This is a genomic window from Nonomuraea purpurea, assembly GCF_042650645.1.
In the GTDB taxonomy this organism is placed as follows: Bacteria; Actinomycetota; Actinomycetes; order Streptosporangiales; family Streptosporangiaceae; genus Nonomuraea; species Nonomuraea purpurea.
This window is the reverse complement of sequence record NZ_JBHSBI010000023.1, coordinates 1-111,949: the sequence shown is the minus strand read 5'-3', so window position 1 is coordinate 111,949 and position 111,949 is coordinate 1. Positions and strand designations below refer to the sequence as shown.

Here is a 111,949-nt window from a genome sequence, read left to right as displayed (position 1 = left end):
GAGCAGCCGGGTCGCCGACACTCAACACCTCCATCGGATGGTCAAGCTTGACCATATCAGCGGGCCCATGCTCTGATACTCAAACTTGAATACTCAAACTGGAGGATCGGAATGTTGCTGCGGCGCAGGATGGACGCGCTGGTGAGCGCGTACCGAGAACTGGGGAGGTTCAGCGGCGCGGCGTTGGTCGCGCGCGGGGACCGGGTCCTGTTCAAGAAGGCGTACGGGTGCGCCAACTACGAGCACGACGTCCCCAACGGCCCGGCGACGGTGTTCAGGATCGGCTCGCAGACCAAGACGTTCACCGCGATCGCGATCCTGCGCCTCCAGGAGCGGGGGCTGCTCCACGTGAGTGACCCCGTCGGGCGTCACCTGCCCGGCTATCCTCGCGGTGCCGACATCACGCTGCATCACCTGCTCACGAACACCTCCGGCATCCCCGACTACGTCACCACGGACGGCTTCACCCGCATCATGGGCACGCCCCGCACGAGGGAGCGGCTCATCGCCGGCTTCAAGGACCGTCCGCTGCTGTTCGAGCCCGGCGCCCGCATGAGCTACAGCAACTCCGGCTGGGTCCTGCTCGGCGAGGTGATCGAGCGGCTGTCCGGCCTCGGCTACGCCCGGTACCTGCAGGAGAACGTGTTCGCCCCGCTCGGCATGGAACGCAGCGGCCTGGACGATGGCACCCGGCTCGTCGAAGGGCGCGCGGACGGCTACATGTCCGTGGACGGCACGGTCATCAGGACCCCGTACGTCGACAACTCCAACCAGGACGCCGCGGGAGCGCTGCACTCGACGGCCGAGGACCTGCACCGCTGGCAGCGCGGCCTGCCCCGCCTGCTGCGCGGGGACTCTCTCGCCGAACTGCTCGGGCCGCACGTGGACGGTCACGGCTACGGCTGCGCGATGGCCGACGGCCGCATCGAGAGCTCGGGCGGGACCATCGGGTACGTCAGCGTCTCGGCCTGGTACCCGCGCGACGGCCTCTTCGTCTGCGTGCTGTCGAACATCGAGAACGCCGCCTTCTCGGAGATCGAGCGGGCGCTGGCCGCGATCGCCCGCGGCGAGCCGTACGAGCGGCCGGAACGGCGGGTCTTCGTCACGGTCGACCCCGACGTCTTCGACCGGTTCGCCGGCCGCTACACCATGCGGTTCATGGGACGCGTCTCGACGATGGAGATCACGCGGGTGGGCGACCGGCTGATGGCTGAGGTCCACGGGCTCGCCAGAACCGAACTGCGGCCCATGTCAGAAACGCGCTACTTCGCCAGGATGAAGGGCGAGGTCGAACTGGACTTCCTGGCGAGCGGGCAGATCGCGCTCAACTGGGCGGGACGCGACGTCACCGCCGAGCGGGTCTCCGTCTGAAAGCGGATGCCCGGTCGGCCCGCAGGCGGACGACGTGCGCCGCCCCCGCCGCCTACCGTCGCCCGCATGTTGAACGACCAGGTGACTTTCCGACGCGTCGCGGCGGGTGTGCTGCTCATCGTGGCCCCGCTGCTTCAGGCCGTCGCCGTCGTCGTCGACCCGGGTACCTGGGGCGACGAGCGGGAGGCCGTCAGCTTCGGCGCGAACCCCGCGCTCGCCCAGCTCCAGTCCGTTCTCTACCACTGGAGCTGGATGCTCATGGCCGTGGCCGCGCTCGGCCTGATGCATCTGACCAGGCTCAGGGCCACGCGTCTTGGCCACGTCGCGGGGGCGATGAGCGTGCTCGGCTTCGTGCAACTGTCCGGGCTGCTGCTCATCGACCCCATCGAGTGGTGGCTGGGGCAGCACCATCCGCCGGAGGAGGCGCAGCGCGTCCTCGACGAGATGCTGAACCTGCCCGGCGTGGTGTTCGGGTTCCAGATGCCGTGGATGTTCCTGGGCATGGCCGGCATGCCGCTGCTGACGGCGGCCGTGTGGCGGGCAGGGTTCGTGGGGTGGTGGGTGCCGCTGCTCGTCACGGCCGGCTATCTCGGCTCGTTCGCGGTGCCGTACGGGCCCGCGACCGTGCCGTTGTGGGCCGCCCCCGCCGTCGCCCTGGGCTGGACCGGGGGAAAGGTCCTGCGCATGGGCGACGCGGCGTGGGCGGGCTACTACCGGGCCGTCAGCCCTGCGCCGGAATCCACCCCGCGGTGACCGCGAGGATGACGAACAGCCCGAGGACGATCCGGTAGATCACGAAGAGCGTGAAGCGGTGGGTGCTGATGTAGCGCAGGAACCAGGACACGGCCGCGTAGCCGACGATGAACGAGATGACCGTGGCCAGGATCGTGGGCCCCCACGCGGGGGCCGGCCCCTCGCCGATGTCCTTGAGCTCGTACAGGCCCGACGCCAGGACGGCCGGGATGGCCAGCAGGAACGAGTATTTGGCCGCGTCTTCCCTGCGGTAGTCGAGCAGCAGGCCGGCGGTGACCGTGCCGCCCGAGCGCGAGACGCCCGGGACCAGGGCGAGCGACTGGGCGAAGCCGTACACGATGGCGTGGGGGAAGCTCAGGTGCTTTTCAAGTGTGAGCTTGTTGCGGGCGGTGTGGTCGGCGAACCACAGGATGAGCGCGAACACGATCAACGTCGTGCCCACCAGGCGCAGGTCGCGGAAGGGACTCTCGATCAGGTCCTTCAGCGCCAGGCCGAGCACGGCGATGGGCAGCGTGCCGGCGATGACGTACCAGCCCATGCGGGCGGCCCAGTGGCCGCGCAGCTCCTTGTTGAACAGGGAGCGCGTCCAGGTGGAGATGATCTCCCAGATCTCCTGGCGGAAGTAGATCAGCACGGCCAGCTCCGTGCCGAGCTGGATCACGGCGGTGAACGCCGCCCCCGGGTCCTGCCAGCCGGCGAAAGCGGACACCACGCGGATGTGGGCACTGGAGGAGATCGGCAGGAACTCTGTTAGTCCCTGGACCAAGCCCAGAATCACCGCTTCAAACCAGCCGATCACGACTACACCTTCCGGGAAAACGCGGGAGTGACGAGGGTGAGGCTAGCGGAAACGGGGACCGAGCAGTTGCTCGCGTAGGGCGTTGAGCTGATGGGAGCTCTCGACGGAACGGGGTTCGTCGAGCGAGTCGAGCGCCAGCAGGAGAGCGTCGGCCACGATCAGGCCGGTCAGAGGCTCGGCCGTGATGCCCGTGGGCGTGTGGGGGGCGGCGAGGACCGCGTTCACGCGGTCGGAGAAGGATCCGACGAGTTCGTCGGAGATCAGCACGATGCCCGCCCCCACCGCGTGCGCCCGGTCGATCAGCACGGTGATCTCCTTGAGCCTGCGGGCCGGCTGGAAGATGACCAGCGCCTCGCCGTGCGACAACCACAGCAGGTCGTCGGCGAGCGCGAACCCGGTCGCGGAGACGGCGCGGGCCCGGTGGCCGCGCCGGTTGAGCTTGAGCGCCAGGTGGTGGGCGGCCGGCTCGGAGGCCCCCGCGCCGTAGACGAACACGCCAGGCGCGTTGACCAGCAGCTCGACGGCCGTCTTGAACGCCTCGGCGTCAAGCAGCCTGCTGCAGTGCTCGATCCGCTCGCGGGCCTCGTCGAAGACCCGCTCCCAGATGCCCGGCAGGTCCTGGCCGACGTGGCTGATGCGCTGCCGCAGGCGGACGTCGGGGGCCACGGCCGAGGTGAACTCGGCCGCCAGCGCCCGCTTCAACCCCGGCAGGCCGCCGAACCCGAGCCGCTGCATCGTGCGCACCACGGTCGCGTTGCTGGTGCCCGTGGCGCCGCCCAGCTCCTGCGCGCTGGCGAAGAGGATCTGTTCGGGCGAGGCGGAGACCAGGTATTGGCACACCGCCCGTTCGGCCGGCGACAGCTCGTCCCAGAGCGCTCTGATCTGCGCTCTGAGCCGCTCGATCGGGCTGTGTGAAATTTCCATTACGGCTCTTGACTCCCGTGTATCGATCATTACTCTTGCTTGGAAACGGACGCTACAGACTCGCCGCTTCATGAAACGAACATTACAGGCTGCACGGCCGGTCCAAGGAGCACCATTGAGCCTCACCTCCCTGCCTCTCGTCGAGATCTCCGGCGCTGCGCGCGAGCGCGGGCGGCAGTACGGCGAGCAGGCGCGCGAGCGCGTGCGGCGCGCGCTGGCCTACTACGCCGAGGCGTTCACCCACTCCAGCGGCCTGTCGTGGCCGCAGGTGGCCGAGCGCGCGGCGGGCTGGGTGGAGCCGAGCAGGGCGTTCGCCCCCGACCTGGTCGAGGAGATGGAGGGGCTGGCCGAGGGCGCGGGCGTCGACTTCCTCGACGTCCTCGCGCTCAACGCCCGCGGCGAGATCATCTACGACACGACGTTCAGCTCGATGGAGCCCGACGGGTGCACGTCGTTCGCGCTGATGAGCGAGGCGTCCGGCGACGGCCACGTCTACGCGGGCCAGAACTGGGACTGGCGCGCCGGTGTCGCCGACACGCTGATGGTGCTCAGGGTGGTCCAGCCGGGCAAACCCACCGTGATCATGCATGTGGAGGCGGGCCAGGTCGGGCGGCAGGGGGCCAACTCGGCGGGCATCGCCCTCAACGCCAACGGGCTCGGCGGGCGCTTCGACGACGCGGTCGGCGTCCCCCAGACGCTGATCAGGCGCAAGGTGCTCGACAGCGGCGACCTCGGCACCGCGCTGGAGGCCCTGACCAAGTCGAAGGCCCACATCGCCAGCAACGCGCTGGTCACCCACCGCGACGGGTTCGCGATCGACCTGGAGACCACGCCCGGCGCGATCGGGTGGATGTACCCGACCGACGGGCTGCTCGTCCACGGCAACCACTACCAGGCGTTCATGCCGCCCCAACTGGCCGACTCCTACCGGCCGACCTCGACCGACTCGCTGTTCCGGGTGCCCAGGGCCGAGGGCGGGCTGCGGGCCGTCAGCGCCGCCTCGGGCACCGCCGAGGCCCGCAAGCGCATCAAGCTCGCCATGTCCGACCACCTCGGCTACCCCGAGTCCCTCTGCACCCATCCCGACGAGACCCAGCCCCCCGTCAAACGGTGGGCGACCCTGCTGTCGAGCTGCGTCGACCTCACCACGGGCGACTACCTGATCACGGCCGGCACGCCATGCGACCACGAGTACGAGCGCGTGCCATGGAACCTGTACGACGGACCGCATGGAGACGTGACCCCGTGAAGAAGCCACTCGCCCTCGCCGGGCTGATCTGTCTCACCACAGCGTGCGGCGGGCCCGCGGCCACCACCAAAGCACCAGACCCCGCCAAGCTCACGCTGGTCGAACGCACGGCCAAGGCGACGGGTCCGCTCGAGCGCGCCGTCTGGCTGCTGGACGAGGAGCCCGGCACCCTCGACCTCGACGCCGACGGCGGCACCCCCAACCGCACGATCATGTCGAACGTCTGCGAGCGTCTCATGCAGACCCAGCCCGACATGACCGTCAAACCGTGGCTGGCCGAGAAGGCCGAGCAGCCCGACCCCAAGACCATGGTGCTCACCCTGCGCCAGGACGCCACCTTCCACGACGGCTCGCCGGTCACGGCCGACGACGTGGTCTGGAGCCTGGAGCGGCACGCGGGCAAGGGCATGGACGAGTCCGACGAGTTCGAGGACGTCGAATCCGTCCGCAAGAGCGGCGAGCACGAGGTCACGATCGCCTTCAAGCGGCCCAACGCGCTGTTCGAGCAGGCCATCGCCGGCGGCGCGGGCATCGTGCTCAACAGGAAGGTCGTCGAGAAGCTCGGCAAGGAGTACGGCACCCCGGGCCACGAGGATGCCTGCAGCGGGCCGTACCGGCTGAAGGAGTGGAAGTCCGGCAGCACGCTCACGATCGAGCGCTACGACCAATATTGGAACACGTCCGTCAAGCCGCTCACCAAGAGCATCACCTTCCAGTGGGCCGAAGAGACCGCGCTGGTCAACGGCCTGGTCACGGGGGCGGCGCAGGGCGCGTACCTGTCCGACACGGGGCCTGCGGTCGCGCTGCAGGCCAACCCGGCGGTCAGCGTCGCCTACGGGGCGACCACGCGCGTGTACGTGCTGCTGCCGACCTCGCGCGGCGTCATGAAGGACGCCAGGATCCGGCGGGCGCTGTCGCTGGCCGTCGACCGGGCGGGCATCGCCAAATCCGCCTTCTCGGGGCTGGCCAGGCCGTGGAAGATCCCGGTCGGCGCAGGGGCGTGGTCCTATGAGAAACAGGTGTTCCAGGCGGCCTACGACCAGCTCCAGGGCTCGCCGGAGTCGCCGGCGGTCGAGGAGGCCAAGAAGCTCGTCCAGGAGGCCGGCTCGCCCAAGGAAGCGATCGTCGTGGCGACCGACGGCTCGCAGGCGCGCACGGTCATCGCCAACGCCGTCGTCGACGCGGCCAAGAAGATCGGCCTGACGGCAGAGATCAAGACCGTCCCGTCGAGCGAGTTCGGCAGCTTCTACACCGACGAGTCGCTCAGGGCGCAGGTCGACCTCGTCCCCGACGACTGGTACATCACCAAGTCCGACCCCATCGGCTTCTACGACAACGGCCTGACCGGGTCGGCCAACAACTGGGTCGGCTTCAGCTCGCCCGGCTACGACAAGCTCGTGGCCGGCGCGCTGGAGAGCACCGACGCCGCCGCCCGCGCCAAGGACGTCATCGAGCTGCAGCGCCGCTTCACCGCCGACATGGTGTGGATCTCGCTGGTCGAGGTCCCCAACGCGCTCGTGCTCGGCGGCAAGGTGACCGGGCCGCCCGCCTCCCAGGTCCACATGGGCTACCCATGGGCGGCCGATCTCGGGGCCAAGGGCTGAGCCGTGGTCCGCAAGCTGGCAGGGCTGGTCGCCACGCTGCTCGCCACCTCGTTCGTGATCTTCGGGGCGTCCTACGCGGCGCCTGGCGATCCGGTGACGTTCCTGGCGGGCGGCAAGGAGAATCTGACGCCCGAATACCTGGCCGCCATCCGCGCCCAGTACCACCTCGACGACCCGTTCCTGGTGCAGTACCTCCGCTGGCTCGGCGACGCGGTGACCGGCGACCTCGGGCGGTCGCTGCAGTACAACGACCAGGTCGGCGACCTGCTGCTGGCCCGGCTGCCGAGCACGCTCGGCCTGGTGGCCTACGCGTCGGTGCTGTTCGTGGTGTTCGGGATCGCGCTGGGGGTACTGGCGGCCGTGCGCGGCGGCCGTACGGACTCGGCGGTGGTGGCGGGCACGACGTTCGCCACCTCGGTGCCGTCGTTCGTGATCGCCACGGCGCTGATCTCGCTGTTCGGCGTGCAGCTCGGCTGGTTTCCCGTCATGGGCGGCGGGTCGTTGTGGCACCTGACGCTGCCCGCCGTGACGCTGGCGCTCGGCGCGCTGGCCATCATCAGCCGGGTCACCCGGCAGTCCATGGTCGAGCAGCGCGAACTCGACCACGTGACCGTGGCCCGCGCCTCCGGGCTGAGCGAGCGGCTCATCGTCGCCCGCCACGTCTTCCGCGGCGCGCTCGGGCCGATCGTGACCATGTGCGGGCTGGTCACGGCCGGCATGCTCGCCGGCACGGTCACCATCGAGACCGCGTTCGGCCTCAGCGGCGTGGGCTCGCTGCTCGTCCAGGCGATCAACACCCACGACTTCCCCGTGACGCAGGCGGTGCTGCTGCTCATGGTCACCGCCTACATCGCCGTGACCACGCTCGTCGACCTGCTGCAGCCGCTGATCGACCCCAGAGTGAGGAGGCGGGCATGACCGAGCTTGTCGAGGTCATCAGTGAGCAGGGAAACACGGGCCCGACGAAGGAGGGTTCGTGACCGAGCTTGTCGAGGTCATCAGTGAGCAGGGAAACACGGGCCCGACGAAGGAGGGTTCGTGACTGCGGTCGCGACCCTGCCGCCGCGGGCGGCGAGTCCGCTCGGCTACCGGCTGGCCATGGTCTTCCTCGGGCTGGTCGTGGCGGCGGCCGTGCTCGCGCCGCTCGTGGCCCCGTACCCGCCCGACGCGGTCGACTTCGCCGCCACGCTGGCCCCGATGTCGCCCGAGCACCCGCTCGGCGCCGACCAGTCCGGACGTGACCTGCTCTCCAGGGTCCTGTACGGCGCCCGCACGTCCCTGATCGGCCCCCTGGTGCTGCTGGCCATCGCCTCGCTCCTCGGCGTCGCCCTCGGCACGCTGGCCGCCTGGCACGGCGGCTGGATCGACGCCGTCGTCTCCAGGGTGACCGACGTCATGTACGCCTTTCCCGGGCTGCTGTTCGTGGTGCTGATCGTGGCCGTGTTCGGCAACGGGATGACCACGGCGGTCGTCGCGCTCGCCCTGGCCTACACGCCGACGATCGCCAAGTACACCCGCAGCGTCGCGCTCGCCGAATGCGGCAAACCGTACATCGATGCCTATCGCGTGCAGGGCATGGGCGGCCTGACGATCTGCGTGCGGCACCTGGTGCCCAACATGGCGCGCTCGATCGTCGGCTACCTGGTCGTGCTGTTCGGCGAGGGGCTGATGAGCCTGGCCACACTGAGCTTCCTCGGGTTCGGGGCGCAGCCGCCGTCCTCCGACTGGGGGCTCATGGTCAAGGAGGGGCAGCCGGCGATCGTGCAGGGGGCGTTCCTGCCGGTGCTGGTGCCGGGCGCGGCCATCGCGCTCGTGGTCGTGTCGTTCAACGTGATCGGCGTACGCCTGGCCGACCGCATGGGCGTGAGGGGGTCGTGATGCTGCTCACGGTCGAAGGGCTGACGATCGAGGCGGGCGGCCGGCGGCCGATCCTGCGCGAGGTGTCGCTCACCGTCGGCAAGGGCGAGATCGTGGGCCTGGTCGGCGAGTCCGGCTCGGGCAAGTCCACGATCGCCAGGTCGGTGCTGCGCCTGCTGCCCGAGGGCGCGCGGGTGTCGGGCCGGGTGGCGGTCTCCGGCCACGACGTGCTCACGATGAGCCCCGCCTCGCTGCGAGACCTGCGCGCCGCACAGGTGTCGATGATCTACCAGGACCCGCGCTCGTCGCTCAACCCGGTCCGCAGGATCGGCGACTTCCTGACCGAGCGCATGGTGCACACGCTGGGCCGGCCCAAGGCCGAGGCCCGCGCGCGGGCGCTGGAGCTCCTGGCCGCCGTCGGCATCGACGACCCCGAACTGCGCCTGCGGCAGTACCCGCACGAGCTGTCGGGCGGCATGCTGCAGCGCGTGGTCATCGCCGCCGCGCTGGCCGCCGACCCCGCGCTCCTGCTGGCCGATGAGGCGACGAGCGCGCTCGACGTCACCACCCAGGCCGAGACACTGGCCCTGCTGCGGCGGGTGCAGGCCGAGCGGGAGCTGGGCATGCTGTTCATCACCCACGACCTGCAGCTCGCTGCGGCCTTCTGCGACCGGGTGCACGTGCTGTACGCGGGGACCGTGGTGGAGTCGCGGCCGGCCAAGGAACTGTTCGACGATCCGCGCCATCCGTACACCGCGGGCCTGCTGGCCTGCACGCCCGAGCTGGGCGATCCCCGCCCGATCCAGCCCATTCCCGGACGGCCGCCGTCGCTCGACGACACCTTCGCCGGGTGCCCGTTCGCGCCCCGCTGCCCGGCCGCCGACGAAGCCTGCGACACCTGGCAGCCGTCGCCCATGACCGTGCCGGGCGGGTCGGCCGCCTGCCGTCTGGTGGAGGTCTGATGCTCGCCGTACACGACCTGTGCAAGTCCTTCCACGGCGCCGTGGCCGCCGACCGGGTCTCCTTCGAACTGCCCGAGGGCGGCTCGCTCGGCCTGGTCGGAGAGTCGGGGTCGGGCAAGACCACGATCGCCCGCATGCTCGTCGGCCTCGTCACCCCCGACTCCGGCACGATCACCGTGGACGGGCGGGAACGCGTTCGCGCGCGCGGGCGGGCCGCCCGGCTGGGCAGGGCCCGCGAGATCCAGATGGTCTTCCAGGACCCGTACCTCTCGCTCGACCCCCGGCTCACCGCGGCCGAGTGCCTGCACACGGCGCTGAAGCTGCACGACAAGGACCCGGCGCTCGCCTCCGGCCTGCTCGACCAGGTCGGGCTCGGCACACGCGAGGCCGGCGCCCGCCCCCACCAGCTCAGCGGCGGCCAGCGCCAGCGGCTGGCCATCGCCCGAGCGCTGGCCGTGGAGCCGTCCGTGCTCGTGCTGGACGAGGCGGTGGCCGCCCTCGACGTCTCGATCCAGGCCCAGATCCTCGAACTGCTCGCCCGGGTGCGCCGTGAGTCGGGGGTGGCGCTGCTGTTCGTCAGCCACGACCTGGCCGTCGTGCGGCACCTGTGCGAACAGACGCTGGTGCTGCACCGGGGGGTGGTGGTGGAGCGGGGCGCGGTCGAGCGGGTGCTCGCGGAGCCGGAACACCCTTACACGCGGCTGCTGCTCGACTCGGTGCCACGGCCGGGCTGGGACCCGGCCAAGGCCGTCCGGGCTTCCTAGCCCGCACTCGGCGCGGGCCCGTTCGGTTTTCCCAGCCCGTACCTGGCGCGGGCCTGTTCGGGTTTCCTCGCCCCCCGCACCCGCGCGGGCCCGTTCGGGCTTCCCGTCCGCTTTCTAGTCCCACACCTGGGCGTTGGCTTGGGCGAAGGCGGTGAAGTCTCTGGCGGGGCGGCCCAGCGCCTGCCGTACGCCGTCGGCCACCTGGGCGTTGCGGCCGTCGAGGATGTCGGTGAACAGCCTGGCCAGGCCCTCGGCCGCCTCTTGGGGCACGCCGTGGGCGACGGCCCCCGCCACGTACGCCTCGGACGTGACGCGGACGAATGCGATCTCCCGCCCGGTCGCCTTCGACAACTCCGCGGCCACCTCCGCGAAGGTCAGCAGACGGGGCCCGGTCAGCTCGTACAGCGTGTCCCCGTGACCCTCCTGACTGAGCGCGGCGGCGGCCACGTCGGCGATGTCGTCCACGTCCACGAACGGCTCGGGCACGTCGGCCGCCGGCAGGGCGATGACGCCCTCGCGTACCTGCTCGAACAGGAAGTCCTCGCTGAAGTTCTGCATGAACCAGCTACAGCGCACGATCGTCCACAGCGCACCCGACTCTTGGACGATACGCTCGCTCGCCTGCGCCTCCGGCTCGCCCCGGCCCGACAGCAGCACCAGCCGCCGCACGCCGTTCCTGACGGCCAGGTCCGTGAACGCCTTGATGTTCTCGCCCGCGCCGGGGAAGGCCAGGTCGGGGTAGTAGGAAAGGTAGGCGGCGGTGACGCCGTCGAGGGCGGGCTCCCAGGTGGCGCGGTCGTACCAGTCGAAGGCCGGTACGGCCGAGCGGGAGCCGATCCGTACGGGCAGGTTGAGCGCGGTGAGCCGGTCAGCCACGCGACGGCCGGTCTTGCCCGTGCCGCCCAGCACCAAAATCGTCATATCTCTAGTAAGGCGCTATACCCATAAGACTCTCCATGGTTGAGAAGCGCAATCCCATATGCGATCGTCTAGCCATGGACCAGCTAGCGGCGCTTCTGGACGGCCCGCGAGCCCGTGGCGCCTTCCTGCTCCGCTCGATCCTCGATCCGCCCTGGTCGCTGCGTATCCAGGATGAGGCCCCGCTGTCGGTGATCGCGCAGGTGGCGGGGGAGTCGTGGATCGTGCTCGACGGGGACCGTGACCCCGTACGCCTTTCGCCCGGCCAGGTGGCCATCAGCCGGGGGCCGCAGCCGTACACGGTGGCCGACGACCCCGCCACCACGCCGCAGATCGTCATCCACCCCGGCCAGCGCTGCGTCACGATCGACGGCGAGTCCCTCTACGAGACCATGGACCTGGGCATACGGACCTGGGGCAACAGCCTCGGCGGCGGGACCGTGCTGCTCACCGGCACGTACAACCTGGAGGGCGAGGTCAGCAGGCGGCTGCTGGAAGCGCTGCCCCCACTGATCGTGCAGCCGGGCGGGCCGCTCATCGAACTGCTGAGCGCCGAGATCGTCAAGGACGAGCCGGGGCAGGAGGCCGTCCTCGACCGGCTGCTCGACCTGCTGCTCATCGCCGTGCTGCGCTCGCACTTCGCCACATACGAGGCGCCCGCCTGGTATCGCGCCATGGGCGACCCGGTGGTCGGCAAAGCCATGCGGATGCTGCACAACAACCCCGCCCATCCGTGGACCGTCGCCTCGCTCGCCGCCCAGGTCGGGGTCTCGCGCGCGTCGCTGGCCAGGCGGTTCACCGAACTGGTCGGGGAGCCGCCGATGGCGTTCCTCACCGACTGGCGCCTGGCCCTCGCCGCCGACCTGCTGCGCGAGCCCGACGCCACGATCGGGTCGGTGGCGGCCAAGGTCGGGTACGGCAGCCCGTTCGCGCTCAGCGCGGCCTTCAAGCGGGTACGGGGGGTCAGCCCGCAGGCGTACCGGGCCGGAGTGAGCGAGTGAAACCCCTGCTGCTGCTCGACGTGGACGGTGTGCTCAACCCCATGGGACGCCCCACGCCGGGCTTCCGGCGCTACAACTGCACGATCGGCGCCGTCGTCTACACCGTCCACCTCAACCCCCGGCACGGCCGCCGACTGCTCGACCTCGCCATTTCGACCGGTTCCGAGCTGGTATGGGCGACCACCTGGGAACACCACGCCAACGAATGGATCGCTCCCAGAATCGGCCTCCCGCCGCTGCCCGTCATCCCGCTGAGCCCGGACCCGCCGAGCGAGTTCGGCGAAATGTTCAAAACCCCGCACGTGGCGGCCTTCGCGGGACGACGGCCGTTCGTCTGGTTCGACGACCAGGTGTGGGCCGAGGACGAGGAATACCTCAGGGTCCATCAGGGTCTGACCGACTTCCTGCTCATCCACGTCGACCCCGCACGGGGACTGACCAGCCGACATCTGGGCATGGCCCATGAGTGGCTGACCCTTACAGGGTTTTCTCAGGGTCCCTGACGGGAGTCCTGCGGCCTGACCATTCGTTTCACAGGAGGTCGTCACAGACGGAGGAGATCATGTACCGCTCACGAGAGCACAGAATTCTGGCCGGGGTCTGCGGCGGGCTGGCCGACAAGATGGGCCTGCCCCCCACCCTCGTCCGGATTCTCTGGCTGCTGCTGTCGCTCATCCCCGGACCGCTGTGGGTCGTCTACGTCGCCATGTGGATCCTCATCCCGGAGCAGCCCAAGGGCTACCACGCCTGACCGGCGGCCCCTCGGGATCACCCTCCCGTTGCCGGGTGGGCCGCTGACGCCCGCCCCGGCACAAAGGTCTTCACAGGGGGCGCTGCGCGCCACGGAGCTCAGGCAGCTCTGCTTCAGGTGCCTTCAGCGCACCCCCCGCGCCTTACGGCGCCCGTGGTGGCCCACCCGTTGCCTGGTTACCGGGTGGGCCGCCGACACCCACCCGACTGGTTGAGACGAGGTCTTTCAATCCCGCTTGGGTAATCCTCCTGGATGTCCCCGCAGGAGAAGGAAATACTGAGGTCATGGACGTCTGGCAGGGTGTCTTTGCCGCCCGGCCCTGGCCTTGAATTCGGGTTTTGGATCTTTGACGATGAGAGCAGCGTGGGGCGGTCTCCCTGTGTCCCGCCGAATGCGCCCCACAATGGCTGCGAGCGAGTTGGGGGTCAGCCGAAGAGTTCCTCGGCAGTGGTGACCTTCAGGGATCGGAGGAGCCATTGGTCAAGGAGGGCGGGGTCCGTGCAGTTCTGGATCCGCTCTCGCACTGACTCCGAGACAGGAACGCCCCGTTCCTCAAGGATCTTCAGCACGGACCTCGCCTCGCCGAGAGCCTTGCCGAGGGCCTTGCCGCGCGCCTCACCGAGGGCCTCGCCGAGAGCCTTACCGAGAGCCTTGCCGCGCGCCTCACCGAGGGCCTCACCGAGGGCCTTGCCGCGGGCCTCGCCAATGGCCTCACCTTCGGCTCGGAGGATTTCCGCGAACTCGGACTTGTATCGATAGTTCTGCATGGTCATCAGGCCCCTCCAGATCTGTCGGGCTTTGGTGTCTCCGAGACCTATTTCCACTTGTTCGGCCATGTACCTCGCGCTGTTGGTGTCGACCGTGGTCAGCGCGACATCCAGGGCTTCCAGTATCGCAGCGACCTCACTGGATCGCGCATGCGTGAGCGCCGAGAACATGGTGAGCACCACGTCCGTGGACGCCTCCGCCAGGTCGGTGATCTTGGGTACGTTGTCGGGGCCGAGCACGATGGGGTGCACGGTCAGGGAGGGATGGCCGGGCAGGCCGATCGCTTTCGGTCGGCGGGCCCACTTGGCTGTGGACTCTTTCTGAGAGATCACCAGAAGCGTCGCCGGACAGTCGAACTTGATGCGCGCATAACTGATGTAGTACGCCCACGAAGCAGGTTTGTCGTTGTCCGGTTCGGATTGCGATTCACTGATGATTACGTGCTTGGCGCCCCCTCGGGACGTGAACATCATCACCGTGTCGGCGCGACGCTCAATCGGCACTATTTCCGTCATGTCGGTATCGATGACGGCGACCTCGCGCGCGGCCGGGAACTCGATGTTGAGCATCTTGAAAGCGCGAGAGTACAGCTCCGGATTGTCGCGGAAAATGCGATGGAGCGCCTCGTGCTGGGAGGTGACCATGCACAGAAGGTTACCATGCTATGACTCTGTGTATGCGTACTCTTGGTCGAATTCCCCGACAGGATGGCGATGAGGAGGCCGAGCCGCGCCGGCCAGTAGGCCCCTCGTTCGGTCAGGGGCTTGTTGTAGGGGCGGGAACGACGGTCAAGGGTGAAGAGCAGTTCCAGCGGGAACCGTCTTTGTCGACGCGCACCGTCCGGCCTATGAAATGCTCGGAAAGCTTGAAGACCGGCCCCCGCCGCAGTGATCGGCGGGGGCGGTCCCTTATTGCGCGGCTACAGTTCGCCGCGCCGCCACAGCTCGATCTCTTCTTGGAGCTGGACTTCATCCAGCGGTGGCACCAACACGCTGGTCGCCCATTCCACGAGCAACTGCACGAACTCCGTGGCCCCGTCGCCGGCTTGGCCGTTGACCTGGAACCACGTGATCAGGGCCGCTGCGTGCGAGGCGTGCGCGTCGCACGTTTCCGGCTCACAGCGAGATCGATTCCGGTCCGAGCAGCGCCTTGATATCGGCGGCGAAGCTCGGCGCGGCGTTGACCGGCCACTCCGGCAGCGCCATCACCATGGTCTTGCCTGCCCGCCTCATCACGTTGACGTGCAGCGGCACCTGCCCCTGGTGTGTCTTCAGGACCTGCCGCAGCTCTTCCAGCAGGTCCGGGGTGATGCGGTCCTCCCGCAGGAGCAGGGTGATCGGGGCGCCGGATTCGCTGTTCACGCCGGAGACGTCGATGAGGGCCATCTCCTGGGCGAAGACCGAGATGGCGCCGTCTCGGTTGTTGATCTGGCCCGCGACCGACACCACGATGTCCGGCCGCAGTTCCGGCCCGTACAGCTCGTAGTTGCGGGGGAAGAACAGACATTCGACGGCCGCGTCCATGTCCTCGACCGTGAGGATGGCCCACGTGTTGCCCGCCTTGTTCACCCGCCGGTCCACCTTGGTGACCAGGCCGGACACCCGCACGTCGCCGCGGTCGTCACGGCCGCTGTCCAGCAGGTCGGCGATCGTGGTGTCCCGGTTCCTGGCCAGCAGCCGCTCGGTGCCGGCCAGCGGGTGGTCCGACACGTACAGGCCGAGCATCTCCCGCTCGAAGTCGAGCTTGGTCTTCTTGTCCCATTCCCCGTCGGGGATGGCGATCGTGAACGCGGCGCCGTCGTCGCCGTCGTCGGCGAGGCCGCCGAACAGGGAGTCCTGGCCGTGCGCCTCGTTCTTCTTGATGTCGATGACGGACTCGACGGCCTGCTCGTGGATCATGAGCAGGCCCTTGCGGGGATGTTCGAGGGAGTCGAACGCGCCCGCCTTGATCAACGACTCGATGACCCGCTTGTTGCAGGCGGTCAAGGGCACCTTGCCGAGGAAGTCGTTGAAGTCGTTGAAGCGATCCTTCTCGGCGCGGGCCTTCACGATGCCGTCGACGACGTTCTCGCCGACGTTGCGGACCGCGCCCATGCCGAACCGTACCTGGGTGTCTCCGACGGCGACGAAGTCGAGCTGGGAGTCGTTGACGTCGGGCGGAAGGACCTGGATGCCCATCTTGCGGCATTCGGCGAGGTAGACGGCTGCCTTGTCCTTGTCGTCGCCCACGGAGGTGAGCAGGGCGGCCATGTACTCGGCGGGGTAGTTGGCCTTCAGGTATGCGGTCCAGTAGGCGACGAGTCCGTATCCGGCGGTGTGGGACTTGTTGAACGCGTACCCGGAGAAGGGCAGCATGACGTCCCACAGCGCCTTGATCGACTCGTCGCTGTAGCCGTTGCCGCGCATGCCGGCCTGGAAGTTGGCGAACTCCGCGTCCAGGATCTCCTTCTTCTTCTTGCCCATCGCGCGGCGCAGCAGGTCGGCGCCGCCGAGGGTGTAGCCGGCCAGCTCACGGGCGACGGCCATGATCTGCTCTTGGTAGACGAGCAGGTGGAAGGTCGGGCCGAGAATCGGTTCGAGCGCTTCCTTGAGCTCCGGGTGAATGGGCTCGATGTCCTGGCGGGCGTTCTTACGGTGGGCGTAGTTGGTGTGGGCGTTGGCCGCCATCGGGCCCGGCCGGTACAGGGCGAGCACGGCGGCGATGTCCTCGAACCGGGTCGGCTCCATCAGCTTCAGCAGCGATCGCATGGGGCCGCCGTCGAGCTGGAAGACGCCGAGCGTGTCGCCGCGGGCCAGAAGCTGGTAGGTCTTGGTGTCGTCGAGCGGCATCGTCAGGGTGTCGAGTTCGATGCCCCGGTTCTGCTTGATGATCTTGATGGCGTGGTCGATGATGCCCAGGTTTCTCAGGCCCAGGAAGTCCATCTTGACCAGGCCCATGTCCTCACAGGACGGGTAGTCGAACCCGGTGATGACGACGCCGTCTTTGTCCCGCATGTGCATGGGGATGAGTTGAAGCAGCGGAGTCGAGGACAGGATGACGGCGGCCGCGTGCACGCCGGTGCCGCGGATCAGTCCTTCGATGCCTCTGCCGGTGTCGATGACCTTCTTGACGTCGGGGTCGTTCTCGTACAGGGAGCGGAGCTCGGTGCCCTCGTTGTAGCGGGCGTGGTCCTCGTTGAAGATGTCCGAGAGGGGGACGCCCTTGCCCATGACGTCCGGCGGCATCGCCTTGGTGATCTTGTCGCCCATCGCGAACGGGTAGCCGAGGATCCGGCTCGCGTCCTTGACGGCAGCCTTGGCCTTGATCGTGCCGAACGTGTTGACCTGCGCGGTGTACTCGCTGCCGTACTTCTGGGTGACGTAGTTCACCATGCGGTCGCGCTGGCGGTCGTCGAAGTCGAGGTCGACGTCAGGCGGGTTGATCCGCTCGGGGTTGAGGAAGCGCTCGAACAGCAGGCCGTGCTCCAGCGGGTCGAGCTCGGTGATGCGGGTGGCGTAAGCCACGATCGAGCCGGTGGCCGATCCTCGGCCGGGCCCGACCGCGATGCCGTTGTCGCGCGCGTACTTGCAGATGTCGGCGACGACGAGGAAGTAGGAGGAGAACCCCATCGGGCCGATGACCTTCATCTCGGTCTCGTACCGCTCCGTCACCTCGGCCGGGACGGGGTCGCCGTACCGCATGACCAGGCCGACTTCCACCTCCTTGCGCAGCCAGGACTCCTGCGTTTCGCCTTCGGGCACGTCCGGGTAATCGGGCATCCGGTCCACTTGGGCGAACACGTCGCCGTAGTCGCCGACCATCTCCGCCACGAGCAGGGTGTTGTCGCACGCCTCGGGCAGTTCGGGGAACAGGGCGTACATGTCGTCGGCCGACTTGAGGTAGTAGCCGGAGCCGTTGAACCGGAATCGGTTGGGGTCGTCCTTGTTCTTGCCCACGCCGACGCACAGGAGGCTGTCGTGCGCGTCGGCCTGGTCCTCGGTCACGTAGTGGGAGTCGTTGGTGGCCAGCAGGGGGATGTTGAGCTGTTTGGCCAGCTTGAGCAGATCGGCACGGACCTCTCGTTCGATGTCGATGCCGTGGTCCATCAGCTCAAGGAAGTAGTTCTCCTTACCGAAGATCTCCTGATACTCACCGGCGACGCGCACCGCTTCGTCGTACTGGCCCAGCCGGATCCGGGTCTGCACGGCGCCGGAGGGGCAACCGGTGGTGGCGATGATGCCGCTCGCGTACTGGGAGATCACTTCCTGGTCCATGCGGGGCTTGCCGTAGTAGCCCTCGAAGCTCGCAAGGGACGACAGGCGGAACAGATTGCGCAGGCCGTCCGCGTCCTTGGCCCACATGGTCATGTGGGTGTACCGGCCGCCGCCGGAGACATCCTTGCCGCCCTCGCCGTCCGCCACGCCGGTTTCGGCCCGTTGCCCCCAGAAGACGGGCTTCTTGAACTGCCGCGCGGCCGGGGCCACATACGCTTCGATGCCGATGATCGGCTTGACCGGGCTACCCCCGGCGACCTTCTGGAACTCGTAGGCGCCGAACATGTTGCCGTGGTCGGACATCGCGATCGCCGGCATGCCCAGCCGTTCGGCTTCCTTGAACAGCGGCTTCATCTTGGCCGCCCCGTCCAGCATGCTGTACTCCGTATGAACATGCAGGTGCACGAACGACTTGCTCACCCAATCCCCCAACGTCCCGGCAGCCCGACTCCTCGTCTGAGCCTATTCCTTCTCGTGAGGCGGATGGGGCGATGCCATACAAGGGCGAACAGGTTGTTGCCACCCTGTTGCCCACGCTCTGTGTACGGCCCGATGTGACCGATGTGACCAGGTGGAAGCCGGGGGTGAATGTGTGTTCGGGCTGGGTGCGCCGGTGTTCGGGAGGCGTCCTATCCTCGAAGCATGAGGGCAAGGCCGCTGACGCTCATCCAGGATGAGCTTGTCGAGTACGACCAGGCGATGGAGCGCATGACCGAGCTCGTCGGCCGGCGCCAACGGGAGGAGCGGCCGGACACGCTCTGGCTGTTGAGCCATCCGTCCGTCTACACGATCGGCCGGCGTACGCCGATGGGCCATCTGCCCGATCCGGGGCGCGGCATTCCGGTGGTCGAGACCGGGAGGGGCGGGCAGCTCACCTATCACGGGCCCGGTCAGCTCGTCGGCTACCTGATCGTCAAGCTGGGCGAGGACGAAGGCATCGTCGACTACGTGCGTGAGGTGGAGCTGCGGCTGGCCGAGGCGCTGGGCAAGCTGGGGTTGCCCGCCGAGCGCCGGGACACGCCTCCGGGGTCGGAACTGCTGACCGGCGTCTGGACCGTCGAGACCGGGCGGAAGGTCATCTCGATCGGGATGCGGCAGAGCCGGGGGGTGACCAGCCATGGGTTCGCGCTCAACGTGGACGGCGACCTGGAGCCGTGGCACTGGGCGATCGCGTGTGGAATGCCGGATGTGGACATGACCTCGCTCAAGCGCGAGCTGGGCTCGACGTCGATGAACGAGGTCCGTACGGCCGTGGCCACCGCTTTCGAGGCGACCACTTAAAGGCGGGCGTCAGGAGGTTGGGACCTCGTCGACGGTACGGCGGGGGCCGGTGAACCAGTGCTTGGCCGACAACGTCCACCACAGCGCGATCCCGATCAGCACGACCCCGACCGCGATGGGGGCGTAGTTGACCGACGTCCAGGTGAAGTCCGGATTGCCGGGCACTCCGGCCGGTGAGAACGGCATGATGAAGTAGATCGACACGATCACGATCTCGACGCACGCGATCCAGCACAGCGCCTTGTACTTCTTGCCGAGCGTCCACGGCCCCGGTTTGAACGCCTCGCCCATGCGGAGCCGGAGCCAGATCGGGATGAGGAAGGCCAGGTAGAGGCCGATGACCGCGATCGAGACGACGGCGTAGAAGGCGACAGGGGTGGTCAGGCCCGCGGGGGCGTAGAGGGCGGGCAGGGTGATCAGCGCGGCCACGAGGCAGCCGGCGAGGATGGCGTTGACGGGGGTGCGGTTGCGGTCGACCCTGGACCAGAGCCGCCATCCCGGCACGGCGCCGTCGCGCGAGAACGCGTACGTCATCCGCGACATCGACGTCACGCAGCTCATCCCGCAGAAGAACTGGCCGATCGTGGAGATCGCGAAGATCGCCGTGGCCAGCGGGGACGAGAGCGCGGTTTCGAAGATGGCCCCGACGAACCCACCCTGTTCGTTGATCGCGTCGACGTTCGTGGCGGCGAACAGGAACGACAGGAGCAGGATCCAGCCGCCGATCGCCGAATAGAAGATCGACTGCCACAGTCCGCGGGCGGCGCTCTTGGCCGCGCCCTGGGTCTCCTCCGACACGTGGGCGCAGGCGTCGAAGCCGGTGATCGTGTACTGGGTGAGCAGGAAGCCGAGCGGCAGCACGTACAGCCAGAAGGGCACTCCTTCCGCGCCGCTGCCGAAGCCGGAGTTGTTGTTGGTGCCGCCGAAGACGAAGCCGAGGGACTGGTGCTCGCTCGGCGCGAAGATCAGGATGCCGACGACGATCGCGGCGCCCGCGACGTGCCACCAGACCGAGACGTTCTGCAGCAGGGCGATCAGCTTGTGGCTGTAGATGTTGATCAGGGCGTGCAGCGCCAGGATGATCACGAACAGCAGGAACGCCTGGGGGAGCGTGCCCTCCCATGCGCCGCCGGTCAGCCGGTTGAGGGTGATGTTGAGGAACGTCGCGCAGCCGTAGTCGACCGACGCGGTGACGGCGATGAGGCCGATCAGGTTGAGCCAGCCGGTGAACCAGCCGTGGATCGGCTTGCCCAGCGTGGCGGCCCACCAGTAGATGCCGCCGGCCGTCGGGTACGCCGAGACCAGCTCCGACATGCAGAAGCCGATGATCAGGATGAACACCGAGATCAGCGGCCAGCCCCATGAGATGGCGATGGGGCCGCCGTTGTTCCATGCCTGTCCGAAGGTCGTGAAGCAGCCGGCGAGGATGGAGATGATCGAGAAAGAGATGGCGAAGTTGGAGAAACCGCTCCAGGTGCGGGCCAGCTCCTGCTTGTAGCCGAGCTCGGCGAGTCGCCTGGAATCCTCTTCGATACTCACTGAGGTCTCCCTGGGGGCGCGGAGGACGCTCTATTTGGTCTAGGTCTAGACCATTTCTTCCCAGGGAACAAGAGGGTGGCGGTGGTCGCCTGAGGGGATTGACGGGTTCACGGCGGACCCCGGGCCCGCCGTGAACCGTGCTGCCCGTGTGTCGTCACTGGGCGCCGAAGGCGTCCGTGGCCGCCTGGCAGAACGCCTTGAGATCGTCCGGCTTGCGACTGCTGACCAGTGTGTTCGGCCCTGAGGTGCAGACCACGACCTCCTGGTTCACCCAGCTCGCGCCCGCGTTGCGCAGGTCGGTCCGCAGGCTGGGCCAGGACGTGATCGTCCGGCCGTGCACCACGTCCGCCTCGACCAGCGTCCAGGGCGCGTGGCAGATGGCCGCCACCGGCTTGCCGGAGTCGAAGAAGGCCCTGGTGAACCGGACGGCGGCGGGCACCATGCGCAGATAGTCGGGATTGGCGACACCGCCGGGGAGTACGAGACCGTCGAAGGAGGCCGGGTCGACGTGGTCCACCGTCTCGTCGACGGCGAACCTGTCGGCCTTGTCCAGGTGGTGGAACGCCTGGATCTGGCCCGGCGCGGTCGAGATCAGCACGGGTGTCCCGCCTGCCTGCTTGACCGCCTTCCAGGGCTCCGTGAGCTCCACCTGCTCCACTCCCTCAGGAGCGACCAGGAACGCGATCGTCTTTCCGTTCAACATGAGAACTCCTTTGGGCTGCCTGTTTACAGGCCCCCTTTCCGGGCGGTTTCGAAGTATGCATCTTTACCCCTAGGGGGTATAGTGGCCTGATCGGAATCCGAGAGTGAGGAGTGTCATGACTGTCGCGACGTACCAGGTTGAGGGCATGACCTGCGGCCACTGTGTCAGCTCCGTGACCGAGGAGGTCGGCAAGATCGGCGGGGTGAGCGGGGTCGAGGTGGATCTGGCGTCCGGTGCGGTGACCGTGACGAGCGCGGAGCCGCTCGATCGCACGCTGGTGGACGCGGCCGTGGTGGAGGCCGGTTACGAGCTGGCCGGGACGGTTGAGCTGCTCCCGCAGGCCGGCGGCTCCTGCTGCGGCTCCGGCGGCTGCCACTGACCGGCGGGGGTGGCGTTCAGGGGGTGGGGTGACGCTTGAGCCAGAGCGTGTGCGCGGCCCACGCGCACCCCGCCCCCACGACGTACCAGAGCAGATCGGGCACGTTGAACGTGCTCCCCAGCACCGGCCGCAACACCTCGGGAATCTCCCAGAGTTGCGCGAACTCGACGACCCAGCTCACCCCGGCCGCCACCGAAGCCGCTACGATCGGCCGGATCCGGGGTAGGGCCACCACCACGAGCGTGTAGATCAGCACGGTGTAGAGGGCGTCGCCCGCGTACTTCGGCACCGGCCCGTCCCACAAGCCCCGGACGGTGAGACCCATCGCGACGGTCAGGGCCGCGGCCAGGATGACCGGTATGCGGGACATCTGATCACGTTATGCCAAGAGTGCTGAAAATTTACACCACCGAAGGAAACGATGATGAAACAATTTTCCGCCCCTCGTTGACACACGGTCCCCGTATGGTGTGCCTTTCTCTACACAGGAAAACCCCCGCCTGAAGGTGAGGCACACATGAGGAAATGGTTCGCGCGCCTGGCTGCGCTGGGCGTCGCGGTATTAATAGCAGGTCAGGGCACCACGGCTGCCCTTGCCCAGGATCCTGCGGCGGGGAAGAAGATCTTTCGGGTCGGCGCCACCCAGTCCATGGACTCGATGAACCCGTTCCTCGCGGTCCGCCTGGTCTCCACGGCGATCCTGCGCTGGACGTACGGCTACCTGACCGTGTCCGACCCCAAGACGCTCCAGCCCAGCCCCGACCTGGCCGAGTCGTGGACCACGTCGGAGGACGGGCTCACCTGGACGTTCAAGATCCGCACCGCCAAGTGGTCCGACGGCCAGCCGATCACGGCCGAGGACGCCGCCTGGACCTTCAACAAGATGATGACCGACGAGGCCGCCAAGACGGCCAACGGTCCGGCGGTGGAGAACTTCGAGACCGTCACGGCCAACGGCCAGGAGCTGACCATCAAGCTCAAGTCGCCGCAGGCGTCCATGCTGGAGAACCCGGTCCCGATCGTGCCCAAGCACGTCTGGGAATCGGTCACCGACATGGCCAACTACGACGCCGAGAAGTACCCGGCGGTGAGCAGCGGCCCGTACATCCCGATCGAGCACAAGAAGGATCAGTACGTCAAGCTGAAGGCCAACCCGGACTACTGGCGCGGCAAGCCCAAGGTCGACGAGCTGCAGGTCATCTTCTACGACAACCCGCAGGCCGCCGTCGCGGGCCTGAAGGCCGGTGACATCGACCTGCTCGGCCGGATGAACCCGCCGGAGTTCGAGGCCATCCAGAACGACCCGAGCATCGAGGCGTGGAACGTCCAGGGCCGCCGCGCGGCGTACCTGCAGATCAACCACGGCGCGACCACCACGGACGACAAGCCCGTCGGCGACGGCCACCCGGCGCTGAAGGACGTCAAGGTCCGCCAGGCGCTGCACTACGCGATCGACAAGCAGAAGCTGGCCGCCGAGGTCCAGAACGGCCTGGCCAAGCCCGCCGACGGCTCGATCGTGCCGCCGATGTACAAGGAGTTCTTCTGGGAGGCCACGGGCGACACCAAGGTCGGCTTCGACCCCGCCAAGGCCAACCAGATCCTCGACGAGGCCGGCTACAAGAAGGGCTCCGACGGCATCCGCACGATGCCCGACGGCAAGCGCAAGCTTGAGTTCCGCTTCAGCATCCACACCGACACCCCGATCGAGGACAAGCTCGCCGAATACCTGACGGGCTTCTTCAAGGAGATCGGCATCACGCTGACCACCAACAAGCTCGACTCCAGCAAGTTCACGGAGGAGACGGGCGTCACGGGCCTGTTCGACATCGCCATCAGCGGCTGGTCGGTCAACCCCGACCCCGAGGAAATCATGCAGACGCACCTGTGCAGCCGCAGGCCGAACGCGGCCGGCGAAGGCGGCGGCACCGAGTCGTTCTACTGCGACGAGACCTTCGAGAAGCTCTACCAGGACCAGCTCAAGGAGCTCGACCGGCCCAAGCGCGTCGAGACCCTCAAGCAGATGCAGGAGCGCCTCTACACCGACGCCCCCGTCATCGCGATCTACTACCCCAACGACCTTGAGGGCTTCCGCAAGGACCGGGTCCTGAGCATCACCTCGATCCCCGAGGACAAGGGCCTGCTGTACGGCGGCAGCGGCTACTGGCCGTTCTACACCGTGGACGTCAAGGCCCCGGCCGCGAGCAACGCCGCCTCCGGCGGCGGGTCCAACACCGGCCTCATCGCCGGCATCGTGGGTGGAGTGGTGGTCATCGGACTGGCGGGCTTCCTGCTGAGCAGGCGGCGTAAGAGCGTCGCCGACGAGCGCGAATGACCACACCCCTAGAGGCAGCAGAGCCCGCCGTCCAGGCGGCGGGCCCTGGTGACGAGCGCCCCACCCACCGAGGCACGCTGCAGTACGCGCTGTCGAAGGCCGGTGGGGCGCTGTTCAGCATCGCCATGGTGATCGTCGGCACGTTCTTCGTCTTCCGGCTGCTGCCCGGCGACCCTGTGCGCAATCTCGCCCAGGGCCGCAACATGACCCCGGCCCAGCTCGACCTGGAACGCCGCCGGCTCGGCCTGGACAAGCCGCTGATCGACCAGTTCTTCGACTTCGTGGGCGACACGCTCAGGCTCGACCTCGGCACGTCCTACGAGTACAAAAGGCCCGTCCTCGACCTGATCGGTGAGCGGATCGGCCCGACGCTGCTGCTGGCGGGCACCGGGCTGGTCATCGCGGTCAGCTTGGGCATCTGGCAGGGGACACGGGCCGGCTGGCGGCACGGCAGCCGGTTCGACCGCTTCTCCACCGGCGCGTCGCTGGTGTTGTGGTCCGTGCCGACGTTCTGGCTCGGGCTGCTGCTGATGATGGTGTTCGGCGTCGGCATCGGGCCCATTCCCGGCATCTTCCCGTTCCGGGGCATCGAGAGCGTGGACGCGCCCGACGGGTTCGCGTACGTGCTCGACGTGGCCTCCCACATGGTGCTGCCGTGCCTGACCCTGGTGGCCGTGGTCTACGCGCAGTACCTGCTCGTCATGCGCTCGTCACTGCTGGAGGAGACCAGCCAGGACTACGTCACCGTGGCCCGCGCCAAGGGGCTGCGCGACGACGAGGTACGCCGCAGGCACGCGGTGCCCAACGCGCTGCTGCCCACCGTGACGCTGGTGTTCATGCGCATCGGGTTCGTGGTCGGCGGCGCGGTCACCGTGGAGACGATCTACACCTGGCCCGGTCTCGGGCAACTGTTCTACGAGGCGGTCAGAGTGCCTGACTTCACGCTTATGCAGGGCACGTTCCTGCTGATCACCGTGGCCGTGATCCTCATGAACACGCTGGCCGACGTGGTCTACCACATGCTCGACCCGAGGGTGAGGTCGGCATGACGAGCGTCGCCGCGGACCGCAGGAAGCTGGCGCTGAGCCGCTTCTGGGCCGAGTTCCGCCACCACCGCGCCGGAATGGCTGGAATGGTGGTCCTTCTCGTCGCCGTGCTGCTCGCCCTGGCCGCGCCGCTGTTCATCGGCGAGAACGTGACCAGCGTCATCGAGGGCGTCGGGCAGAGGTGGGCGCCGCCGAGCCTCGGCGAGCCGTTCGGCACCGATGAGTCGGGCCGTTCGATTCTGCTGATGGTGTGGTGGGGCTCGCGCACCTCGCTGCTCATCGGCTTCCTGGCCGCGCTGCTCAGCATCGTGATCGGCCTGGTGGTCGGCGTCGCCGCCGGGCACTTCCGCGGCTGGCTGGGCGGCGCCCTGATGCGGGTCACCGACTGGTTCCTGGTGCTCCCGTCGCTGGTCACGGCCCTGGTGCTGGCGGCCATCCTGGGCGGCAGCACCTTCACGATCATCATGGCGATCGGGATCACCACCTGGCCGTCGACCGCCCGGCTGATCAGGGCGCAGACGCTCGCCGTGGAATCCAGGCCCTACATCGAGCGGTCGAAGGCGCTGGGCGCCGGACACTGGCACGTCACCACCCGGCACGTGCTGCCCAACGTGGCGCCCCTGCTGCTGGCCAGCACCACGCTGGAGGTCGCCAGCGCGATCGTCACCGAGTCCACGCTCGCCTTCCTGGGCGCCAGCTCCAACAAGACCTCCTGGGGCACCATGCTGCGCGCCTCCTACGACTACGGCGCGGCCACGCAGGGCGCCTGGTGGTACATCCTCATCCCCGGCCTGGCCATCCTCGTCGTCGTCATGGCGTTCACCCTGGTCGGCAGGGCGCTGGAGACCGTGCTCAACCCGCGCCTGAGGAGGTCGGCGTGAGCCTTCTTGAACTCGACGACGTGTCGGTGACGTACCGGATCGCCTCGGGTGAGGTGCCCGCGGTGCGCGGTGTGTCGCTGACCCTCGACTCCGGAGCGGCACTCGGAGTCGCCGGCGAGTCGGGATCCGGCAAGTCGACCTTGGCCATGGCGCTGCTCCGGCTCCTGCCCCGGGACGCGCGCGTCGGCGGCCGGATCCTGCTCGACGGCGAGGACGTGCTCACCATGAAGTGGGGCCGCATGCGGGCCGTGCGGTGGGCCGAGGCCTCGATCGTCTTCCAGGGCGCCCAGCACGGGCTCAACCCGGTGCGCAGGATCGGCGACCAGATCGCCGAGCCGCTGCTCGTCCACGGCCTGGCCAAGCAGGAGGCCGCCCGCAAGCGCGTGGCCGAGCTGCTCGAACAGGTCGGCCTGCCCGCCTGGCGGGCCCGCAGCTACCCGCACGAGTTGTCGGGCGGCCAGCGGCAGCGCGTGATGATCGCGATGGCGCTGGCGTGCTCTCCCCGGCTGATCATCGCCGACGAGCCGACCACGGCGCTCGACGTGATGGTCCAGGCGCAGGTGCTGTCCCTGATCAAGAAGCTGGTGGCCGAGCACGGGATCTCACTGATCATGATCTCGCACGACCTGTCGGTGCTGGCCGACGTCTGCGACCAGCTCGCCGTCATGTACGCGGGCCGCGTCGTCGAGCACGGCCCGTCGCGCGAGGTGTTCCACGACGCCAAGCACCCCTACAGCCGGGCGCTGGCAGCGGCGTTCCCGACGGTGGGCGACCCGGTCTCACGGCTGGCGCCGAAGGGCCTCGGAGGAGACCCGCCCGACCCGATGCAGCTCCCGGGCGGCTGCTCGTTCCACCCGCGATGCCCGGTCGCGCTGGAGGAGTGCGCGACCCTGGACGTGGACCTGTGGCCCGCCGGCGAACGCCGCAGCGCGGCCTGCGTGCACGTCAGGGAGAAGGAGGAGGCCTCATGACGGAGACGCGGACCAGCACCAAGACCGTCTCGACGACACGGCCGACCCTGCTGGAGGCGCGCGACCTGCACGTGGAGTTCTCCTCGCGCGGGCGCAGGGCCAGGGCCGTGGACGGTGTGAACCTGGCCATCGGCGAGGGCGAGATCGTGGCCCTGGTCGGCGAGTCGGGCTGCGGCAAGACCACCCTGGCCCGGACGCTGCTCGGCCTCGAACGCCCCACCTCCGGCGAGGTCCGCTACTCCGGTGACGCCCTGCACTACTCCGCCAAGGCGCTCAAGGCCTACCGCAGGCAGGTGCAGCTCGTCCTACAGGACCCCATGGGCTCGCTGAACCCCCGGCACACGGTGTACGAGGCCGTCGCCGAGGGCCCGCGCATCCACGGCCTGCCGGACGAACGCGAGATCGTGACCACGGCCCTGTCCAGGGCGGGGCTGCGTCCGCCCGACCGGTTCTTCCTGCGCTACCCGCACGAGTTGTCGGGCGGTCAGCGTCAGCGCGTGGTGATCGCCGGAGCGCTGGCGCTGAACCCGAAGGTGCTGGTCGCCGACGAGCCGGTGGCCTCGCTGGACGCCTCCGTACGCGGCGAGATCCTGGCCCTGCTGCTCAAGCTGCGCGAAGAGCTGGGCCTGTCGGCGCTGGTCGTCACCCACGACCTGGGCCTGGCCTGGAACATCGCCGACCGGGTGGCCGTGATGTACCTGGGCAGGATCGTCGAGTCGGGGCCCGTGGAGCAGGTGCTGACCGCGCCGCGGCACCCGTACACACAGGCTCTGATGTCGGTGCTGCCCGAGTCGCCTGAGCGGGTGGTGCTGACGGGCGAGCCGCCCGACCCGACCAGGATCCCCGGCGGTTGCCGCTTCCACGCCCGCTGCCAGGTGCTCGCCTCGGGCAAGGCGGCCGAGGCCGGGATCGACGCCAGGTGCAGGTCGGAGCTGCTCGACATCCTTCCCGCCGTCCCGGACGCCCAGGCCGCCTGCCATTTCGTCGGCAACCAGTAGACCGATGTCGGACGAGTACGAGGAGTACTACCAGCTGTCGGACTCCGACGGGGAGATCCGGGTGCGGGACAGTTCCACCAATCTCACCCTGGTGTTTCCCGGGCCGGAGCTGGAGGCCGACCTCAGGACGATCAACGCGGGTGTCGCGGCTCACGATCCTGATCGAGCTCTCGAGGTGGTCAACTCGCTGACGTCGGTCGAGCGGGTCCTGGAGAGCCTGGGGCAGCGGGCCATGAAGGACTGCGAGGTCATGCCGTACGAGCCCGCGGATCTCGACCTCGTCATGGTGGGTTGCTGGGGTCAGGTGGTCTACGTGCACGATGCCGGGCTCGCGGGTGATCTGGTGGACTACGCCGACACCGAGGTCTGGAACCAGCAGCGACTGCACCCGCAAGCAAGCATCGTGAGCAAGGTGTTCCTCGACATGGTCGCCGACTACATGCAGCTGATCTTCTGGTTGCCGGGTCTGCAGCCGGTGACAACCGAATGGTCGGACGGGTTCAGGGTCAAGGGCGACGTGCCGGCTCTGCTGCGTGCTGCCGGCGTCGACGAGTCGGCCGACCTGTCCGACCTGTCCGAGCTGGATTTTCAGGGACTGGCGCGGCAGATATGCGGGTTCGCCCCATACATGGAGGGGCCGGAGGCGCTTCCTGTGTCCCTTTTCCGGGTGGGGCGCCCCGAGGACGTCATCGAGGAGATGGAAGACGTCTGGATCCGCTGACGATCGCGGGTCAGCCCAGGTCGGCGTCGTGCACCAGGATCGCGGCCTGGACGCGGTTGGCCAGGCCCAGCTTGGCCAGCACGCGGCTGACGTGCGCCTTCACCGTGGCCTCCGTCAGGCGTAGCTCGCGGCCGATCTCGGCGTTGGACAGGCCGCGGGCCAGCGCCCTGATCACGTCCTCTTCGCGTCCTGTGAGGGCGGCGAGTTGTCTGCGGGCGGTCTCGGCGCGGGACGGCGCGCGGTCGGCGTATGAGGCCAGCAGGCGTTTGGTGACCGAGGGGGAGAGCATGGCCTGGCCGCCCGCGACCGTGCGGACGGCGGCGGCCAGCTCTCTCGGCGGGGTGTCCTTGAGCAGGAATCCGACCGCGCCCAGCCGGAGCGCCTCGTGCACGTACTCGTCCAGGTCGAACGTGGTCAGCATGATCAGCTTGGGGGCGTCCTGCTGGGACAGGAGCCGGGCGGCGGCGGTCAGGCCGTCCGTGCCGGGCATGCGCACGTCCATCAGCACGACCTCGGGGCGCAGCCGGCGCGCGGCGGAGACGGCCTCCGCGCCGTCACGGGCCTCGCCGACGATCACGATGTCACCGGCCGCCTCCAGGATCAGCCGCAGCCCGGACCGGACGAGCTCCTCGTCGTCCACGACGAGCACCCTGATCATGCCGGGCTCCGCACACTGGCCGCGATGAATGCTCTGATCATGCGGGGCTCCTCATACCAACCGCGATGAGCACCCTGGTCATGCCGGGATCCTCGCGCTGACCAGGAAGCCGCCGCCGTCCTCCTGGCTGGTGCGCAGCGTGCCGCCGAGCAGTTCCACCCGCTCCCGCAGCCCCACCAGGCCCCAGCCCGCGCCGGGCAGCTCCGCGCGCGGGGCCTGCGGCGCCTGGTTGCGCACCTCCACCTCCAGCTCGCGAGGCCCGTAGCGGATGCGCACGTCGGCGCCCACGTCCCCCGCGTGCTTGTGCACGTTGGTGAGCGCCTCCTGGACCACTCGGTACGCCGTCCGCTCCACGGCAGGCTCGACCGCCCGCGCCTCGCCCTCGTCGTGCCTGGTCACCGCGATGCCCAGCGCGCGCGACTGGTCGAGCAGCCGGTCGAGGTCGCCGAGCGTCGGCGGAGGACGGAGCTCGCCGTCCTGCCGGGGTGCGCGGAGCACGCCGAGCACGTCGCGCAGGTTGGCCAGCGCCTCCCGGCCGATCCCGCCGATCATGGCCGCCGTTTCGGCCGTCTCGTCGTCGGCCGCCCGCATCTCCAGCGCCCCCGCGTGCAGCACGATCAGCGACACCCGGTGCGCGACGACGTCGTGCATCTCCCTGGCGATCCTGGCCCGCTCCTGGGCCCTGGCCTGCTCGGCCCGCATGACCTGCTCGTTCTCCGCGCGTTCCCTGGCCGTCCGCACGACCTCGCGGCGGGCGCGCACCCAGGCCCCCAGAGCCGCCGGCAGGACCATCACGGCCAGCGCCAGCAGCAGCGCGTTGCCCGCGACAGAGGTCGCCATCTCCCGCGCGCCGCCCTGCCACGCGCCGACCAGCGTGGCAGCCCCGCACACCGCCACGCAGCCGCCGAGGTAGGCGGCCAGGTCACGGCCCCTGTCCAGGGTCAGGCCCGCGTAGTAGGAGGCGACGAGCAGCGGCGGCCACACCACCAGCCAGGCGTAGGCGACGGCGCCCACGGCGGCCAGTGGCCACCAGGACCGCCGCGCCCATGAGGCGGCCAGGCCGGCGGCTGCCGCGACCGCGACCAGCACGGGCGCCGGCAGGCTCGACGGCACCCCCGCCTGCCCGTGCAGCACCAGGAGCGAGAGGGCGAACACACCCCCGCCGAGCAGAACGAACCGCATGCCGACCAGCGTATGGGGCAGCCCGTAAAGGGCATTACGACGAAAGTAGTAAGAGCCGATCGACGATCGGGGCGGGCCGGGCGCCGGGTCCGGCCGCGAGCCTGGGCCCATGCGCAGAATTCTGGCCCTCGCGGCCCTGTCGTCGATCGTCCTCGGTGGCGGCGGATCGGCCCACGCCTTGTCCAAGCCAACCCCCGTCCTTTCTGAGCCGACCAGGTCGAAGCCTGTCGCCGCTCCCGTCCTGCCCAAGCCGACCGGGTCGAAGCCCGTCGGCACGACCAGCCTGCATCTGGTCGACTCCGGCCGTCCCGACCCGTGGAACCCGGAGGCCGGCAAGCGGGAGCTGATGGTCACGCTCTGGTACCCGGCCAAACGGGCCGAGGGCAGGCCGGCGCCGTACCTGACGTCCCAGGAGTCGGCCGCGGTCCTGAAGAGCTACCCGGACGTGCCGCCCGACGCGCTCACCAAGGTCAGGACGTACGCGCGGGTCGACGCCCCGGCGCGCGGGACGCGGCTGCCGCTGGTCGTCATGTCACCGGGCTTCAGCTTCCCCCGCGCCACCCTCACCTCCCTGGGCGAGGACCTGGCGAGCAGGGGATACCTGGTCGCTGCGGTGGAGCACACCTACGAGTCGGCCGCCACCACGTTCCCCGACGGGCGCACCACCTCCTGCCTGGCCTGCGTGAAGGGCCAGGACGGCGCCAAGGTGGCCGCGAGCCGGGTGGCCGACGTGCGGTTCGTGCTGGACGAGCTCGCCAAGAGCCGGTGGGGCCGGATGATCGGCAAGGTCGCGATGGCGGGCCACTCGATGGGCGGCAACAGCGCCGCCCAGGCCATGCTCGCCGATCCGCGGATCAAGGCCGGGGTCAACCTGGACGGTACGTTCCAGCCGCTCGTGGCACCGCTGAAGCGGCCGTTCATGCTGGTCGGAGCGCCGAAGTCGCACATGCCTGACGGCACCGACGAGACCTGGAGGGACTCGTGGCCCAACCTGAAGGGGGCCAAGCGCTGGATCACGGTGGCGGGCACCGACCACGCGGCGTTCGTCGACTATGCGGTGCTGCGTCCCCAGCTCGGCCTCCCCGCGCAGGAGCTGGACGGCGCGCGGGCGTTGCGGATCACCCGCGAGCACCTCGCGTCCTTCCTGGACCGGCACCTGCTGGGCAAGCGGACCCCGGTCAAGGACTATCCCGAGGTCACCGTCCATTCGCCTCGTCCGTGAGCGAATCGCGGCCCGCCCCCGAGGCGGCGGGCCGCGTGCGGCTCAGAAGGCGCTTATCGTGGCAGGGGCGCGTTCCGCGCGGCTGAGCGTGCGGATGACCGCCGTCGCCCCGTGGCGGTGCACGGCGAGCTGGGCCAGCAGCTCCACCACCGGGCTGATGACCGATGCCGGCAGTTCGGGTGTGTCGACGCCCACGCTGGCCGCCAGGTCGTCGGAGTGCACCACGAGCTCGACCAGCCGCGTGAGCAGGAAGTCGTCCAGCCGCAGCGACCAGCCGGCCCAGGGCAGGTACACGACCCGGTCGGCCGGTTCGGCGGGCAGCGCGACACGCAGCCCGTCGAGCAGCGCCTGGGCCCTGTCGGCCAGTGCTTCTGGGCCTTCGGCCGCGGACTCCTCGCCGTGGCGACGGATGCCGACGTTGCTCTCGTGGTCGAGCCCCGCCTGCACCCACGGCGAGCGAGAGTAGTGCTCGATGAGCTCGGTCGGCTCCTGGACCTCCCCGTTCTGCGCGAGCACGTCGTGGACCCTGACGAGCTGGTGAGCCAGGTGCCCGGCCAGTCCCGCGATGCTGAACTCGGTGAGCGCGCTCGGCTTGTTCCACGCCGCGCTCACGGTCGGCTCGCGCAGGAGCGACACGGCTGACGCCGCCGCCACCAGATAGGACTGCCTGCTTTCCCCCATGTGCCGTCCTTTCCCCATTTCAGGCTGAAATCCGGGTAACTTCTATCCCTCCAACAACCCGGACGAGCCTGACAATCCTTCCTCAGGCAAGAGCCTTCAGAATCGCGGACCGGATGAACGCGCGCGCCAGCTTCGCCCTCCTGAACCGGCTCAGCACCGGCGCGGGCGTGTCGTACCTGCGGGCCCGCACGTCGGCGACCACGTTCTCCGGCGCCCCCATCTCGGCCAGCACGTCGAGGGCCTCCCGCTTGCTGATCAGCCGCCCGTCCCTGAGGGTGACCGTGGCCCTGGCGACCGTGACCATGCCCAGGTCCACCCAGATGTCACGCAGCCAGCGCCGCCGCCCCCGCGTCCTGTCCAGCCAGAAGTCACGCAGATCGGCCCGGACGAAGCCGGCCAGCTCCGCGTCCGACACCGGCGGCAGCAGTTCGGCGGGCGGTGGCCCGAACAGCTCCAGGGCTCCCTGGTGCAGCTCGCGCCGCGTCACCGCGGTGACAGTGCGGCGGAAGATGCTCTCGTGCGCCCACGTCACATGCTCGGTCGACATGTCGGACAGCTCCTGCCGGGCCATGTACGAACAGTGCAGCTTGTCCGCCAGCGGCAGCTCGATCCCCCGGTGCACGCGTTTGATCCGCCGCCAGTGCTCCATGGTCACGGGCTCGTCCACGATGGCGATCAGGTCGAGGTCGCTGCGTCCCGGCTGGTAGTCGCCGGCCGCGAGCGAGCCGTGAGCCCACAGCGCGACCAGTGGCACGGCCGGTTCGACGCTCTCCAGGTAGAGCCTCAGCAGGCGGTCGGTAGCTGCGTGCATGATGCAAACTATGATCGATTCGCGGCTGTCAGGGAAGCTGATATCGATCAGAGCGCATGGCCACCGGCCACCTGCAGCACCTGGCCGGTGATCCACCGAGCCTGACGCGAGGCGAGGAACACCACGGCGTCGGCGATGTCGGCGGGCTCTCCGACCCGTCCCAGCGGCACGACAGAACGGGCGTGCTCATAGGTCTCGGCGTCCATCCACCCCGTCTGCACCGGCCCCGGCGCGACCGCGTTGACGCGGATGCCGTCGGCGGCCAGGTCGAGGGCGGCCGCGCGGGTGAGGGCCTCAAGCGCCGCCTTCGACGTTCCGTAACCGACCTGCCCGGGGAAGGCGCGGGCGGCGTCCGTGGAGATGTTCACCACGCACGGGCTCGTTCCGTCCGTGCGGCGCTTGGCCAGCTCGGAGATGAGCAGGGCCGGGGCGACCGCATTGACCTCGTAGTGGCGGCGCAGACCGCCGGCGGTGAAGGAGCCGAACGTGTCGGGGGACTCGCAGTGCGCGGCGTTGTTCACCAGCACGTCCACGGGCCCCAACCGGCGCTCGACCTCGTCGAAGAGCCGCGGCGCCGCGTCCGGCTCGCGCAGGTCGCCATGGACGGCCACCGCGTCGCCAAGCTCCCCGGCCAGGGCTTCCGCCGTGTCGGGGCCGAAGGTGACGTGTTCCCACGCGGCCCCCGGGGGAGGGGACGTCGCCGTGACGTAGTGCACGGCGACGCGCGCCCCTTCAGCCGCGAACGCACGGGCGATCGCCGCGCCGATCCCGCCACTCGCGCCGGTCACCAGGACGATCTGACCTGCAAGCTCCGTATTCACCATGGTCAGGAGCATGCCAAGGTCGCGGGCTGATCATCAAGTTCAGACCTCGAAGACTGTGAACTTCACGTCCCAAAGGTCACCGAAGCTGATGCCGATCCTGTCGTACAGGAGGTCCATCGCCCACGTTTCGCCGTCTTCATCATCGGGACTCTGTTCTTCCGTCACCCGTTGACCGTTCGCGTAGTGCAGGGCGATGGCCGGAGTATCGACCCTTACAAGGTGCAGCTCGGTGCCCGCCGACCGCTCTTTCAGGTAGTCGGTGCTCCCGGACAGCCTCTGGCCGGAGTCGAGGACCACGGCCCAGTCCCCGACCTGCGCCACGCACAGGTCGGGGAAACGCTCGTAGGAGGTCGCGTACTCGAAACTCATCGTGGTCTCCGTGGACAGGAAGACGTCCGGCACCGCCAGGAAGAGCTCGTCGGTCTTGACCGCCGTTACCTCTAAGTTCCAGCCCATTGGCGCAGTTTAGCGATCGATGATCTTTACGTCAGGGTGTTCCGAAAAGGGCGCTTACCGACTCGCCGTCATGGATGCGGCGCATGGCCTCGGCCAGGGCGGGCGCGATCGACAGCACCGTGAGCTTGTCGCTCGGCTTGGGCGGCGGCACGGTGTTGGTGCAGACGATCTCCTCGACCTCGGGCAGCGCGCCCAGCCGTTCGATGGCCCCGTCGGCGAAGAGCCCGTGGGTGCAGGCCACGCGCACAGAGCGCACGCGCTGCTCGCGCAGCCGGTGGAGCAGCTCGATGACCGTGCTGCCCTTGGCGATCTCGTCGTCCAGGATGATCACGTCCTTGCCGGTGACGTCGCCGATCACGGAGCTGATCACCACGCGGTCGTCGCTGAAGCGCTGCTTGGCGCCCATCGCGACCTCGGTGCCCAGCAGGCGGGCGAAGTGCGCGGCCTCCTTGGCGTTGCCGAGGTCGGGGGAGACGACGACCGTGTTCGACAGGTCGTAGCGGCGGAAGTGGGCGGCCAGTTCGCGCAGGGCGTGCAGGTGGTCGACGGGCACGCTGAAGAAGCCGTGCACCTGCGGCGAGTGCAGCGTCATGGCCAGCACCCGGCTGGCGCCCGCGGTCACCATCAGATCGGCGACCAGCCGCGCCCCGATCGAGATGCGCGGCGCGTCCTTCTTGTCCGACCGCGCGTAGGCGTAGTGGCTGAGCACGACCGTGATCCTGGCCGCCGACGCGCCGCGGGCGGCGTCGAGCATGAGCAGCAGTTCGACCAGATGCTCCTGGACGGGCGGGACGAGCGGCTGGATGAGGAACACGTCGCGCTCGCGGCAGTTGGCCTGCAGCTGCACTTCGAGCACGTCGTTGGCGAAGCGGTTGACCTGTACGGGGTGCAGGGGCGTGCCTAGGTGGGCGCAGATCTCCTCGGCGAGGTCGGGATGGGCGCTACCGCTAAAAACCGTAATGTCTCGCACGATTCCGTAAGCATAGCCATCCGACCTCCGCTGTCACGTGAGCGACTCGGGGGAAAGGGGTTATCCGAGCGACTCGACGGTGAGCGCGCCGAGGTCGGGGACGACCCGCCAGGCCAGCGCGAGCGCGTCCGGCGCCGGCGGGTAGTGGGGATGCGGCACGGCGATCACGCGCATGCCGGCGGCGTGCGCCGAGCGCAGCCCGTTGCTCGAATCCTCCACCGCGACGCAGCCGCGCGGGTCGACCTCCATCCGCCGGGCCGCCTCCAGGTACCCGTCGGGGGCGGGCTTGCCGCGCGGGACCTCCTCGGTCGAGACGGTGGCCGCGAAGCACCCCTTCAGCTCCGCCGCGTCCAGCACCACATCGATCAACCGGCGCGGGGACGAGCTGGCCAAGCCCAGCGTGATCTGCTCCGACAGGCGGCGCACGGCCTCGACCGCCCCCGGCATCAGCGGCACCTCGTCGCGGTAGCGCGCCGCCATCTGCTCGACCACGCCGCGCGCGATGTCGTCGGGGGCCATCCGCACCCCCAGCTCGTGCAGGTAGGCGGCCCACTCGGGGGTGCTCATGCCCATGAGCCTGGACTGCGTGTCCGGCTGCCACGTGCCGCCGTGGTCGGCGACGAAGGCCCGCCGTACCTCCTCCCAGACCGGTTCTGAGTCGACCAGCACGCCATCGAGATCGAACACACACGCTTCCATACCGAAAGCCAATCACATGGCGCGGCCGGAGGCGGATGTCCCTATTGCCCGAGATTCATCCTATTAGGGGTGTTTGTTGAGCGTTCTGGAGGCGATCGGGGGCATGCGCCTTGGCATGGCAGACCTTCCATTTCATGACAGGGGCGACTTCGGAGACGCGGACCGCGGGTTCATCGCCAAGCTGAGCCCCGCGGTGATCAGAACGGCGGACGGCCGGGTCGTCTGGGACAACGACTCCTACGACTTCCTCCAACAGGACTGCCCGAAAACCGCCCACCCCAGCCTCTGGCGACAGGCCCAGCTCTGCGCCAAACAGGGTCTGTACGAGGTCGCCGACGGCGTCTACCAGGTACGCGGCCTGGATCTGTCGAACATGACCCTGGTCGAGGGCGAACGCGGAGTCGTCGTGATCGACCCGCTGATCTCCGTCGAGTGCGCCGCCGCCGCGCTGAAGCTGTACCGCGCCCACCGAGGCGACCGCCCGGTCACCGGCGTGATCTACACCCACTCGCACGCCGACCACTTCGGCGGCGTGCGCGGGGTGACCGATGGAAACGTCCCGATCCTGGCGCCGGCCGGGTTCATGCGGCACGCGGTGTCGGAGAACGTCTACGCGGGCCCGGCCATGGTCCGCCGCGCCGTCTACATGTACGGCCCGGCTCTACCGCGCTCCCCCGAGGGCCAGATCGGCTCTGGGCTCGGCCTGACCACCTCGACGGGCACGGTGTCACTCATCCCGCCCACGGTCGACATCACCCATACCGGGCAGGAGGAGGTCGTCGACGGCGTCAGGATCGTCTTCCAGCTCACGCCGGACACCGAGGCGCCCTCGGAGATGACCTTCCTCTTCCCCGACCGCCGCGTCCTCTGCCTGGCCGAGGACGCCACCCACAACCAGCACAGCCTCCTGCCCCTGCGCGGAGCCGCCGTCCGCGACGCCCGCGCCTGGGCGCGCTACCTCACCGAGGCCATCTCCCTGTTCGCCGACCAGGCCGACGTGGCCTTCGCCTCGCACCACTGGCCGACCTGGGGCAGCCAGGCCATCGCGCGCTTCCTCGGACAGCAGCGGGACCTTTACGCCTACCTGCACGACCAGACCCTGCGCCTGCTCAACAGGGGCCTGACCGCGCCCGAGATCGCCGAGTCCGTCCAGTTGCCGCCCGAACTGGAGCAGTCCTGGCACACCCGCGGCTACCACGGCTCGGTCAGCCACAACGTCAAGGCCGTCTACCAGCGCTACCTCGGCTGGTTCGACGGCAACCCCGCGCACCTGTGGGAACATCCGCCGCGCGAGAGCGCCGTCCGGTACGTCGAATGCCTGGGCGGCGGCGCGGCCGTGGTCGCCTGCGCCAGGCGCTACATCGACGAGAACGACCTGCGCTTCGCCGCGCAGCTCCTCAACCACGCCGTCTTCGCCGACGAGGGCAACAAGGAGGCCAGAGACCTGCTCGCCGAGGTCTACACCCGGCTCGGTCACGGCGCCGAGAACGCCACCTGGCGCAACTTCTACCTCATGGGCGCCCTGGAACTGTCCGACGGCATCGTGCCCGCCACCATGGACACCGCCTCGGCCGACCTGCTGACCGCGCTGAGTGTGGAGCAGATCTTCGACTCCATCGCCATCCGCGTCAACGGGCCGAGAGCCTGGGGGGAGCGGCTGTCCATCGACTGGCACCTGATCGACCTGGGGGAGCGGCACCGCACGACGCTGTCCAACGGCGCGCTCATCCAGCAGCCCGCACCCGGGGACGACAGCGCCGACCTGACGTTGCGGCTGACCAAGACGCAGCTCGTGGGGCTGTTGTCGGGCAAGGAGGTCGAGGGGGTGGAGCGGGAGGGGGACACGTCGGTGCTGCGGCGGCTGGTCGCCGTACTGGACCATCCGGTACGGGACTTCGCCATCGTCACAGCTTAGGGCCGGCGCCGTCCGACGCCTTGGACCTGGTCGCGGCGTGCAGCGCCTTGCACGCCAGCGCCAGCAGCGTGACCACCACGGCCCCCGCGCCGGGCCCCACCACCAGCGCCATCGTGAACTCACCCGCGTGCCACGCCGCCGCCAGGATCGCCGCCGACGTCAGCACCGCCACCCCGAACATCGCCCCCCACAGCGGCAGCAACTCCAGGTAGGCGAACAGCAGCGGGAACGCCAGCCACACGAACGGCGGCGCCGCCACGGCCAGCACCGCCCACCCCGCCGTCACCACGCCCAGTCCCACAGGCCCCCACCAGGTCACCCTGCGCCAGCAGACCAGGGCGGCGGCGTAGGCGAGCCCGAACAGCACACCCCCGACGGCCGGCGCCACGAGGCCCTCGCGCAGCACGGTGATCACGGCGATCACCAGCAGCCCGCAGGCCGTGACGTGCGCCGTCCATCGCAGCAACCGCAACGGAATGTCCATCATCAATCACTGATGGTAACGCTCCCGCGCTCAGGCGGCCCTGGGCCGCCGCACCACGGTCGCCAGGAAGTACAGCACTCCACCGGTCACCATTGCGATCACCACGCCGATGTTCGCCGCCCCGAACGTGCTCGACTCCAGCTCATCACTCATCAGGAATCCGACGACCCGGGCGATGTATGGGTCGGCCGAGGTGATCAGCCCCAGCCCGACGACCGACGCCACGACCAGCGACACCAGCCCGGCCCAGTTGAGCGCGGGCGCGCCGGGCCGTAAGAACCGCTCGTCGTAGGCCCGGCCGCCCGCCCGCAGCCGCCACATGTCCACCAGGAAGATGGCCACCCAGGCCGCCATCACGACGCCGGCGATCGCCAGGAACGCCTGGAAGGTGCCCAGGAAGCTGGTGGAGACGAACAGCAGGTAGTAGCCGCCGAGCAGCATGAGCACCCCGTCGATCAGCACCGCGTAGTGCCGTCTGATCGGCACGCCGAGCGCCAGCATCGACAGCCCCGACGAGTAGATGTCCATGATCGCCCCGGCCAGGAAACCGCCGATGGCGGTCAACAGGTACGGCAGCAGGAACCACGTCGGCAACGCCCCCGCCAGCGCCGCCACCGGATCGCCGCCCGCGGCCTCGGCCAGCTTCGCATCGCCGCCCGCCAGCAGCACCCCGAACACCAGCAGCACCATCGGCGGCAGCGCCCCGCCCAGCATTGTCCACAGGGCCACCGACCGGGGGCGCGATGTGGGGGGGCAGGTAACGGGAGTAGTCGGCGCCGCAGTTCACCCAGCCCAGGCCCAGCAGCGTCATGGCGAAGATGACCCCGCCCACCCAGCCGCCGGGCCCCGCCGTGGTCTCCAGCGTCCCGCTGATGCTCAGCTTCGGGGCCATGAGGATCATTTGACGTGCTCCTCGCCCTGATAGAGGCGAGGATTCCCGTGCTGCTAACGCAGCAGTTCATGCCGCGAAGCAGCACGAGCTGTGGAACAGGATGCTTGACGCTTCACCGACCCGCCCACCGGCAAGTCTCCACGTCCTGTCACCGCCCGTCCGGCGGCCTCGTTGTACCGATGAATCCAGGAAGTGATCTCACGGCCAGCTTGGTTGTCGCTTGCCAGTTCGATCACGGAAACCTTACCGTACGTGGTTGAGACGTCGCAAGCAGTTCCGGTCGCTGCACGCTCGCGCCCTGAATGGCACTCACGCGCGGGCCTACACCATCCCGCCTGAAGGCGGAACCGCGTTGATACCGTTCTGCTCGACGGCCATCGTGTCCATGATCGGACGTTACCCGCCTACCGCGCGGAATTCGACTGGTGCTGCTCGGGCAGATGGCTTTCCCGGTGCGCCCACACCAGGACGTTGTCGTGCCGTTCCTTGTCGAAGAAGGCGACCACCTCCTGATCGGAGTGGCGCAGGCTGAAATGGGTCAGGACGAACAACGTCTCCGGGTGCGCCTCGATCACGGGTTTGAGCCCGCTCCAGACCGTGTGCCCGACCCGGTCGGCGCGAGGCAACTGGCTGTCGTCGAGAAAGGTGCACTCGGTGATGATGACCGGATAGTCGAACAGCCAGGGATTCCGCTCGAACACCGACACATGCGTATCGCCCAGGAAAGCGAAAAGGGGACGGCGCACCTGCCGTTCCACCTCCACGCCTTCACGCCGTTTCCGAGCCACCAGCTGCCCGAACTCCTCGCCCCGCCCGTCCTGGACGAGAGCGCGCCGCAGGTCCTGCAATTCGGGCAGCAGTTCCTTGCCGTTCTCGGAGAACGCGTAGCCCACGCAGGGCACCTTGTGCTCGCATCGCACCACGCGGACGTGGTGACCGCGAGGGCCGAAAGTGAATTCGTCGTCCTGTCGCACGCCGTGCAGCCGACAGGCCGGGGCCAGCGCCGGATCGTACGGCGCCGCGTGATTCAGTTCGGCGGACGCGCGCAGAAAAGCCTCCACGTAGGGCAGCGCCTCGGCGGGCAGGTAAATGTCGGTGCCGGACGCCCTGGAGGCGAGGTAGTCGAGATCCTTGGCGTGGTCATGGTGCGTGTGCGTCAGGAAGACCGTCTCGGCCTGCCGCCCTTCGCACAACCCGGCGTCCAGGACGCATCGCAGCTCCGGTATGTGGAAGAAGGTTTTGTCGTTCGCCCGTGAGTACCCGGTGAGAGTGAACGTGGTCCCGGGTATCCGCCACGTCTTCCACTGCCGAAAGGGATGTCCCTTGACCAGCCGTTCGGGATGCTCGGCCTGCCGTTGGGAAGTCTGCGTCATCGAGTAAGTCTTCCAGATGGGGCAATTTCATTGAAACGGACGAGTGTCCATCTGGGTGGTGGCCATTGTGTGGGGTCTTGATCGGTGACCCATTCCGTCAACGAGGCGGGCGACACTTCCAGGTCGAAGGGACGATAGACGGGAAGCAGCCCGAGGGCGTTGAAGGAGATCTCGACCGTTTCGGCGTGGCCGACGAGGATGACGGTTTCGCCTCGGTGGCGGTGGGCGAGGTCGATGACGGTGCGGCTGGTGCGTGTGACCATCTCGGCCCAGGTCTCGTTGCCTTGCTGGAAGGGCCGGTAGATGCCGCCGCCTTCGATGTCGAAGCGCCGGGCGTACTCCGCGTGGGTGAGCCCGTCTGCCTCCAGCGGACTGTGCCAGGTGCAGAGCCCGCAGTCCTGCGCGGCGGGCAGGCCGCAGGCCGTTGAGATCGCAGCGGCTGTTTCCACGGCCCGTGGCAGGGGCGAGGAGTAGATCGACGCCTTGTCGCCTGCGGTTTCGGCGGCGATTCGTGCTCCGAGTTCTGCGGCCTGTTCGCGTCCGATGCCGGTGAGGCCGCGGCATCCTTTCGGGCCGCCTATCACGCCTTCTCTCTTGTGGAGGGAGTCCCCGTGACGCACGAAGAAGAGCCGGGTTCGCATGTGGTGTACCACCAGGGTCACGCTACGGCAACGTGCTGGTCACCACGACCAAGATCGCCCAGGAACAGCCGGACCTGGCCAAGCGGTTCATCGCGGCCCTGATGAAAGGGCTCGTCCACAGCATCGGCAACCCGGACGAAGCCGGCCGGATCCTCCAGAAGAACGTCTCGGCGGCGAACGGCCGGACCCCCGGTACGAACGCGAGATCGCCGAGCTGAAAGCCGCCCTCGCGGACGCCCACCTGCAGCTTCGCCGCCACGCCTCGAACACCCCTCTGTAGCGGAGGTGCGGTGTTCGTCCTGAGTATCCGTACTCATTACTCTTTTGCCGCGTCGTGCAAGGCTGACTCCGGATCCCCCGCCTCCTGTTCGGCGTGCGGGGCGAGGGAAGAAGGGACGGATGGCACCTACGCGACGGGTTCCCGCTCGGCGCCTGGCCTGGCTACGGGGTGAACTGGCCCGGTGGCAGGCCGAAGGCGTCATCGACGAAGGCACGGCACGGCGCATCGAAGCCGGATACGTCCCCGGCAGGAGGCTCAGCCTGGAGAGGCTGGTACTGCTGCTCGGTGGCGGATTCCTCGGCATCGGGCTGATCTGGCTGGTCTCGGCGAACCTCGACCAACTGTCACCACTGGTCAGGTTCGTGGGCATCACGGTGATCTGGATCGCCGCGGCCGTGGCCGGCGAAACGTTGCCGCAGGAGGGCGGGCGGCTGTCGGCCAGGCTGGTCACCGTACTCGCCGGGGGAGGGGTGATCTTCCAGGCGGCGCAGAGTCTGCAGGTCCCCGCCTACACCTCCAGCCTGCTCGGTGTGTGGGCGGGTGGCGCGCTGGCGTACGCGTACGCCGCGGCGGCCACGGGCCCGCTCGTCGTGGCCTTGATGATCGCATCCGTGTGGTACGGCTGGTTCGTCGGTGAGCAGAGCGGCGGCGCGGGCGCGATCGCCGTCGGCCTGCTCGCCGCCGGCGCGGTGGCGTACGCAATCGCGACCCTCCACGACAGCGGGCGCCTGCGGGACGGTGGGCGGCCGGCCCGGTTTGCCGGGCCGTGGCGGCTGGCCGGAGTGGTGTTGTCGCTGTCCGGGCTGTTCGTCGCCGCCTTCCCCGGAGTGGGCGCGAACGGCGCGTTCGAGTCGCCGGCGCTGTGGGCAGGGCTGGCCGCCACGGCAATCGCCATCATCGCCGTCCTCCTGACCCGTAGAGAGGGACGATGGGAGGCGCTCGCCGTCGCGGGCATGATCGGGCTGGCGATGCTGCTGGTGATATGGACCCCGCGGGGCGACTACGGGTACATCGGCGGGTTCGGCGCCGAGCAGACGGCACGCGCCGTGGTCGGCACGCTGGCCTACGTGCTGGCAGCCGCCTGGTTCGCCGTCGTCGCAGCCCGGCGTGATCTGTCCTACCTCGTCTACCTGGCGACGGCCGCGCTGGTGCTCTTCGTCACCGTGCAGAGCTTCGCCGTCTTCCAACCCCTGCTCACCGGGGCGGCGTTGTTCCTGGCCCTCGGCGTCGTGTTCATCGGCACGGGCTTCCTGGCGAACTACGCCCGCCACCGCCTGATGGAGGCCACCCGATGACCCGGGGAGTCCTCATGAACAGCGCCGCCCCCGAGGCGTCTGGAAGGAGTCCCCGATGATCAGCCGATCGGTGTTCTTGTCACGCCCGGTCCTGGTTGCCGCGGCCCTCGTCCTCCAGGCCGTGCTGCTGGTGGTGGCCGTGGGCCCGAGGCTGTCGGCGAGGGTGACCGGCACGGAGTACCGGCTGGCCGTCGGCCCGGTCGACCCGATCGACCCACTGCGGGGCGCGTACGTCCGGCTGGACTACCCCGGCCTGCCCAGAGCCGACGACCAGTCGCCGGGCCGGGTGTACGTCCCACTGGTGCGGGACGGCCGCCTGTGGAAGGGATCGACCATCGTGCGGCAGCGCCCCGCGAGCGGCCCCTACATCGCCTGCGAGTCGGAGGGCTACGGGTGGCTGTCGTGCGGCATCGACAGCCTGTTCCTCCCGCAGGACAAGGCGGCGAGGGTGCAGGACGAACTGGCGGGTAACCGCGCCGCGGCCATCATCAAGATCGACGCCAACGGCAACGCCGCCGTGCTGGGATTGGCACCCCGCTGACCTGGCCTGACGCGCCGTCGCGTTCGATCCTGGCGGCGGTGCGACGATCATCCTGGAGCAGGAGCGCCCCGCCGGAGGTCCTGGTTCATCAGGAACCCTCCCCATACTCCTCATGGCTCTTGGCGAAGTCGTCGGGACGTGTCTGGCGTAGCCTGCGATACCGGTCATCGTAGAAGTCGAGGGCTTCGTGAATGGTGCATTCGAAGGCGTCCTTGATGAGCTTGATGCCTCTGATCGTTTGCCCCCGGATGACGAGTTCGTCTAGTCCGGCCAGTTCATCGCTCATGCGGTGATCCTGGGGGCGGGATCACAGCTCCGGCAAACCATTTTCGGTTGATGGCGACGGCTCGGTTCCCGCTGGCTGATCGCCAGACGAATTCGGGTGGCGCACCATGAACACGTCCACCTCGTCCTCGGCCTCGACCGCGAACCCGTGCCGCTCGTACAACCGGCGGGCCGGACTGCCCTGCAGCACGTTCAGCCGAACCATGGCCTCTTCGCGGTCGCACCGCTCCAGCAGCCTGCTCAGCACCGCAGACCCGATGCCTCTGCCCTGGGAATCCGAGCTCAGGTAGAAGTGCTCCAGCCAGTAGGTGCCTTTCGTCGGCCGCAGCGCCACGCAGCCCGCCGGGGCGTCATCCACCTCGATCATCCAGGTATGCGCCGGCGCGAACCCGTCCCGCAGCCGCTGCCGCACACGCTGACCGTCGTACCGCCCGAGCCGCTCGAGATCCGCCCTCAGCACCATGGCTCGCAACTCGGCCACAGCCTCGACGTCCGCCGCCGAAGCCGGCCGAATGCCCCAATCCGCCATGGCCGTGATGTTATCGCCCGCCGGACCGACCGCCCTTCGGGGCCACTAACGGCATGACGATCAGGCTCTCGACCTCAGCCGTTTCCACCATGAAGGCCTGCTGACACGGGCAGTCGTCCCGTGCGGAATTTCTCCTGTCACGGCGTACTTGAAGAACGCCTCAAGGTCGTGCTCCACTCCCTTGTGGATTCGCTTGGCGACCTTGTTGTGCGGATAGCCACGAAGCTGCTCGGGGTTCTCCACGGCGGCGGCGTTCTCGTCCGTGCAGTACACCCACGTCCAGTCGCTGTTTCGGACGATCATCTCGCCCAGATACGCTCCCGCACCCATGATCACGCTGTGGATGACCTCAGGAGGCGGCTTCGAGGCGGCGAACTCGGTGCAGTAGTTGTCCAGATGGTGGATGAACGCCGGGTCCCAATCGAAGGAGTACCCGTCCTCGCGCGTGTGCTCAACGAAGAGCTCGGCCAGGTTTCGCATGTGCTCTGCAGTCTCAGCGTCACTCGGTGGCGGTTCCTGCTGCGACTTCATGCGCACCATCGACTCCTACGGCCCGATTCGGATCATCAGCGCAGCTTCTCATGACACGGTCTGGGTGCGGAAGTATCGCGGAACCGCCCGAAAGTACGGTCTCGGACGCCGTGAACCGTGCTTTGGACCGGTGCCGTGCCCCAGACGGGCCCTGCAGGATGAGGCCCCATGCCGCGCGAAGATCGCTCCCAGGAACCGCACCCCAAGGGCCCGGCCGGCCATCGTCCTCCGCACGACGGACCCGCCACCGCCTCCTACGATCGGCCCGAGACCGCCGTGCCCGCGTCCGGCCAGCCCCAGACCGCTGGTCGGCCCCGGATCACCGCGCTCGACGTGCTGCGTGGGTTCACGCTGTGCGAGATCCTGCTCGCCAACATCCAGTTGATAGCCAACGGCGGCACCGCCGTCGTGGCGCAGCCCATGGGTGACTGGGACCCTTGGCTCGGGCTCCCGATCTTCTCCGTGCTGTTCGGTATCGGGTTCTCGCTGCTGCTGGACTCCGCCGCGAACCGCGTCCCCCGCCCACGGCTGGTCTTGTTGCGCCGGCTTCTGGCGCTGCTCGCGATCGGCCTCGTGCACATGCTCCTGTGGCCGGGCGAAATCCTGACCAAGTACGCCATCGTCGGAATGCTGGTGCTGCTGCCCTCGACCTGGCTGCCGCGATGGGCCGTGGCCGGCCTCGCCGCCGCACTCATCCCGGCGGCGCTGATCGGCGGCGGGGGCGGGCCCCTGCTGATCGCCGGCCTGTTCCTGCTGGGCTCGGCACTGGTCCGATACGGGGTGATCGAGCAGATCGAGCGATCCGCCCGAGGGCCACTCCTGCTGGGCCTGGTCTTCGCGGCGGGCGCGACCGCTGCCCTGTGGGTACAGGCCGGTGTGCAAACCGGGGCAGGCATGACGCAGCCGTCCTCTATTATGTCCAGCCTGGCCGATCTGCTGCTCGCCGGTGTGTACGTGTGTGCCCTGCTGGCCCTGCTCAGAACGCCGCTGCGACCGGCGCTGCAGGCCGTCTTCGCGCCACTGGGCCGGATGGCACTGACCAACTATCTGACCGCCACACTCCTCGTCCTGGCGGCTGCCCACATCCTCGGCCTGCCGATCGGCCAGTCCTTGACGACGGCGTACCTGACCGCGGGAGCCATCCTCCTGGCCCAGTGGCTGTTCTCCACCCTCTGGCTGCGCCGCCACCGCCAGGGCCCCATCGAGTGGCTCTGGCGCTGGGTCACCTGGGCCCACCGCCCGCCCTTCAGACGGGCCAGGTCGCGATGAGCAGGAGCTGATGACGACGTCGCACCTATAGCCGGCACCGCGGGCGTGTGCTGCGGCCTGATCGAACCGCCGATTCGCGGGTGACGTCCAAGACGTTGGCCTTGTTCGAATGGAAGAGTCTCCGTTCAGACATCAGGGGGTCGATCGACGAGAAGATCCGTATCATCTCGCCTCCATCGCGGGAAGCTACGGAGCGCTCTGTCCCTTTGGCACCGGTGGACCGGTATGGGGTAACCCCTACCTGCGCTGGCTTCGCCCAGTCCACAGCATCGAACTGCGTGCCGGGGCCTACGGCCCAGAATTCGTGCTCACTCCGACCGAGCGCCGGACGGATTGGCTGACGCGCCAGGAACAGGGACACCCAACGGGATCACCGGGTTCCTGGGGCGTGCGCACGCCGCCCGCTCGATCATCCCGTCAGCCATCGTCTCGCCGAAGAGGAGGCGGGCCAGAGCCACGGAGACATTGGCGTCCGAATGTGCATCGCCCGCTGTTCATGCGGCACGTAACAGGGCAAATTCACTTCTCCAAGACCCGGCTCTTGCATCTACTATAACGTTCGTGTTATGAACTGGGGAGAGGTGGAGCTGGAACCAGAAGTTGATGAGTGGTTCGACACACTTGATCAGGAAGACCAGGAAACAGCGGCGTTCTACATCGACCTACTGGCTGCTCGTGGTGTCCTGCTCGACGAGCCCTACACTCGTCAGCTCCGCGGCAAACTACGGGAGCTGCGGTTTCACCTCCACCGGGAGGCGGTGCGGATCACCTACTGGATCGCTCCGGGGAGACGGATCGTCATGCTGACAGTGTTCCGCAAGCAGCGGATGCGCGAGACTGCTGAGATCGATCGTGCGTGGCGGGCCCTACGGCGGTGTATCAGTGAGGCGCACACCACTGATGAGGAGTGAGCGGCGTGAATGAGCGCAGGACTTGGGCCGACAGGAAGTCCGAGATAATGAGTCGTCCCGGTGCCGGAGTGGCCTACGAGGCGGCCAGGATCCGGTTCGAACTGGGTGAGGCCGTGAGGCTGCGGCGTGAGCAGCTGGGGCTGACCCAAGCCGAACTGGCGGAGCGCACCGGGCTGAAACAGCCGGCGGTGGCACGGTTCGAGGCAGGGGGGACGATGCCGACCATCCCCATGTTGGAGCGTCTGGCGGAGGCTCTGGAGATGCGGCTCAGCGTCGAGTTCCAACCGCTGCGTGAGGCAGGCTGATCTCGCTCGACCCAGACACTCCTACGTTCGATGCAGCATATTTTGCAGCATCATTAGTTGCACTCTCTGCTGTATAGTTGGCTGCATGAGTGTTCGCAAGAGTGTCCCAATGGGACCTGAGGATGTCGCCACTCTGGAGCGCATGCACGCTCCCGTCAGCCTCGAGCGCCAGGCCCTGGCTCATCTCACCGGCCAGGAGTTGGACGCCGGCGCCTCAGACGCAGAGATCCTGGCAGCGTTGGTCCGCGCAGGACGGGATGCTGTCGCTCAGCAGGTGGCAACCACCGGGTATGCGGCGTGGGCGGCTGAGATGGACGACGAGGACCGCGCTTACCGGGCCGCCCGTCGTGGCTGGGACCGCGGCAACGGGATGGATAGTGGAACGCGAGCGTGAACGCTGCCCCCAACATCGTCCCCGTCCGCGGCCGGGTCTATCGAGCCGATCTCGGTTTCGGGCTCAAGCCATGGCTCGTGGTCTCCAACAATGCCCGCAACAACGCCATCGATGATTGTCTGGTCGTGCGGATCACCACCACTCGCCGCGATCTGCCGTCCTGGGCCGCCCTGCGCGCTGGTGACCCGCTCACCGGCTACGTCAACTGCGACGATCTCGGCCCCTTGTACCGAGACCAGATCGTCGCCGATCTAGGGGCGCTGACGATGCCCACAATGATGGACGTCGGTCGGGCACTACAGCATGCCTTGGCTCTGTAATCCCTCTCGGTCAAGGCCAGGCGGACTCCTCCGAGCGTTCTGAGCCAAGAACGATCAAGGTGCTGTGTTGGGATCACGTCCCGGACCTGGGCCTTTAGCATGGGAACGGGTGACGGGAATCGAACCCGCGCTGTCAGCTTGGGAATTGCGGAGATCTCGGCTTGTAGGGGCACTGACCTGCGGCTGAGGCCGGTTCCTGAGCAACCGTGGTTGACCCCTTGCGACTCTCCTTAATGGGCATGACCGTCGCGCCAGTCGGTGAGCTGTCTTGACGGCCAGGAGGTCGCCCTGCGATCCGTTGGGCTACGGGTGCGGGCCGACACGAGCTTGATCTCGGCGTACAGCCTCTGATCGAGGGTTCTGCGGAACTCATCCCACTCCGCAGGGGCGAATCGTATGATCCAGTTCATGCCGATCCCCCGAGCGGTTGCCGTGGTCGTAGACGGTATGCGAGTCCTGGTCATCAAGCGGTTTCTCCGGCGCCGCCTTGGCGTCGCGTGTGTCATGTGCGATGCCGGTGGCCGGCAAGGGTTGTCGTGTCCCGGGCACCACTACGCGGTTCTTCCCGGGGGCCATGTGGAGGATGGCGAGTCGCCGGAGAGCGCGGCAGTCCGTGAACTCCATGAGGAGACGACTCTCGCCGGGGAGATCGACCGGTTGCTCTTCACGAGCTCACACCATGGCCGACCTGCCTTCTACTTTCTCATGCGTGATGTCAACGGCGTCCCGTCGCTCTCCGGCGAGGAGGCTGTGGAGCACGGGCCGGACAACAGCTTTGAGCTCAGATGGGCGACCGTCGCCGAGTTCGAGCAGCTGAACCTGTATCCCGCGGATGTACGCGGGCCGCTCACGGAGCTGCTGCGCAGTTGACCCCCGCTCCGAGCAAGGGCGAGCGTGACAAGGGCCATCGCAGATGCTCTCGGCAAGCTTGGAGAAGAGGCCCTGAAACCGCGTACTGCTGCGTCTGGTCACTCCACCCACCACCAGCCGCTGCCCAGGTCTCGTACGGGGCTGCCGCGGTCGCCGGCAGCGGTCTGGATGATTGTCTCGGACGTCGGCGGGGCCGGTAGATGGGTGATCCCTCTGCCGCTCTCCGCACGCCAGGAGTCTTCGAACACCGGAAGGTAGAGAACTGCTCCTTGCTGCCGTACCTGGCCATCTATCGACAAGTACTCCATCCACCATGGCACCGTGAGTGGTCGGCCGTCCTGGTTCTCCGCCACAAGAGCGGCGAACTCATCCCGGTGTAGCCAGAACTGACTGTCGATGTAGAGGCTCTGCCAGTCAGTCCTGAAGATGACCGCCCCCAGGAGCACCGTGATCATCAGCACGACGAAGGATCGGACATGAACCTTGAGCGACAGGTAGGTCATCACCGCGGTGAAGGACCATAGAGCGGCCCATATCCAGGCCGCTGCGGTCACGAGCTTGCTGAACCACCAGATCGTCTGGAACAGCGGCAGCGACAGGTAGGACACGATGGTCAGCACAAGCCATCCGAGCAATGCCATGATGGCTGTCCACTTGGCCCAGTGCGGCATCTTCATCGCGGGACGCATGGATGCAGTTTTGTGGTTGTAGGTGAGACGCGACCAGATCTCCCGACACACCTACACACCATTTGCACGATTTCTCCACACCGTGATCCACGCGGGTGCTGGATTTTTTCCCTTTCGGGCTTGCTCAGGATATTGCTCGGCGGATAAATGGGTTTTTGTGCTGAGGGAAAAGGGGGGTCGAGATCTGTCTTTGTGGTAAGTAGGCGGGTTTGTTCATCTTCGGAATCATGAAGCGCCTCTGGAGTCGCTTGCGGGAGATGAGCATGGTGAGTGAAGGATCGTCGCCGGACTACGCGCGTCTGTTCGGGGAACTACGCTTTCCTGAGCGGGACGACGCGCGGTCGGTCTGGTCGCCCGCCGCGTACTTCGTCGAGCTGCTCGGGCTGCTGGAAGGATCGTTCGACCAGCCCGAGCTGCTGGAGCGGCGGCCCGATCTGAAGCGCATCGTGCTGGACGCCGAGAACACCTTCACCGAGACCCCCTACCTCGACATCGTCAACGAGGTGCTGGAGCGGCTCGTTGGGAACGATCCATACGAGACGCTGCGCCAGACCACGTACCCTTTCGGGCTGCCGTTCTCGCTGAAGTCCGAGCGGCTGCGGGTGTGCCTGGAGCAGTTGAAGGTGACGCCGGAGGAGCTTTACCGGCTGTTCGCCACGCACGTCGACCACGACGTGGCAGCGCGGGAGTACCTCAAGCTCACCCCCGAGGACGTCAAGGTCGTCACCGACGCGAGCACGGACACGGCCGTGCTCGGGGAGCGGTACGGGCTCGCGCCCAGTGAGACGCTCGCGGTGCTGCGGGACACGCGCAGGTTCACCGAGACGACCGGGCTGGACCACGCCGGGATGCGGGAGCTCGTCGAGCTCGACGGGCAGGGGAAGCTCGTCGTTCTCGACGACGAGGAGACCGAGCTCGCCCCTGCCGACGGCGGCGCAGAGCTGCCGCCGGTCTGGCTCGACCGGGCGCACCGGCTGATCCGGCTGGCCCGCCGTACCGGAATGTCGCTCACTGATCTCGACCTGATGCTGACCTCCTGCGCCGGGGGCCGGCTGGACCTGGCGGCGCTGCGCGCGGTCGCGGCGGTGGTGCGGCTCGGGCAGGCTCACGGGCTCGGCGTCGACGAGGTGTGCGGGCTGGTCGTGCCCTGGCGTCCGGAGAAGGAGGTGAAGGTCGAGGTGTGCGCGGGCGACATTCTCGCCCCCGCCAACCGCGACTACCGGTTCCGGCTGGCGGGGCTCATCGGCGTCGCGGAACCGGACATCGTGGAGATCGTCCGTCGCTACCGGGAGCACTACGCGGCGCACGAGCCGAGCCCGTTCGACCGTGGGGAGGTCGGGCTTGAGGAGATCTCGCTGCTGCGCCGGGCCGGGCTGCTCGCGGCGGCGCTCGGGGTCGGTGCGGGCGAGCTGTTCGACGTGCTCGTCGTGCTGGAGGGCGATCCCTCGCTGCAGCGCTACACCACGTTCGTCGTCCTGGGCGCGCCGGGGCCGGAGATCCGCGACATGCACCGGGTGCTGGAGGGCGGCGCCGCGGAGCCGGCGCTGTGGCTGGCCCAGACGCTGTTCGCGGTCGTCGGCTGGATGGGGACGGCCGGGTTCGACAGCGCGGAGCTGGCCGAGATTCTCGGAGGCCGCCCCGACCCCGACACATCGGGCCTGGCCGCGCTGTTCCACCGGCTGAGAGGGGAGCTCGACGGCGTTGCGCTGACCCCGCGTGCGCTGGCGTCGGACCGGTTCGGCGAGCGGGCCGCGCAGGTCGTCCACGACGTGCTGGTCGCCTTCGACGAGGGGGTCGTGGCGGCCGTCGGAAGCCGGCTGCTTGAGGTGGACCGGGCGAAGGCCGAGGCCGCCGCGTACCGAGCCGTGTCCGACCTCGGCGCGATCTTCCCGTCGGACTTCAGGGGCCTCGGCCTGGGCGACCGCCTCCAGGGGAAGATCTTCCGCAACCTCGTGTACCGGGACGGGTTACGCGCCGACGGGACGCTCGCGGCCACGACGCCCGGCGCCATCGACCTCGCGGGCGACTTCGACTCCTGCCGCGAGACCCTGTTCAAGGCCGTCGCCGCCACGGTGAACGGCGTCGCCGCCTTTTACCCGTCCGACATGGAGCACCTCGACGGCCTCGGCGCGAACCAGCGCGCCGAGCTGTACGACAACCTCGTCTTCAACGGCTGCCTCGACGAGCAGGGCGAGCTCCTCGACCCGGACTTCTTCCTCGAGGCGGACAACGCCGCCCGCTTCGTCGTCAACGTCGACCTGACCGAGGCCGTCAAGCCTGTCGCCGACCTCGTCCAGGATCGGCTCGACCGGTTCCGCGAGGAGGCCCTTCCGCTCGACCCGGCGGTGCTGGCCGGGCTGCGGCTCACCGACGCCCAGATGACCCGGCTGCTGGCGAGCCTGCGGTTCAACGGGCACCTCGACGCCGATGACCGCTACGCCGACCAGGCGGCGCTGCTCGACCTATCCCCGGACGACTTCGGGCTGGCCGCCGAGTTCGCGGTGCTGCGCACGGACGTCCTCGCCGCGCTGCGCGGTCAGATCGCGGCCCACCGCACCAAGCTGACAACCTTCGGCGCCGAGGACTTCGCCGACATCGCCGACGACCTCGCCGCCAGGAGGGTCTTCGCGGCGCTCGACGGCGTCGACCTGGCAGGTGGCCGGGTCGTCGACCCGTCGGTGTTCGCCGACCCCGAGGGCAGCGTCGCGCTCGGCCCGCACTTCAGCGCCGCCGACGAGCAACTCGTGTTCGACCGGATCGTCAGAGTGCTGCGGGACGAGGCGCCCTACCGGCTGGACCCGGCGGCGCTCACCCGCCTGGGCCTCACCGACGAGCAGCGCACCGCGCTCCTCGGTCACCTGGTCCAGCAGGGCATGATCACCGACCGGTACGCGGTGCCGTCGGCCCGGCTGGGCTACTTCGCCGGCGCCGACAATTCGCTTGCCTTCGCGCTGCCCGGCATGGCCGACTACGCACGCGACGTCTTCTTCCTGCTCCACGCCGTGGCGAAGGAGCAGACGGCCGCCGTCACGGAGATCGTCGACCGGCTCGCCGCGCTGGCCGACCGGCAGGACGAGACGCTCTACGCCTGCCTCGCCGACGTGCTCGGCCTCGACCCGGCCACGGCGCGGACGCTGTGCGGCTCCGTGGCGGGCGGCGCGCGGCAGGCCCGCCTGCTCCTCGCGGCCCCCGCTCTCGACCTGCCCGAGCCTCCCGACGACCCTCGGCTGCGCCTGGCCTACCGCCGGATCCGCCGCTTCGGGCTGCTCGCCGCCAAGCTCGGCCTCGACGCCGTCGAGGTCGGCGCGATCTTCGCCGACCTGGACCTCGTCGGCAAGTTCCCAGAACCGCTGACGCTGCCGCCGGGCGTCAACCGGATCCAGGCCCTGCTCGACACCGGCGACGGCACGATCCTGCTGTTCGGCGACGACGGCGGCTACTGGACCTACGACGCCGCCACCAGGGCCCGCACCAGTGAGGCGCGCCGCCCGCTCACCGACCTGTCGCCGCACCTGGCCGCCCTGACGGCCGTGGACGCCGCGTTCGTCCGGCACGACGGAGTCGCCTGGCTCCTCGGCCGCGACGCGGCAGGCGCCGCGCTGTCGTTCACCCGCGAACCTGGCGGCACCCGATGGGCGCAGAAGACCCATACCTGGGGGAAGATCGACAACGCCTTCGCCGGCACCGCCGGAATCGACGCGGCGTTCACCGACGCCGACGGCCGCGTCTACCTGTTCGCCGGCGACCAGTACGTGCGCTACAGCGATGACTACACCACCGTCGACGACGGCTACCCGCGCGACATCGCCGAATGGCGCTCCCTCGAAGGGCTGCCGGTGCCCGCCGCGCACGAGGGCCTGGACGCCTGCTTCCAGGACGCCGACGGCGTCGTGCACGTGTTCAGCGGCGACCGCTGGATCACCGTGGCAGGGGAGCGGCCCATCGCCGAGGTCTGGGGCAGGGCCGGCTCAGCCCTTGCTGAAGTCGACGCGGCCTACACCACGGCTTCCGCCGTCCACCTCATCGCCGGCAGCCAGGTGCTGCGCTACTCCGACAGCCTCGAGAACCCGGGTGTCCTGGCCGACGAGGGCGTGTCGCGCCGCCTTCAGAACGTCCCACCGCAGTTCGAGAGCGGGGTGGAGGCCGCCTTCACCGACCCGTCGGGTGTGCTGCACCTGTTCAGGGACGGCAGGACCGCCGCCGTCGACGGCAGCGGCGCGACCGTCGAGGCGACCGCGGAACGCTGGGGCGTGCTCGGCCCGTCGGCGCCGGACGGCCGGATCGACGCGGCGTTCGCCGGGCTCGACGGTCGCACCTACCTGTTCAGCGGCGACACCTACCTGCGCTACTCCACCGGCGACTACTCGTCCGTCGACTCGGGGTTCCCGCGCACGATCGAGGGCGACTGGGGCGGGCTGACCCGGGTGGAGGTGTCGTTCGTCATGGACGGCCGCACCTACCTGTTCGGCGTCGGGGGCGTGCTGTTCGAGCTGCCGGACTCCCACCAGCCCGACCTGGACGCCGGACGGCTCACCCCCGCGCTGCGCCTGCTCTTCCAGGAGCACGGCCTCACCCTCACCGGGATGCGGGGCAGCGCACCCCGCTGGGAGCTCACCACCGCCGAGGGCGTCACGGTCGCGATCGCGCGGGAGGGGCTGCGGCTGAAGGCGCGTTCCGACGACGCCTCCCGCTTCTACGTGCGCTACTCCACCCGCGACTACCGCACCCCCGACCCCGGTTTCCCCAAGCCGCTGTCGGACAACTGGTGGAACATGCCCGACGGCATGCTGCGCCAACCGGTCGACGCGGTGTTCACCGGGCGCGACCAGCGCACCTACCTGTTCGCCGGGGACCAGTTCCTGCGCTTCGACGCCCGGCACCGCTGGTGGTCGGAGCCGATGGCGCTGCACGAGAAGTGGGAGAGCATCCCCTTCGACCGGATCGACGCCGCGTTCGTCGGCGTCGACGGCCGCACCTACCTGTTCTGCGGCGACCACTACGCGCGCTACTCCACCGACGACTACACCGAGGTCGACGACGGCTATCCCGCCGCGATCTCGGGCCTGTGGGGGCACGTCCCCAACAACCTCGCCCGCACCGGGCGGGTCGACGCGGCGTTCGTCCTCGACGTCACCGAGAACGTCGACGGCGTGGACGTGCCACGCACCCGCACCTACCTGTTCTCCGGCGACCAGTACGTGCGCTACACGGGGACCTCCCTGACCGCCGTGGACTCCGGCTACCCGCGCCGCGTCTCCGCGCTGTCCGGAGAGCCGGGCCTGGGCGCGCTGCCCGTGCGGCTCGACGGGGTGGACGCGGCGTTCTCCGACCGGCGCACCGTCTACCTGTTCCGCGACGGGGTGTGCCACGCGGTGTCCACGACGTCCTACCGCCGCTACGACGACCTGCCGCTCGGCGACGTGCGCTGCGCCTACGTCGAGGACGGCTCGATCATGGTCGAGACCGGCGCGGGCTGGCAGCGGCTGTCGGCGCTGGAGGGCCGCACCGTCGCGGTGGCGCCGTACCGGCCACGCACGCTGCGCACCGTGCCGGCGCGCTTCGGGACGGGCCTTTCCGCCGTGCTGACCGGCGCGGACGGCGTGACCTACCTGTTCAGCGGCCCGACCTGCTTCAACACCCAGCTCAACCGCGACTACCCGATCGCCGAGGAGTGGGGCCGCCCCCGCGACGTGCTGCGCGAGAGCGGCGCCGTGGACGCCGCGTTCACCGGCCGCGACGGCAGGATCTACCTGTTCAGCGGCGACCAGTTCGTCGCGCATGCCGCGGGCGCGTCGCTCGCCGAGGGCGACCCGCGGCCGATCCGCGAGCACTGGGGCGGTCTGGAGAGCGTCGCGCTGGCTTACGTGCATCGCGACCGGACCCACCTTTACAGCAGGCCGGACGCCAACGGGCTGGTGCGCCACGTCGTCTATTCGGGCGCCTCCTATGCCGCGCCGGACGACGGCTACCCCGTCACCGTCCAGGCCGCCGCCGTCTTCCCCGGCGCGCCCGACGGGTTCGCCCTTCCTGACGCCGTTCTGGTCGAGGGGACCACGCTGGTGCTGCTGGCGGGCAAGGACTGCGTCTCCTACGACGACCGCGCCGGCCACTGGTCGATCGTCCGCCCGATCGACCGGCTCTATCCCGGTTTCGGCCACGATCTGGAGGCCGCCGACAAGCTGCGCTCGGCGCTGCGCGCCGCCGACGGCGTCACCTGGTTCTTCTTCGACGACACCTGCGCGGCCTTCCGCGACGACGCGTTCGGCGCGCGCATCCCCGTCAGGGATCAGTGGGGCCGTTCCCCCAACCCGTTCCTCGCCCCGGGCGGCACGGTCGACGCGGCGTTCGTGTGGCGCGGCCGGCACACCTACCTGTTCTCCGGCGACCGGTACGTGCGCTACACCGGCGACGTCTACCGCGACGTCGACCCCGGCTATCCCAAGCCCATCGCGGGAAACCTGCGCGCGGAGGAGCCGTTCGCGCTGCTTCCCGAGTCCTTCGAAGACGCCCTCGACAAGCCGATCGACGCGATCGTCGGCAACGACCGCACGATCCACGTGATCGTCGGCGGGGTCTGCCACACCGTGTCGCCCGCCCTGTCGGCCTCCTTCGCGCCGGGCTCCCTCGGACGGACCCGCAACACCCTCACCGAGACCGGCAGGGTCGACGCCGCGCTCGTCGCCGACCGGCGGATCTACCTGTTCTCCGGCGACCAGTACGTCCGCTACTCGGGCCCCGACCGCACCCACGTCGACGACGGCTACCCGCGCGCGCTCGCCGACCTGGCCGCCGAGCTGAACCTGTCGCCCCTGCCGCCCGCCTTCCAGGACGGCCTGGACGCCGCGTTCGTCGGCCGCGACGGCGTCGTCCGGCTGTTCAAGGCGGGCCAGTGCCTGTCCGGCGGGACGGTCACGCCGGTGAGCGGAAACTGGGGCGTGGTCCGCAACGCCTTCGACGCAGGCCCCCTCGACGCGGCGTTCACCGCGCCCTCCGGCGAGCTGTACGTCTTCAAGGGCGACCAGTACGCGCGTTACCCGGCCGACGGCACCCTGGACCACGTCGAGCCGGGCTACCCCAGGACCGTCCGCGGCAACTGGGGCGACGCGCCGCCCGACTTCGAGAGCGGACCCGACGGCGCGTTCGTCCTCGACGGCCGCACCTACCTGCTCAAGGGCGAGCGCTACCTGCGCTACTCCGGCTCCTACCACGTGGTGGACCGCACCTTCCCGCAGGACTTCCAGCACCGCTGGACGGGGTCGGCCGACTACCGGCTGAGCGACGTGCACACGATCGTCCGCTTCGCCGCGCTGTGCCGTACCCGGCCCGACGGGCTCGCCGGGTTCTTCCTGGACGGCGCCGAGGACCCCTACGCCTACCTGGCCGAGACGTTCGCACGGCCGATCGAGGAGGTGCGCTGGGCCCGGCGGAACATGGCCCTGATCCGGGCCGGCACCCGCGAGGAGAGCCTGTTCGAGATCGAGTTCCTGCTCACCCTGGTAGACCTGTTCGCCGCGGCCGACAAGCTCGGCACCGGCGTGGCAGAACTGTACGACGTCTGGGCGAAGGCCCACGGCTCCGCCCCCGACCCCGAGGCTGCGGCGGACGCGCTGTACGGCATGCTCGAACGGCGGACTGCCACCCTGGAGTGGCCGAAGGTGTCAGGGCAGACGCGCGACCGGCTGAACGTCCTCAAACGCGACGCGCTCGTCGCCTTGCTCACGCCCCGGCACGGCGACTCGCGCGCGCTGTACGAGCGCTACCTCATCGACGTGGACATGGGTCCCGCGGGCACGACCTCGCGGGTCCGCGAGGCCATCGCCGCCACCCAGCTCTACCTTCAGCGCTACCTGCTCGGCCTGGAGAGCGTCGCGCTGCCCGACGGGGCCGACCCCGGGGAGGTCCGCGCCCGGCTGCGGACCTGGTGGACCTGGATGCGCAGCTACCGGACGTGGGAGGCCAACCGGAAGGTCTTCCTCTACCCGGAGAACTACCTGCGCCCCGAACTGCGCGCCCGCAAGACCCCGGCGTTCTCCACCCTGGAGAACGACCTGCTCCAGGGCGACATCACCGCCGAGGCCGTCCAGACCTCCTACAAGCGCTACCTCGACGAGTACACCGAGGTCTCCCGGCTGGCCATCGCCGGAGGCTACGTCTACCAGCCGGAAGAGGCCGAGCCCGAGGTGCGGCGGCTGGTGTTGTTCGGCCGCACCCGCACGGAACCGCCCCGCTACTACCACCGCTCCGCCGAGTTCCGCGACGGCGACAAACTGTCGGCCACCTGGGAGCCCTGGCTGAAGGTGGACGTGCAGATCGCCGCCGACCGGGTCCACCCGGTGCATGCCTTCGGCCGGGTGTTCGTCTTCTGGCCGGCCGTGGAGCCCGCCCCGGCGGGCGACCCGTCCGAGGCCACCGTGGTCGTCACCGAAGGGTCAGGCGGTCGGCAGCAGGTCAACGCGCCGCCGCCGCGGTTCCAGGTGAAGATCTACTACTCCTTCCGCAACCTCAACGGCGAGTGGCTGCCGGCGCAGGTGCTCGCGGTCGACACCGAACGCGAAGGCCTGATCAGCGACGTCGGGCTCTACGTGCAGGCGTCGCGGAGAGTGCCCGGCGTCAGCGACCACGACGCGATCGTCGTGCAGTGCACCTACACCTACGGTACGAGCCCGGTGAAATCGGCGTTCACCCTCACCCCCGAGATGTACGGGCTGCCCGCCCTGAGCACCGTCGCCCCGCCTCAGCCCACCGACCTCGACCGGCTGTTCGACGAACCTCCCGTCACCGAGGTCACCGAGAATGACGTCGTCCGGTTCAACGCGCCCGCCGACAGCCAGGACGGCCGCTGGTTCAGCGTGGACCACAAGGGCGGCAGCTTCCTGTGCCGCCCCGTCGCCGCTCCTGGCGCCCCCGCGCCGCTCCAGACGTTCAAGGCCAACCCCGACCGGCTGCCCACCACCTGGGACCGGGTCGACGCCGCCTTCCGCCTCGCCGACGGCACCCTGTACTTCTTCGACGCCACCGGCGGGGTGTTCATCACCGTGTCGCCGGGCAAGGTGACCTCGCAGCAGAACCGCAAGCGGGTCGCCGAACGGTTCGGCGTCGTCGACGTCACTCTGCTGCGCGACGGCCGCGTCGACGCCGGCGTCATCCGCAACGGCGCGGTTGTCCTGTTCGTCGGCGACGAGTACTACCGCTACTCGACGGCGCCCTTCGGCAGGCTCGACCCCGGCTACCCCAAGAAGCTCGCGGACGGTCGCGACGACCACCTGCCGCCTGCCTGGACGAAGATCGACGTAGCCTTCACCATGCCGGACGGCACCGAGGTGCTCTACTCCCGGGACCGCAACATGTTCACCACGACGAGAAACGGCCCGCAGCCGGCCTCCAGCGCGTGGGGGGTGAGCAGCCTCGACCGGGTCCACCAGAGAGGCGATGAGACCTTCCTCGTCTACGGCGGCAGGTACGTGCGGCTGAAGAACGACCTCACCGTGGAGTCCAGGTCCTACGACCTCGCGGGCAACGCCGACCACGTGCCCGTCCAGGACGGGCCGGGGCCCGTGGTGCGGGACCGCTCGACCGAGATCGCCTTCGACAACGGCCGAGGTTCTTACACCCTGAGCAGGGGCGGCGGCAGCGAGAACGGGGCCACGCGCGATTTCGGCAGAGTTCCGACGAGGTTCGCCGAGAGCGGCGAAGTCACCGCCGCCTACGTCGCCGAAGGAAAGTTGTTCCTCGTCGGCCCGGAGGAGTACGTCCGGTACACCCTCACCGACAACGGGACCACGATCCCCGACTACGTCGACGCGGGCTACCCCAGGAAGACAGCCCAGCGGATCCGGGGCGTGCTGACCCGCGGCGAGCGGCGATACGCGTTCGGCCCCACCGGATACGCCTCGCTCGCCCCGGGCTGGGAGCCCGGCACGCCGCTGACGTTCCTGCCCTACGAAGGCAACTGGCGCGCGCTGCCCGCCGGGTTCCCCGGCGACTTCACCGGCCTGCTGGAGGGCGACACCGCCCTGTACCTGTTCCTCGAACAGAACTACGCCGCCTACCCGGTCGGCGACGCCGTCCCGCGCCCCTACGAGATCGCCGCGCTGCCCACCGAGCTGACCCGGCTGACCTCCAGCACCGCCTCCGAGCTGAACCGGCGACTGCTCGCCGGCGGCGTGGACGCGCTGCTCGACCCCACCACCCAGGAGGTGGAAGAGCTACCCGCCTTCAGCATCACCGTCTCGGACGCCAAGACCGTGAAGGTCAAGCCGGAACTCGCGCCCAACGTCCCGGTCAGCTCCTACCTGGACTTCGACAGCGCCAACGGCCTGTACTACTGGGAGATCTTCTTCCACGCGCCGCTGCTCATCGCCCAGGCGCTCAACGGCGCGCAGCGCTTCGAGGAAGCCAGGCGCTGGTATGAGTACGTCTTCGACCCGACCACACCGGCCCGCTACTGGCGGTTCCTGCCCTTCCTCGCCGCCGACGTCCACGCGCTCGTCGCCGAATGCCGCCAGGACCTCGCCGACCTCGGGTCCGGCCCACTTGAGTCCCTGCTGTCGCCGATCCTGGCGGAGCTGGAGGCTCTGGCGCCCGCGTTCCGCCGGGCGCGCGACCTCACCACCGACGAACTGGACTATCTGACCCACCTCGCCGGCACCGGCCTCGACCAGGTCAAGGCGGCACTGCCGGCCGGCCCTCGCGCCGAGGGGCTCGCCGAACGCGTCGCGATCATCGGCGGGCTGCGCCGCCAGTACAGCATGATGGGGGACCGGCAGGCGCTCATCCGGGCCTACCTGGACGACCCGTACGATCCGCACGCGATCGCCGAACTGCGTCCCGAGGCCTACCGGCGGGCCGTCGTGATGGCCTACATCGACAACCTGCTCGACTGGGGCGACATGCTGTTCGGGCAGTACACCGCCGAGACCGTCGACGAGGCGCGGATGCTCTACATCTACGCCTACGACCTGCTGGGCCCCCGTCCCGTCACCCTCGGCCAGGCGGCGCTGCCGCCCGCCGCGCCGTACTCGGCGGACCTGGGCGACGGCCCGGTCGAGACCGGGCATCTGTCCGCCGAGGGCGCGCTGCTGAAGGACAGCGGCGCCGTGCACGCGGGCGTCGCCCACCCCTACTTCTACGTGCCCGGCAACGAACAGTTCCTGGAGTACTGGACGCGGGTGGAGGACCGGCTCACCAAGATCCGGGCATCGCTCGACATCATGGGCGTCAGCCGTCCGATCCCGCTGTTCGACCCGCCCCTCGACGTCATGGCGCTCGTGCGGGGCGCGGCAGGCGGCGGCGCGGCCGACGTTGCCGCCGCGGCGGCGGCCGTACCCGTGCCCGCCTACCGGTTCGAGTTCGTGCACCAGCGGGCCCGTGAGCTGGCCGACCGGCTCAGACAGCTCGGTGCCGACCTGCTCGACGCCATCGACCGCCGCGACAACGAGGAGCTGACCCGCCTGCAGAACCGCCAGGACGGCGAGATCCTCGCGCTGACCACGCAGATCAAAGAGACCGAAGTCAAGATCGCCGAGGAGGGCCTGGCCGAGGCCCGCGACGCCAAGGCGGCCGCCGAGGACAGGGTCGCCTACTACAAGAAGCTCGTCGACGAGGGGATGTCGCCGCTCCAGGAGGCACAGCTCGCGATGATCGGCATCGGCGCCGCCGCGCAGTTCGTCTCCGGCGGGCTGAAGATCGGCGCGGCGATCGCCTCGGGCGTGCCACAGGCCCTCGTCGGGCCGTTCATCATGGGCACCTCGGTCGGCGGCGACCAGATCGGCGAAGCCCTGGACGTCGGCTCGGAGGTCTCGGCCAGCTTCGGCCAGGGATTCAGCATGCTGGGCGACGTGCTCGGCGTGCGGGCCGACCAGGAACGCCAGGAGCAGGACTGGCGCTTCCAGCTCGACACCTGCCGCTCAGACGTCGTCCAGCTCGGCCACCAGGTCGCCGGCGCCGAACTGCAGCTCGCCGTCGCCCGGCGCGACCTGGAGATCCACAAGCGGCAGATCGCGCACCTCACCGCCGTCACCGACTTCCTCACCTCCAAGTTCGCCGGACCCGAGCTCTACGGCTGGATGGTCGGGCAGGTCTCCGGGATCTACTTCCAGACCTACCGGATGGCCCTCGACATGGCCCGCGCCGCCGAACGCGCCTACGAGGCCGAGCGCGGCGGGGCTCCTGGGCTCATCAGGGCGACCTACTGGGACTCCAGGCGCAAGGGGCTGCTCGCAGGAGACCAGCTCGCCTTCGACCTCGACCGGCTCGGCCAGGCGTACTTCGACTCCGACGACCGCGGTCTGGAGATCACCAAGCGGGTGTCGCTCCTCCACCTCGACGCCCCCGCGCTGCTGGCGCTGAAGAACGAGCGGCGCTGCGAGTTCGCGCTCACCGAGACCCTCTTCGACAGGGACTTCCCCGGCCACTACCGGCGGCGCGTCAAAGCGGTGAGCGTCGTGTTCGTCACCGCCGACGGCCCCGTCACCGCCAATGCGACCCTTACCCAGATCGACAACAAGACCGTGCTCTCGCCCGACCCCAAGGCCGTGCGCTTCCTGCTCGACCCCAAGGGGTCGCCGCCCGCGAGCCTGCGTGGCGACTGGCGTCCCGGCCAGCGGATCGCGCTGTCGGAGGTCGAGGACGGCCGCGAGGACAGCGGCCTGTTCGAGCTCCGCTACGACGACGAACGCTATCTGCCGTTCGAGGGGACCGGCGCGGTGTCGCGCTGGCGACTGGAAACCCGCAAGCCCCCGGCCGGACTCCTCGACGTGATGATCACCGTGCGGTACACCGCCGAGGACGGCGGCGAAACCTTCGCCACCGCCGTGCGGGGCATGCTCAAGCCCTACCCGTCCGCGCTGTTCCTCGACGTCGCCGCCCAGTTCCCCGAGGCGTGGGACGAGTTCGCCGCCGGCGCAGGCGCCGAACTGCAACTGCCGATCACCCCTGACCTGTTCCCGGCGATGTCGGGACGGCAGGTCACCGGGGTCATCGCGCAGTACGGAACATCTGACGGCAGCGCGCGGTTCCTGCTGCACGGGGACCCCCGGCTCGCGCTGAACGCGGGCAGGCTCGTGCAGACGCCCGGACTCACCGCCGGCGGCCGGGCGTGGCGGCTCACGGCCGTCGGCGATCCCGACGCCCTCGCCGGCTTCTCCCTGATCCTGCTCTACCGAGCGATCCCCTGACGAGGCAGGTCCCGATGCCCAATAGGAAGAGGAAGCGGCCGATCAGCGACCGTACGAAGGCGGTGCACACCCCTCCGGCCGCGAGCCACCATGCCGGCTCGCCGGCCCATCATCTCAGCGGGAGCATGCGCAAGCGGCCCGCCTCAGTCCACGAGGAGCCCTTCTCGACTTCGCACGCCGCCCCACGGGGGCAGCGCCCGTTCTCGGTCGAGCCGCGCGCCCAGGAGGTCCACCTCAGGCCGCACGTCGCCGTCAAGGGCGACATGATCGAGAGCATCGCGTTCGGCCGCACCCGCACACCCTCGCCGTTCGGCAATCGGATGGGCGACCACACCGGCTCGTGGACGAGCGTCGTCGACTCCGTGCACGCTCTCCTGTACGGCAAGCCGATCAAGGAGACGGTGCGGCTGCTGCGCGACAAGCAGCGCAACGCCGAGGCGTGGATGTCCGACGAGCACTCGGTCGGCATGAAGCTGTGGAGGACACTGGAACCCGCCGACCAGGACAAGCGCCAAGGCGCCCTCGAACACTACGCCCACCAGGTGGACGATCTGCTCAAGCGGGCCGAGGACGCGCTGAGCAGACCCCCGACCGACGAGGCGGGCCGGGAGGCGCCCGACCTGCTGTCCAAGGCGATCGGCTACCACCTCGCCTACCGCAACTTCCTCCCCTACGCCACGGTGCCCGCCAAGAGCCAGACCGGCTCGAAGGGGGCGGGGGAGGGTTCGGCCCGCGCCAAGGTGCTGGCCGTCGAGAGGCACCCGGAGGCGACCCTCTCACCGGACAAGCAGAAGGAGACGCGCGAGAGCCTGTGGGGTCTGTTCTCGATGGAGGCGGCGGTCCGCGAGGCCGACATCGAACGCGTCGTCGCGCCGACGCGGACGGAAAAGATCTCGCAGGACATCGGCGAGGCCCAGAAACTGTCGGCCAGTGCGCGGGAGCTCATCTCGCGCTTCCTGATCCCGGACGCGGGGGCGGCGAAGAAACGCAGAAAGATGACGCCCAAGATCGACGATCAGTTCGCAGCAGAGACGGAGACGATCAGCAAGAAGGCCAAAGAGCTCGCCGACCTTGACACCGGGTACCCGGAGCTGCGGGAGATGACGACGCAGGTCATCCAGACCGTCCGGTTGCTGACGACCCTGACACTCGAAGTGCAGCCAAAGGACTCCGACCTGCTCAAGGAGTACGACGACGCCCTGAACCGGAGATCCGGCGAGTTGGGCGCCCTGAAAAAGTCGCTCGATGACTCCGAGGCGCTCGAAAACGGCGCTCTCATCCTCGCCCACCTCCTGTACGAGCACCAGACGGCCGTGGCCGGGGCCTACCCCACCGCCGTCAAGAAGTCGGGGTTCCTCACAGAGGACGCGGCCAAGGCCGCCGCAGACAGGCTCCGCGACTACCTGTCGGCCGACAAACGCATGGCTGCCGAACCGGATGCGATCAGGAAACTGACCGACCTGGTCGAAAAACTGCACGCCACCCTCGGTCCGCGGCCGACCCCGGCCGCCGACAGCAAATGGGTGGCCGATTCCAGCACCGACAGCCTCGTCGTCACCTTCGACGGCAAGGAACCCGACATCCAGGGCAGGGCCGCTGGGCCGCGCGGGGTGGAGGGCCACGGCTCGCACACGACGGCCTGGATGACCGAGGTCGATGCGGTGAAGCGGATGGCGGCCACCTCCGGCAGGGAGGGGATCGCGGAGAGACTGGGCAAAGAGGTGGCCACTGCCCTCAAGGGCGAGCTGATGACGAAGCTCGCCGTCCTGTTGCCCGCTGAGCAACTGGCCGGCGGGCAACTCTCCGCCATCTTCGACGCGGCGACGAACGTCATGGCGGCCAAATCCCCCGAGAAGTCGATCGAGGCGTACCTGACGTTCCGCAACCTGCTGCCCTACTCCACCGTCGACGCCGGTGACCGGGGCGGACACGGCGAACGCCGCGGAGCGAAGGCGTCGGTCCTGTTCGACGAGGAATCCCTCCAGGCCGCCATCGAGCAGAAGAAGCTGGAGTTCGACGGTCCGAGGTTCGACTCGACGATCGGCGCGATGAAAGGGGCCGCCCACGAACTCACCGGCACGCTCGACCGGAGCGAGGACATCGAGATGACCGCCCCCGGGGGGGAGGCTGTGCCGCCCCCGCCAAGGTGGAGGGACTATCCGGCCGTGGAGGAGGCAGTCGAGGCGGTCGCCGCCGCCATGGCCGCAGAGGCCGGCAAGCTCGCCGAGGACCACGCCCTGGGCAAGTCCGTCAACACTGACGCCCTCGGCGACATGATCGTGTCCGTCCGTCACAGGGAGCACGAGAGGGTCTACAAACTCGCCGAACGGTCGGCGTGACCGGGAGAGCGGCCCGTTGCCGGCATCGGCCGGGCCTCTACTGGGCGCAGTCCGGTCATTCCGGGCATGTTCCGGATCTGGTTCTCCTGGGAGTGCCACCGCGAGCCCGTCCAACGTCGGCACACTTGGAGACCGAGTCATCCTGGGCTTCGCGGTGGCTGCCCTGCTGGCGGTCGCCGGCGCGGCGGCCTATGTCTCATACCACCGCGCCTCGGCGTGGGCCAGGGTCGCCGAACCGGATCCCCGTCATCGGAGGGTCACCGGTGTTCTCGCCATCGTCGGAAACGCCCCGGCCGATGGGATCGCCCATCGGAAGGCTGCTCTTCAAATCTGGGTTGGACGCAGGACGTCGGACATCCTTGTTCTCCCCGGCATGAAGGGCTTTTTCCCAGATGAACGAGGCTCACGCCCCTGGCGGAAGCCAGGCCTGAAGGTTCTGAGGGTTGATCGGCACTGAGATATGTTCGTGCGTGATCAACCACTTGTCATGCAACCGTCGGCAACAAACGGTTGATCGTACCCATATTGCGCTCTGGAGTCCGTTCTTGCGTGTTCCGCTGTCCAGGTGAAGCATGTGCGCGAACGCGACGTCTGTACTCGTCGCAATGGTGAGATCGTGCGTTTCCAGGCCGATGGGGCCGTCGTATTCATCAAACCACCGCACAAAGTTGTCGCGGACTTCATCGGCTCCTGCGAATTGGAGAGGAGGAACAACATCGTAATAAACGATGTCGGAAGAATAGTGTGACATGAGTCGATCAATGTCCTTTTCCTGGCAAGCATCGACTCGGCTCTCCAAGAGCGCCCTAACCTCGGAATCGTTCGAAGCCATCGCATCCTCCGTTCAAGCATCTGACCGCAACCAGCTCCCCTGGCAACGGCCGCTGTGATCTCACTAGTCCGACAACACAGCCCACCGGAATGTGAGCTGCCATACCAGCCCAGTCGGCGTTCCATGCTGGATCAGGCGGCGCGCCTGGCTCTGCTTCTTCGTCCTGCCGGTCCTCGTTGCGATCTCGCAGTGGGCGACGACCGGCCTCACCGCCGGTCACCGTGGATCGGCAGCCGGCATCCTGATCGCGAATGGGAAGGGCGCCGTCGCGGCGGCCGGTTATCGGGCCTGCGCCAATTGAGTGGCGGACGATTGCGATGGCGTGTCGTCGGAGGAGGTTGTTCTTCGCTGCCAGGGTATGGCCATGGCCAGGAGCGGGAGGATGAGGATCGAGCTCATCGCCCACCATGGGTGGAGGCTCGCCCAGGTGGCGTGGTCTTGGGTGAGGTAGATGTAGCCGAGTCCGGCCCACAGGGAGCATGCGGCCAGTGCGAGATGGCTGGTGCGAGTGGGGCGGGCGATCAGGAATGGCACGAACCACAGCAGGTACTGTGCGCCCAGGCGAGGGGTGACGACCATGAAGGCCAGCAGCATCGCTGAGGTGAGATCGACCGGGTCGGCGCGTCGCCACAGCCACAGCACTGCTGCCAGGACAAGATAGATGAGCCACTGCCCGACCGTGGCGTAGGTGGGTTCGAGTGCCCAGTTCCCGCCGGTGAGCCAGGCGGTCCAGCCCCATTCTCCGACGATGGGGCGTACCCAGCGGAGCATCGTGATCACTTCGGGCAGTCGTGAGATGGGCGTGCCTGCGCCCAGGGGGAGGGTGAGGAGGAACAGTAGCGGGACCGCGCCGCAGGCGAGTGTGGCGATGACGCGCTGGCGCCAGGTGGTGAGCATGAGCAGCAGCACCGGGACCAGGACGATGGGCCAGCTCTTGGCCGACAGCGCCAGGCCGAACAACACGCCCGCGGCCAGTCCTCGATCGGAACGCGCGGCCAGGTAGGCGGCCACCAGGAAGACCAGCGAGACCGGTTCCACCTGACCGTGGATGGCGGCGACCATGACCGCCAGCGGGGCGCAGGCGTACTGGAAGCGCCGCAGTGCCTCCTGCCCGGGGCCGGCCAGCTTGCCGACCAGGACGACCAGGACGACATCGGCGAGCACGGTGACCAGACGGCCGGCGATCTCCCAAGGGATGTGGGCGGCCAGCAGAGCGGCATAGGCGTAGGGGATCATCGGCAGGAAGCGCCACGCGCCGTCGGTCGCCAGGACCGGGTCCTGGTGTTGAAGGATCGCCTCACCGGCCGGTTTGAAGCTGAGCACGAAGTCGACGGGTTGCCACTGTCCCTCGGCGGCGATGGCCACGATGATCAGGCGCAGGCCGATGGCGACGGCCAGGGTCGTGCGCAGTGAGGGGCGCCACTGATAGCGCTCGGCGGCCAGGGCAAGGGCCAGGGCTGCGGCGAGCAGGAGGGTGGTGAGGATGGGCTGGTTCACGCGGTATCGCCCCACAGGCCTGCCGGGGCGCGGAAATCCATGATTACGTCTGTCGTTTCGTCGGGGACATCGTCGTCACGCCGACCAGACTTCCCTGCACACCGTGCGGGTGCCCGACGGGCAGCCACGTGCCGATAACCCTACAGAACTTGCGCATACTCGCAAACGCCGCACTTGACCACTTGAGTGGACTTTACTAGTCATTCTGCTCATTTCGGTCGAGGGCAGCAGTGGATCCTGATGTCCGGGCAGACCCCGGGGCGCCGGACTGCACAATGACCGGTACCCCAGGTCAGGCACTCATCGAGGACGAGCTACACCCCATCGAGATCGCGTGCCAGGCGGCTCAGCCTCCGGCGGCCTCCCTCATGACCTCGCGCGCGTCCCGTTCGAACGACGTCCGGGCCCTGAGCGTAAGAAGCCCGCCGACGATCATCGGGGGCACCAGGATGTACATCCCGGCGAGCAATGACCCGAACCGGTCCGAGGCGACGCCGACGACCAGGGAGCCGAAAGCGCCACCGCCCGTGGTCAGCAGCTGCAGGACGGCGAAACCGAGCCCGCGCGAGGCGGCCGGGACCACGTCCGCCAGGCACGCCGTCCTCTGGTTTGCCGGGTACAGGGCGGCCGGTACCGGCGTCACCCAGGCTGAACTCGCCGACACCTTGGGAGTCAGCCAAGCTCGCATCTCCAAGATTGAACATGGCGAGGTATCCGGCATCGATGTCGTACGAGAGTACATCGCCGCGCTCGGGGGCCACTTGGATCTCGTAGCTACGCTCGGCGACCGAACCTGGAAAGTCGCCTGAGAGGGCGCGCCTATCTGTGGCCAAGCAGTCCAGAGTTTCGACCATGTCAGCCCAGACGCAACCCCCTACCTAGGCCTTCCTGCGAGAGCGGGTGACCGGAATCGAACCCGCGCTGTCAGCTTGGGAACTCTTTCAAGATCATGGCCCCCGGGCAGTGGAAATGCTGACCTGACTGTGTGTTGGGTCGAGTGACCGTGAGTCTCCGAGACTTCCCCGTGGTCGCCAACCGAACGGGCACGGGTTGTCCGACCCACTGGTCAGAAATCCGCACCGACGTTTTTATTGGTCGCTGAGGGAGCAGTAGTGCGAAAATTGATCTATGCGGTACTTCAGTGCGATGGGCTGGACTGCGATCTTTGCCGGGACGGAAACTGAGACCGGACGCATGCGACCGGTGGAGGCATGGGATTCGGCTACAGGGGTGGCGCTTGTCGTTGATCCCCAAAGGGGTGCACTGTGCCCCGTCACCGACTGGCCGGACTTCTCCCACTTGGAACGGGGAGAGCGCGTTGTGAGCGTCATCCCAGGGGGTGGGTGGCGTGCTCACTGGAACGAGGGGTACGACGGCACGCCGGTGACTGAGGCGGTACTTGCTTGGTTGATCCATACTGATGGTGGAGCCACTCCCATCAGCGTTGAACTTGATGGCAACGTTGGCACAGCGGAGTTGGCTGATCGTATTCTCGCGCCCGGACAGGATCTGGACTGAGTTGATTGCAGCAAGAGGCTCGGGCTTGGACTTGTGATCCTGGGCTGACCTTTTTGCTTGGAGCGGGTGAAGGTGGTGTTCGGTACGGGGGCCAGTTTGCGTTCGCCGTCGAGACGTGCGGCGATGTGGTGGTCGAAGGCGATAGCGTTCCAGGCGAAGCGTCCTCCGGGGCGGAGGGAGGCTGCGACGTGCTCAAAGGTGCGACGGCGGTCGGCCCAGGTCGGTAGGTGCTGGAGCGACCGGAACGGGCAGTAGATCAGCGCCGCCGACTCCTCCAGCGTGAGGTCGCGGATGTCGGTCTCTCTGAGATCCAGTTCGATACCCTCTTCGGCCGCGCGGGTGCGGGCTTGTTCGAGCATGGTCGGTGAGGCGTCGATTCCGATTACTCGTCGGCCGGTCGCCTTGGCGATGGGGATCGCGACGCGTCCGTTCCCAACGGCGAGTTCGACCACGGGGCCGTCCGCCTCGCGGGCGAGGCCGACGTAGAAGGCGATGTCGGCGACCATGTGAGCCGACCATTCCTTGTATCGATGCGCGAACGCCTCGTCCCAAGTTGTGGTGGTCATCGGCTCATGATCGCATCGCTGGATCGGCGCGAGCAATCCGATTGGTCGCCCGGCCCGAGCACGGCCGCGCTGCGAGAACGACCCCAGGCCGCATGGACTGTTCCCGATCTTGTGGAATTCTCCTCCGTCAGCCGATGGGCAACCAGGGAAGAGGGGCAAAGCGGGAGCGCCTCACCGGAGAGTGGCTCGTGATCGTTGGGAGTTGGACGGCACCGCTGCGCGGGTAAGAAGCTCTCGGCACGGGAGTCGACATTCATGGGTTCGTCGAGTGCCGCACGTGGGCCCGCGGGCTCGACATCGGTGAGTCCGCTTGGTACGTCGCCATCTCTCTGTCGATGTTGGGAGTGCGCAGAGACTATGACGCCTTCGATCGGCTTGTCCCGGCCGATGGCGGACGGCATCTCAATTCCTCACGCGGCGGTGATGGTCCGAAACTCCACCGGTGCGGAGGCGTCACCGTGCATCACCACATCGATCTCCAACGCCGCCGCCAACCGCACCATCAGCGGAATCGTCGGCATGTGCGCTCCACCCTCCAAGCGGGAGACCTGCGGCTGCGTCATGCCCGCCCGCTCGGCCAGCTCCGTCTGCGACAGGCCAAGCTCGATCCGGCGGCGGTAGACGGCCGCGCCGAGTTCCTGCCCCAGCCGTGCCTCCTCCACCATCGCGGCGTACTCGGGACTCACCTCCTCGCCGGCAAGTCTCTTGGCCTTGATCGTCTTCCACTTGCTATGTCCAGCCATCCTTCAGCTCCTTCCCTCGTAGATCCGATGCGCGATGCCGTGCTCCAAGCCGCCGGCCATGCACTCGACCATCACCTTGCGGGCGCGCTCCACATCGCGCGGCTGCCTGTCTCGCGTCTTGTAGAAGACGGTCAGCAACACCGCCTGGCGACCCTCGGCCAGCCAGTATGTGAGGCGCACCGAGTGGTGTGCGATATCGAAACGCAACTCCCACAACCCGTCACCCAAGTCGCGAGCATGACCGTACGGCATCCTGTCGCCGAATTCAGCGAGCCGTCCGACGGCGGCCTCGACAGCGGCGTGATCCCGGTCGGACAGAGTGTCCAGCCAAGCCTCCACCTCTGGCTCCAGCTCGATGTCGTACAGCTCTTCACTCATGCAACGTAGTATATATGCCAAGCTTTGCATAGTCCGATTTATGCAGGGCGGCAACCATGCGAGATGCGGGCAATCTGATGTTGCGATGGCTAGGACTCAAAGGTCAAGACGAAGTGGGCCGCGCGCGATGAAGATCGTGGCGTGGTTGGGTAGAAGCCGCTCTACGAGATTGAAGCCCAGGTCTCGCAAACCTTCCAGCCTGGGCTTTGGTCGGGAGCGGGTGACGGGAATCGAACCCGATGGCACGCTAATGGCACGACGATCAAGTTGAACTCCGGAAATACATGTAGGAGGTGGCGCGATGTGCGTTGTCGTGGATGGTCGGCGGGTGTCTTCGGAGGCCGATCTTCACCAGTTACTGACGGGGCTTTTGGACTTTGGCCCGTACTACGACAACAACCTCGCCGCGCTCCGGGACAGGTTGAGTACCGATGTGGAGCGACCAGTGGAGTTGGTGCGGACTCATTGGAAGGAAAGTAGGGCCAACCTGGGTGCCGATCTCTTCGACAAGATCCGCCGACTTCTTGACGAAGTTCAGGCGCAAGACGCGGCATGGGGCCTACGCGACCGCTTCACCTTCGAGTTGCACACTGCGCACACCTCGCCTGCCTGATCATCCCGCAGCCGGAGTGCCCCCGGCGGAGGCCGATTATCGGAGACTGTTGTCCATGGGAATGTTCGACGGATACCGGCCGGTTCCGCCACTTCGCTGCCCATGGTGTGGCGGCCTGATGAACGGCAACTGGCAGGGCCAGGACGGCCCGTGCCGCTTATTTGAATGGGTACAGGGCGAGAGGCATTCGCGTGATCCGGGTCCGCAGGCTCGTCCGGAGTACCGCGAGGAGGCTGCGCTGGCCACGCTGCCTGAGGTCTTTGGCATCTACGACTCGTGCGAGGCCGGCCACTGGGTTGAGGCGGAAGGCAAGTGCGTGAATCAGACGTGGACAGAGACCCGACTCCGGCGTGGGGACGAGTACTGCGAGTAGGTCAATTCTGTGTTGAAGCCGGCGTGGTTCCCGCGCGAGACCGGCCCCCAGGCCGCAGCTCGCGCGGGAGGACCGCGCGGGCTGCGGCGGCGCAGCCGCCGCCTTGATACCAACAAGAGCTATTCGGCAGTGTGCTGGCTTTGTCTTGTGGCCTCGCGAGCTTCGGCGATGAGCTCCACGAGATCGGCTACGAGCTTGGGGCTTGCGGCGATAGTCGCGAGGGCGGTCATGCTGTGTGGGCTGCCGTCGAGATCGACCACTGTGGCCCCGGCTTCGCGGGCGATGACGACGCCTGCGGCGGTGTCCCATGGGTTGTTGCTGAGCATGATGTTGGCGTCGATCTTGCCGTGTGCCACCCACGCGAGATCGATCGCGGCTGAGCCGAACATCCGTATGCGCTGGACGCGCGCGGCTAGCTCTTGGGTCAGAGCGAGTCGTGGTTTGTTTTGTTCCTGGGCGTTCTTGCCCACTGCGTAGTCGCCAATGGCGACGATGGCAGCCTCCAGATCCCGGGCGTCACTCACTTGGATATCAGATCCATTGGCTCGGGCGCCGGCCCCTTCGGCGGCCGAGTAGCGGAGGTCGAGGAACGGCAAGTCGATGACGCCGAGAGTGGGCATGTCCTTGTCGACCAAGCCCAAGGAGACTCCGCACAACGGGATGTCATGGAGGAAGTTGGCGGTTCCGTCCACTGGGTCCAGTGCCCACATCAGGCCGTCGCCGGTTCGGCTGACACCCTCCTCTTCGCCGAGGAATCCGATTTCTGGTGTCTCGCGAGACAGGAACTCCCGTACGGCGTGCTCGACGGCGTAATCCACCTCGGTTGCCATGTCGCGGTCGCCCTTGGCGGTGACGACGCCTGGGGCCTTGGTTCGGATGATCTCGCTGGCGATCGATACGGCGCGTTCGGCGATGGGGAGAAGAGTTCGGGCGTCGATGGTCATGCAGGTTTGCTCCGCTCCCACATATCCCTGAACACCTGGCCGAAGACGGGAAACAGCCCCTCCGCGGCGGTGTTGTCTTTGATCACGAAGGTTGGCGAGTCGACTCCGCGGGATTGCGGTAGGTACGGCTGGACCACGCAGAGCGCTCGGTCAACGATCAGCAGGTTGAAGCGGATCGTCTCGTCGTAGACGTGGAGTTCCAGCCGCTGGGCCGAGGCGGTTTCGAGTCGATCGCGCAGCCTGGTCAGCATGGTGATGTTGAGTGCTGTGAGGGTCGTCAGAGTGCCGTCGGTGTAGCGCTCTTCTGCTTCGCGGGCGCGGATCGCCTGGCCCTTGGGGTCGAGGAAGAGGCAGCGGATACGGGTGCCGGAGTCCAGCAGGCGCCTGAGTTGATGGTCGGGGTAGCTCTGGCAGATGATGTTGAGCGACAGGCCCGCCGCGTTGATCTCGTTCGCGCCGTCGAACATCGTCGATGCGGGATACGCGGATGAGAAGGCGGATCGGCTGCTGAAGACGGCGGTTACGTCGGCCATCTGCGGCATCGCGCAGGCTGCAACCTCGGGCCCGGCGGCGCTTTGGGCTGGCTCTGGCGATGCCCTCGGCGGGGGGACCTCGACGGCGCTCGTGGAGAACAGCTCACGTGCCGACTTGCCGGGGAACATCGCTTCCAAGACGCGGCAGTGGCCGGAGTAGGGCAAGCCCTTGAGTTCGCCTGTCAGCCATCGATGGAGCTGCGCGCGGCTCGGCCAACCACCCTGCAACGACGGGTCCGCCTTCTTGGCGGCTTTGTCGTACTCCTTACAGAACGTGCTGTAGGTCTGCCAGTGGCGTTGCGTCAGAAGGGTCTTCAACAGGATCGGCTGTTCAGTCATGATCCGCGCCTCGGGCTGGGGTCCCATACAGGCTCAGGTTAGCGACAGAGACGGGCTTGGACGAGACAAGGAGGAGACGAACGGAGACGAATTGGTCACAGACGGTACTCGCGGGCGATCGAGACGTGACAGTTCCTTGGGCAATCCTCGTTGCATGACTGCGCGATGTGACTCTTGCTCGGGGCGGGGCTGGAAATACGTCAGCCTTCGCCGGGCTGTTGTGGCGGCTGAGAACCCCGGTGGCGCCGTCTCGGACGACAGGCACTGGGACGACTGCTGGCGGTGCAACGGGACCGGAGAGGCGGGTGCGCTGTCGTGACGATGGACACCGACTGCTTCAGCTTCCATGTCGCTCCGCCGCAACCGGATCACATGCGCCTGGTCTGGCAAGAGCCCTACAAGGCGGAGGGCCTGGTTCGGGTGACCGCCTACACCTGTGACTACGAAGACACGGTATACGAGCTGTGCTGCGTTACCGCAGGTGAAGACGCTTGTCCAATGACTGGGAGCGATCTACCGGCAAGTGGGAGGTGCCGGGCCTGCCGGGCGCAGGGGTGGCGCTGGGCGCGCAGGAGCCGTGCTGACGTGTTGTGCCGTTTCGACGGGACGGCGGTCGACCTTGTGCGGGTGGATTGCTTCGAGTGCTCAGGTGTCGGAAGAAGGCGGGCGTCGTAGTGGAGATCATCGCGGACTGCATGAGTCCGCACGCCGGAGAGGCGCAGGAGGGTCATATGCAGTTGGTCTGGCGGGAGCCGTTCCAGGTAGAAGAACGCGCCCGCGTGGTGGCCTGGACGTGCCACTGCCGGACGATCGTGTACGAGCTATGCCGGGCGGCAGGGCAGTCGTACATTCGCCGGACGTCCTTCGGTAAGGACGGTCAGACGGTCCACGAGACCTATCGGTGGTCGCTCGCGGAGGCCGCCAAGGTCTGGGATGCCTTGCTGAAAGGTCAAGCCCGATGAGGACACGGCGGCACGGTTGATGGGGTCGCCCCGCGTCGTCGCTCTTCAGGGGAAGCTCATCTGCTGGAAGAAGGGGTTACCCAGGCAGCATGCGCTAATGGCCTGCTTGCCTGGACAAGCATGTTGAACGTGGAGTCCGATGTCATTTGAGTACGCGCCGGTCAGCCCCTCGGGACTCGAGGCCACCTGGGCGTATGCCGGTCGAGTGACCGTGAGTCCCCGTGGCTCCCCGCTGATCGCTCTACGAACGGGCTGACTGCGGGTACGGCACGAGCCCGCAGTCAGCCCGGAAGTGGCTCCGGTAGCCGGCTTTCCAGGCGGCTTGGGGGCCGTGGACGGTGGTCCGCTTGCCGGCTTCGCCGGGAGGAGGGCCGACCGGGTGCCAGAGTGCGTGGAAAACTGGTTTCCCATCGGGGCTTCGACCTGTACGGTGCGACTGCCGGAGGGATCGGCACCCCCGGCGACGGAGAGGAGGTGAGCGCGATGTCGAGTTCGACCGTCGTGCCGCCCGTCCGCCGTACCCGCGGCTGAGACCGGGCGGCTCCACTTCACTCACTGGAGCTTTCGATGACCGAAATCCAACGTCCGCCGCTGACCGCCGGCGAGCGGGCACAACTGACCGGATGGCTCGACCTGCAGCGTTCCTTCGTCCGGATGAAGTGCGAGGGGCTCAGCGAAGAGGACGCCCACCGCGTGCTCCTGCCCACGTCCCCGTTGATGACGGTGGCCGGGGTGGTCGCGCATCTGCGCTGGGTCGAGTACTCGTGGTTCCACATCGGCCTGCTCGGTGTGCCCGACACCGGCCAGACTCCGTGGACCGAGGGCGAGCATCCCGACGCGGAGATGTTCGTCGACGATGTGCCCCTGGCTCGATTGCTCGACGAGTACGACGCCGAGTGCGCGCGCTCCAACGCGGCGATCGCCGACCTCCCCCTGGACACCGTCGAACGCGGGCATCCTGAGGAAAAGGCGGCGTCGCTGCGGTACATCCTCTGCCACATGATCGAGGAGACCGCCCGCCACGTCGGGCACCTGGACATCATCCGGGAACTGCTCGACGGCGCGACCGGCTACCAGAAGATGGACTGACCACGAGCAGGTCCCGCGGACTTCGATACACGGCCTAGCCAGGGCGCGGCGGGCTTTGATCGTCGCGGGCGCTGTCAGTCCTCACCGACGTTTCGCTCGGCTGGTGGAGTGCTCCCGATCTTGTAGACGCTCTCTCCGTCAGCGGATGGGCAACCAGGGAAGAGGGTCAAAGTGGGAGCGCTTCACCGGACGAGTGGCTCGTGATCGTTGGGAGCTGGACGGTACCGCTGTGCGGGCAAGGAGCGTCAGCTTGGGAACCGGCTACTGATCTTGCCGTAATGAGCTGCGAAGATAGGGGTGCAGGTTGGAGCGGTCGGTTGGCCTTGAGTGTCCGTGAGTGACCGCGGTTCCTCGCCTGTTCTGGCACGGATCTGGCACGACGATCAAGTCTGCGGCTGACACCGCCTCAGTTATCTGAGGAGTAGACGATGGCTGCCAGGAGCTGACGGTCGTAGGGAAGTCTTACTAGGGTGAACAGCTTGTCCGGGGTCCAGAACGTCTCCAAAGGCCCGGGGCGCCAGATCTCGTTGTTGTCGAGAAGGGCTTGAAGGTAAGCGCGTTGGGCTTCGTTCAGAGGGCTGTTCGCGGAGAATCGCTGAGGTGGTGGGAAGGCTGCTTCCAATAGGAAGCCCCAGTCTGGATATCCAGTGGAATGGCCCGCCCTGGCTGCCACCGCCAGCGCTGTCGGCAGTAGTTCGGCAAAGTCTGGCACGCGCCGTACAGCCTCACTGACCAGGTGGCTTGGCGAGTGGTAGTCGGTGCCCAGTAGCAGCAGATGCGGATCGGGATACCAATCGGCGAACTGGTCCGGATCGGCAATCGCGTCGAGGATGACTCGTGTCCCGTCCGGGTCGTCCGCGAGGTTGGATGCGGAGGCCGCCAGGAGCCGGATGCGCGGGTCTTGGTCGAAGAGAAAGTCTCTGTTTACGGCACCGATCTGGTCGAGCTCGACGAGCGTCTTGGCCTTCTCGTAGGAGGTGTCGGCATTGCGTGCGCGGCTCTCGATCAGGGTGATGATCTCAGTCCGTCGGCTCGCGACCGTTGGCACCTGGCATAGCAGCGCTGCCGTGGTCGTGGCGGCCACCCGAGTGTGGAGATCGTTGTCCTTAAAGCACCGGATGACAGGATCCACCAGGGCGGGTGAGACAGCTCGACACTGAATGATGGCCTCATAGCCCTCAGTATCCGGTTCCTCATTTCGCGCACTGGAAGAATCGCTCTTGCGAGGAGTGCAGTATGCCTCCCAAAGCTCACTCTCCGTCCTGTCAGGCTCGGTACCCTCAGCTACCACGGCGAGAAAGCTGAGAAGATACGCGCGCACGGGCTCCGGCGGCCACCCGTTGACCGAGATCGACTGATCGAACTGCGGATTTGCGAGTAGGCCGGCGACCACGAGGGCTGCGGGGGCTGTGGCGGGGTAGACGGAGCTTTGGTGGGTGACCGCTCCGTAGAGGTGCTCAACCGTCTCGACCCACGCGGTGTCGTCATCGTCCGATAGGCGCTGGAGATGACCCGGTGAATCCGTAGCTGGCCCGTAGGCATGCGACAAGCGTGACCAGTCGTGCGCGTGCAGAGCATCCCATCCCAAAAGCATCCCGACATTCTGCCGCAAGGGACGCCGGACCAGGCTGAGAAGCCAGGAGACAGAGCGGAAAGGCCTCTAATCCGGACCTTCATACTGAGAGCGGGTGACGGGAATCGAACCCGCGCTGTCAGCTTGGGAACTCTTTCAAGCTCATGGTCTCTGAACAGGGGAAACGCTATCCTGGGCATCAGTTGGTCCAGTGATCGTGAGTCCCCCTGAGTCACTGTTGATCGCTCTGCGAACGGGCACGCAGCGGGCACGGCGATCAGCCTGCCCAACCTGGTTTGCTGCGCGCGGCGTGCACCCGACCCTGACTGATATGCCCCGGGAGCCATGACGGTCGAGGCGGGTACGGCGAGCATGAGCGCGATACGTGAAGAACTGCATGCAGTGGTCGATCGCCTTCCGAAAGACCGCGTGCAGCTAGCTTTCGCGCTTGTTTCTTGAGACGGCCAGTCTTGTCGGTGCCGCTTTGCTTGCGCGACGTCTCAGGCATCCGCGGCCAGGAGCCCTGTCAAGAGATCCCAGTGGTGGAGAGATGCCTCAGGTCGGCATGTCGATGGTCAGTCCGGCTGTCTGGGCAGCATCGGCCAGTCGTTTGTCGTACGTGACGAATGAAGTGAGCTGGGAGCGAATGCGGAGAGCAGTTGCCAGGTGGATAGCGTCCAGGCTCCGTACGGTAACCGGTCTCACAGTCTGGGCCAGGATGCGAATGCCGGCGTCTAGTTCCACCAACTCGATCAGGTCGAGGACCAGATGAAGTCGAGCGACGGCTTCTGGGGCGTAGCGCGTTAGGGCCCGTGATGACTCGATCTCCAGCAGAACCGAACTCGTCCACCCGGTTTCGGCCCGTTCATCGAGCCAGTCGCGCAATGCCTGCGACTCGGCCTCGGCGTGGACGAGTTTCACGACGGCGGTCGAGTCGAGATAGATCATCAGCGTTCGTCCTCGCGACTATGGGCGATCTCCGCGGCGATGTCGATGCCGTCCGGTTCGCCGAGCGGCATACGCAGGACAGCGCGACGCATAGCGGCAGCGCGCTCCTTCCGGAGGGCGGCTTCCAGCACTGCTTGGCGGATAGCCGCCGAGCGTGAGCTGCCGTCATGAGTGAGGACATCCAGTGCGTGCTCGGTCTCCGAGTCGCTGCGAATGGTGATGGTCTCAGCCATGAAGCCAACGTAAGACATTTTGTCTTACGTGGCAAGCCCTGGCCCGCCTCCTTTAGTGGCGCATGCCCGGCGCGGAACAATGATGTTGGCTCCCCGGCGTGGACATACATCGGGGACTTAAAGCAACGGCAAAGCGACGCGCCGTTGAAGCCCCTGCGGGAACGTCTGAACTGCGGAAACGTGAGAGCCTGCCGCAGTGATCAGCCACAGCGCGATCACGACCTGTATGGGTGTGGTGACTGACCCATAGGTCTAGTCGCGCTTGGGCCAGATCAGGCCTGGTCGGTCCAGATGAAACCCTTGTTGCGGCACAGGCAGAAGGGGTGGCCGATCGGGTCGGTGTAGACCCGCCAGCCGTAGCCGTCGGGGCCGACGAAGTCCTGCTGCAGCGTCGCGCCGAGGTCGAGGACGCGGCGCTGCTCGGACTCGATCTCGTCCACTTCGAAGTCGAGGTGGAACTGCTTGGGGTGCTCGCTGTCGGGCCACTGCGGAGCGCGGTAGTCGTCCACCCGGATGAAGGCCAGCTCGACCTCGCCGAACTTGATGCCGGCCCAGTTCTCGTGGCTGCCTTCCTTGATCGGGCGGCCCGTCACCTCGGAGTAGAAGGCCGCCAGCTTCATCGTGTCCGGGCAGTCGATGATGAAATCGGTGAGTCGCAGCATCCCGCGATCTTGTCACAAGATCAAGGGAGCCTAGGGGGCTGTACCCGAGCTGTCCTCTGCGTGGACGCAGTGGCGGGGCCGGCGACGGCGCGTCTCTGGTCGGCGGGTGAGGCTTGGTACGGCGAGCGCTGTGTACGGCGGGCGGCCCGTGTTCGACCAGACATCCGGCCGAACACCACGGGCTTGTGGGTCTCGGCGGTGAGTTCCACGAGGTCAGCCACGAGCTTGGGGCTGGCGGCGATGGTCGAACGGGCACTCATGCTGTGCGGGCTGCCATCAAGGTCAACCACGGTGGCTCCGGCCATGATGAGCAAAGTTGAATCGGATCATCTCGCCGTAGACGTGGAGTTCAAGGCGCTGGGCGGACGTGTTGTCGAGTCGATCGCGCGATCTGGCCAGCCGGTGACCGGGGTAGCTCTGGTAAAGGATGTTGAGCGACAGACCTGCTGGGTTGATCTCCTTGGCGTCGTCGAACATCGACGAGGCCGAGTATGTGAAGGAGAAGGCCGAACGGCTGCCAAAGACCGCGGTCACGTCGGCCACCTACGACATGGAGCAAGCTGCGATGTCGAGGCCGGCGCTTTGACCGGCTCAGGCTCCTTCCTCTGCACTGGGGCACTCGGAGAAGGACCATTTCGAACGATCAACGAAGCCCGCCCGGGGCGGGCATTAGCCGGCCCACCGAGTAACCAGGCAACGGGCGGGCCGACGGCGAGCGAAGCGAGCGGGCTTGTCGGGGGGTCGAAGGGGGCGGAGCCCCCTGGGAGACACAGTCTGGAACATCAATGCGCGAAGCGCTCCGAGTGGAAGGCCATGCAATGAGGCCACGAGAACCGGTTGGAGCGGGTGACGGGAATCGAACCCGCGCTGTCAGCTTGGGAACTCTGCACAAATGGCCGGGGAGACGAGCCTGGCGAGGCGTAGACTCCGAGCATGAGCGCGATGCGTGAAGAGTTGCATGCTCTGGTCGATCGGCTTCCGGATGACCGTGTCCAGCCGGCTCTCGCACTTGTCCGCGAGAACCTCGAGACCGCTGGTCGGCGTGAGCGAGCGCTGGCCATTATGGAGCGGGTTCAGGAGCGGATGCGCGGTGTGACGGGCGTCGACGAGGAACTGGACCGTCTCCGGGAAGGCGCGCGTGGCTGACGCGTACGTCGTGGACACTGGTGTGTTCCTACGGTGCGTCGATCAACCTGGCCACGAGCACGCCCGCCAGATCCGGGACGACTTCCTGCACGGCCGGTAAGACTGGAGACGGCGGACTTCGCGCGGATTGAGGTTGCCGGAGTGCTGCGCAAGAAGGGTCGGCTGTCCGCAGATGAGTTCATTGCGGCCGTTCGGATCATTGACGAGCTCGGTGTCCGGATTTATCCCGTGGACGCCGACCGGTTGGAGCGGGCCGCCGCCCTGGCGGTGCGGTTGACGTTGCGCATGTATGACGCTGTCTTCGCACAGCTTGCTCTCGATCAAGAGATTCCGCTGCTGACCACCGACGCAAAACTCCACCGGGCGCTTGATGGCGTCGTCGAGACCGAACTTCTTAAGACGCAAACCCTCAGTGATCACCGCTGAGCGGTGGGACTGAACGCTGTTACACGAACACTGGAGCGGGTGACGGGAATCGAACCCGCGCTGTCAGCTTGGGAAGCTGATGTTCTGCCATTGAACTACACCCGCGTACGACTCGCAGTCGCGTCCCCCTACTGTAGCGGAAACTTGGGGCACAACAGCAATCCCGGGGCCCCGGAGATTCCTGGCGGGCGGTAAGTTGCTCTGCGTGCTGCTATCTGACCGAGACATCCTTGCTGAGATCGACGCCGGGCGGCTTGGGCTCGATCCGTTCCATCCGGAGATGATCCAGCCTTCCAGTATCGACGTGCGGCTGGATCGGTACTTTCGAGTGTTTGAGAACCATCGGTATCCGCACATCGATCCGTCTGTGGAGCAGCCGGATCTGACGCGGATGGTGGAGCCGGATGGGGATGAGCCGTTCGTCCTGCATCCGGGGGAGTTCGTGCTGGCCTCCACCTATGAGACGGTCACCTTGCCGGATGATCTCGCTTCTCGGTTGGAGGGGAAGAGTTCGCTGGGGCGGCTCGGGTTGTTGACGCATTCGACGGCGGGGTTCATCGATCCGGGGTTCAGCGGGCATGTGACGTTGGAGTTGTCGAACGTGGCGACGTTGCCGATCAAGTTGTGGCCGGGGATGAAGATCGGGCAGTTGTGCGTGTTCCGGCTCAGTTCGCCGGCTGAGCATCCTTATGGGTCGGCCAAGTACGGGTCGCGGTACCAGGGGCAGCGGGGGCCCACTCCGTCCCGGTCGTTCAGGAACTTCCATCGGACCAAGGTCTGAGCTGGACGTGTGGTGGCCGGGTGCCGAGGTCGGGCCCGGCCAGTTTTTTGCCCGCGGACGGGGCAGTTGGGACCCTCGGGTATCGGTCGAAAATGGGACCAAAGTACTCTGTGCTGCGGTGTCTTACAACATACGTAGGGTAGCCAGAAGGAGAAGAGAACATGAAGTTCGCATTTCGCCTGGTAACCCGTACCCTTTCCACGGACCATCCCCGCACATCTGGAGAACGACGTGCGCCTGCGTCTCACGCCACGTGAGGACAGCTACTACGACCTGTTCGCCGACTCCGCGAACAATCTGGTCACTGCATCCCGCCTGCTGGTAGAGATCATCAGCGAGGGATCGGACAGGGAGGCCCTGGCCGAGAAGATGCGCGCCTGCGAGCACGCCGGTGACGAACGCACCCATGCGATCATGAACCGGCTCAACGAGAGCTTCATCACGCCGTTCGATCGCGAGGACATTTACCGGCTCGCCTCGAACCTCGACGACGTGATGGACGCGATGGAGGCGGCCTCCGACCTCATCGTGCTTTACCAGATCGATCATCTGCCCAAGGACGTCGTCCGCCAGGTCGAGGTGCTGGAGCGGGCCGCCGAGTTGACGGCCGAGGCCATGCCGCGGCTGCGGTCGATGAAGAACCTGAACGAGTACTGGATCGAGGTCAACCGCCTGGAGAACCAGGGCGACCAGGTCTACAGGAGGCTGCTGGCCAAGCTGTTCAGCGGCGAGTACGACGCGCTCACCGTCATGAAGATGAAGGAGGTCGTCGACGCCCTCGAAGAGGCGGCCGACGCCTTCGAGAGCGTGGCCAACACCGTCGAGTCGATCGCGGTCAAGGAAAGCTGAGCCCAGTGGACCTCACGCTCGCCCTCGTCATCGGCGTGGTCGTCATCGCACTGGTCTTCGACTACACCAACGGGTTCCACGACGCGGCGAACGCCATCGCGACCTCCGTATCGACCAGGGCTCTCACCCCGAGGGCCGCTCTGTTCATGGCCGCGGCGATGAACTTCATCGGCGCTCACCTGGGCACCGGTGTGGCGCAGACGGTCGGCAGCGGCATCATCGACGCACCTGACGGCTCACATGGCCTGGTCATCGTGGCCGCGGCGCTGATCGGCGCGATCACCTGGAACCTGATCACCTGGTACTTCGGGCTGCCCTCCTCCTCCAGTCACGCGCTGATCGGCGGTCTGGTGGGCTCCGCCCTGGCTTCGGCCAGCCTTGTGCACTGGGACGGCGTCATCGAGAAGGTCGTCATTCCGATGGTGCTGTCTCCGTTGATCGGGTTCACGCTGGCCGCGTTGATCATGATCGCAATATACTGGATCTTCCGCAACAGCCAGCCCGCCAAGACGAACCGGGGCTTCCGCTACGCGCAGACCGTGTCGGCCGCGGCCATGGCGCTCGGGCACGGGCTCCAGGACGCGCAGAAGACGATGGGCGTGATCTTCCTGGCGCTCACCGTCGGCGGTTACGCCGGCAAGGGCGATCCCATCCCGCAGTGGGTCATCCTGGCCGCCGCCGGGGCGATCTCGCTGGGTACGTACGCCGGTGGCTGGCGCATCATGCGCACGCTGGGCCGGCGCATCATCGCGCTCGACCCGCCCCAGGGGTTCGCCGCGGAGTCGGCGGCGGCGACCGTGCTGTACGGTGCGGCCATCGGGTTCGGGGCGCCCATCTCCACCACGCACACGATCACCTCGGCGATCATGGGCGTGGGGGCGACCAAGCGGCTCAGCGCCGTTCGGTGGGGAGTGGCCGGGAACATCGTGACCGCCTGGATCCTCACCATTCCGGCCGCCGCCCTGGTGGCCGCTCTGTCGTACTTCGCCCTCCACGCCATCGTGGAGTAGCACTCAGACCGCGTACATCACGTCCACGTCCCAGCGGCTGAAGCCGAGGGACTCATACAGCCTGATCGCAGCCGTGTTGGCCTCGTCCACGTACAGCATCGCCTGGGCGGGGCCGCGCGAGCGCAGGTGGTTGAGGCCGGCCAGGGTGAGGGCCTTGCCGAGGCCGGTGCCCTGCTGGGAGGGGTCGACGCCGACCACGTACACCTCGCCGAGGGGTTCGTGGCCGTGCTCGGAGGAGCCGTGGATCTTCGTCCAGTGGAAGCCGGCCAGGCGGTCGCCGCGGAAGGCCAGGAAGAACCCCTCGGGGTCGAACCAGGGCTCCTGTTCGCGTTGCCGCAGGTCGTCCAGTGTCCAGGTGCCCTGTTCTGGGTGGTGGGCGAAGGCGGCGGCGTTGACCTTGAGCCAGGCGTCCTCGTCCTGACTGGGGACGAACGTGCGCAAAGTCACACCTTCGGGCAGGTCGAAGGGGTCGAGCGGGGCGAACAGGGAGCGGCGCATCTGCCAGAGGGAGCGGACGCGTTCGAAGCCGAACGCAGTCGCCAGCGCGCCCGCGCCCGCTTGGTCACCGTGCGCCCACAGTCGCAGCCTGCCGTCCGCGAGGTCGAGTACGTCCCGCAGCAGCCGTCGGCCGTTGCCCTTGCGGCGATGCGCGGGATGGATGACCAGTTCGGCGCTCGGGCCCTCAACCTCGTCCGTGGAGTCGATGTGGGCGTAGCCCGCCAGGGTCGCGTCGTCGTAGAGGAGCAGCGAACGCGCCCGGGGGTCGCCGCCGTATCTGAGGTGGAGCATCACGTGTTCATTGAGCGGGCGGACGCCGTCGGCCTCCGTCGCCGCTTCGACAAGGCCGAGCACGTCGGCGATTTCGTGGTCATCGAGTCGTTCCCTGATCTTCACAAGCAGGCTCACAGAACGAACTCTAGGCGTATGACTGGCAAATAACGCCATGTGACAGCCCGGCAAATCGTTACCTTTGGGACATTGGCTGCATAGGTTGCCGCCGTAATGTCTTGGGCCATGATGTCTCGTTCCTTCCTCCGGCTTGCTCTGGCCGGAGCAGTCGCCTCCGGGGCGGTGCTTCTGGCCGGTCTCCCGGCGGAAGCGGGCAAAGCCCCACGTACGGTGCCCGTACGGCTGCTCGCGCTCAATGATTTCCACGGTAACCTCGAGCCCGCGACCGGGTCGTCCGGTCGCATGGTGGACGAGCACGGCAACACCGTCGACGCCGGTGGCGCGGCCTACGTCGCCACGCACATGAAGGCCATGTCCGACAAGAACACCATCGCCGTGGCCCAGGGCGACCTCATCGGCGCGTCGCCGCTGCTCTCGGCGGCCTACCACGACGAGCCGTCGGTCGAGTTCCTGGGCAAGCTGGGTCTCGACGTGGCCGCGGTGGGGAACCACGAGTTCGACGAGGGCTACGCCGAACTGCGGCGGATCATGAAGGGCGGCTGCCACCCGGTGGACGGGTGCTCGCCCGCCGGGCAGTGGAAGGGCGCGAGCTACGACTACGTCGGGGCCAACGTCCTGTTCAAGAACCCCAAGGAGAAGACCGACGCGCTGGCCGGACTGGGCAAGCCCGGGCAGGTCAACAAGCTGCTGTCGGATTGGGGCGTGCCCGCGCTGCCGCCGGTGAGCGTCAAGTGGATGAACGGGGTGCCGATCGGGTTCATCGGACTCGTCACGCAGACCACGCCCGACATCGTCTCGAGTGACGGGATCAAGGATCTCAAGTTCGTGGACGAGGTCAAGGCCGCGAACGTGGCGTCCAAGCTGCTCAAGCTCCTCGGGGTGAAGGCGCAGGTCGTGCTCATGCACGAGGGCGACCAGGTCACGGCCGGGCAGTCGCCGGACGCGTGCAGCGCGATCCCGGGGGCGGGCAACCGGATCGCCACGCAGGTGGACCCCGAGATCGACGTCATTCTGAGCGGGCACTCGCACCAGGCCTACATGTGCCGGGTGAAGGACCCGGCGGGCAAGGAGCGGCTGTACTCGCAGGGCGGATCGTTCGGGCGGGTCATCACGCAGGTCGACCTGAAGGTGGACACCAAGACGGGGGACATCGACCGGGCCTCGGTCGTGGCGGACAACCAGGTGGTCACTCGGACAGTCGCCGCAGATAAAGATATTTCCGACTTCGTGGATGTGTGGAAAGACCGCGTCAAGGACGTCGCCGACAAGGCCGTCGGCAAGATCACCGCCGAAATCACGAACACGCCTGCGCCGTCCGGTGAATCCCCGCTCGGCAACCTCATCGCGGACTCGCAGCTCGCCGCCACCAAGACCGGCGGAAACGCGCAGATCGCACTGATGAACCCGGGCGGGGTGCGCGCCCCGCTGACGTACGCGACCTCGGAGGCCGGCGAAGGCGACGGGGTCGTCACGTACGGGGAGGCGTTCACCGTGCAGCCGTTCAACAACCTCACGCAGGTTGTCACGCTCACGGGGGCGCAGCTCAAGACGGTGCTGGAGCAGCAGTTCACGGGCGGGCCCAACAACCAGGCCTTCACCAAGATCCTGCAGCCCTCGGCGAACTTCACCTACACCTACAGCCGGAGCGCGGCGTGGGGGTCGAAGGTGTCGGACATGAAGATCGACGGGACGCCGGTGACGGACACGCAGTCGATCCGGGTGGCGGCGAACAACTTCCTGGTCGGCGGGGGTGACGCGTTCCTGGGGTTCCGCGACGGGACGGAGCTGTGGAGCGGGCCGCTCGACATCGACGCCTTCGTGGATCACCTGGGCAAGAACAACCCAATCGCTGCCCCGACGACTGATCGCATCACCGTGGTGGATTGATTTCCCTCTCCGTTCGGCCCGTTCCCGTTTCCGGGGGCGGGCCGATTATTTAAGGGCCTCTTTCAAGGGCTTCCTTCCTGTACGGCAAGCCAACCCGGCGCCAACCACCGTACGGCGTTCAGGGCCTCCAGGGGGACGGCCTCTGACCCGCACGCATGCCCCGCCGTAACGGCGAAACGGATACCGACTGGCGGCCCGACCCCTTGCCCGGTTACGCGGCCCGATTTCTGCTCAGCCGCGCGGTTCGACTGCTCGCTCGGTTGCCGAGGGGTTTTTCTCGCCTGGTTGGGTGGTCAGCCACTTGGTTTTGATTTCTGCTTCCAGGTCTATCCCGTGGTGGCGGGCCATGAGGAGTACGTGGCACAGGACGTCTGCCATTTCCGCTCGGAAATTCGCGTCCAGTTCCTGCTCCGTGCGGCCCTTCTTCCTGGCTCGGCCGGTGAGCATGAGGAAGGCCTGGGTCAGTTCTCCGATTTCCTCCTGCAGCTTGAGCAGGAACCAGGTGTCGTCGCGTGCGATTCCGATCGCGTTCGCGTACTGCCGGGAGACGGATTCGACCTCGTCGGAGAGCTGGCGCAGATCCATGGCACCGAGTTTAGGTGGCGGGGTCATTTCTGCTCGGGCGGCGGGGCATACAGGGGAAGGTTGACGACGAAACGGGCGCCGGGTGAGTGGTCGGCGACGGTGAGGGTGCCCTGGTGGGCCATGGCGATCTCGCGTGACAGGGGGAGGCCGAGGCCGCTGCCGCCCTTGTCCTTGGCTCTGGCGCTCTCCAGTCGCGTGAACCGCTCGAAGATCCGTTCTCTGGCCTCCGGTGGCACGCCGTCCCCGTCGTCGGTCACCGTCACGATCACGCGGTCCCCTTCCACCTTCGCCTCCACGTCGATCCTGGTGGCGGCGTGTCTGGTGGCGTTGTCGAGGAGATTGGTGAGGAGGCGGTCGAGTTGAATGGGCGAGCCGAGCACCGGGCACGCCTGACAGGCGGCGAGGACGATGGGTACCCGGCTGCCTTCGCGGCGGTTTATCTGCTCCTCGGCCAGGCGGCACATGTCCACCTCGCGGCGGTTCACGGCGGCGCCGGCGTCGAGCCTGGCCAGCATCAGCAGTTCGTCGATGATGTGGGTGATGCGGTCGGCGGCGGCCAGGGCTTGTGCGCCGGTGGTCTGCCAGTCCGTCTCGTCGGGGTAGGTGTTGGCCAGTTCGAGCTGGGCCCGCAGGGCGGAGATGGGGCTGCGTAGCTCGTGGGAGGCGTCGGCGACGAAGCGGCGCTGGGTCTCGGCTGAGCGTTCGAGGCGGTCGAGGGTGTCGTTCGTGGTGGTGGCGAGGTGGGTGATCTCGTCGCCGGTTTCGGGGACGGGGACGCGGCGGCTGAGGTCCTTGCCGGTGATCTCGGCCATTTCGGCGCGGATGCGTTCGACGGGGCGCATGGCGAAGCCGACCATGGTCCAGGTGAGGGCGGCGACGCTCAGGAGGACGAGCGGCGTGCAGAGGAATACCAGGACATATATCCATTTGAGGGCGCGATCGACGTCCGCCATGGACGTCGCCCCGTACACCGTGGCAGGGCCGGTCGGCGTGTCCACCGTGAGCGCCATGATCAGAAAGTGTGCCTCGGGCACGTCCTTCTGCGAGAGGAAGATCTCTTTGGTGTAAATGGTTTCGGGCTTGGCTGGGTGGAGCGCCACCAGTTGGGGGTTCCGGGGCCGGCCGAGACTTCGGGCGAGCACCTCGCCGTTCGCCGAGACGACTTCGAGCAGGTAGATGCGTGCCGGGGCCACCAGGGACGGCGGGAGCTGTCCGGCCTTGGCCTGGCTCGCCACCCGCCGCACCGCCAGTTCGATTCTGCCCTGAACGATGTCGTAGAGGTTGCCGGGGACGGTGATCAGGGTGAGGGCGGACGCGCCCGTGAAGACCAAGGCCGCGATCAAGGTCGCGATCAAGGTCAGGCGCGCCCGGATCGAGCGTGGAAAGAGCCGTTTCATCTGTTCGGTCCCGCCCCCGTGTCACTATCTGTGACTGGTACCCATCTGCGGGGCCTTTTCGCCATGCTGGGGCCGCTGACGTGCGCTTATGGATGGCTACCGGCCGCTTCGCCACAAATACCAGGGTCCGTCGAAGGGGTAGGAGAGTGAGCAGGACGACCCAGGCGAGCCCGAGCACCGACCAGACCGGAAAACCAGTACCAACCAGGTGAAATCCCACCCGGGCAGGCTCGCCATGGAGAAGGTCGCCAGGCCCACGAGTAAGACGGCCACCAGCTCCGGAAAAGGCGCGAGTCGGCTTCAGAGCCGTGATCCTGGCTTTCGCTCGTGGCGATTCCGCTGAGGGCGTGCGCACCTTCCGCACAGGAATTCCGCAGGCCAGGCTGAGGCCATGAGAGTTTTGGTGCTCGGCGGTACGGAGTTCGTAGGGCGGGCGGTCGTCGACGAGGCGCTGGCCTTCGGGTGGCAGGTGACGACGTTCAACCGGGGCAGCAACGAGCCGCAGCCCGGCGTGACGGCGCTGAGCGGTGACCGGTCGGCGCCGGGCGGGCTGGCCGCGCTGGAACACGGCGAATGGGATGTCGTGATCGACACCTGGTCGTGGGCTCCCTCGGCGGTCGCGGACGCGGCGACGCTGCTGGCCGGGCGGGCCGGTCATTACGTCTACGTGTCGAGCAGGTCCGTCTACGCCGGGCCGGTGCCGTTCGGGGCCGACGAGAGCGCGCCGGTGGTGACCTCGCCGGACGCCGGCGAGTACGCGTGGAACAAGGCGGAGGCCGAGCGGGGAGCGGTCGCCGCGTTCGGGGACCGGGCGGTGCTGGCCAGGGCGGGGCTGATCATCGGCCCGTATGAGAACATCGGCCGCCTGCCGTGGTGGCTCACCCGGATCGCGCGCGGCGGCCCGGTACTCGCCCCCGGGCCCGCCGACCTCGCCCTGCAGTACGTCGACGCACGCGACCTGGCCCAATGGTGCCTGCGGGCGGGCGAACGCGGGCTCGGCGGGGCGTTCAACGTGGTCAGCCCTTCTGGGTACGTCACGATGCGGGGGCTGCTCGAAACCTGCGTCAAGGTGACCGGGTCGGATGCCGACCTGCGGTGGGTCGAGGCGGAGCGGATCCTGGCGGCGGGCGTCACGCCGTGGATGGACCTGCCGATCTGGCTCCTGGGCGACGACTACGACTTCATGCACGGGGGCGAGGTGTCCAAGGCGGTGGCGGCGGGGCTGCGGTTCCGTCCGGTGGAGGAGACCGTCGCCGACACGTGGGCCTGGCTGCGGAGCATCGGCGGCCAGGCGCCCACGCGACCTGACCGCCCGGCCCTGGGCCTTGACCCGCAGGTGGAGGCCCAGCTTCTGTCGTAGCATGATCGCGGGCTCGGACGTCACCAGGGGGCGCGCATGCGTATCGTCATTCCGCTGTTCGATCGGTCCACCGCCCTCGACGCCGTCGGCCCGTATGAGGTGCTGAAGTTTCTTCCCGACGCGGAGATCGTGTTCGCGGCGGCGGAGGCCGGGGCTGTGCGGGACGTGCCCAGGTGGCTGGCCATCACGGCCGGCGCGACGTTCGGCGAGATCGACGCGTGCGACGTGCTGCTCGTTCCGGGAGGACCGGGCGCTCGGGGGCTGCTGGAAAAGGCGCCGCAGGCGGCCAAGGACCTGCTCGCCAAGGGGATCCGCTGAGGATGCCGCGCGGCCGTCGTCCTACCGGAGTTGTCCTGCTCCGCGCCGGATGGCTGGGGTGGTGTTATTTCGTGGGGCTGGGCTCCAGGTGGGTGGTCAGGGGAGGGCCGGGGGTGCGGCCCGCGGGAGGATATTCGCAGTCGAGTTGGCTGACGTCCACATCTCTGCTGCTGTTCCAGCCCTCGCCCTCGCGGGAGGTGTAGACGAAGGTGCAGGCTCTGCCGTGTGAATCGCTGAAGTTGGAAACGTAGATCTCGTCGTCGTTGGCGCATCCGGTCAAGGCCAGCGCGGCCAGCCCGAGCGCCGAATACCACACCGCGGTCTTTCGGCCGGTCATGGTGTCGATCCTACGTCGCGGAGCGGCGGGTTCGCCGAGAATATCGACCGCCGGAGGCCGTGCGGATCAGGTCGTACGCGGCGGCGCCCAGGGCGATGAACACGAACGCCGGCACCACCGTCAAGCCGCCCCATGGTGGCCGGCAGTCCGGCGATCACCATGGGCGGCAAGGTCCTGCGACTCCTGGCCGCTCAGCCGTGGCGAGCCTGGCGAGGAACTCGACGGAGACCATACTTTCGAGGCGGGAATGGAACCTCGGTTCTCAAGCTTGACATGGGTGTCATGCGAACGCCGACGGGGGAGCACGATGAAGATCGGTGAGCTTTCGCAACGTACCGGCATCCCCACTCGGATGCTCCGGTACTACGAGAGTCAAGGACTCATCGAATCCCGACGCGAGTACAACGGGTATCGATCGTACGAAGAGTGCGCGGTCGACCACGCAGTGAGGGTACGTGGCCTGGTAAACGCCGGTCTCTCTACTCGGATGACACGAATCGTGTTGGAAGCCGAACGCCAGTGCACGCTTGAAGAAGTTCCGCCCTGCCCCGTCGACCTCGCGAAAGAACTGACGGCCGAGCTTACGGCAATAGAGAAGCGCCTGGCTTGCCTGACGCGTAGCCGCAACGCGCTCAAGGCGTATCTGGCGCGTACGCAACGAAGCGACGTGACGCCGGAGTGAATTGCGCTGACCTCATTCCGTCCTTCCTTTCGGAGTGCGTGAGCGCATGGGACGGTGTAGGTGTCGCCCACAGCATCCCATGCGGTCGCCGCTTTGATCGTGGCCCCGGTCACTTTGTGGCACGGATCCCCAACCACATGCGCCATCTTCGGAGTCAGGGGATCAGTAGTAGCTTTCCCCCCGTGCGCCCGGCCTCCAGCGTCCGGTGGGCTTCGGCCGCTTGCGACAGTGGGAAGGTGTGGCCGATGCGTGTGCGCCATTCGCCCGCGGCGATGTGCTCGAGCGCTTCCCGTACGTGGCGGCTGTCACGGTTGCCGGGGTGTCCCGCACTGAACGCGACGCCGTAGCGGGACGCGGCCATATCCGCCAGCGTGACGACGCGCTCCGTTCCGCCACGCAGTTCGATGAGCGCGGGCAGTAGTCCTTTGCCCGCGGTGTCGAGCGCCGCGTCAATCTTGCCAGGGGTTACTGCACGCACGCGGTCCGCGAGGTGGTCGCCATACTCGATGGCGGTTGCCCCGAGGCTCTCCACGTACTCCAGGCTGAAACGTCCAGCGATCCCGATCACCTCGAGCCCCTGCAAGCGTGCGAACTGCACGGCTGCGCCTCCGAGCGCCCCACTCGCCCCGGTGATCACGATCGTTTCACCTGGTCTCGGCCCAAGGAGCGCGAGGCCTCGCGCGGCGTTGTCCGCGCCGATGACCGTCGCGGCCGCCTGCTCGAAGGTGACACCTTCGGGGATGGTCGTGTAGTTGCTGCTGAGGGTGAACTCGGCGTAGGAGCCTTGGCTGAAGCTGTCGGGCCAACCGGCGATGCGATCACCGACCTCGACGCCGGAGACGTCGTCGCCGATCGCTGCGACGGTGCCGGCAAACTCGAACCCGATGATCGCCGGGGCGGGAAGGTTGAAGCCGCCCGACCGGGCGATGAGTTCGGCGGGGTTCACTCCTGCTGCGCGGACCTTGGCCAGCACCTGGCCGCGCCCCGGTACAGGCATGTCCACGTGGGCTTCGTGAAGCGCATCGGCGGTCCCGAAGGAGGTGATGACTGATGCTCTCATGATTACTGCTCCTCTGTGTTGATCTGTGGTTCGGGGTGGAGGACCGTGTTGTGGTCCGCTGATCGTTCATCGGCTACGCGTCTGCGCACCTCCGGTGCGATCTCGCCGGCGAATCGAGTCAGCACGTCCACATCGTCGGTTGCGACGATGAACGTGGAGAACCCATGCTCGACCGCGAGCTCGGCGAGCAGTTCCGCGGGCTCTCCGCCGAGCACGTTGAGCAAGCGGCGGATATCGCGGGGATCTCGACCCGCGTCGGCGGCCGAATCGTCGATTCTCGCGTGATCGTCACCGATAGAGGCCCGCCGCAGGTGCGGCAGGCCGGGAAGCCAGCCGTCGCCTTTGCGTCCGGTCAGTCGCAGCATTCGAGGTTTGTACGCGCCCAGCCATATCGGGATCGCATGGGCGGGCGCAGGGCCTCGTGCCGCCCCGGCAACGGGATAGAACTCCCCTCCGTGAAGAGGCGTGCGATCCTCCGGTCTCCAGAGCCCCCGCATGAGGTCGATTGCCTCATCGAGTGCATCGACTGCGCGCCCCGGGCTGAGCCGTCGTCTCCCCATGGCAGCGATCGCGTCCCAAAAGGCGCCCGCTCCGAGGCCCATCGCGAATCGTCCGTCTGAAAGGAGATCGATGGATGCGGCCGCGCGCGCCGCGACGAGGGGGTCACGCATCGGGAGGTTGAGAACGTTGGGTGCAACATGTATGCGTGTGGTGGCCGCCGCGACGTACGACAGCAACGTCCACACGTCGAGGAATCGCGGCTGGTAGGGATGGTCCTGAAAAGTGATGAGGTCGTATCCGAGTTCTTCGGTGAGTTGCGCGAGCCCGACGGGGACGTGCGGTTGCACATTCGTGGGTGTGATGAACGCCCCGAAGCTCAGCGGGTGGCCGTAGTCCATCGTCGTTCACCTTCTCCCGTCGGTGCGGTGTCCGAGCAGGGTCATTCCGACCACACCGGCGACCGTAGCGATGACCATCACGACAGCGGACATCGCGGTCGTCATCGTCGGAGCTCTCTGCCCGCCGACCACTCCGCCGAGCCACGGACCGACCGCGACCCCGACATTGAAGAGCACCATCATCCCGGCGCTGGCGAGAGCGCGGGTGCGCTCGGTCGCGGCGCGCATCTGCGCGGTCTGGAGGAGTGGAAGAACTGCGCCGAATGCTGCGCCCCACACGACGAGGGCGATGATGACCGATACGAGCGACCCGGCGGCGAACGTCAGCACCGCGAACACGACGGCGAACGCGGCGGTCGCGACGACGAGGCCTCCGCGCGGGAACCGGTCGGCGACGAAACCGGCCACCGCCACGCCTCCAAGGCCTGCCAGCCCGTAGATGAACAGGAGGCCGGCCGACCACTCGGCGTCGATCATCGCCGCCCCCTCGAGGTACGAACGGACGTAGGTGAACGTCGCGTACTGTCCGAGTGCGATGAGCACGCTGGCGGCGCCGAAGGCGAGGAGCGCCGGCAAGGACGGATCGCGCCGGAACCCGGCAGACCGTTGTGCCGTCGTGGCAGGTTCCGGGCGGCGCGCGGGCATCTTGACGAGGATCGCAGCTGCGATCAGGAGCGAGACCGTCGCGAGCACGACGAAAGCGACGCGCCATCCCACGAGCTGCGCGAGGGCAGCGCCCGAGGGGAATCCGACGACGGCGGCCGCTGTGACACCGCCGGTGACGATGGAGAGCCCGCGGCCGAGTTGCTTCGGAGTCAGGAGAGATGTCGTGTACACGATGACGATCGCCCAGAAGACTCCGTGAGTCACCGCGCCAAGGACCCTCGTGGCGACCGCGAAGCCGTAGTCCGGCGAGAGTGCGGTTGCGAGATTCGCCACCGCGAACCCGGCGAGCGCGACGCCGAGGACAAGGCGACGGTCGAACCGCGCGAAGAGACGTGTGAGGGGGATGCTGGTCACGATCACGGTTAACGCCCACACCGAGATCAGCAGCCCGATCTGCACAGAGTCGACGCCGAAGTCTGCGGCCATCTCGGGCATCAGTCCGGCCGGAAGGGTTTCTGCGGTGACTGTCACGAAGACAGCGATTCCGAGGAGAACCAGGCTGCCTATCGGAAACTTCGCGGTGGGTGCAAGCGGACGTGTGGCTGTGTCGAGAGTCATGAGGTGACGTTAAAAGCTTGGCATTGATGTCAATGTCAAGCCCGCATGCTGGGATCTAGCTGTGAAGACCAAAGGGTCACCTTGAAGGCGGGACGTACTCGGCGGAGGTTCGCAACAGGTCGATCTCCGTCTGCAGGACTGAGGTCTCGGCAGGGAGTGCCTGCGCGATCGCGACGTACTCGTCACCAGCGGCGTCTGCCGGCACGGTCCGCACGTAGCGGTCGAAGATCTGGACCCACGCATCCCGCGGGTGGCCACCAGCCTCCGTGGGGGTGAGCAGGCGTTGGAGGCAGGCGACCAGCCGGTCCCTGGCCGGTATGGACGAGTCGTGCACGCTGTCATCGGGAAGCAGCGTGTCGTAGAACAGGACGAGCACCTCGTCCATCAGTGCGCGCCGGGTGGGAAAGTGATGCTGCACCGATCCGGTGCTCACCCCAGCTCGGGCCGCGACCGCAGATTTCTTTGCCCGGGCAGAGGTCTTGGGCAGGTTTCTCGCGGAGCGACAGCCGGGCACCGGTTCCGCCGCTGTGAGACGCGGATCGGCGAGGTGACCGCGGACGTGGGTTCGCGATCACCTCGGCCGGCACCGCCCTCACCAACGTGGCTGTGGACGCTCACTCGAAGGTCGCGCCGCGGATCGAAACGTCGCGTCGTGTCTTTCGGCACACGAGGTGCGGGGCGGCATCACAGGATGCCGATCCGCGTGGTCAGCCGCAGTTGCCCCAGGTGGTGCGCTTGCCCGACGCGAGCGCGAAGTCGATGCGCGTGTCGGAGATGTATCCCTCGTACTGGACGCACTTGCCCTTGCCGTAGCCGGCGGCGGCGGCGAAGTACTTGTACTTCTTGGCGGTCAGCTTGCCGGGGTCGCGGTAGGCGGCACCGTCCTTGAACTTCAGGACCGCCTGGGTGAAGGTGGGCGTGCCGGCAAAGGAGGTCTTGATCACGGCGACGCAGTTCTTCTGCAGGCTGCGGTTCCACATCAGGTAGACGTAGCCGAACGTCGAGCCGCCCGTCTTGACCGCTCTCTTGTTGTCGCTCACGTGCGTCCAGCCGCTGCGTCCGGTCTCCTTGGCGCAGGCGGCTTCCGGCGTGTACGTGCCGGCGAAGGCGGCGGTGGGGTGAACGAAGACTGCTCCGGCGGCCAGCACGGCGGCCAGGGCAAGGGCCTTGCTTTTCACTATGTGTCCTTCCACGTGTTGTCAAGGCAGGTTCCAGATCTTAGTCATTTACTGAAGAGAGATCTACCTGATACTGACCGTAACCGTGGAGTGAGAGACTCTTCGACCCCGGACAGGCCGGCGCCTGCGCTCAGCTCGGCGTTCATTGGCATGGAACTCTGACCGGCCTTGCCTGATTCGGCTCCTCCGCCGGATCGCGGACGGACGCCGCCGGCAGCATCGATCGTCAGCCCTCCGCGCCTTGCCGAACCACGTCGACGAGGATCGGCGCCGGACGAGCCCAGACCCGTATCCGACCGGCCCTGGGCTCGTAGCGAAGGACGCAGATGAGAAGCCGGTAACTCGCCCTACGGCGTGCTCTCTTGTCGTTCTGGAGTGTTTCGTCAGGCTGGCCCCATCTGAGGCTTTATGTACGCGAGGAAGATTCAGATGGGACCATTTGCTGCCCAGCGATCGGTTGATTCCTGAGTCGCTACTTGGCCGCTTTGGGGTGGAGCGCGGTGATTTGGTCCAGCATCTCGGTGCGGATGGAGGTGAGGTGGTCGTTCATGTGCCGCCGGAGGCCGGCGATCTCGTCTCCATGAGCCGCGAGATCTTGTCTCACTTCGGCCTGGATGTCGGCGAGCTTTGCCATGACCGGGGCGATGATGGTGAGTGCCGTGGCGATGGCCTTTGCGGTGTCCGCGCTTGACTCTAGTTTCTGAATACGTGCCATCAGGTCGCGGATTTGTGCCTCTATGTTCACCCATTCCTGCCTTTAGGAGGTGAGACGAGGGAAGTCCCCCGTGCCAGGTCTGGCTGTGAGCACTGTGGCAGATGGATGAGGTTTGACGCCGGAGATTGGCCGTGTTCGGCAGCGATTCTTTATCTTGGCACCTGGCGCGTTCCGGAACGAACGGGGGCCACCACCTCCGCTCTACGCCATCCCACCCGGAATTTGATGAATTCGGGTCAAGCGCGCTTGTCGCTGCAGGGAGAGAGGGTGCTTCGGTTGGAGGGGGCGGCCAGGGAATCCGTCCCACGCGAGTGAAAGGCGAAGGGTCAGAGAGTCCGTTGGTGGCTGAGGGCGTGGGAGATCATTGTTTCGGCGGGTTTTCCGAGGACGCGTTCCAGGTCGGGGGTCTGTCTTTCCAGCGCGCCCGCGCGTACTTGGGCGGAGATCCAGCTCATCGGGCCGGGGGCGGGGTTGGCGAGTTCGCGGTAAGGGACGCCCAGGGCCTCGGCCACCTCGGGGTAGTTCCACAGCGGGCCGGTGAAGTTGTATGCCTGGCCGAGGTGGTCGTCGTTGGTCAGCACGTTCGCCGCCGCGGCGGCCAGGTCTGAGCGGAAAGCGGTGTTCAGGCCGCGCCCCCCGGTGCTGCTGGTGATTTCGCCGTCGGAGGGCTGCGGGAGGAATGCGTCGCTGTAGAAGGGGTGGCGCAACAGCGTGTAGGGCAGGCCGCTGTCGAGTATGGCCCTTTCCGTGGCGTGGTAGGCCTCGGTCATGCCGGTGGCGGTGGTGTCGGCGTCCAGGAAACTGGTGAAGGCGATGGCTCCTACGCCGACCTCTTTGGCGGCGGTTATGGCGGCCAGGTGGTGATGTGTTTTGCGGGCGGGGTCGAGTTCGGGGGAGGAGATCAGGAGAAGGCGGTCGGCTCCTTCGAAGGCCGCTCGCAGGCTTGCCGGGTCGTCGTAGTCGCCGCGCCGCGCGGGCACGCCTTCCGGGGCTCGTAAGGGATCGCGTACGACTGCCACCACCGCCGCCCGCGCACGGAGATTGTCGATGACGAGGCGGCCGAGCGCGCCGGAAGCGGCCGAGATCACGATCATTAAGGGGTCTCCCTGTGGTGGACGGTCGATCCAGTGAACTCCCGGCGCGTGATGCGGCGCCATTCATTTTCGGGCTGAGGCCGAAGGGCTCCGAACGATGACAGCCGCTAAGATCGGTACCTTCGCGTCCCCGTACAGGAGGCTGAATGCCGGAGAAGGCCGCGTCGGAGAAAGTCCTCTGTTACGTCGTCCGGGACGGGAAGTTGCTCGTCTTCCGTCACGTCGACCACAGCTACGAAGAGGTCGGCATTCAGGTGCCGGCGGGCACGGTCAAAGCGGGGGAGGAGCCGGGGGCGGCGGCGCTGCGGGAGGCGCGGGAGGAGACCGGGCTCAGCGCGTTCCGTATCGTGCGCGAGCTCGGGGTGGCCGAGTACGACATCAGTCCGTACCGTTTCGAGGTTCAGCGGCGGCACTTCTTTCAGCTGGCGGTCGATCAGGAGACGCCTGAGCGGTGGGCGAGCAGCGAGGACCAGGACGGGGTTGGAGAGCCCATTCGGTTCGAGTGCTTCTGGATTCCGCTCGAACATGCCCACGTACTGCAGTCCGGGCAGGGCGCGCTCGTCGCGCGTCTCTTCGATGAATGAGTTCGCCCGGCCCGGACCTCAGCGCCTGATGACCCCGGGATGCGCGGCGTCGAACTCGGCGAGCCCATCAGGGGTGAGCCTCAGATAGAGGCCCTTGTCGACGTCCATCACCAGAGGCGTGCCCTCGCCATAGAGCACGACGGAGATGTCCAGTTCGAGGTAGGTGTTCTCGTGCTGCTCCTCCAGGAAGTTACGTTCGACGATGTTGGCGTTTCGTGACGCGGCTTCGTCCCCCGTCTTCACGCTGCCGCCGATGCCGCCGAAACCCAGGTTCCCCTCGCCGGTCGACCCGACGGACCCGCCTGCTCGCGCGGACCGGCCCCTGCCGACCTCCTGACCGTGCCCGGTCGTGTTCATGGTCTGCGCGTAGACGCGCTGCTTGACCAGCGCGCTGGTGATCTCACGGGCCCCGTTGACGTCGATGCCCACCCTGCCGACCCCCGGGATCTCGTACTCATGCGCGAGCAGTTGCCCCATGTGGGCGCGCATGGTCTTTTCCTTGGTGACCTCGGCAAGGGCCATGCCGGCCTGGCGGGAGAGCTCGAATCCGTTGGGCCGGTCGCCCAGCGAGGGCACCTCCTCCCGGAGCTTCGGCGGTACCGCGGCCAACGGCGCCCATTCCTCCACAGCCGTGGCGGCCGGGACCGCGACCTGGCTGACGTCTCCTCTGGGGACGCCGTTCCCGAGCGTGGTGGTCATCGCGTTGGGCCCTGCCGACTCCGCCCATCGCGGGGCCGCGGCGACGACCCGCGTGGGCGGCGCGACCGGGGTGCCCTGCGGGACCTCCGTGGTGAGGTGTCCCGGCACCAACAGGCCGAGTTCGCCGTCCGCGACCGCCCTGGACGTCGAGGTGACTCCGACATGCTTGTCGAAGAGCCTCATGGCCCCGTCGTGTCCGGTCACCTCGCCCACCTTGAGCAGCATGTTGCGGGCCGCGTTCTGCACGGGTTCCAGGACGGGGCGGACCTGGGCGCGTTCGAGCGTGATCTCGTAGCTGACCGGATGCTTGAACTCCTGCGGGGCTTCGCGCGTCTGGTAACGGTTGATGTCTTTCGCATTCGTTCCGTGCGCGTCCACGGTGTGGGTGTCGCGGTTGGTCGCGTACCCCGCTTCCGCTCCCCGGAGATGGCCGTCCGAGGATTCGGAGTAGCGCGCGAGCACCTCTGCGCCGCGGTCCGATCCCGCCTCGCGCAGGCTCAGGTCGCCGCTGAGGCGTTCGCTGCGGAGCATGAGGCCGGTGTCGGGACGCTCGGCGACGTGTACTCCGTCGCCGAGTTCGGCCCTGACCCTGATACCCACGCGTTCGGTGACCCGGCCGTTCTCATCTGTGACGAGCAACCAGGAGGGCACCCCGTTTCCGCGGAGTTCCCCCAGTCTCGTGGCGAGTGCGTCCTGGCCGTAGCTGCCGCGCAGGTGCTCGGCCACCGGGTGGTTCGTGAACTCCTGGTCAGGGAAGAGCAGGTTCTCCTCGCGCAGCTTCTCGAGGATCTTCGGCAGGACGGCCTGCGCGTCGAGATGCTGAACGAAGGCGGCGTTCATCGCCGCCTCGGGCGCGGAATAGCCGCGGGTGGTGTCCCCCGTCTGCTTGGCGGGCTCCACGGTCTCCGGGCCGTCCAATCCGTGACGGCGGGCCACCTCGTCGGGGAGGACGACGTCCATGATCTCTCCCACCCGGAGGTATGTGGTCGGGCCCTGTTCGACCGTCGCCCCGTTGGTTCTGGACGGCGTCACCTCCAGGACGAGGTCTCCGCGGTACCAGTGCGAGGCGCTCCCGTCTGAGTAGGTGACCCGGGCGACGTCGCTGCCGCCCAGGTAGGAGCTTTCCTGGGTCATCCGCTTCGCGGCGGCGTGCAGCCCCGCTCGCGCCACGATCTTTCGCTCGGTTTCCCCGTCCCCTCTCGTGTGGGCTGCCGTCTCGCCGCCGCCTTCGCCGTCGCGGCCGAAGGTGACGCGCAGACCGGTCCTGGCGTGCCCGCCCAGGGCTGTTCTGCTGCGCTCGCTGTCGGTCATCTTGGAGTTGCTGTTGGAGTAGATCTCGTGCTCCACCCCGGTCTCCGACTTGACGTGCTTCAACCCGGCCACGTCGGCCTTCACGTGTACGTCGTGACGCCATCCCCCTTGGTCGGACACGGTGTGGCGCAGACCGTCGGGGTGGGATGTGATCATGGTTTCCAGCTTGATCACGTCGGTGGCGCTCTCGAACGTCATCGGTACGTCCAGACGCTCCGCGGGCACGGGCAGCCCCGACCATTGGGCGTGCGCCGTGGCCACCGTCTGAGCCAGGTCGGGCATGGCGCCCAGGCGGACGGTGGCGTGCAGCCGGTCGTCGTGCGTCCATATGTCGCCGGGCGGCTTGGACGACGACTCGATGCGGCCCAGATGCGCGACGTCCTGCGCGAGCACCGGCGCATCCGGCAGGTGGGCGTTCGGCAGGAGGATCTCCGCCTTGCTGCCGTGCACCTGCCACGCGGTGTTCGTCACCTCTGTGCCGTTTCGCGAGACCTTCATCCTGACGTCGAAGGAGAGATCCCGCGCGATGGTGAAGCCGCCGCTGGTCTCCGTGCGGTCGTACCTCGTGTGGCCGGCGGAGAAACCGACGCTCTCCCCCTTCTGGCCGCTCTTGGTGAGAGCCAGGTTCGCCGGGTCGATCTTGAGCCCTTCGTTCACCTCAAGACGCGCGACGGCGCGCACCTCCGCCTTGCCTCCGGCAGAGGTCTCCCGCTGGCTGGTGTTGATCCGCTGCGTGATCCTGCGCTCGTTCACCGTCATGTCGGTCGAGCCGACCTCGTGCCGCCGGCCGAGAGCGCCCTCGGCCAGGATCTCGAAGGTGTAGCCGCCGATCGACTTCTCGTACCTGATCCCGTGCAGGGCGTGCGTCAGGTCGGCTTCCAGGGCCACGCCCCCGAAGCGGCTCTCGACGTCCCGGATGATCTGCCGCCTGATCCCCGGCGAGAGGTCGGGCACCGCCTGATCGAGGGCGCTGCGGATCTCCGCGCTCAGGAGCGTCTCCGAGTGGACGCGGACGCCGCTGCCCAGCCCTGTTCCCCGCCCGGCCGCGAGCGTCTCCGGCTCCAGCGCATGGGGGTCGTAGCCGCGGTTCGGATGCTCGCCGCCCTTGACCGGGTCGCCCTCCACGAACTCCTTGCGTACGTCGTCGATCGCCTGGTGGAGGTCGGCGAGTTTCTGCCGGATGTCGTTGAACTCCCCTTGCGGCCGCAGATCGTGGCCGAAGACGTCCTGCTCCATCCGGGGCGCGTCGCGAGCCGGCAGGGTCAGCTCGGCCTTCACCTCGACCTCGAAGGCGCCCATCTTCTCGGTCTCGACCTTCAGCCGCATGTGGGCGTCGTACATGGTGACGTCGCCGGCCCTGGTCAGGACGGTGTGGTTGCCGTGTGATCTGTTGGAGGTCGTCACATGGTCCGATCCGAAGCCGAACCCGCCGATGGCCCGTGCGACGGCCTCGGCCCTGCTGCCGAGGGACAGACCGAGCTTGCCGCCCGCATGGACGTTGAGGCTCGCGCCCTGCCGATGCGACGACCCCTCGCTCTCTTTCCGGCCTATGTCGTCCCGGAACATCGTCTCGATCGGTGCCCGTCCGCTTCCGTCAACGGGCTCGATCCGCGTGATCTGGCTGGTGATCTCGACGGAATCCTCCGCTGAGCGCAGCGCGGAGCTCTTGTACCGGATCGCCTCGGAGGAGGCCCCGCTCGACAACAACGACTGGCTGCGGTTCTTCATCCCCTGTTCGCTGAGCAGGGTGGACGTGAGGTGCTCAATGATCTTGACCACTTCACCCGCGGGCACGCCCGCCGACAACGCCCGGCGCTGCGTCTCCAGTACCAGAGGCGTGACGTCCATCCCGGTGATGGCGATCCCGTGATCACGGAACTTGTGCTCGGCTCCGGCGGGGACCTCGTGGCGGGGCTGCGCCGGCGGATGGTCGGCGGCCAGCAGCGGCCCTTCGCGGGTGAACTGCTTGGGGAAGGGGATGGTCACGGACAACTCGGGGACTGCCGCGGTTTCCGTGACCTTCTCCCCGTCGCGGAAGACGTCCAGAGCGATGTCCGCAGTGAAATAGTCGTGCGCGGGGGAGATGGTCTTGTGGCCGCTGATGACCTCGACGCCGTTCGTTTCGGTCGTGCGCAACGTGGTGCTGATGCCCGTACGAGGCAGGGCGTTCGCCTCGGCCTCGTCCGATGAGTGGTTCAGCGCGCGAATCATCCCCGCCGTCCGCTCCATGGAGGACGCCTGCGAGGACTTGCCTTCCACACCGTCCCCGCCGAACGCGACCGGCTTCTCGGGCGCCAGGCTCGGGTGCTCCACGTGGGTGAACTCGCTCGGCCTCAGCTTGAGATAGATCACGTTGTCTCTGACGCCGAGCGCCACGCCCCTTTGGAGGTGGTTGGTCCATGTGTCGCGGTTTCCGTCGCAGAGCACCTGGGCGAGCCAGTCGCGGATCGCGGCTCGTTCCCGCTTGGTGACACCCGTGATGCCGTCGGCCAGAGCCTGCGCCGCCGCCTTCGGGTTGCCCGGGACATTGACGTCGTGTACCGCCGTTTCGCCCAAGGCGCCGATCTCGGTGGTGCGGGGTGGATGGAGTTCGGTCCTGTCCTTCCACACCACCGGACCGTCCGGCCGGGACGGCGGAGCGGCGCTCGTCACCGTCTCAGGGACGTTGCGGTTGACCGACTCTGTGGCCAGCTCCGGCCGGGAAACCGGTTCGGCGCCCTTTCCTCCGGGAGCGCCCTCGGGCCGAGCCGTCCGGCTCGCGTCCGCCACCATCTCCGGAACACCCCGCTCAGCCGCTTGCGGGCCCGCCTCAGATCTCGCCGCCGCACCATTCACCGGCTGAGTGGATGCCTCGGGCTGCTTCCAGGTCGGCGGGCCGTCGGGCCGGGAGGCCGCCCCGTCCGCTGACTGCGCGGCGTTTCTCACCGCCGGTGGGACACCGTCCGTCTGCGCCTTCCACACCGGTGGACCATCCGGCCGGGACGCCGCACCACCCGCTTGCCGCGTGGGCGGCGTCTCGGTGCTCTTCCAGGTCGGCGGGCCGTCGGGCCGTGACGACGATGCGGCGTTCGCCACCGACTGCGGCATCCCCGTGTTGGCGACCGGACGAGACGCGGGGGCCTCCGCCTGCTGGGGCAGCACGTCGGGGCTCTTCCAGACAGCCGGTGAATCAGGTCCGGCCTGCGAGTTGAGGGTGGTCCGCTGGTTGTGATTCGCCGCCGCCGCCAGGCTTGTTTCACCGCTGCTCTCGGGAGAGCGTGTGGTCTCGGGTGCGCGCGCGGGGCCGGCGTCCGGGCTGGACGGAGGACGTCCGGACGGCGAAGGGTCTGCGGACGGAGAGGTCGGGTGGGGCGGGGGCGAGCCGTCGGCGCCACGGGGCACGGGCGCGGCCAGGTGCTGCCCGTCCGCCCCGAGCGCGCTGGACGTGATGCCCTTGGCCAGCAGGTCCCAGCTGAAGTTTCCTTGGGCCAACATCGTTCCGGCGGTCGTGATGCCGCCGGTCACGGCGAACTGCGCGGCCTGCCCGTACAACGACGAGTGGGCCGCGGCCAGCAGCCTCTCGGCCGCGGACATCTCGGCCCTGGTCAGACCGGCCCGCAGGGCCGGCGTGGCCAGGCGGCTCAGCCCGCCGGAGGCCAGTCCCATGAGCCCGCCCATGGCGCCGCCGCTCACCGCCGAGATCGCGAGCTGCTGAACGTCGATCTCGTCCCTGCGGCCCTTGGCCATCTGCAGGAGCTGGATGCCCAGGTCCATGCCGGCCACGATCCCGGCGAACAGCGCGATGTTGCGCACGCACTGTTTGGCGATCTGCGCGACCGTCATCCGTGCGATCTGCAGACGTGGCGGGATGAGCGCCAGACTCTGCCCGCCGGTGGCCAGTGCCAGGCCCATCAGATACGCCAGTTGTGCGATCAGCAGCCAGACGGTGGCCTCGATCATGTACTTGGCGTACTGGATCTGCACCCCCACGCCATTGAGTGCGACGGCGGTGTCGACGAGCTGCTTGATCGTGGCGGCGAGCTGACCGCCGACCGTCCTCTCGACATGGGTGACGAAGGCGAGGTGGGCCTCCCCGTCCCAGGCGGAGCCGATTTTGTTCGCGCTCCCCGGCTGGTCGGCGCCGGTGCCCTCGACGAGCCTGTGCGCGGCAGTCACGCAGGCGTCGGCCAGCCGGAAGCAGCCGGACTCGTCCCCTTCCGGCCAGTCCATGCCGACGACCCAGCCGACGTACGGCTTGGCCCAGTCGGGGACGAGGAACCCGTCGAAGCTCATGGACGATCAGTTGCGCTTGGTGGAGGGCTGATCGGCCCTCTCGTAATTGCGGGCGCTGACGTTCAGGCCCGAGGCGACGCGCTCGAGCTCTTCGATGTGCGTCTTCAGGGCGTCGAAGATGCCGCGTTCGATGTCGGGCATGCTCTTGGCCAGTTCGGCGCCGTACTCGTCGTTGCCGAGCGTGTTCCTGTCCCGGTCGAAGGCGGCACGAAGGTCGGCTTTCGCCTCCCTCGCGTTGCGCTCGAGTTCGTCGTAGACCCTGGCCTGGAGGTGCAGCGGCTGTCTCTCCACAGAGAATCCGCTCACGGGGTCGGCTCCACGGGGCTGGGGAAGAACGCGTCGAGCGTGGCGTGCTCCCCGAAGACGTCCTCGTGCGGCACGCCCTCCGGCACGAGGGGCTTCAAGAGCTGCTTGCTCTGCTCGGAGACCGCGGCGGTGGCCTTGTTGAGCTGCTGCATGATCGCGTCGGCCAGCTGCGAGGCGGACAGGGTTCGATAAACCCGAGGATTCAGCTGGATGTCGCGTACCTGACCGTGTCGGCCAACGGTCACGCTCACCATCCCGTCCGCGGAGCGCGCCGTGTGCTCGATAGCGGAGAGCTCTCCGTACGCTTCGCGAATACGTGCCATCTGCTGATTGATCTCGCTGGCGAGGTCCCTGATCTCCGCTTCGAACGCATCCGACACAAATGCACCTTTCGTACGTCTAGTGCCAGCCGCATACTACATCGCGTTCTCGCAGACCTTCAGATGATCTTTAACGTTAGTCAGCTGTTAACAAAGCCGTCACTTCCGGCTACGACTTCTTCGCCGGCGGGTGAGCGGGCCGACGGCCGAGTGAAGCCGCGGCTCCCGAGCCGGTCATCGGCGGCTCTCGTTCGTTCATTTCAGTTCTGAGCTCAGCAGTCCCATCATCAGGAAGTCGTGGCGCCTTCCCTGGGTACGGAATGCCTCCCGGCGTCTGCCCTCCTCCACGAAGCCCACCTTCGTGTAGGCCCGCACGGCCGCGGTGTTGTCGGCCACCACCCACAACATCACCCGGTGCAGCCCCATCTGCTCGAAGGCGTACCGGCAGATCACGCGGAGTGCGTCGCTTCCGTAGCCGCCGTGGCGGTGGTCGCGGTCGCCGATGGCGATGCTCTGCACGGTGGCCTCGCCGTGGATGAAGTCGGTGTCGCCGAGCGCGACGTACCCGATGAGTCGCCGCTCTTGGCGGGTTTCGATGCCGAGCAGCATCTGCTCGAAGGTGTTCCGCGGCCGGTTCGCGCCCTTGTCCATGTTCTGGGCGAGCGAGATGGGCGGGCTGGTGTCCATCCAGCGCCCGATTTCCGGATCGTGATACCAGCGCCACATGGCCTCGCTGTCGGCGGGTTCGAGGGCGCGCAGGTGTACACGTTCTCCACTCAGCATGGGAGATCTGTACCAGGAGCTTGAGTTGGGCCGCAACGGAAAATGGTGACGGCCATCGCTTTGTCGCCCTGCGGAGGAAGCCACGGAAAGAGGATGCGTGTCCGTAGAGAACGTTGCGATGGCCGCGGACAACAGTGTGGAGCCTACGGATGATCGCTGGGGTCAGAATGGCACCGGTGACTCCTACTTATTTTCAAGTCGTGCCAGCAGGTCGAAGAACGTATCACCGCGGACTATCTCAAAGGGGTCGCCAAGCAGGTCACCGAGCGCGGCGATGTCGCTCGGCGTCCAGTTCCAGGCGTTGACCGCGCCCGCGATGAACAGCGGCCGACCCCCGTCCCAGCCCTCGATGTGCTTCACGAGGGCGTCCCGGTATTCGGCGGCCTTGCCCTGGGGATAGAGGTTGCCGATGACCGGCAGGCCGGCCGGGCTGATCTGGAGGTCGCCGGTCTCCCACGACTGGACGATGCCTCGTAAAGGGGTGTTCTTCCGGTACGAGCGGACGATTCGCTCGTCGAAGGCCACCCAGCCGTCGTCCTCGGGATTGCGGTGGTTGTAGGCGTACACGAGGTTCATCCCGGTGCGGCGCAGGAACCGGCCGGTGAGCTCGGTGTAGGCGTCCAGTGTTCGCGCGGGCCAGGAGCCCGGGTAGGTGTAGCCGGCCCCGGACGGTCCGGCGATCAGGAGATCGTTGTCGGTGGCGGTGCGCTGGTAGTACGCCAGCAACGCGGGGCCGATCTCGGCGAGCAGCGGGCTGACCGTCCAGTTGGTCGGCACGGCGCCGCGTCCAGGATCGTCCCAGAGGTCCCGCATCCTGCGCTGGCAGTACTGGATGTTGTCGCCCTCGCCGACCGTGAGCGTGAGGTAGACCCGGTTGCGCAGGGTGGCCTGCGGCCGCGGGCGGACCCGGTCGGAGACCTTCGCGGGGACGCCGGCGTGCACGGTGGCGTTCATGTAGAAGTCGGCGGGCACGACCTCGACCGCGTGCTGCGAGGCCCGGTCGACGCCGCCCCATTCGCCGGCCACGTCGTTGGAGAACCAGCCGGCGTACGGCGTGGTGGGCTCGACCTTGCTGAAGATCTCGTCGAGCAGTTCGCCGGTCTGGCCCGAGGGCGGCAGCCAGAACACCATGGCGCGCGTCGCCACCACGTAGTCACGGAAGTAGGGGAACGGTTCGACCCGCGTGGGCGCGGTGGTGGTGGCGGTGACGAGGTACTGGTTCCACAGGTCGACCTCCACCAGGAGCTGCCGGGTGCCGGCGGGCGCGGTGAAGCGGTAGATGAAGTAGCCGCCGCCGTCGGAGAAGCGGTTGGAGTCCGCGCCGAGGGCGGAGTTGAGTCCGTCGAAGAGGTACGGGGCCTCGGCGTCCGTGCCGGGGGTGAAAGAGGCGATCTGGGCGCCGTCGGCCTTCACGGTGACCGAGCCGACCGAGGCGCCCCAGCCGTCGTCGCCGAGAGAGTCCTGGAAGCGCAGGTAGACGCCGTCCTGGCCGGACAGCTCCGCGCTGAGGTCGAAGGTGCGTACCGCGCGGTTGGAGGAGTCGCGTACCCGCTCGCTCTCGCGCGCCACCTCGCGCCACTGGACGCCGTCCACGCGGGTGGTCCTGGTCGGCGGCAGGCCGCTGAGCAGGGTGTGGGCGCAGCGCGGGAACAGGTTGGCGAGCTGCCAGCGGTAGGTGGCGAGCACGTCGCCGGGGTCGAACCGGCCGCGCAGGTCGGTGATGGTCTTGAGGCCGTACCTGGCCGCCTGCTCGGCCGTGGCGGCGACGGCGTTCTCCAGCCCGGCCAGGGTGGTCGCGACGTTCACCGAGTCGGGGACGTCAGGGTCGTGCAGGATCGCGCCGCGGACCTCGTTCCTGTACCGGGCGACGAGGTCGAGCGGACGGTCGTGGCGGGTGACGGCGGCGCCGGTGCCGGACAGCCAGCGCAGGTCGTGCTGGGGGATGTCGAAGGTGAAGTAGAGGCGGGGGTCGCGGCGGTTGACGACGCCTTGGAGGGTGGTCAGGAGGAGTTGGTCGTTTCCGTGGAGGGTGCCGACGTTGGCGACGTCGAGGCGGGTGGGGCGGCCGAAGTTCGGCAGGAGGGGCTTGCCGGCCGTGGCGGTGCCGGTCGGGGTGGTTGCGAGGTTGCCGGACGGGGTCGTGCCGAGGGTGCCGGCCGCGAGGGCCATGCCGTTCGTCCAGAGGAGGCCGCGGAAGAGATTACGTCGTGACACCATTCAGCGATCACCGCTCCTCGATGGGATGGGACCCGAACTGACATCGTTGTCATTTCCCGCGAACGTAACAACGTGACGAATGGTTGTCCACGGCGTAAAAGGCTGGAGTCAGTCGGACACCCGCGCAGCCACCTGTGCGCCGTCGGCCTCCAGGCCGGGAATCCGGGCCGCGATGACGTCGTCCACGTGCATGAACGCGATCAGATTGCTCACCGCGTGCGCCAGGAACGCCCTCGGCGGGCGTGCCTGAACCGTACTTTCGACTGAGGCGGTGGGAAGACGGCTGCGCCTAACCTGAGCGCTGTGCAAGGTCGGGAATGGCTGGTCGGGGCGAGGCTCAGGGCCGTGCTCACGGCGGGGCTCGGCGTCGTGTTCGCGGCGGCGCTCGCCTTTCAGGCGTTTCGGATCGCGCAGAGCTGGGGCGGCGCCGCCGGGGCACCGCCGTCCAGGCGGATCGCCGCTCAGCCGTTGTCCGAACGGGAGGTCGAGGTCGTCAAGGCCGTCGCGCGGGGGCGGAGCAACCGGGAGATCGCCGACGAGCTGTTCATCTCGGTGAGCACCGTCAAAGGCCATGTGTCCGGCATCTGCGAGAAACTCGGGATGCGCAACCGCGTGGAGATCGCCGTCTGGGCCTGGGAGAGCGGGATGGCGACTCCGGTGACCTTCGGGTGACGGGGCACGTCGGCGTTTCAGGCGCCATCACAACGGGTAACTCCGTCGTTAATTTCTGAGCTGCCTGATGTTCAGGAGCCCCAGATGCCCCCGATCACGCTGACCCCCGCCGCCCGCGAAGCCCTCCACGACGAAGAAGTGGTCTTCTTCGACTGGCACCTGACCGGTCTGTGCTGCGCCGACGCCGGTGAGTTCTCCGTCAGGCCGCTACGTCGCTCGCGGCTGCCGCGGCGGGCCCGCAGGCTCGGCACCGATCTGGTCTACGCCCATCCGACCGCCTTCGCGCATCTCGCCGAGGTGTCTGTGACGGTCGACTGCCGTCCGCTGTGGAGGTGGCGGCGCTTCACCACCGACCTGCCGCCGGACGCCGGACTCCGCTTTTGCCTGGGACGCCCTCTATAGCCCGATAGATGGCCCAGAAATGGGAGGTACCGATGAAGCTGCGTTCCATCATCGTCTGGACAATCGTCGCCCTCGTCGGTGCCGTGGGGTGGGGGGTGCTCGCCCTGTCCAGAGGCGAGAACGTCAACGCGGTGTGGCTGCTGTGCGCCGCCCTCGGCTCGTACGCCATCGCCTACCGCTTCTACGCCCGCTTCATCGTGCGCAAGGTGCTGCGTGCCGACGACCGCAGGGCCACCCCGGCAGAACGGCTCGACAACGGCATCGACTACCAGCCCACCGACCGGCGGATCCTGTTCGGCCACCACTTCGCCGCCATCGCGGGCGCGGGGCCGTTGGTCGGGCCGGTGCTGGCCGCGCAGATGGGCTACCTGCCCGGCACCATCTGGATCGTCGCGGGGGTGATCTTCGCCGGGGCCGTGCAGGACATGGTGGTCCTGTTCTTCTCCATGCGCCGCAACGGCCGCAGCCTCGGGCAGATGGCGCGCGAGGAGATCGGGCCGGTCGGCGGGGCGGCGGCCCTCATCGCGGTCTTCGCCATCATGATCATTCTGCTGGCCGTGCTGGCGCTGGTCGTGGTCAACGCCCTGGCGCAGTCGCCGTGGGGCGTCTTCTCGATCGCGATGACGATCCCGATCGCCCTGTTCATGGGGTTCTACCTGCGGGTGATCCGGCCGGGCCGGGTCGTCGAGACGACCGTGATCGGGGTCGCGCTGCTGCTCCTGTCGATCGTGGCCGGCGGCTGGGTGCAGGGGTCGAGCTGGGCGCCGTTCTTCACGCTGAGCCCGTCCGCGCTGGCGCTGTGGCTGATCGCGTACGGGTTCGTCGCCGCGGTCCTGCCCGTGTGGATGCTGCTCGCGCCGCGCGACTACCTGTCGACGTTCATGAAGATCGGGACGATCGTGCTGATCGCGATCGGGATCGCCGTCACGATGCCGCCGTTGCAGACCGCCGCGTTCACCGACTTCGCCTTCAACGGCAAGGGGCCGGTCTTCGCCGGGTCGCTGTTCCCGTTCGTGTTCATCATCATCGCCTGCGGCGCGCTGTCGGGGTTCCACTCGCTGATCTCGTCCGGCACCACGCCCAAGATGATCCAGAAGGAGAGCCAGGTCCGGATGATCGGCTACGGCTCCATGCTGATGGAGTCGTTCGTCGCCATCATGGCCATCACCGCGGCCTGCGTGCTGAGCCCCGGGCTCTACTTCGCGATGAACTCGCCCGCCGGCGTCGTCGGGGCCACCGTCCAGACCGCCTCGGAGGCCGTCACGAACATGGGCTTCGTGATCACGCCCGAGGAGTTGCAGGCCGCGGCGGCGGCCGTCCAGGAGCAGACGCTGATCGCCAGGACGGGCGGCGCGCCCACGCTGGCCGTGGGCATCTCGCAGATCTTCTCCGGGTTCCTCGGGGGAGCGGGGCTGCAGGCGTTCTGGTACCACTTCGCGATCATGTTCGAGGCGCTGTTCATCCTCACCACGGTCGACGCGGGCACACGGGTGGGGCGGTTCATGCTGCAGGACACGCTCGGCAACCTGTGGAAGCCCATCGGCCGGGTGAGCTGGTGGCCAGGACTGATGGCATCCAGCGCGGTCGTCGTGGCGGCCTGGGGCTACTTCCTCTACCAGGGCGTCAACGACCCGCTCGGCGGGATCAACCAGCTCTTCCCGCTCTTCGGCATCGCCAACCAGTTGCTCGCGGCGGTGGCGCTGACCGTGGCCACGACCCTGCTGATCAAGAGCGGGCGGCTGAAGTGGGCCTGGGTGACGGGCGTGCCGCTGGCCTGGGACGTGGCCGTCACGCTGACCGCCAGCTACCAGAAGGTGTTCTCGCCCGACCCCACGCTCGGCTTCTTCGCCCAGCGCGACCGCTACCAGACGGCACTCGACCAGGGGCAGTTGCTCGCGCCCGCCAAGACGCCCGACGCGATGCGGCAGATCGTCGTCAACTCGACCGTGGACGGGGTCCTGGCCGCGCTGTTCGCGATCCTCATCATCATCGTCATCCTGGACGCCGCCCGCGTGTGGGTGAAGGCGATCAGGGCCCGCGAGCCGCTGCCGTCCACCGAGGCGCCCTTCGAGGAGTCGAAGATCCTGGCTCCGGCCGGGCTCATCCCGACCAGGGAGGAGAAGGCGTCCTCCGGCGGCTAGCTGTCCAGGCGGAGCTCCGCCGGAAGGTGCGCCACGTTGTTTTAGACGAGGAGGTACAAATATCGGGTCATGGCCCTCCTGCCGGTGTTGACCCTAAGTGCGTCGTATCGGCATCGTAGGGCGGGTGGCCGGCGATGAGACGCGTGACGGGGTTGCGCTGAGCAACCTCGACCAGCCCCTGTTCGACGGAGCCGGGGCGACCAAGCGCGACCTGGTCGACTACCTCGACGCCGTCAGCGAGCGCATCGTGCCGGTCCTGCGGGGTCGCGCGCTCTCCGTCATCCGGGTACGTCCGGGGCAGCAGCCGTTCATGCAGAAGAACCTGCCCAAGTACGCCCCCGAATGGGTGAAGTCGGTGTCGGTGTGGGCCGAGGCGTCGCGCAGGCAGGTGACCTACGCGCTGTGCGACGACCGCAGGACGCTGCTGTGGTTCGCCAACCAGCGGGCGGTCGAGTACCACCCGTCTCTCTACACCGGCGGCCACCCGACGCACATGGTGCTCGACCTGGACCCGCCCGACGAGGGCTTCTCGATGGCCGTGCGCGGCGCGTTCCTGGTGCGCCAGGCGCTGTCCGACGCCGGGCTGGCGGGTGCGGTGAAGACCAGCGGGGCCAAGGGCGTGCACGTGTTCGTGCCCGTGCTCCCCGACACCGCGATGGACGACCTGGCGGCGGCCACCCGGGCGCTGGCCGCGCGGGCCGAGCGGGTGGATCCGGCGCTGGCGACCACGGCGTTCATCAGAGAAGACCGCGAGGGCAAGGTGTTCATCGACTCCACCAGGGCGGGCGGGGCCACGGTGGCGGCCGCCTACAGCCCGAGGGTGCGGCCGGGCGCGCCGGTGTCGTTCCCCGTGCCGTGGGAGGAGCTCGACCGGGTCTCACCGGGGGACTTCACGATTCACACCGCCGCCGGGCTGCTGGGCGACGGAGATCCGTGGGCGGAGCTCATGCCCGAGCCGCAGCGGCTGCCCGACGACCTGGTGGCCGAGGGGCACACGATTCCGATCGCCCGCGTCCAGGCGATGCACGAGGGGAAACGGCGCGCCGCCGCCCGCCGCGCATCGTCCTGATCCGGCATATCCCGCGTCCGCCCGGGCCCGGGCGGACGCGGGGTCAGCGAGTGATCTTGACGTCGTCGACGCCCGCCTCCACCAGGGAGGCTCCCGAGGCGTCGGCCGCGTCGATCAGGATGCGGACCGTCTGACCCGCGAACGCGT

Annotated in this window: 105 protein-coding genes and 1 tRNA gene (1 of these 106 cut by a window edge); 50 read left to right on the top strand and 56 right to left on the bottom strand. The window is 67.9% G+C overall.

Going from position 1 to position 111,949, the window contains the following annotated elements; genetic code table 11:
- Positions 1-21 carry the start of a PadR family transcriptional regulator gene (locus ACFOY2_RS36430; protein WP_379532665.1) on the bottom strand. Its footprint begins 519 nt before the window's first position, so 21 of the gene's 540 nt are visible here — the first part of the coding sequence; it begins with the start codon at positions 19-21; its stop codon lies beyond the left edge, outside the window.
- A gap of 90 nt (positions 22-111) precedes the next feature.
- Between ACFOY2_RS36430 and ACFOY2_RS36425 the strand changes: the two genes are divergently transcribed.
- Together ACFOY2_RS36425 and ACFOY2_RS36420 are read left to right on the top strand one after the other, a co-directional pair.
- A complete protein-coding gene (locus ACFOY2_RS36425) occupies positions 112-1,371 on the top strand; it encodes a serine hydrolase domain-containing protein (RefSeq protein ID WP_379532664.1) in 1,260 nt (419 codons plus the stop codon).
- Positions 1,372-1,437: 66 nt separating this feature from the next.
- Positions 1,438-2,124: a hypothetical protein gene (locus ACFOY2_RS36420; protein ID WP_379532663.1), complete on the top strand. Its 687-nt coding sequence runs from the start codon at positions 1,438-1,440 to the stop codon at positions 2,122-2,124.
- Here the strand turns inward: ACFOY2_RS36420 and ACFOY2_RS36415 are convergent.
- A complete protein-coding gene (locus tag ACFOY2_RS36415) occupies positions 2,093-2,923 on the bottom strand; it encodes an undecaprenyl-diphosphate phosphatase (protein ID WP_379532662.1) in 831 nt (276 codons plus the stop codon). The two genes, ACFOY2_RS36420 and ACFOY2_RS36415, sit on opposite strands and share 32 nt — an antisense overlap.
- Before the next feature lie 42 nt (positions 2,924-2,965).
- Entirely contained in the window at positions 2,966-3,847 is an 882-nt protein-coding gene (locus tag ACFOY2_RS36410) for a MurR/RpiR family transcriptional regulator (protein WP_379532661.1), read from the bottom strand.
- Between the two features lie 115 nt (positions 3,848-3,962).
- On the opposite strand from ACFOY2_RS36410, the gene ACFOY2_RS36405 reads away from it, so the two are divergent.
- The 6 genes from ACFOY2_RS36405 to ACFOY2_RS36380 all read left to right on the top strand — a co-directional run bounded on the left by ACFOY2_RS36405 (position 3,963) and on the right by ACFOY2_RS36380 (position 10,283).
- A complete protein-coding gene (locus ACFOY2_RS36405; RefSeq protein WP_379532660.1) occupies positions 3,963-5,096 on the top strand; it encodes a C45 family autoproteolytic acyltransferase/hydolase in 1,134 nt (377 codons plus the stop codon).
- Entirely contained in the window at positions 5,093-6,700 is a 1,608-nt protein-coding gene (locus ACFOY2_RS36400; protein WP_379532659.1) for an ABC transporter substrate-binding protein, read from the top strand. Before ACFOY2_RS36405 ends, ACFOY2_RS36400 begins: the two co-directional genes overlap by 4 nt.
- A 3-nt stretch (positions 6,701-6,703) precedes the next feature.
- Complete coding sequence (locus tag ACFOY2_RS36395; protein ID WP_379532658.1) at positions 6,704-7,618, top strand: ABC transporter permease; 915 nt, start codon at positions 6,704-6,706, stop codon at positions 7,616-7,618.
- A gap of 120 nt (positions 7,619-7,738) precedes the next feature.
- Positions 7,739-8,578 (top strand): ABC transporter permease, encoded by an 840-nt coding sequence (locus ACFOY2_RS36390; protein WP_379532657.1) that lies wholly within the window; start codon positions 7,739-7,741, stop codon positions 8,576-8,578.
- Positions 8,578-9,519 carry an ABC transporter ATP-binding protein gene (locus ACFOY2_RS36385; RefSeq protein WP_379532656.1) on the top strand — a complete coding sequence of 314 codons (942 nt, stop codon included), beginning with the start codon at positions 8,578-8,580 and terminating at the stop codon, positions 9,517-9,519. The genes ACFOY2_RS36390 and ACFOY2_RS36385 overlap by 1 nt, the downstream gene beginning before the upstream one ends.
- The gene (locus ACFOY2_RS36380) at positions 9,519-10,283 is read left to right on the top strand and encodes an ABC transporter ATP-binding protein (RefSeq protein ID WP_379532655.1); all 765 of its coding nucleotides are present in this window, start codon (positions 9,519-9,521) and stop codon (positions 10,281-10,283) included. Before ACFOY2_RS36385 ends, ACFOY2_RS36380 begins: the two co-directional genes overlap by 1 nt.
- 114 nt (positions 10,284-10,397) lie before the next feature.
- Here ACFOY2_RS36380 and ACFOY2_RS36375 read toward each other — a convergent pair whose 3' ends face one another.
- On the bottom strand, positions 10,398-11,204 hold the full coding sequence (locus tag ACFOY2_RS36375) for an NmrA family NAD(P)-binding protein (protein WP_379532654.1): 807 nt from the start codon (positions 11,202-11,204) through the stop codon (positions 10,398-10,400).
- Between the two features lie 74 nt (positions 11,205-11,278).
- On the opposite strand from ACFOY2_RS36375, the gene ACFOY2_RS36370 reads away from it, so the two are divergent.
- Genes ACFOY2_RS36370 through ACFOY2_RS36360 form a run of 3 tightly spaced genes read left to right on the top strand, consistent with a single transcriptional unit; the run spans position 11,279 to position 12,953 of the window.
- Positions 11,279-12,202: an AraC family transcriptional regulator gene (locus tag ACFOY2_RS36370; protein ID WP_379532653.1), complete on the top strand. Its 924-nt coding sequence runs from the start codon at positions 11,279-11,281 to the stop codon at positions 12,200-12,202.
- Positions 12,199-12,705 (top strand): HAD domain-containing protein, encoded by a 507-nt coding sequence (locus ACFOY2_RS36365; RefSeq protein ID WP_379532652.1) that lies wholly within the window; start codon positions 12,199-12,201, stop codon positions 12,703-12,705. The genes ACFOY2_RS36370 and ACFOY2_RS36365 overlap by 4 nt, the downstream gene beginning before the upstream one ends.
- Positions 12,706-12,764: 59 nt before the next feature.
- Positions 12,765-12,953, top strand: a complete 189-nt coding sequence (locus ACFOY2_RS36360) for a PspC domain-containing protein (RefSeq protein ID WP_379532651.1) — start codon at positions 12,765-12,767, stop codon at positions 12,951-12,953.
- Positions 12,954-13,378: 425 nt separating this feature from the next.
- Here the strand turns inward: ACFOY2_RS36360 and ACFOY2_RS36355 are convergent, their stop codons facing one another.
- The 3 genes from ACFOY2_RS36355 to dnaE all read right to left on the bottom strand — a co-directional run bounded on the left by ACFOY2_RS36355 (position 13,379) and on the right by dnaE (position 18,394).
- Entirely contained in the window at positions 13,379-14,365 is a 987-nt protein-coding gene (locus ACFOY2_RS36355; RefSeq protein WP_379532650.1) for a hypothetical protein, read from the bottom strand.
- Positions 14,366-14,640: 275 nt separating this feature from the next.
- A complete protein-coding gene (locus ACFOY2_RS36350; RefSeq protein ID WP_379532726.1) occupies positions 14,641-14,877 on the bottom strand; it encodes a DUF6300 family protein in 237 nt (78 codons plus the stop codon).
- Positions 14,837-18,394 carry a DNA polymerase III subunit alpha gene (gene dnaE / locus ACFOY2_RS36345; protein ID WP_379532649.1) on the bottom strand — a complete coding sequence of 1,186 codons (3,558 nt, stop codon included), beginning with the start codon at positions 18,392-18,394 and terminating at the stop codon, positions 14,837-14,839. Before dnaE ends, ACFOY2_RS36350 begins: the two co-directional genes overlap by 41 nt.
- A gap of 222 nt (positions 18,395-18,616) precedes the next feature.
- Here dnaE and lipB point away from each other — a divergent pair, with 222 nt between their 5' ends.
- Positions 18,617-19,255: a lipoyl(octanoyl) transferase LipB gene (gene lipB, locus ACFOY2_RS36340; protein ID WP_379532648.1), complete on the top strand. Its 639-nt coding sequence runs from the start codon at positions 18,617-18,619 to the stop codon at positions 19,253-19,255.
- 9 nt (positions 19,256-19,264) lie between these two features.
- Here the strand turns inward: lipB and ACFOY2_RS36335 are convergent, their stop codons facing one another.
- Together ACFOY2_RS36335 and ACFOY2_RS36330 are read right to left on the bottom strand one after the other, a co-directional pair.
- Positions 19,265-20,794 carry an amino acid permease gene (locus ACFOY2_RS36335; RefSeq protein ID WP_379532647.1) on the bottom strand — a complete coding sequence of 510 codons (1,530 nt, stop codon included), beginning with the start codon at positions 20,792-20,794 and terminating at the stop codon, positions 19,265-19,267.
- Positions 20,795-20,948: 154 nt separating this feature from the next.
- Positions 20,949-21,497: a type 1 glutamine amidotransferase domain-containing protein gene (locus ACFOY2_RS36330; RefSeq protein ID WP_379532646.1), complete on the bottom strand. Its 549-nt coding sequence runs from the start codon at positions 21,495-21,497 to the stop codon at positions 20,949-20,951.
- A 115-nt stretch (positions 21,498-21,612) separates the two neighbouring features.
- On the opposite strand from ACFOY2_RS36330, the gene ACFOY2_RS36325 reads away from it, so the two are divergent.
- Positions 21,613-21,876 carry a heavy-metal-associated domain-containing protein gene (locus tag ACFOY2_RS36325; protein WP_379532645.1) on the top strand — a complete coding sequence of 88 codons (264 nt, stop codon included), beginning with the start codon at positions 21,613-21,615 and terminating at the stop codon, positions 21,874-21,876.
- Between the two features lie 16 nt (positions 21,877-21,892).
- Here ACFOY2_RS36325 and ACFOY2_RS36320 read toward each other — a convergent pair whose 3' ends face one another.
- Entirely contained in the window at positions 21,893-22,246 is a 354-nt protein-coding gene (locus tag ACFOY2_RS36320) for a ribosomal maturation YjgA family protein (RefSeq protein WP_379532644.1), read from the bottom strand.
- A 147-nt stretch (positions 22,247-22,393) separates the two neighbouring features.
- On the opposite strand from ACFOY2_RS36320, the gene ACFOY2_RS36315 reads away from it, so the two are divergent.
- From ACFOY2_RS36315 to ACFOY2_RS36290, 6 genes are read left to right on the top strand one after another with little or no spacing between them, the layout of a single operon-like run.
- Entirely contained in the window at positions 22,394-24,208 is a 1,815-nt protein-coding gene (locus ACFOY2_RS36315; RefSeq protein ID WP_379532643.1) for an ABC transporter substrate-binding protein, read from the top strand.
- Positions 24,205-25,257, top strand: coding sequence for an ABC transporter permease (locus ACFOY2_RS36310; protein WP_379532642.1), 1,053 nt, complete (start codon positions 24,205-24,207; stop codon positions 25,255-25,257). The genes ACFOY2_RS36315 and ACFOY2_RS36310 overlap by 4 nt, the downstream gene beginning before the upstream one ends.
- The gene (locus ACFOY2_RS36305; RefSeq protein ID WP_379532641.1) at positions 25,254-26,135 is read left to right on the top strand and encodes an ABC transporter permease; all 882 of its coding nucleotides are present in this window, start codon (positions 25,254-25,256) and stop codon (positions 26,133-26,135) included. Before ACFOY2_RS36310 ends, ACFOY2_RS36305 begins: the two co-directional genes overlap by 4 nt.
- Positions 26,132-27,106, top strand: a complete 975-nt coding sequence (locus tag ACFOY2_RS36300) for an ABC transporter ATP-binding protein (RefSeq protein ID WP_379532640.1) — start codon at positions 26,132-26,134, stop codon at positions 27,104-27,106. Before ACFOY2_RS36305 ends, ACFOY2_RS36300 begins: the two co-directional genes overlap by 4 nt.
- A complete protein-coding gene (locus tag ACFOY2_RS36295) occupies positions 27,103-28,104 on the top strand; it encodes an ABC transporter ATP-binding protein (protein ID WP_379532639.1) in 1,002 nt (333 codons plus the stop codon). The genes ACFOY2_RS36300 and ACFOY2_RS36295 overlap by 4 nt, the downstream gene beginning before the upstream one ends.
- Before the next feature lie 4 nt (positions 28,105-28,108).
- Positions 28,109-28,825 (top strand): DUF6333 family protein, encoded by a 717-nt coding sequence (locus ACFOY2_RS36290; RefSeq protein ID WP_379532638.1) that lies wholly within the window; start codon positions 28,109-28,111, stop codon positions 28,823-28,825.
- Between the two features lie 10 nt (positions 28,826-28,835).
- Here ACFOY2_RS36290 and ACFOY2_RS36285 read toward each other — a convergent pair whose 3' ends face one another.
- Entirely contained in the window at positions 28,836-29,483 is a 648-nt protein-coding gene (locus ACFOY2_RS36285; protein ID WP_379532637.1) for a response regulator, read from the bottom strand.
- A 78-nt stretch (positions 29,484-29,561) separates the two neighbouring features.
- A complete protein-coding gene (locus ACFOY2_RS36280; protein WP_379532636.1) occupies positions 29,562-30,665 on the bottom strand; it encodes a sensor histidine kinase in 1,104 nt (367 codons plus the stop codon).
- Between the two features lie 109 nt (positions 30,666-30,774).
- Here ACFOY2_RS36280 and ACFOY2_RS36275 point away from each other — a divergent pair, with 109 nt between their 5' ends.
- Positions 30,775-31,887, top strand: a complete 1,113-nt coding sequence (locus tag ACFOY2_RS36275; protein ID WP_379532635.1) for an alpha/beta hydrolase family protein — start codon at positions 30,775-30,777, stop codon at positions 31,885-31,887.
- A gap of 42 nt (positions 31,888-31,929) precedes the next feature.
- On the opposite strand, the gene ACFOY2_RS36270 is transcribed toward ACFOY2_RS36275, so the two are convergent.
- From ACFOY2_RS36270 to ACFOY2_RS36245, 6 genes are all read right to left on the bottom strand, one after another.
- Positions 31,930-32,568, bottom strand: a complete 639-nt coding sequence (locus ACFOY2_RS36270; RefSeq protein ID WP_379532634.1) for a maleylpyruvate isomerase N-terminal domain-containing protein — start codon at positions 32,566-32,568, stop codon at positions 31,930-31,932.
- Between the two features lie 82 nt (positions 32,569-32,650).
- A complete protein-coding gene (locus tag ACFOY2_RS36265) occupies positions 32,651-33,379 on the bottom strand; it encodes a nucleotidyltransferase domain-containing protein (protein ID WP_379532633.1) in 729 nt (242 codons plus the stop codon).
- A gap of 47 nt (positions 33,380-33,426) precedes the next feature.
- The gene (locus tag ACFOY2_RS36260) at positions 33,427-34,203 is read right to left on the bottom strand and encodes an SDR family NAD(P)-dependent oxidoreductase (RefSeq protein ID WP_379532632.1); all 777 of its coding nucleotides are present in this window, start codon (positions 34,201-34,203) and stop codon (positions 33,427-33,429) included.
- Between the two features lie 39 nt (positions 34,204-34,242).
- Positions 34,243-34,659 (bottom strand): hypothetical protein, encoded by a 417-nt coding sequence (locus ACFOY2_RS36255; protein ID WP_379532631.1) that lies wholly within the window; start codon positions 34,657-34,659, stop codon positions 34,243-34,245.
- A gap of 31 nt (positions 34,660-34,690) precedes the next feature.
- Positions 34,691-35,629, bottom strand: coding sequence for a ribose-phosphate diphosphokinase (locus ACFOY2_RS36250; protein WP_379532630.1), 939 nt, complete (start codon positions 35,627-35,629; stop codon positions 34,691-34,693).
- 60 nt (positions 35,630-35,689) lie between these two features.
- On the bottom strand, positions 35,690-36,316 hold the full coding sequence (locus tag ACFOY2_RS36245) for an HAD family hydrolase (protein WP_379532629.1): 627 nt from the start codon (positions 36,314-36,316) through the stop codon (positions 35,690-35,692).
- A 127-nt stretch (positions 36,317-36,443) separates the two neighbouring features.
- Between ACFOY2_RS36245 and ACFOY2_RS36240 the strand changes: the two genes are divergently transcribed.
- Positions 36,444-38,243, top strand: a complete 1,800-nt coding sequence (locus ACFOY2_RS36240; RefSeq protein ID WP_379532628.1) for an alkyl/aryl-sulfatase — start codon at positions 36,444-36,446, stop codon at positions 38,241-38,243.
- On the opposite strand, the gene ACFOY2_RS36235 is transcribed toward ACFOY2_RS36240, so the two are convergent.
- The 4 genes from ACFOY2_RS36235 to ACFOY2_RS36220 all read right to left on the bottom strand — a co-directional run bounded on the left by ACFOY2_RS36235 (position 38,233) and on the right by ACFOY2_RS36220 (position 41,654).
- The gene (locus tag ACFOY2_RS36235; protein WP_379532627.1) at positions 38,233-38,733 is read right to left on the bottom strand and encodes a hypothetical protein; all 501 of its coding nucleotides are present in this window, start codon (positions 38,731-38,733) and stop codon (positions 38,233-38,235) included. The genes ACFOY2_RS36240 and ACFOY2_RS36235 overlap by 11 nt on opposite strands.
- 24 nt (positions 38,734-38,757) lie before the next feature.
- Entirely contained in the window at positions 38,758-39,456 is a 699-nt protein-coding gene (locus ACFOY2_RS36230) for a hypothetical protein (protein WP_379532626.1), read from the bottom strand.
- Between the two features lie 567 nt (positions 39,457-40,023).
- Entirely contained in the window at positions 40,024-40,992 is a 969-nt protein-coding gene (locus ACFOY2_RS36225; protein ID WP_379532625.1) for an MBL fold metallo-hydrolase, read from the bottom strand.
- Positions 40,989-41,654: a histidine phosphatase family protein gene (locus ACFOY2_RS36220; protein WP_379532624.1), complete on the bottom strand. Its 666-nt coding sequence runs from the start codon at positions 41,652-41,654 to the stop codon at positions 40,989-40,991. Before ACFOY2_RS36220 ends, ACFOY2_RS36225 begins: the two co-directional genes overlap by 4 nt.
- An 11-nt stretch (positions 41,655-41,665) precedes the next feature.
- On the opposite strand from ACFOY2_RS36220, the gene ACFOY2_RS36215 reads away from it, so the two are divergent.
- The 3 genes from ACFOY2_RS36215 (at position 41,666) to ACFOY2_RS36205 (ending at position 43,749) form a co-directional block, all read left to right on the top strand.
- Positions 41,666-41,851: an ABC transporter substrate-binding protein gene (locus ACFOY2_RS36215; protein WP_379532623.1), complete on the top strand. Its 186-nt coding sequence runs from the start codon at positions 41,666-41,668 to the stop codon at positions 41,849-41,851.
- Between the two features lie 181 nt (positions 41,852-42,032).
- Positions 42,033-43,208, top strand: a complete 1,176-nt coding sequence (locus tag ACFOY2_RS36210; RefSeq protein WP_379532622.1) for a DUF2157 domain-containing protein — start codon at positions 42,033-42,035, stop codon at positions 43,206-43,208.
- A 55-nt stretch (positions 43,209-43,263) separates the two neighbouring features.
- The gene (locus ACFOY2_RS36205) at positions 43,264-43,749 is read left to right on the top strand and encodes a GDYXXLXY domain-containing protein (protein ID WP_379532621.1); all 486 of its coding nucleotides are present in this window, start codon (positions 43,264-43,266) and stop codon (positions 43,747-43,749) included.
- Between the two features lie 88 nt (positions 43,750-43,837).
- Here the strand turns inward: ACFOY2_RS36205 and ACFOY2_RS36200 are convergent, their stop codons facing one another.
- From ACFOY2_RS36200 to ACFOY2_RS36190, 3 genes are read right to left on the bottom strand one after another with little or no spacing between them, the layout of a single operon-like run.
- Positions 43,838-44,035 carry a hypothetical protein gene (locus ACFOY2_RS36200; RefSeq protein WP_379532620.1) on the bottom strand — a complete coding sequence of 66 codons (198 nt, stop codon included), beginning with the start codon at positions 44,033-44,035 and terminating at the stop codon, positions 43,838-43,840.
- Between the two features lie 21 nt (positions 44,036-44,056).
- Positions 44,057-44,563, bottom strand: a complete 507-nt coding sequence (locus ACFOY2_RS36195; protein WP_379532619.1) for a GNAT family N-acetyltransferase — start codon at positions 44,561-44,563, stop codon at positions 44,057-44,059.
- 60 nt (positions 44,564-44,623) lie between these two features.
- The gene (locus tag ACFOY2_RS36190; RefSeq protein ID WP_379532618.1) at positions 44,624-45,043 is read right to left on the bottom strand and encodes a hypothetical protein; all 420 of its coding nucleotides are present in this window, start codon (positions 45,041-45,043) and stop codon (positions 44,624-44,626) included.
- A 219-nt stretch (positions 45,044-45,262) separates the two neighbouring features.
- On the opposite strand from ACFOY2_RS36190, the gene ACFOY2_RS36185 reads away from it, so the two are divergent.
- From ACFOY2_RS36185 to ACFOY2_RS36165, 5 genes are all read left to right on the top strand, one after another.
- Positions 45,263-46,363, top strand: a complete 1,101-nt coding sequence (locus ACFOY2_RS36185; protein WP_379532617.1) for a DUF418 domain-containing protein — start codon at positions 45,263-45,265, stop codon at positions 46,361-46,363.
- 566 nt (positions 46,364-46,929) lie between these two features.
- Positions 46,930-47,274, top strand: a complete 345-nt coding sequence (locus tag ACFOY2_RS36180) for a type II toxin-antitoxin system RelE/ParE family toxin (protein WP_379532616.1) — start codon at positions 46,930-46,932, stop codon at positions 47,272-47,274.
- 47 nt (positions 47,275-47,321) lie between these two features.
- Entirely contained in the window at positions 47,322-47,579 is a 258-nt protein-coding gene (locus tag ACFOY2_RS36175; protein ID WP_379532615.1) for a helix-turn-helix domain-containing protein, read from the top strand.
- Positions 47,580-47,969: 390 nt separating this feature from the next.
- A complete protein-coding gene (locus tag ACFOY2_RS36170) occupies positions 47,970-48,293 on the top strand; it encodes a type II toxin-antitoxin system PemK/MazF family toxin (RefSeq protein WP_379532614.1) in 324 nt (107 codons plus the stop codon).
- A gap of 396 nt (positions 48,294-48,689) precedes the next feature.
- Complete coding sequence (locus ACFOY2_RS36165) at positions 48,690-49,163, top strand: NUDIX domain-containing protein (protein WP_379532613.1); 474 nt, start codon at positions 48,690-48,692, stop codon at positions 49,161-49,163.
- 98 nt (positions 49,164-49,261) lie between these two features.
- On the opposite strand, the gene ACFOY2_RS36160 is transcribed toward ACFOY2_RS36165, so the two are convergent.
- Positions 49,262-49,852 carry a hypothetical protein gene (locus ACFOY2_RS36160; protein WP_379532612.1) on the bottom strand — a complete coding sequence of 197 codons (591 nt, stop codon included), beginning with the start codon at positions 49,850-49,852 and terminating at the stop codon, positions 49,262-49,264.
- Between the two features lie 263 nt (positions 49,853-50,115).
- Here ACFOY2_RS36160 and ACFOY2_RS36155 point away from each other — a divergent pair, with 263 nt between their 5' ends.
- Positions 50,116-63,027, top strand: a complete 12,912-nt coding sequence (locus ACFOY2_RS36155) for a Tc toxin subunit A-related protein (protein WP_379532611.1) — start codon at positions 50,116-50,118, stop codon at positions 63,025-63,027.
- Between the two features lie 14 nt (positions 63,028-63,041).
- Positions 63,042-65,366 (top strand): hypothetical protein, encoded by a 2,325-nt coding sequence (locus tag ACFOY2_RS36150; protein WP_379532610.1) that lies wholly within the window; start codon positions 63,042-63,044, stop codon positions 65,364-65,366.
- 403 nt (positions 65,367-65,769) lie between these two features.
- Here ACFOY2_RS36150 and ACFOY2_RS36145 read toward each other — a convergent pair whose 3' ends face one another.
- The 3 genes from ACFOY2_RS36145 to ACFOY2_RS36135 all read right to left on the bottom strand — a co-directional run bounded on the left by ACFOY2_RS36145 (position 65,770) and on the right by ACFOY2_RS36135 (position 68,383).
- Positions 65,770-66,198 (bottom strand): YybH family protein, encoded by a 429-nt coding sequence (locus ACFOY2_RS36145; RefSeq protein ID WP_379532609.1) that lies wholly within the window; start codon positions 66,196-66,198, stop codon positions 65,770-65,772.
- Between the two features lie 279 nt (positions 66,199-66,477).
- The gene (locus ACFOY2_RS36140; protein WP_379532608.1) at positions 66,478-67,695 is read right to left on the bottom strand and encodes a glycosyltransferase 87 family protein; all 1,218 of its coding nucleotides are present in this window, start codon (positions 67,693-67,695) and stop codon (positions 66,478-66,480) included.
- A 346-nt stretch (positions 67,696-68,041) separates the two neighbouring features.
- Positions 68,042-68,383: a hypothetical protein gene (locus ACFOY2_RS36135; protein WP_379532729.1), complete on the bottom strand. Its 342-nt coding sequence runs from the start codon at positions 68,381-68,383 to the stop codon at positions 68,042-68,044.
- Here ACFOY2_RS36135 and ACFOY2_RS36130 point away from each other — a divergent pair.
- Positions 68,361-68,504 carry a hypothetical protein gene (locus ACFOY2_RS36130; RefSeq protein WP_379532725.1) on the top strand — a complete coding sequence of 48 codons (144 nt, stop codon included), beginning with the start codon at positions 68,361-68,363 and terminating at the stop codon, positions 68,502-68,504. The genes ACFOY2_RS36135 and ACFOY2_RS36130 overlap by 23 nt on opposite strands.
- A gap of 543 nt (positions 68,505-69,047) precedes the next feature.
- On the opposite strand, the gene ACFOY2_RS36125 is transcribed toward ACFOY2_RS36130, so the two are convergent.
- The 3 genes from ACFOY2_RS36125 to ACFOY2_RS36115 form a co-directional block, all read right to left on the bottom strand.
- Positions 69,048-69,779: a class I SAM-dependent methyltransferase gene (locus tag ACFOY2_RS36125; RefSeq protein WP_379532607.1), complete on the bottom strand. Its 732-nt coding sequence runs from the start codon at positions 69,777-69,779 to the stop codon at positions 69,048-69,050.
- Between the two features lie 410 nt (positions 69,780-70,189).
- Positions 70,190-70,522 carry a helix-turn-helix domain-containing protein gene (locus ACFOY2_RS36120; protein WP_379532606.1) on the bottom strand — a complete coding sequence of 111 codons (333 nt, stop codon included), beginning with the start codon at positions 70,520-70,522 and terminating at the stop codon, positions 70,190-70,192.
- 3 nt (positions 70,523-70,525) lie between these two features.
- Positions 70,526-70,900 carry a type II toxin-antitoxin system RelE/ParE family toxin gene (locus tag ACFOY2_RS36115; RefSeq protein WP_379532605.1) on the bottom strand — a complete coding sequence of 125 codons (375 nt, stop codon included), beginning with the start codon at positions 70,898-70,900 and terminating at the stop codon, positions 70,526-70,528.
- 301 nt (positions 70,901-71,201) lie between these two features.
- On the opposite strand from ACFOY2_RS36115, the gene ACFOY2_RS36110 reads away from it, so the two are divergent.
- Positions 71,202-71,513 carry a barstar family protein gene (locus tag ACFOY2_RS36110; protein ID WP_379532604.1) on the top strand — a complete coding sequence of 104 codons (312 nt, stop codon included), beginning with the start codon at positions 71,202-71,204 and terminating at the stop codon, positions 71,511-71,513.
- Between the two features lie 492 nt (positions 71,514-72,005).
- On the opposite strand, the gene ACFOY2_RS36105 is transcribed toward ACFOY2_RS36110, so the two are convergent.
- Positions 72,006-72,830 (bottom strand): inositol monophosphatase family protein, encoded by an 825-nt coding sequence (locus tag ACFOY2_RS36105; RefSeq protein ID WP_379532603.1) that lies wholly within the window; start codon positions 72,828-72,830, stop codon positions 72,006-72,008.
- Entirely contained in the window at positions 72,827-73,702 is an 876-nt protein-coding gene (locus ACFOY2_RS36100) for a DUF5919 domain-containing protein (RefSeq protein ID WP_379532602.1), read from the bottom strand. The genes ACFOY2_RS36105 and ACFOY2_RS36100 overlap by 4 nt, the downstream gene beginning before the upstream one ends.
- A 674-nt stretch (positions 73,703-74,376) precedes the next feature.
- Between ACFOY2_RS36100 and ACFOY2_RS36095 the strand changes: the two genes are divergently transcribed.
- From ACFOY2_RS36095 to ACFOY2_RS36085, 3 genes are all read left to right on the top strand, one after another.
- Positions 74,377-74,664 (top strand): hypothetical protein, encoded by a 288-nt coding sequence (locus tag ACFOY2_RS36095; protein WP_379532601.1) that lies wholly within the window; start codon positions 74,377-74,379, stop codon positions 74,662-74,664.
- A gap of 387 nt (positions 74,665-75,051) precedes the next feature.
- The gene (locus ACFOY2_RS36090; RefSeq protein ID WP_379532600.1) at positions 75,052-75,195 is read left to right on the top strand and encodes a hypothetical protein; all 144 of its coding nucleotides are present in this window, start codon (positions 75,052-75,054) and stop codon (positions 75,193-75,195) included.
- 36 nt (positions 75,196-75,231) lie between these two features.
- The gene (locus ACFOY2_RS36085; RefSeq protein WP_379532599.1) at positions 75,232-75,753 is read left to right on the top strand and encodes a DinB family protein; all 522 of its coding nucleotides are present in this window, start codon (positions 75,232-75,234) and stop codon (positions 75,751-75,753) included.
- Positions 75,754-76,159: 406 nt separating this feature from the next.
- On the opposite strand, the gene ACFOY2_RS36080 is transcribed toward ACFOY2_RS36085, so the two are convergent.
- The 5 genes from ACFOY2_RS36080 to ACFOY2_RS36060 all read right to left on the bottom strand — a co-directional run bounded on the left by ACFOY2_RS36080 (position 76,160) and on the right by ACFOY2_RS36060 (position 79,712).
- The gene (locus tag ACFOY2_RS36080) at positions 76,160-77,347 is read right to left on the bottom strand and encodes a hypothetical protein (protein ID WP_379532598.1); all 1,188 of its coding nucleotides are present in this window, start codon (positions 77,345-77,347) and stop codon (positions 76,160-76,162) included.
- Between the two features lie 534 nt (positions 77,348-77,881).
- Positions 77,882-78,274: a type II toxin-antitoxin system VapC family toxin gene (locus ACFOY2_RS36075; RefSeq protein WP_379532597.1), complete on the bottom strand. Its 393-nt coding sequence runs from the start codon at positions 78,272-78,274 to the stop codon at positions 77,882-77,884.
- Positions 78,274-78,507 carry a hypothetical protein gene (locus ACFOY2_RS36070; protein WP_379532596.1) on the bottom strand — a complete coding sequence of 78 codons (234 nt, stop codon included), beginning with the start codon at positions 78,505-78,507 and terminating at the stop codon, positions 78,274-78,276. The genes ACFOY2_RS36075 and ACFOY2_RS36070 overlap by 1 nt, the downstream gene beginning before the upstream one ends.
- A 272-nt stretch (positions 78,508-78,779) precedes the next feature.
- Entirely contained in the window at positions 78,780-79,169 is a 390-nt protein-coding gene (locus ACFOY2_RS36065) for a VOC family protein (RefSeq protein WP_379532595.1), read from the bottom strand.
- Between the two features lie 282 nt (positions 79,170-79,451).
- Positions 79,452-79,712 carry a hypothetical protein gene (locus ACFOY2_RS36060; protein WP_379532594.1) on the bottom strand — a complete coding sequence of 87 codons (261 nt, stop codon included), beginning with the start codon at positions 79,710-79,712 and terminating at the stop codon, positions 79,452-79,454.
- Between the two features lie 390 nt (positions 79,713-80,102).
- On the opposite strand from ACFOY2_RS36060, the gene ACFOY2_RS36055 reads away from it, so the two are divergent.
- Positions 80,103-80,315 (top strand): hypothetical protein, encoded by a 213-nt coding sequence (locus ACFOY2_RS36055; RefSeq protein WP_379532593.1) that lies wholly within the window; start codon positions 80,103-80,105, stop codon positions 80,313-80,315.
- 33 nt (positions 80,316-80,348) lie between these two features.
- Positions 80,349-80,741 carry a type II toxin-antitoxin system VapC family toxin gene (locus ACFOY2_RS36050; RefSeq protein WP_379532592.1) on the top strand — a complete coding sequence of 131 codons (393 nt, stop codon included), beginning with the start codon at positions 80,349-80,351 and terminating at the stop codon, positions 80,739-80,741.
- A 31-nt stretch (positions 80,742-80,772) separates the two neighbouring features.
- Here the strand turns inward: ACFOY2_RS36050 and ACFOY2_RS36045 are convergent.
- Positions 80,773-80,846, bottom strand: a tRNA-Gly gene (locus tag ACFOY2_RS36045).
- Between the two features lie 100 nt (positions 80,847-80,946).
- On the opposite strand from ACFOY2_RS36045, the gene dcd reads away from it, so the two are divergent.
- The 3 genes from dcd to ACFOY2_RS36030 all read left to right on the top strand — a co-directional run bounded on the left by dcd (position 80,947) and on the right by ACFOY2_RS36030 (position 83,381).
- A complete protein-coding gene (dcd, locus tag ACFOY2_RS36040) occupies positions 80,947-81,522 on the top strand; it encodes a dCTP deaminase (protein WP_357825399.1) in 576 nt (191 codons plus the stop codon).
- 231 nt (positions 81,523-81,753) lie between these two features.
- Positions 81,754-82,371: a DUF47 domain-containing protein gene (locus ACFOY2_RS36035; protein WP_379532591.1), complete on the top strand. Its 618-nt coding sequence runs from the start codon at positions 81,754-81,756 to the stop codon at positions 82,369-82,371.
- Positions 82,372-82,376: 5 nt separating this feature from the next.
- The gene (locus tag ACFOY2_RS36030) at positions 82,377-83,381 is read left to right on the top strand and encodes an inorganic phosphate transporter (protein WP_379532590.1); all 1,005 of its coding nucleotides are present in this window, start codon (positions 82,377-82,379) and stop codon (positions 83,379-83,381) included.
- A 3-nt stretch (positions 83,382-83,384) separates the two neighbouring features.
- Here ACFOY2_RS36030 and mshD read toward each other — a convergent pair whose 3' ends face one another.
- Positions 83,385-84,287, bottom strand: a complete 903-nt coding sequence (gene mshD / locus ACFOY2_RS36025; RefSeq protein ID WP_379532589.1) for a mycothiol synthase — start codon at positions 84,285-84,287, stop codon at positions 83,385-83,387.
- A 108-nt stretch (positions 84,288-84,395) separates the two neighbouring features.
- Here mshD and ACFOY2_RS36020 point away from each other — a divergent pair, with 108 nt between their 5' ends.
- Entirely contained in the window at positions 84,396-86,177 is a 1,782-nt protein-coding gene (locus ACFOY2_RS36020) for a bifunctional metallophosphatase/5'-nucleotidase (protein ID WP_379532588.1), read from the top strand.
- Between the two features lie 231 nt (positions 86,178-86,408).
- Here ACFOY2_RS36020 and ACFOY2_RS36015 read toward each other — a convergent pair whose 3' ends face one another.
- Together ACFOY2_RS36015 and ACFOY2_RS36010 are read right to left on the bottom strand one after the other, a co-directional pair.
- A complete protein-coding gene (locus ACFOY2_RS36015; protein WP_379532587.1) occupies positions 86,409-86,762 on the bottom strand; it encodes a pyrophosphatase in 354 nt (117 codons plus the stop codon).
- 23 nt (positions 86,763-86,785) lie between these two features.
- Complete coding sequence (locus tag ACFOY2_RS36010) at positions 86,786-88,159, bottom strand: sensor histidine kinase (RefSeq protein WP_379532586.1); 1,374 nt, start codon at positions 88,157-88,159, stop codon at positions 86,786-86,788.
- Positions 88,160-88,550: 391 nt separating this feature from the next.
- Between ACFOY2_RS36010 and ACFOY2_RS36005 the strand changes: the two genes are divergently transcribed.
- Both ACFOY2_RS36005 and ACFOY2_RS36000 read left to right on the top strand, forming a co-directional pair.
- A complete protein-coding gene (locus ACFOY2_RS36005) occupies positions 88,551-89,519 on the top strand; it encodes an NAD-dependent epimerase/dehydratase family protein (RefSeq protein WP_379532585.1) in 969 nt (322 codons plus the stop codon).
- Positions 89,520-89,555: 36 nt separating this feature from the next.
- A complete protein-coding gene (locus ACFOY2_RS36000; RefSeq protein ID WP_379532584.1) occupies positions 89,556-89,837 on the top strand; it encodes a hypothetical protein in 282 nt (93 codons plus the stop codon).
- Between the two features lie 64 nt (positions 89,838-89,901).
- Here ACFOY2_RS36000 and ACFOY2_RS35995 read toward each other — a convergent pair whose 3' ends face one another.
- Entirely contained in the window at positions 89,902-90,174 is a 273-nt protein-coding gene (locus ACFOY2_RS35995) for a hypothetical protein (protein WP_357825379.1), read from the bottom strand.
- Between the two features lie 307 nt (positions 90,175-90,481).
- Here ACFOY2_RS35995 and ACFOY2_RS35990 point away from each other — a divergent pair, with 307 nt between their 5' ends.
- Positions 90,482-90,856: a MerR family DNA-binding transcriptional regulator gene (locus tag ACFOY2_RS35990; RefSeq protein WP_379532583.1), complete on the top strand. Its 375-nt coding sequence runs from the start codon at positions 90,482-90,484 to the stop codon at positions 90,854-90,856.
- 154 nt (positions 90,857-91,010) lie between these two features.
- On the opposite strand, the gene ACFOY2_RS35985 is transcribed toward ACFOY2_RS35990, so the two are convergent.
- The 7 genes from ACFOY2_RS35985 to ACFOY2_RS35955 form a co-directional block, all read right to left on the bottom strand.
- Positions 91,011-91,916: an NADP-dependent oxidoreductase gene (locus tag ACFOY2_RS35985; protein ID WP_379532582.1), complete on the bottom strand. Its 906-nt coding sequence runs from the start codon at positions 91,914-91,916 to the stop codon at positions 91,011-91,013.
- Positions 91,917-91,918: 2 nt separating this feature from the next.
- The gene (locus ACFOY2_RS35980) at positions 91,919-92,815 is read right to left on the bottom strand and encodes an LLM class flavin-dependent oxidoreductase (RefSeq protein ID WP_379532581.1); all 897 of its coding nucleotides are present in this window, start codon (positions 92,813-92,815) and stop codon (positions 91,919-91,921) included.
- A 6-nt stretch (positions 92,816-92,821) separates the two neighbouring features.
- The gene (locus ACFOY2_RS35975; RefSeq protein WP_379532580.1) at positions 92,822-94,039 is read right to left on the bottom strand and encodes an MFS transporter; all 1,218 of its coding nucleotides are present in this window, start codon (positions 94,037-94,039) and stop codon (positions 92,822-92,824) included.
- Positions 94,040-94,115: 76 nt separating this feature from the next.
- Positions 94,116-94,553: a TetR/AcrR family transcriptional regulator gene (locus tag ACFOY2_RS35970; RefSeq protein ID WP_379532579.1), complete on the bottom strand. Its 438-nt coding sequence runs from the start codon at positions 94,551-94,553 to the stop codon at positions 94,116-94,118.
- Positions 94,554-94,746: 193 nt separating this feature from the next.
- Positions 94,747-95,217: a hypothetical protein gene (locus ACFOY2_RS35965; RefSeq protein ID WP_379532578.1), complete on the bottom strand. Its 471-nt coding sequence runs from the start codon at positions 95,215-95,217 to the stop codon at positions 94,747-94,749.
- Positions 95,218-95,689: 472 nt separating this feature from the next.
- Positions 95,690-95,962, bottom strand: coding sequence for a hypothetical protein (locus tag ACFOY2_RS35960; protein WP_379532577.1), 273 nt, complete (start codon positions 95,960-95,962; stop codon positions 95,690-95,692).
- A 296-nt stretch (positions 95,963-96,258) separates the two neighbouring features.
- Entirely contained in the window at positions 96,259-97,026 is a 768-nt protein-coding gene (locus ACFOY2_RS35955) for an NAD(P)H-binding protein (protein WP_379532576.1), read from the bottom strand.
- Positions 97,027-97,172: 146 nt separating this feature from the next.
- Between ACFOY2_RS35955 and ACFOY2_RS35950 the strand changes: the two genes are divergently transcribed.
- A complete protein-coding gene (locus ACFOY2_RS35950) occupies positions 97,173-97,610 on the top strand; it encodes an NUDIX hydrolase (RefSeq protein WP_379532575.1) in 438 nt (145 codons plus the stop codon).
- An 18-nt stretch (positions 97,611-97,628) separates the two neighbouring features.
- Here ACFOY2_RS35950 and ACFOY2_RS35945 read toward each other — a convergent pair whose 3' ends face one another.
- The 5 genes from ACFOY2_RS35945 to ACFOY2_RS35925 all read right to left on the bottom strand — a co-directional run bounded on the left by ACFOY2_RS35945 (position 97,629) and on the right by ACFOY2_RS35925 (position 107,518).
- Positions 97,629-103,892 (bottom strand): WXG100-like domain-containing protein, encoded by a 6,264-nt coding sequence (locus ACFOY2_RS35945; RefSeq protein WP_379532574.1) that lies wholly within the window; start codon positions 103,890-103,892, stop codon positions 97,629-97,631.
- A 6-nt stretch (positions 103,893-103,898) separates the two neighbouring features.
- Positions 103,899-104,198, bottom strand: a complete 300-nt coding sequence (locus ACFOY2_RS35940) for a hypothetical protein (protein WP_379532573.1) — start codon at positions 104,196-104,198, stop codon at positions 103,899-103,901.
- Positions 104,195-104,578: a YbaB/EbfC family nucleoid-associated protein gene (locus ACFOY2_RS35935; RefSeq protein ID WP_379532572.1), complete on the bottom strand. Its 384-nt coding sequence runs from the start codon at positions 104,576-104,578 to the stop codon at positions 104,195-104,197. The genes ACFOY2_RS35940 and ACFOY2_RS35935 overlap by 4 nt, the downstream gene beginning before the upstream one ends.
- Before the next feature lie 195 nt (positions 104,579-104,773).
- Entirely contained in the window at positions 104,774-105,301 is a 528-nt protein-coding gene (locus ACFOY2_RS35930) for a GNAT family N-acetyltransferase (protein ID WP_379532571.1), read from the bottom strand.
- Between the two features lie 183 nt (positions 105,302-105,484).
- Entirely contained in the window at positions 105,485-107,518 is a 2,034-nt protein-coding gene (locus tag ACFOY2_RS35925) for a GxGYxYP domain-containing protein (protein WP_379532570.1), read from the bottom strand.
- 303 nt (positions 107,519-107,821) lie between these two features.
- Here ACFOY2_RS35925 and ACFOY2_RS35920 point away from each other — a divergent pair, with 303 nt between their 5' ends.
- The 4 genes from ACFOY2_RS35920 (at position 107,822) to ACFOY2_RS35905 (ending at position 111,802) form a co-directional block, all read left to right on the top strand.
- On the top strand, positions 107,822-108,190 hold the full coding sequence (locus tag ACFOY2_RS35920; RefSeq protein ID WP_379532569.1) for a response regulator transcription factor: 369 nt from the start codon (positions 107,822-107,824) through the stop codon (positions 108,188-108,190).
- Positions 108,191-108,274: 84 nt separating this feature from the next.
- A complete protein-coding gene (locus tag ACFOY2_RS35915) occupies positions 108,275-108,592 on the top strand; it encodes a hypothetical protein (RefSeq protein WP_379532568.1) in 318 nt (105 codons plus the stop codon).
- Positions 108,593-108,624: 32 nt separating this feature from the next.
- Entirely contained in the window at positions 108,625-110,733 is a 2,109-nt protein-coding gene (locus ACFOY2_RS35910) for a carbon starvation CstA family protein (protein ID WP_379532567.1), read from the top strand.
- 124 nt (positions 110,734-110,857) lie between these two features.
- Positions 110,858-111,802, top strand: a complete 945-nt coding sequence (locus ACFOY2_RS35905) for a DNA polymerase domain-containing protein (RefSeq protein ID WP_379532566.1) — start codon at positions 110,858-110,860, stop codon at positions 111,800-111,802.
- The last annotated feature ends 147 nt before the right edge of the window (positions 111,803-111,949 follow it).

Excerpts from the sequence above, each read along its gene's own strand:
- ACFOY2_RS36425 (WP_379532664.1), top strand. The coding sequence starts at position 112 with ATGTTGCTGCGGCGCAGGATGGACGCGCTGGTGAGCGCGTACCGAGAA.
- ACFOY2_RS36420 (WP_379532663.1), top strand. The coding sequence starts at position 1,438 with ATGTTGAACGACCAGGTGACTTTCCGACGCGTCGCGGCGGGTGTGCTG.
- ACFOY2_RS36410 (WP_379532661.1), bottom strand. The coding sequence starts at position 3,847 with ATGGAAATTTCACACAGCCCGATCGAGCGGCTCAGAGCGCAGATCAGA.
- ACFOY2_RS36385 (WP_379532656.1), top strand. The coding sequence starts at position 8,578 with ATGCTGCTCACGGTCGAAGGGCTGACGATCGAGGCGGGCGGCCGGCGG.
- ACFOY2_RS36380 (WP_379532655.1), top strand. The coding sequence starts at position 9,519 with ATGCTCGCCGTACACGACCTGTGCAAGTCCTTCCACGGCGCCGTGGCC.
- ACFOY2_RS36375 (WP_379532654.1), bottom strand. The coding sequence starts at position 11,204 with ATGACGATTTTGGTGCTGGGCGGCACGGGCAAGACCGGCCGTCGCGTG.
- ACFOY2_RS36370 (WP_379532653.1), top strand. The coding sequence starts at position 11,279 with ATGGACCAGCTAGCGGCGCTTCTGGACGGCCCGCGAGCCCGTGGCGCC.
- ACFOY2_RS36360 (WP_379532651.1), top strand. The coding sequence starts at position 12,765 with ATGTACCGCTCACGAGAGCACAGAATTCTGGCCGGGGTCTGCGGCGGG.
- ACFOY2_RS36355 (WP_379532650.1), bottom strand. The coding sequence starts at position 14,365 with ATGGTCACCTCCCAGCACGAGGCGCTCCATCGCATTTTCCGCGACAAT.
- lipB (WP_379532648.1), top strand. The coding sequence starts at position 18,617 with ATGAGGGCAAGGCCGCTGACGCTCATCCAGGATGAGCTTGTCGAGTAC.
- ACFOY2_RS36330 (WP_379532646.1), bottom strand. The coding sequence starts at position 21,497 with ATGTTGAACGGAAAGACGATCGCGTTCCTGGTCGCTCCTGAGGGAGTG.
- ACFOY2_RS36325 (WP_379532645.1), top strand. The coding sequence starts at position 21,613 with ATGACTGTCGCGACGTACCAGGTTGAGGGCATGACCTGCGGCCACTGT.
- ACFOY2_RS36320 (WP_379532644.1), bottom strand. The coding sequence starts at position 22,246 with ATGTCCCGCATACCGGTCATCCTGGCCGCGGCCCTGACCGTCGCGATG.
- ACFOY2_RS36315 (WP_379532643.1), top strand. The coding sequence starts at position 22,394 with ATGAGGAAATGGTTCGCGCGCCTGGCTGCGCTGGGCGTCGCGGTATTA.
- ACFOY2_RS36310 (WP_379532642.1), top strand. The coding sequence starts at position 24,205 with ATGACCACACCCCTAGAGGCAGCAGAGCCCGCCGTCCAGGCGGCGGGC.
- ACFOY2_RS36305 (WP_379532641.1), top strand. The coding sequence starts at position 25,254 with ATGACGAGCGTCGCCGCGGACCGCAGGAAGCTGGCGCTGAGCCGCTTC.
- ACFOY2_RS36295 (WP_379532639.1), top strand. The coding sequence starts at position 27,103 with ATGACGGAGACGCGGACCAGCACCAAGACCGTCTCGACGACACGGCCG.
- ACFOY2_RS36290 (WP_379532638.1), top strand. The coding sequence starts at position 28,109 with ATGTCGGACGAGTACGAGGAGTACTACCAGCTGTCGGACTCCGACGGG.
- ACFOY2_RS36285 (WP_379532637.1), bottom strand. The coding sequence starts at position 29,483 with ATGATCAGGGTGCTCGTCGTGGACGACGAGGAGCTCGTCCGGTCCGGG.
- ACFOY2_RS36280 (WP_379532636.1), bottom strand. The coding sequence starts at position 30,665 with ATGCGGTTCGTTCTGCTCGGCGGGGGTGTGTTCGCCCTCTCGCTCCTG.
- ACFOY2_RS36275 (WP_379532635.1), top strand. The coding sequence starts at position 30,775 with ATGCGCAGAATTCTGGCCCTCGCGGCCCTGTCGTCGATCGTCCTCGGT.
- ACFOY2_RS36270 (WP_379532634.1), bottom strand. The coding sequence starts at position 32,568 with ATGGGGGAAAGCAGGCAGTCCTATCTGGTGGCGGCGGCGTCAGCCGTG.
- ACFOY2_RS36265 (WP_379532633.1), bottom strand. The coding sequence starts at position 33,379 with ATGCACGCAGCTACCGACCGCCTGCTGAGGCTCTACCTGGAGAGCGTC.
- ACFOY2_RS36260 (WP_379532632.1), bottom strand. The coding sequence starts at position 34,203 with ATGGTGAATACGGAGCTTGCAGGTCAGATCGTCCTGGTGACCGGCGCG.
- ACFOY2_RS36255 (WP_379532631.1), bottom strand. The coding sequence starts at position 34,659 with ATGGGCTGGAACTTAGAGGTAACGGCGGTCAAGACCGACGAGCTCTTC.
- ACFOY2_RS36240 (WP_379532628.1), top strand. The coding sequence starts at position 36,444 with ATGGCAGACCTTCCATTTCATGACAGGGGCGACTTCGGAGACGCGGAC.
- ACFOY2_RS36225 (WP_379532625.1), bottom strand. The coding sequence starts at position 40,992 with ATGACGCAGACTTCCCAACGGCAGGCCGAGCATCCCGAACGGCTGGTC.
- ACFOY2_RS36210 (WP_379532622.1), top strand. The coding sequence starts at position 42,033 with ATGGCACCTACGCGACGGGTTCCCGCTCGGCGCCTGGCCTGGCTACGG.
- ACFOY2_RS36205 (WP_379532621.1), top strand. The coding sequence starts at position 43,264 with ATGATCAGCCGATCGGTGTTCTTGTCACGCCCGGTCCTGGTTGCCGCG.
- ACFOY2_RS36200 (WP_379532620.1), bottom strand. The coding sequence starts at position 44,035 with ATGAGCGATGAACTGGCCGGACTAGACGAACTCGTCATCCGGGGGCAA.
- ACFOY2_RS36195 (WP_379532619.1), bottom strand. The coding sequence starts at position 44,563 with ATGGCGGATTGGGGCATTCGGCCGGCTTCGGCGGCGGACGTCGAGGCT.
- ACFOY2_RS36190 (WP_379532618.1), bottom strand. The coding sequence starts at position 45,043 with ATGCGAAACCTGGCCGAGCTCTTCGTTGAGCACACGCGCGAGGACGGG.
- ACFOY2_RS36185 (WP_379532617.1), top strand. The coding sequence starts at position 45,263 with ATGCCGCGCGAAGATCGCTCCCAGGAACCGCACCCCAAGGGCCCGGCC.
- ACFOY2_RS36180 (WP_379532616.1), top strand. The coding sequence starts at position 46,930 with ATGAACTGGGGAGAGGTGGAGCTGGAACCAGAAGTTGATGAGTGGTTC.
- ACFOY2_RS36175 (WP_379532615.1), top strand. The coding sequence starts at position 47,322 with ATGAGTCGTCCCGGTGCCGGAGTGGCCTACGAGGCGGCCAGGATCCGG.
- ACFOY2_RS36165 (WP_379532613.1), top strand. The coding sequence starts at position 48,690 with ATGATCCAGTTCATGCCGATCCCCCGAGCGGTTGCCGTGGTCGTAGAC.
- ACFOY2_RS36160 (WP_379532612.1), bottom strand. The coding sequence starts at position 49,852 with ATGCGTCCCGCGATGAAGATGCCGCACTGGGCCAAGTGGACAGCCATC.
- ACFOY2_RS36155 (WP_379532611.1), top strand. The coding sequence starts at position 50,116 with ATGGTGAGTGAAGGATCGTCGCCGGACTACGCGCGTCTGTTCGGGGAA.
- ACFOY2_RS36150 (WP_379532610.1), top strand. The coding sequence starts at position 63,042 with ATGCCCAATAGGAAGAGGAAGCGGCCGATCAGCGACCGTACGAAGGCG.
- ACFOY2_RS36145 (WP_379532609.1), bottom strand. The coding sequence starts at position 66,198 with ATGGCTTCGAACGATTCCGAGGTTAGGGCGCTCTTGGAGAGCCGAGTC.
- ACFOY2_RS36135 (WP_379532729.1), bottom strand. The coding sequence starts at position 68,383 with ATGCGAGCTTGGCTGACTCCCAAGGTGTCGGCGAGTTCAGCCTGGGTG.
- ACFOY2_RS36125 (WP_379532607.1), bottom strand. The coding sequence starts at position 69,779 with ATGACCACCACAACTTGGGACGAGGCGTTCGCGCATCGATACAAGGAA.
- ACFOY2_RS36120 (WP_379532606.1), bottom strand. The coding sequence starts at position 70,522 with ATGGCTGGACATAGCAAGTGGAAGACGATCAAGGCCAAGAGACTTGCC.
- ACFOY2_RS36115 (WP_379532605.1), bottom strand. The coding sequence starts at position 70,900 with ATGAGTGAAGAGCTGTACGACATCGAGCTGGAGCCAGAGGTGGAGGCT.
- ACFOY2_RS36110 (WP_379532604.1), top strand. The coding sequence starts at position 71,202 with ATGTGCGTTGTCGTGGATGGTCGGCGGGTGTCTTCGGAGGCCGATCTT.
- ACFOY2_RS36105 (WP_379532603.1), bottom strand. The coding sequence starts at position 72,830 with ATGACCATCGACGCCCGAACTCTTCTCCCCATCGCCGAACGCGCCGTA.
- ACFOY2_RS36100 (WP_379532602.1), bottom strand. The coding sequence starts at position 73,702 with ATGACTGAACAGCCGATCCTGTTGAAGACCCTTCTGACGCAACGCCAC.
- ACFOY2_RS36085 (WP_379532599.1), top strand. The coding sequence starts at position 75,232 with ATGACCGAAATCCAACGTCCGCCGCTGACCGCCGGCGAGCGGGCACAA.
- ACFOY2_RS36080 (WP_379532598.1), bottom strand. The coding sequence starts at position 77,347 with ATGCTTTTGGGATGGGATGCTCTGCACGCGCACGACTGGTCACGCTTG.
- ACFOY2_RS36075 (WP_379532597.1), bottom strand. The coding sequence starts at position 78,274 with ATGATCTATCTCGACTCGACCGCCGTCGTGAAACTCGTCCACGCCGAG.
- ACFOY2_RS36070 (WP_379532596.1), bottom strand. The coding sequence starts at position 78,507 with ATGGCTGAGACCATCACCATTCGCAGCGACTCGGAGACCGAGCACGCA.
- ACFOY2_RS36065 (WP_379532595.1), bottom strand. The coding sequence starts at position 79,169 with ATGCTGCGACTCACCGATTTCATCATCGACTGCCCGGACACGATGAAG.
- ACFOY2_RS36055 (WP_379532593.1), top strand. The coding sequence starts at position 80,103 with ATGAGCGCGATGCGTGAAGAGTTGCATGCTCTGGTCGATCGGCTTCCG.
- ACFOY2_RS36020 (WP_379532588.1), top strand. The coding sequence starts at position 84,396 with ATGATGTCTCGTTCCTTCCTCCGGCTTGCTCTGGCCGGAGCAGTCGCC.
- ACFOY2_RS36015 (WP_379532587.1), bottom strand. The coding sequence starts at position 86,762 with ATGGATCTGCGCCAGCTCTCCGACGAGGTCGAATCCGTCTCCCGGCAG.
- ACFOY2_RS36010 (WP_379532586.1), bottom strand. The coding sequence starts at position 88,159 with ATGAAACGGCTCTTTCCACGCTCGATCCGGGCGCGCCTGACCTTGATC.
- ACFOY2_RS36005 (WP_379532585.1), top strand. The coding sequence starts at position 88,551 with ATGAGAGTTTTGGTGCTCGGCGGTACGGAGTTCGTAGGGCGGGCGGTC.
- ACFOY2_RS36000 (WP_379532584.1), top strand. The coding sequence starts at position 89,556 with ATGCGTATCGTCATTCCGCTGTTCGATCGGTCCACCGCCCTCGACGCC.
- ACFOY2_RS35995 (WP_357825379.1), bottom strand. The coding sequence starts at position 90,174 with ATGACCGGCCGAAAGACCGCGGTGTGGTATTCGGCGCTCGGGCTGGCC.
- ACFOY2_RS35990 (WP_379532583.1), top strand. The coding sequence starts at position 90,482 with ATGAAGATCGGTGAGCTTTCGCAACGTACCGGCATCCCCACTCGGATG.
- ACFOY2_RS35985 (WP_379532582.1), bottom strand. The coding sequence starts at position 91,916 with ATGAGAGCATCAGTCATCACCTCCTTCGGGACCGCCGATGCGCTTCAC.
- ACFOY2_RS35980 (WP_379532581.1), bottom strand. The coding sequence starts at position 92,815 with ATGGACTACGGCCACCCGCTGAGCTTCGGGGCGTTCATCACACCCACG.
- ACFOY2_RS35975 (WP_379532580.1), bottom strand. The coding sequence starts at position 94,039 with ATGACTCTCGACACAGCCACACGTCCGCTTGCACCCACCGCGAAGTTT.
- ACFOY2_RS35955 (WP_379532576.1), bottom strand. The coding sequence starts at position 97,026 with ATGATCGTGATCTCGGCCGCTTCCGGCGCGCTCGGCCGCCTCGTCATC.
- ACFOY2_RS35950 (WP_379532575.1), top strand. The coding sequence starts at position 97,173 with ATGCCGGAGAAGGCCGCGTCGGAGAAAGTCCTCTGTTACGTCGTCCGG.
- ACFOY2_RS35945 (WP_379532574.1), bottom strand. The coding sequence starts at position 103,892 with ATGAGCTTCGACGGGTTCCTCGTCCCCGACTGGGCCAAGCCGTACGTC.
- ACFOY2_RS35930 (WP_379532571.1), bottom strand. The coding sequence starts at position 105,301 with ATGCTGAGTGGAGAACGTGTACACCTGCGCGCCCTCGAACCCGCCGAC.
- ACFOY2_RS35925 (WP_379532570.1), bottom strand. The coding sequence starts at position 107,518 with ATGGTGTCACGACGTAATCTCTTCCGCGGCCTCCTCTGGACGAACGGC.
- ACFOY2_RS35915 (WP_379532568.1), top strand. The coding sequence starts at position 108,275 with ATGCCCCCGATCACGCTGACCCCCGCCGCCCGCGAAGCCCTCCACGAC.
- ACFOY2_RS35910 (WP_379532567.1), top strand. The coding sequence starts at position 108,625 with ATGAAGCTGCGTTCCATCATCGTCTGGACAATCGTCGCCCTCGTCGGT.